General features: G+C 65.4%; 109 protein-coding genes (2 of these 109 cut by a window edge). 72 read left to right on the top strand and 37 right to left on the bottom strand.

What is annotated here, in order from left to right:
* The 4 genes in view from ASD67_RS12905 to ASD67_RS12890 are tightly spaced (at most 59 nt apart) and all read left to right on the top strand, a layout consistent with a single transcriptional unit that may run on beyond the window.
* Positions 1–173 carry the 3' end of an N-formylglutamate amidohydrolase gene (locus ASD67_RS12905; protein WP_056347818.1) on the top strand. 559 nt of this gene lie to the left of the window's left edge, so the window shows 173 of its 732 coding nt (coding positions 560–732); the start codon falls outside the window, past its left edge; its stop codon occupies positions 171–173.
* Positions 174–232: 59 nt separating this feature from the next.
* Positions 233–2,095 (top strand): dihydroxy-acid dehydratase, encoded by a 1,863-nt coding sequence (gene ilvD, locus ASD67_RS12900; RefSeq protein ID WP_056347815.1) that lies wholly within the window; start codon positions 233–235, stop codon positions 2,093–2,095.
* The gene (locus ASD67_RS12895) at positions 2,092–2,481 is read left to right on the top strand and encodes a hypothetical protein (RefSeq protein WP_187141544.1); all 390 of its coding nucleotides are present in this window, start codon (positions 2,092–2,094) and stop codon (positions 2,479–2,481) included. Before ilvD ends, ASD67_RS12895 begins: the two co-directional genes overlap by 4 nt.
* A gap of 12 nt (positions 2,482–2,493) precedes the next feature.
* Positions 2,494–2,790, top strand: coding sequence for a hypothetical protein (locus ASD67_RS12890; protein ID WP_056347813.1), 297 nt, complete (start codon positions 2,494–2,496; stop codon positions 2,788–2,790).
* On the opposite strand, the gene ASD67_RS12885 is transcribed toward ASD67_RS12890, so the two are convergent.
* Positions 2,775–2,987 carry a hypothetical protein gene (locus tag ASD67_RS12885; RefSeq protein ID WP_056347810.1) on the bottom strand — a complete coding sequence of 71 codons (213 nt, stop codon included), beginning with the start codon at positions 2,985–2,987 and terminating at the stop codon, positions 2,775–2,777. The genes ASD67_RS12890 and ASD67_RS12885 overlap by 16 nt on opposite strands.
* The gene (locus ASD67_RS12880; protein ID WP_056347808.1) at positions 2,984–3,220 is read right to left on the bottom strand and encodes a hypothetical protein; all 237 of its coding nucleotides are present in this window, start codon (positions 3,218–3,220) and stop codon (positions 2,984–2,986) included. Before ASD67_RS12880 ends, ASD67_RS12885 begins: the two co-directional genes overlap by 4 nt.
* Positions 3,221–3,295: 75 nt before the next feature.
* Here ASD67_RS12880 and ASD67_RS12875 point away from each other — a divergent pair, with 75 nt between their 5' ends.
* Both ASD67_RS12875 and ASD67_RS12870 read left to right on the top strand, forming a co-directional pair.
* The gene (locus tag ASD67_RS12875; RefSeq protein WP_327197020.1) at positions 3,296–4,744 is read left to right on the top strand and encodes an NAD(P)H-hydrate epimerase; all 1,449 of its coding nucleotides are present in this window, start codon (positions 3,296–3,298) and stop codon (positions 4,742–4,744) included.
* A 1-nt stretch (position 4,745) separates the two neighbouring features.
* Complete coding sequence (locus ASD67_RS12870; RefSeq protein ID WP_056347804.1) at positions 4,746–5,945, top strand: class I SAM-dependent RNA methyltransferase; 1,200 nt, start codon at positions 4,746–4,748, stop codon at positions 5,943–5,945.
* 36 nt (positions 5,946–5,981) lie between these two features.
* Here ASD67_RS12870 and ASD67_RS12865 read toward each other — a convergent pair whose 3' ends face one another.
* The 4 genes from ASD67_RS12865 to ASD67_RS12850 all read right to left on the bottom strand — a co-directional run bounded on the left by ASD67_RS12865 (position 5,982) and on the right by ASD67_RS12850 (position 8,814).
* On the bottom strand, positions 5,982–6,416 hold the full coding sequence (locus ASD67_RS12865; RefSeq protein WP_056347802.1) for an MAPEG family protein: 435 nt from the start codon (positions 6,414–6,416) through the stop codon (positions 5,982–5,984).
* Between the two features lie 15 nt (positions 6,417–6,431).
* A complete protein-coding gene (locus ASD67_RS12860; RefSeq protein WP_056347800.1) occupies positions 6,432–6,863 on the bottom strand; it encodes an MAPEG family protein in 432 nt (143 codons plus the stop codon).
* A gap of 151 nt (positions 6,864–7,014) precedes the next feature.
* The gene (locus ASD67_RS12855; RefSeq protein ID WP_056347798.1) at positions 7,015–8,178 is read right to left on the bottom strand and encodes a CaiB/BaiF CoA transferase family protein; all 1,164 of its coding nucleotides are present in this window, start codon (positions 8,176–8,178) and stop codon (positions 7,015–7,017) included.
* A gap of 108 nt (positions 8,179–8,286) precedes the next feature.
* The gene (locus tag ASD67_RS12850; RefSeq protein ID WP_056347796.1) at positions 8,287–8,814 is read right to left on the bottom strand and encodes a helix-turn-helix transcriptional regulator; all 528 of its coding nucleotides are present in this window, start codon (positions 8,812–8,814) and stop codon (positions 8,287–8,289) included.
* A gap of 191 nt (positions 8,815–9,005) precedes the next feature.
* On the opposite strand from ASD67_RS12850, the gene ASD67_RS12845 reads away from it, so the two are divergent.
* Together ASD67_RS12845 and ASD67_RS12840 are read left to right on the top strand one after the other, a co-directional pair.
* A complete protein-coding gene (locus tag ASD67_RS12845; protein ID WP_056347794.1) occupies positions 9,006–10,622 on the top strand; it encodes an NAD(P)/FAD-dependent oxidoreductase in 1,617 nt (538 codons plus the stop codon).
* Positions 10,619–11,164, top strand: a complete 546-nt coding sequence (locus ASD67_RS12840) for a pseudouridine synthase (protein WP_056347792.1) — start codon at positions 10,619–10,621, stop codon at positions 11,162–11,164. The genes ASD67_RS12845 and ASD67_RS12840 overlap by 4 nt, the downstream gene beginning before the upstream one ends.
* 57 nt (positions 11,165–11,221) lie before the next feature.
* Here ASD67_RS12840 and ASD67_RS12835 read toward each other — a convergent pair whose 3' ends face one another.
* Positions 11,222–12,415: a type III PLP-dependent enzyme gene (locus tag ASD67_RS12835; RefSeq protein ID WP_056347790.1), complete on the bottom strand. Its 1,194-nt coding sequence runs from the start codon at positions 12,413–12,415 to the stop codon at positions 11,222–11,224.
* A 242-nt stretch (positions 12,416–12,657) separates the two neighbouring features.
* Between ASD67_RS12835 and ASD67_RS12830 the strand changes: the two genes are divergently transcribed.
* Complete coding sequence (locus ASD67_RS12830; protein WP_056347789.1) at positions 12,658–14,307, top strand: FAD-dependent oxidoreductase; 1,650 nt, start codon at positions 12,658–12,660, stop codon at positions 14,305–14,307.
* A 99-nt stretch (positions 14,308–14,406) separates the two neighbouring features.
* Positions 14,407–16,215: a calcium-binding protein gene (locus ASD67_RS12825; RefSeq protein ID WP_056347787.1), complete on the top strand. Its 1,809-nt coding sequence runs from the start codon at positions 14,407–14,409 to the stop codon at positions 16,213–16,215.
* Between the two features lie 6 nt (positions 16,216–16,221).
* Here the strand turns inward: ASD67_RS12825 and ASD67_RS12820 are convergent, their stop codons facing one another.
* The 4 genes from ASD67_RS12820 to ASD67_RS12805 form a co-directional block, all read right to left on the bottom strand.
* On the bottom strand, positions 16,222–17,394 hold the full coding sequence (locus tag ASD67_RS12820) for a carboxynorspermidine decarboxylase (protein ID WP_056347784.1): 1,173 nt from the start codon (positions 17,392–17,394) through the stop codon (positions 16,222–16,224).
* Positions 17,395–17,410: 16 nt separating this feature from the next.
* Positions 17,411–17,761, bottom strand: coding sequence for a DMT family protein (locus ASD67_RS12815; RefSeq protein ID WP_056347783.1), 351 nt, complete (start codon positions 17,759–17,761; stop codon positions 17,411–17,413).
* Entirely contained in the window at positions 17,758–18,855 is a 1,098-nt protein-coding gene (locus ASD67_RS12810; RefSeq protein ID WP_056347781.1) for an alpha/beta fold hydrolase, read from the bottom strand. Before ASD67_RS12810 ends, ASD67_RS12815 begins: the two co-directional genes overlap by 4 nt.
* A 107-nt stretch (positions 18,856–18,962) precedes the next feature.
* Positions 18,963–20,171 carry a saccharopine dehydrogenase family protein gene (locus ASD67_RS12805; RefSeq protein ID WP_056347779.1) on the bottom strand — a complete coding sequence of 403 codons (1,209 nt, stop codon included), beginning with the start codon at positions 20,169–20,171 and terminating at the stop codon, positions 18,963–18,965.
* 62 nt (positions 20,172–20,233) lie between these two features.
* On the opposite strand from ASD67_RS12805, the gene ASD67_RS12800 reads away from it, so the two are divergent.
* Positions 20,234–21,226: a threonine ammonia-lyase gene (locus ASD67_RS12800; RefSeq protein ID WP_056347777.1), complete on the top strand. Its 993-nt coding sequence runs from the start codon at positions 20,234–20,236 to the stop codon at positions 21,224–21,226.
* A gap of 35 nt (positions 21,227–21,261) precedes the next feature.
* Positions 21,262–21,714, top strand: a complete 453-nt coding sequence (locus ASD67_RS12795; RefSeq protein WP_235535672.1) for a hypothetical protein — start codon at positions 21,262–21,264, stop codon at positions 21,712–21,714.
* A 128-nt stretch (positions 21,715–21,842) separates the two neighbouring features.
* Here ASD67_RS12795 and hmpA read toward each other — a convergent pair whose 3' ends face one another.
* Positions 21,843–23,054, bottom strand: coding sequence for an NO-inducible flavohemoprotein (gene hmpA / locus ASD67_RS12790; protein ID WP_056347775.1), 1,212 nt, complete (start codon positions 23,052–23,054; stop codon positions 21,843–21,845).
* Positions 23,055–23,187: 133 nt separating this feature from the next.
* Here hmpA and ASD67_RS12785 point away from each other — a divergent pair, with 133 nt between their 5' ends.
* The 16 genes from ASD67_RS12785 to ASD67_RS12710 all read left to right on the top strand — a co-directional run bounded on the left by ASD67_RS12785 (position 23,188) and on the right by ASD67_RS12710 (position 38,389).
* Positions 23,188–23,625 carry an RrF2 family transcriptional regulator gene (locus ASD67_RS12785; protein ID WP_056347773.1) on the top strand — a complete coding sequence of 146 codons (438 nt, stop codon included), beginning with the start codon at positions 23,188–23,190 and terminating at the stop codon, positions 23,623–23,625.
* A gap of 583 nt (positions 23,626–24,208) precedes the next feature.
* Positions 24,209–25,402, top strand: a complete 1,194-nt coding sequence (locus tag ASD67_RS12780; RefSeq protein ID WP_162248580.1) for an NnrS family protein — start codon at positions 24,209–24,211, stop codon at positions 25,400–25,402.
* A gap of 98 nt (positions 25,403–25,500) precedes the next feature.
* Positions 25,501–26,190 carry a Crp/Fnr family transcriptional regulator gene (locus tag ASD67_RS12775; protein ID WP_056347768.1) on the top strand — a complete coding sequence of 230 codons (690 nt, stop codon included), beginning with the start codon at positions 25,501–25,503 and terminating at the stop codon, positions 26,188–26,190.
* Positions 26,191–26,343: 153 nt separating this feature from the next.
* Positions 26,344–28,002 (top strand): cytochrome-c oxidase, cbb3-type subunit I, encoded by a 1,659-nt coding sequence (gene ccoN, locus ASD67_RS12770; protein WP_056348489.1) that lies wholly within the window; start codon positions 26,344–26,346, stop codon positions 28,000–28,002.
* A 13-nt stretch (positions 28,003–28,015) separates the two neighbouring features.
* Positions 28,016–28,792 (top strand): cytochrome-c oxidase, cbb3-type subunit II, encoded by a 777-nt coding sequence (gene ccoO, locus ASD67_RS12765; RefSeq protein ID WP_056347766.1) that lies wholly within the window; start codon positions 28,016–28,018, stop codon positions 28,790–28,792.
* Complete coding sequence (locus ASD67_RS12760; protein ID WP_056347764.1) at positions 28,789–28,953, top strand: cbb3-type cytochrome c oxidase subunit 3; 165 nt, start codon at positions 28,789–28,791, stop codon at positions 28,951–28,953. The genes ccoO and ASD67_RS12760 overlap by 4 nt, the downstream gene beginning before the upstream one ends.
* A complete protein-coding gene (ccoP, locus tag ASD67_RS12755; protein WP_056347762.1) occupies positions 28,940–29,878 on the top strand; it encodes a cytochrome-c oxidase, cbb3-type subunit III in 939 nt (312 codons plus the stop codon). Before ASD67_RS12760 ends, ccoP begins: the two co-directional genes overlap by 14 nt.
* Positions 29,865–31,322, top strand: a complete 1,458-nt coding sequence (gene ccoG / locus ASD67_RS12750; RefSeq protein ID WP_056347760.1) for a cytochrome c oxidase accessory protein CcoG — start codon at positions 29,865–29,867, stop codon at positions 31,320–31,322. Before ccoP ends, ccoG begins: the two co-directional genes overlap by 14 nt.
* On the top strand, positions 31,319–31,789 hold the full coding sequence (locus ASD67_RS12745; protein WP_056347758.1) for a FixH family protein: 471 nt from the start codon (positions 31,319–31,321) through the stop codon (positions 31,787–31,789). Before ccoG ends, ASD67_RS12745 begins: the two co-directional genes overlap by 4 nt.
* Positions 31,786–33,906, top strand: a complete 2,121-nt coding sequence (locus ASD67_RS12740; protein WP_056347756.1) for a heavy metal translocating P-type ATPase — start codon at positions 31,786–31,788, stop codon at positions 33,904–33,906. The genes ASD67_RS12745 and ASD67_RS12740 overlap by 4 nt, the downstream gene beginning before the upstream one ends.
* The gene (gene ccoS, locus ASD67_RS12735; protein ID WP_056347754.1) at positions 33,903–34,058 is read left to right on the top strand and encodes a cbb3-type cytochrome oxidase assembly protein CcoS; all 156 of its coding nucleotides are present in this window, start codon (positions 33,903–33,905) and stop codon (positions 34,056–34,058) included. The genes ASD67_RS12740 and ccoS overlap by 4 nt, the downstream gene beginning before the upstream one ends.
* The gene (locus tag ASD67_RS12730; RefSeq protein WP_156377705.1) at positions 34,055–34,282 is read left to right on the top strand and encodes a hypothetical protein; all 228 of its coding nucleotides are present in this window, start codon (positions 34,055–34,057) and stop codon (positions 34,280–34,282) included. Before ccoS ends, ASD67_RS12730 begins: the two co-directional genes overlap by 4 nt.
* Before the next feature lie 59 nt (positions 34,283–34,341).
* On the top strand, positions 34,342–35,646 hold the full coding sequence (gene hemN / locus ASD67_RS12725; RefSeq protein WP_056347749.1) for an oxygen-independent coproporphyrinogen III oxidase: 1,305 nt from the start codon (positions 34,342–34,344) through the stop codon (positions 35,644–35,646).
* Positions 35,647–35,867: 221 nt separating this feature from the next.
* A complete protein-coding gene (locus ASD67_RS12720) occupies positions 35,868–37,085 on the top strand; it encodes a DUF3419 family protein (protein ID WP_056347747.1) in 1,218 nt (405 codons plus the stop codon).
* A gap of 32 nt (positions 37,086–37,117) precedes the next feature.
* Positions 37,118–37,747: a class I SAM-dependent methyltransferase gene (locus ASD67_RS12715; RefSeq protein ID WP_056348487.1), complete on the top strand. Its 630-nt coding sequence runs from the start codon at positions 37,118–37,120 to the stop codon at positions 37,745–37,747.
* A 48-nt stretch (positions 37,748–37,795) separates the two neighbouring features.
* Positions 37,796–38,389, top strand: a complete 594-nt coding sequence (locus tag ASD67_RS12710; protein WP_056347745.1) for a GNAT family N-acetyltransferase — start codon at positions 37,796–37,798, stop codon at positions 38,387–38,389.
* A gap of 3 nt (positions 38,390–38,392) precedes the next feature.
* Here the strand turns inward: ASD67_RS12710 and ASD67_RS12705 are convergent, their stop codons facing one another.
* The 3 genes from ASD67_RS12705 to murI form a co-directional block, all read right to left on the bottom strand.
* Positions 38,393–39,082 (bottom strand): nitroreductase, encoded by a 690-nt coding sequence (locus ASD67_RS12705; RefSeq protein WP_056347743.1) that lies wholly within the window; start codon positions 39,080–39,082, stop codon positions 38,393–38,395.
* On the bottom strand, positions 39,079–40,293 hold the full coding sequence (hemA, locus tag ASD67_RS12700; protein WP_056347741.1) for a 5-aminolevulinate synthase: 1,215 nt from the start codon (positions 40,291–40,293) through the stop codon (positions 39,079–39,081). The genes ASD67_RS12705 and hemA overlap by 4 nt, the downstream gene beginning before the upstream one ends.
* 148 nt (positions 40,294–40,441) lie before the next feature.
* Positions 40,442–41,248, bottom strand: coding sequence for a glutamate racemase (gene murI, locus ASD67_RS12695; RefSeq protein ID WP_056347739.1), 807 nt, complete (start codon positions 41,246–41,248; stop codon positions 40,442–40,444).
* 254 nt (positions 41,249–41,502) lie between these two features.
* Between murI and plsY the strand changes: the two genes are divergently transcribed.
* From plsY to topA, 5 genes are all read left to right on the top strand, one after another.
* On the top strand, positions 41,503–42,105 hold the full coding sequence (gene plsY / locus ASD67_RS12690; RefSeq protein ID WP_056347738.1) for a glycerol-3-phosphate 1-O-acyltransferase PlsY: 603 nt from the start codon (positions 41,503–41,505) through the stop codon (positions 42,103–42,105).
* On the top strand, positions 42,102–43,187 hold the full coding sequence (gene dprA, locus ASD67_RS12685; protein ID WP_056347736.1) for a DNA-processing protein DprA: 1,086 nt from the start codon (positions 42,102–42,104) through the stop codon (positions 43,185–43,187). Before plsY ends, dprA begins: the two co-directional genes overlap by 4 nt.
* A gap of 115 nt (positions 43,188–43,302) precedes the next feature.
* The gene (locus ASD67_RS12680) at positions 43,303–44,943 is read left to right on the top strand and encodes a VWA domain-containing protein (protein ID WP_235535671.1); all 1,641 of its coding nucleotides are present in this window, start codon (positions 43,303–43,305) and stop codon (positions 44,941–44,943) included.
* 104 nt (positions 44,944–45,047) lie between these two features.
* Positions 45,048–46,040 carry a hypothetical protein gene (locus ASD67_RS12675; RefSeq protein WP_056347734.1) on the top strand — a complete coding sequence of 331 codons (993 nt, stop codon included), beginning with the start codon at positions 45,048–45,050 and terminating at the stop codon, positions 46,038–46,040.
* 113 nt (positions 46,041–46,153) lie between these two features.
* Complete coding sequence (topA, locus tag ASD67_RS12670; RefSeq protein WP_056347732.1) at positions 46,154–48,706, top strand: type I DNA topoisomerase; 2,553 nt, start codon at positions 46,154–46,156, stop codon at positions 48,704–48,706.
* A 103-nt stretch (positions 48,707–48,809) separates the two neighbouring features.
* Here the strand turns inward: topA and ASD67_RS12665 are convergent, their stop codons facing one another.
* Complete coding sequence (locus ASD67_RS12665) at positions 48,810–49,832, bottom strand: lipocalin-like domain-containing protein (RefSeq protein WP_056347730.1); 1,023 nt, start codon at positions 49,830–49,832, stop codon at positions 48,810–48,812.
* 230 nt (positions 49,833–50,062) lie between these two features.
* Between ASD67_RS12665 and ASD67_RS12660 the strand changes: the two genes are divergently transcribed.
* Positions 50,063–51,184 (top strand): lipase family protein, encoded by a 1,122-nt coding sequence (locus ASD67_RS12660; protein ID WP_056347728.1) that lies wholly within the window; start codon positions 50,063–50,065, stop codon positions 51,182–51,184.
* Positions 51,185–51,188: 4 nt separating this feature from the next.
* On the opposite strand, the gene ASD67_RS12655 is transcribed toward ASD67_RS12660, so the two are convergent.
* From ASD67_RS12655 to lepB, 5 genes are all read right to left on the bottom strand, one after another.
* Positions 51,189–51,674 (bottom strand): hypothetical protein, encoded by a 486-nt coding sequence (locus tag ASD67_RS12655; protein WP_156377703.1) that lies wholly within the window; start codon positions 51,672–51,674, stop codon positions 51,189–51,191.
* A gap of 50 nt (positions 51,675–51,724) precedes the next feature.
* Positions 51,725–52,006, bottom strand: a complete 282-nt coding sequence (locus tag ASD67_RS23100) for a hypothetical protein (protein ID WP_156377702.1) — start codon at positions 52,004–52,006, stop codon at positions 51,725–51,727.
* Positions 52,007–52,080: 74 nt separating this feature from the next.
* Positions 52,081–52,974 (bottom strand): GTPase Era, encoded by an 894-nt coding sequence (gene era / locus ASD67_RS12650; RefSeq protein WP_056347724.1) that lies wholly within the window; start codon positions 52,972–52,974, stop codon positions 52,081–52,083.
* Positions 52,971–53,648, bottom strand: a complete 678-nt coding sequence (gene rnc, locus ASD67_RS12645) for a ribonuclease III (RefSeq protein WP_056347720.1) — start codon at positions 53,646–53,648, stop codon at positions 52,971–52,973. The genes era and rnc overlap by 4 nt, the downstream gene beginning before the upstream one ends.
* On the bottom strand, positions 53,645–54,463 hold the full coding sequence (gene lepB / locus ASD67_RS12640) for a signal peptidase I (protein WP_056348481.1): 819 nt from the start codon (positions 54,461–54,463) through the stop codon (positions 53,645–53,647). The genes rnc and lepB overlap by 4 nt, the downstream gene beginning before the upstream one ends.
* Before the next feature lie 279 nt (positions 54,464–54,742).
* On the opposite strand from lepB, the gene pgi reads away from it, so the two are divergent.
* The 3 genes from pgi to ASD67_RS12625 all read left to right on the top strand — a co-directional run bounded on the left by pgi (position 54,743) and on the right by ASD67_RS12625 (position 58,924).
* Positions 54,743–56,248: a glucose-6-phosphate isomerase gene (pgi, locus tag ASD67_RS12635; RefSeq protein ID WP_056347718.1), complete on the top strand. Its 1,506-nt coding sequence runs from the start codon at positions 54,743–54,745 to the stop codon at positions 56,246–56,248.
* A 204-nt stretch (positions 56,249–56,452) separates the two neighbouring features.
* Positions 56,453–57,799, top strand: a complete 1,347-nt coding sequence (gene gor / locus ASD67_RS12630) for a glutathione-disulfide reductase (RefSeq protein ID WP_056347716.1) — start codon at positions 56,453–56,455, stop codon at positions 57,797–57,799.
* A 108-nt stretch (positions 57,800–57,907) separates the two neighbouring features.
* A complete protein-coding gene (locus ASD67_RS12625) occupies positions 57,908–58,924 on the top strand; it encodes an NAD-dependent epimerase/dehydratase family protein (protein ID WP_056347714.1) in 1,017 nt (338 codons plus the stop codon).
* 116 nt (positions 58,925–59,040) lie between these two features.
* Here ASD67_RS12625 and ASD67_RS12620 read toward each other — a convergent pair whose 3' ends face one another.
* On the bottom strand, positions 59,041–59,826 hold the full coding sequence (locus ASD67_RS12620) for an SDR family NAD(P)-dependent oxidoreductase (protein WP_056347712.1): 786 nt from the start codon (positions 59,824–59,826) through the stop codon (positions 59,041–59,043).
* A 113-nt stretch (positions 59,827–59,939) separates the two neighbouring features.
* Here ASD67_RS12620 and ASD67_RS12615 point away from each other — a divergent pair, with 113 nt between their 5' ends.
* Positions 59,940–60,833: a LysR family transcriptional regulator gene (locus tag ASD67_RS12615; RefSeq protein ID WP_056348478.1), complete on the top strand. Its 894-nt coding sequence runs from the start codon at positions 59,940–59,942 to the stop codon at positions 60,831–60,833.
* Here the strand turns inward: ASD67_RS12615 and ASD67_RS12610 are convergent.
* The gene (locus tag ASD67_RS12610; protein WP_056347710.1) at positions 60,830–62,239 is read right to left on the bottom strand and encodes a helix-turn-helix domain-containing protein; all 1,410 of its coding nucleotides are present in this window, start codon (positions 62,237–62,239) and stop codon (positions 60,830–60,832) included. The two genes, ASD67_RS12615 and ASD67_RS12610, sit on opposite strands and share 4 nt — an antisense overlap.
* A gap of 108 nt (positions 62,240–62,347) precedes the next feature.
* Between ASD67_RS12610 and ASD67_RS12605 the strand changes: the two genes are divergently transcribed.
* The 13 genes from ASD67_RS12605 (at position 62,348) to ASD67_RS12545 (ending at position 74,294) form a co-directional block, all read left to right on the top strand.
* Positions 62,348–63,880 (top strand): acyl-CoA carboxylase subunit beta, encoded by a 1,533-nt coding sequence (locus ASD67_RS12605; RefSeq protein WP_056347708.1) that lies wholly within the window; start codon positions 62,348–62,350, stop codon positions 63,878–63,880.
* A 318-nt stretch (positions 63,881–64,198) separates the two neighbouring features.
* On the top strand, positions 64,199–64,678 hold the full coding sequence (locus ASD67_RS12600) for a hypothetical protein (protein WP_056347707.1): 480 nt from the start codon (positions 64,199–64,201) through the stop codon (positions 64,676–64,678).
* On the top strand, positions 64,675–65,403 hold the full coding sequence (locus ASD67_RS12595) for a hypothetical protein (RefSeq protein WP_056347705.1): 729 nt from the start codon (positions 64,675–64,677) through the stop codon (positions 65,401–65,403). The genes ASD67_RS12600 and ASD67_RS12595 overlap by 4 nt, the downstream gene beginning before the upstream one ends.
* A gap of 9 nt (positions 65,404–65,412) precedes the next feature.
* Complete coding sequence (locus tag ASD67_RS12590; RefSeq protein WP_056347704.1) at positions 65,413–65,673, top strand: hypothetical protein; 261 nt, start codon at positions 65,413–65,415, stop codon at positions 65,671–65,673.
* On the top strand, positions 65,670–66,110 hold the full coding sequence (gene mce, locus ASD67_RS12585) for a methylmalonyl-CoA epimerase (protein ID WP_056347702.1): 441 nt from the start codon (positions 65,670–65,672) through the stop codon (positions 66,108–66,110). Before ASD67_RS12590 ends, mce begins: the two co-directional genes overlap by 4 nt.
* A gap of 110 nt (positions 66,111–66,220) precedes the next feature.
* Positions 66,221–68,368 (top strand): methylmalonyl-CoA mutase, encoded by a 2,148-nt coding sequence (scpA, locus tag ASD67_RS12580; protein ID WP_056347700.1) that lies wholly within the window; start codon positions 66,221–66,223, stop codon positions 68,366–68,368.
* Positions 68,365–69,645: an O-acetylhomoserine aminocarboxypropyltransferase gene (locus ASD67_RS12575; RefSeq protein WP_056347698.1), complete on the top strand. Its 1,281-nt coding sequence runs from the start codon at positions 68,365–68,367 to the stop codon at positions 69,643–69,645. The genes scpA and ASD67_RS12575 overlap by 4 nt, the downstream gene beginning before the upstream one ends.
* A complete protein-coding gene (bioB, locus tag ASD67_RS12570) occupies positions 69,642–70,640 on the top strand; it encodes a biotin synthase BioB (protein ID WP_200938023.1) in 999 nt (332 codons plus the stop codon). The genes ASD67_RS12575 and bioB overlap by 4 nt, the downstream gene beginning before the upstream one ends.
* Entirely contained in the window at positions 70,640–70,882 is a 243-nt protein-coding gene (locus tag ASD67_RS12565) for a hypothetical protein (protein ID WP_056347694.1), read from the top strand. Before bioB ends, ASD67_RS12565 begins: the two co-directional genes overlap by 1 nt.
* Positions 70,879–71,271 (top strand): lysozyme inhibitor LprI family protein, encoded by a 393-nt coding sequence (locus ASD67_RS12560; RefSeq protein ID WP_056347692.1) that lies wholly within the window; start codon positions 70,879–70,881, stop codon positions 71,269–71,271. Before ASD67_RS12565 ends, ASD67_RS12560 begins: the two co-directional genes overlap by 4 nt.
* Positions 71,271–73,277 (top strand): acetyl-CoA carboxylase biotin carboxylase subunit, encoded by a 2,007-nt coding sequence (locus ASD67_RS12555; protein ID WP_056347690.1) that lies wholly within the window; start codon positions 71,271–71,273, stop codon positions 73,275–73,277. Before ASD67_RS12560 ends, ASD67_RS12555 begins: the two co-directional genes overlap by 1 nt.
* A 106-nt stretch (positions 73,278–73,383) precedes the next feature.
* Positions 73,384–73,755: a tRNA-binding protein gene (locus ASD67_RS12550; RefSeq protein ID WP_056347688.1), complete on the top strand. Its 372-nt coding sequence runs from the start codon at positions 73,384–73,386 to the stop codon at positions 73,753–73,755.
* Between the two features lie 128 nt (positions 73,756–73,883).
* Positions 73,884–74,294: an MAPEG family protein gene (locus ASD67_RS12545; protein ID WP_082545042.1), complete on the top strand. Its 411-nt coding sequence runs from the start codon at positions 73,884–73,886 to the stop codon at positions 74,292–74,294.
* 415 nt (positions 74,295–74,709) lie between these two features.
* On the opposite strand, the gene ASD67_RS12540 is transcribed toward ASD67_RS12545, so the two are convergent.
* Positions 74,710–75,477, bottom strand: a complete 768-nt coding sequence (locus ASD67_RS12540) for a cyclase family protein (RefSeq protein WP_056347684.1) — start codon at positions 75,475–75,477, stop codon at positions 74,710–74,712.
* A 193-nt stretch (positions 75,478–75,670) separates the two neighbouring features.
* Here ASD67_RS12540 and ASD67_RS12535 point away from each other — a divergent pair, with 193 nt between their 5' ends.
* Complete coding sequence (locus ASD67_RS12535; protein WP_056347682.1) at positions 75,671–77,314, top strand: MFS transporter; 1,644 nt, start codon at positions 75,671–75,673, stop codon at positions 77,312–77,314.
* Between the two features lie 43 nt (positions 77,315–77,357).
* The gene (locus ASD67_RS12530; protein ID WP_056347680.1) at positions 77,358–78,404 is read left to right on the top strand and encodes an alanine racemase; all 1,047 of its coding nucleotides are present in this window, start codon (positions 77,358–77,360) and stop codon (positions 78,402–78,404) included.
* Between the two features lie 109 nt (positions 78,405–78,513).
* On the opposite strand, the gene ASD67_RS12525 is transcribed toward ASD67_RS12530, so the two are convergent.
* Positions 78,514–81,705 (bottom strand): TonB-dependent receptor domain-containing protein, encoded by a 3,192-nt coding sequence (locus ASD67_RS12525; RefSeq protein WP_162248579.1) that lies wholly within the window; start codon positions 81,703–81,705, stop codon positions 78,514–78,516.
* A gap of 554 nt (positions 81,706–82,259) precedes the next feature.
* Between ASD67_RS12525 and phaR the strand changes: the two genes are divergently transcribed.
* The 3 genes from phaR (at position 82,260) to ASD67_RS12510 (ending at position 86,847) form a co-directional block, all read left to right on the top strand.
* Complete coding sequence (gene phaR / locus ASD67_RS12520) at positions 82,260–82,799, top strand: polyhydroxyalkanoate synthesis repressor PhaR (RefSeq protein WP_056347676.1); 540 nt, start codon at positions 82,260–82,262, stop codon at positions 82,797–82,799.
* 45 nt (positions 82,800–82,844) lie between these two features.
* Positions 82,845–84,371: a proline--tRNA ligase gene (proS, locus tag ASD67_RS12515; protein WP_056347674.1), complete on the top strand. Its 1,527-nt coding sequence runs from the start codon at positions 82,845–82,847 to the stop codon at positions 84,369–84,371.
* 172 nt (positions 84,372–84,543) lie between these two features.
* Positions 84,544–86,847 carry a ribonuclease R family protein gene (locus tag ASD67_RS12510; protein WP_056347672.1) on the top strand — a complete coding sequence of 768 codons (2,304 nt, stop codon included), beginning with the start codon at positions 84,544–84,546 and terminating at the stop codon, positions 86,845–86,847.
* A 96-nt stretch (positions 86,848–86,943) separates the two neighbouring features.
* Here the strand turns inward: ASD67_RS12510 and ASD67_RS12505 are convergent, their stop codons facing one another.
* Positions 86,944–87,729 (bottom strand): helix-turn-helix domain-containing protein, encoded by a 786-nt coding sequence (locus tag ASD67_RS12505; RefSeq protein ID WP_056347670.1) that lies wholly within the window; start codon positions 87,727–87,729, stop codon positions 86,944–86,946.
* A gap of 119 nt (positions 87,730–87,848) precedes the next feature.
* Between ASD67_RS12505 and ASD67_RS12500 the strand changes: the two genes are divergently transcribed.
* On the top strand, positions 87,849–88,241 hold the full coding sequence (locus ASD67_RS12500; protein WP_056347668.1) for a hypothetical protein: 393 nt from the start codon (positions 87,849–87,851) through the stop codon (positions 88,239–88,241).
* Here the strand turns inward: ASD67_RS12500 and ASD67_RS12495 are convergent.
* Positions 88,238–88,693 (bottom strand): universal stress protein, encoded by a 456-nt coding sequence (locus ASD67_RS12495; RefSeq protein WP_056347666.1) that lies wholly within the window; start codon positions 88,691–88,693, stop codon positions 88,238–88,240. The genes ASD67_RS12500 and ASD67_RS12495 overlap by 4 nt on opposite strands.
* 161 nt (positions 88,694–88,854) lie before the next feature.
* On the opposite strand from ASD67_RS12495, the gene ASD67_RS12490 reads away from it, so the two are divergent.
* The 6 genes from ASD67_RS12490 to ASD67_RS12465 all read left to right on the top strand — a co-directional run bounded on the left by ASD67_RS12490 (position 88,855) and on the right by ASD67_RS12465 (position 93,634).
* Positions 88,855–90,171, top strand: coding sequence for a pyruvate dehydrogenase complex dihydrolipoamide acetyltransferase (locus ASD67_RS12490; RefSeq protein WP_056347665.1), 1,317 nt, complete (start codon positions 88,855–88,857; stop codon positions 90,169–90,171).
* Entirely contained in the window at positions 90,168–90,422 is a 255-nt protein-coding gene (locus tag ASD67_RS23095; protein WP_156377700.1) for a hypothetical protein, read from the top strand. Before ASD67_RS12490 ends, ASD67_RS23095 begins: the two co-directional genes overlap by 4 nt.
* Positions 90,423–90,436: 14 nt before the next feature.
* Positions 90,437–91,831 (top strand): dihydrolipoyl dehydrogenase, encoded by a 1,395-nt coding sequence (lpdA, locus tag ASD67_RS12480; RefSeq protein ID WP_056347660.1) that lies wholly within the window; start codon positions 90,437–90,439, stop codon positions 91,829–91,831.
* Positions 91,832–91,924: 93 nt separating this feature from the next.
* Positions 91,925–92,548, top strand: a complete 624-nt coding sequence (locus ASD67_RS12475) for a phosphatase PAP2 family protein (protein WP_056347658.1) — start codon at positions 91,925–91,927, stop codon at positions 92,546–92,548.
* Positions 92,549–92,602: 54 nt separating this feature from the next.
* Positions 92,603–93,001, top strand: a complete 399-nt coding sequence (locus tag ASD67_RS12470) for a hypothetical protein (protein ID WP_056347656.1) — start codon at positions 92,603–92,605, stop codon at positions 92,999–93,001.
* Between the two features lie 6 nt (positions 93,002–93,007).
* Positions 93,008–93,634, top strand: coding sequence for a hypothetical protein (locus tag ASD67_RS12465; protein WP_056347653.1), 627 nt, complete (start codon positions 93,008–93,010; stop codon positions 93,632–93,634).
* Between the two features lie 9 nt (positions 93,635–93,643).
* Here the strand turns inward: ASD67_RS12465 and ASD67_RS12460 are convergent, their stop codons facing one another.
* On the bottom strand, positions 93,644–94,324 hold the full coding sequence (locus tag ASD67_RS12460; RefSeq protein ID WP_156377699.1) for a hypothetical protein: 681 nt from the start codon (positions 94,322–94,324) through the stop codon (positions 93,644–93,646).
* 36 nt (positions 94,325–94,360) lie between these two features.
* Between ASD67_RS12460 and ASD67_RS12455 the strand changes: the two genes are divergently transcribed.
* The 3 genes from ASD67_RS12455 (at position 94,361) to ASD67_RS12445 (ending at position 97,585) form a co-directional block, all read left to right on the top strand.
* Positions 94,361–95,275, top strand: coding sequence for an aminotransferase class IV (locus ASD67_RS12455; protein ID WP_056347649.1), 915 nt, complete (start codon positions 94,361–94,363; stop codon positions 95,273–95,275).
* A gap of 2 nt (positions 95,276–95,277) precedes the next feature.
* A complete protein-coding gene (locus ASD67_RS12450) occupies positions 95,278–96,012 on the top strand; it encodes a hypothetical protein (RefSeq protein WP_056347647.1) in 735 nt (244 codons plus the stop codon).
* 238 nt (positions 96,013–96,250) lie between these two features.
* Positions 96,251–97,585: a Xaa-Pro dipeptidase gene (locus ASD67_RS12445; RefSeq protein ID WP_056347645.1), complete on the top strand. Its 1,335-nt coding sequence runs from the start codon at positions 96,251–96,253 to the stop codon at positions 97,583–97,585.
* 39 nt (positions 97,586–97,624) lie between these two features.
* On the opposite strand, the gene ASD67_RS12440 is transcribed toward ASD67_RS12445, so the two are convergent.
* From ASD67_RS12440 to ASD67_RS12430, 3 genes are read right to left on the bottom strand one after another with little or no spacing between them, the layout of a single operon-like run.
* Positions 97,625–98,407 carry a tyrosine-protein phosphatase gene (locus tag ASD67_RS12440; protein ID WP_056347643.1) on the bottom strand — a complete coding sequence of 261 codons (783 nt, stop codon included), beginning with the start codon at positions 98,405–98,407 and terminating at the stop codon, positions 97,625–97,627.
* A 2-nt stretch (positions 98,408–98,409) separates the two neighbouring features.
* Positions 98,410–99,213 (bottom strand): crotonase/enoyl-CoA hydratase family protein, encoded by an 804-nt coding sequence (locus ASD67_RS12435; protein WP_056347641.1) that lies wholly within the window; start codon positions 99,211–99,213, stop codon positions 98,410–98,412.
* A gap of 55 nt (positions 99,214–99,268) precedes the next feature.
* Complete coding sequence (locus ASD67_RS12430; RefSeq protein ID WP_156377698.1) at positions 99,269–100,399, bottom strand: CaiB/BaiF CoA transferase family protein; 1,131 nt, start codon at positions 100,397–100,399, stop codon at positions 99,269–99,271.
* A 230-nt stretch (positions 100,400–100,629) separates the two neighbouring features.
* On the opposite strand from ASD67_RS12430, the gene ASD67_RS12425 reads away from it, so the two are divergent.
* Complete coding sequence (locus ASD67_RS12425) at positions 100,630–102,000, top strand: alkaline phosphatase PhoX (protein WP_056347637.1); 1,371 nt, start codon at positions 100,630–100,632, stop codon at positions 101,998–102,000.
* Between the two features lie 40 nt (positions 102,001–102,040).
* Here the strand turns inward: ASD67_RS12425 and ASD67_RS12420 are convergent, their stop codons facing one another.
* The 5 genes from ASD67_RS12420 to ASD67_RS12400 all read right to left on the bottom strand — a co-directional run bounded on the left by ASD67_RS12420 (position 102,041) and on the right by ASD67_RS12400 (position 107,299).
* Positions 102,041–103,291 (bottom strand): acetyl-CoA C-acetyltransferase, encoded by a 1,251-nt coding sequence (locus ASD67_RS12420; RefSeq protein WP_056347635.1) that lies wholly within the window; start codon positions 103,289–103,291, stop codon positions 102,041–102,043.
* A 35-nt stretch (positions 103,292–103,326) separates the two neighbouring features.
* Positions 103,327–104,109 carry an SDR family oxidoreductase gene (locus ASD67_RS12415; protein ID WP_056347633.1) on the bottom strand — a complete coding sequence of 261 codons (783 nt, stop codon included), beginning with the start codon at positions 104,107–104,109 and terminating at the stop codon, positions 103,327–103,329.
* A gap of 13 nt (positions 104,110–104,122) precedes the next feature.
* Entirely contained in the window at positions 104,123–105,328 is a 1,206-nt protein-coding gene (locus ASD67_RS12410; RefSeq protein WP_056347632.1) for an acyl-CoA dehydrogenase family protein, read from the bottom strand.
* Positions 105,325–106,419: an acyl-CoA dehydrogenase family protein gene (locus ASD67_RS12405; RefSeq protein ID WP_056347630.1), complete on the bottom strand. Its 1,095-nt coding sequence runs from the start codon at positions 106,417–106,419 to the stop codon at positions 105,325–105,327. Before ASD67_RS12405 ends, ASD67_RS12410 begins: the two co-directional genes overlap by 4 nt.
* A gap of 79 nt (positions 106,420–106,498) precedes the next feature.
* The gene (locus ASD67_RS12400; protein ID WP_056347628.1) at positions 106,499–107,299 is read right to left on the bottom strand and encodes an enoyl-CoA hydratase/isomerase family protein; all 801 of its coding nucleotides are present in this window, start codon (positions 107,297–107,299) and stop codon (positions 106,499–106,501) included.
* A 103-nt stretch (positions 107,300–107,402) separates the two neighbouring features.
* Between ASD67_RS12400 and ASD67_RS12395 the strand changes: the two genes are divergently transcribed.
* Both ASD67_RS12395 and ASD67_RS12390 read left to right on the top strand, forming a co-directional pair.
* Complete coding sequence (locus tag ASD67_RS12395; RefSeq protein WP_056347626.1) at positions 107,403–108,494, top strand: acyl-CoA dehydrogenase family protein; 1,092 nt, start codon at positions 107,403–107,405, stop codon at positions 108,492–108,494.
* Position 108,495: 1 nt separating this feature from the next.
* Positions 108,496–109,719: an acyl-CoA dehydrogenase family protein gene (locus tag ASD67_RS12390; RefSeq protein ID WP_056347625.1), complete on the top strand. Its 1,224-nt coding sequence runs from the start codon at positions 108,496–108,498 to the stop codon at positions 109,717–109,719.
* A 102-nt stretch (positions 109,720–109,821) separates the two neighbouring features.
* Here ASD67_RS12390 and ASD67_RS12385 read toward each other — a convergent pair whose 3' ends face one another.
* A complete protein-coding gene (locus tag ASD67_RS12385) occupies positions 109,822–111,312 on the bottom strand; it encodes a class I adenylate-forming enzyme family protein (RefSeq protein WP_056347623.1) in 1,491 nt (496 codons plus the stop codon).
* A 74-nt stretch (positions 111,313–111,386) separates the two neighbouring features.
* On the opposite strand from ASD67_RS12385, the gene ASD67_RS12380 reads away from it, so the two are divergent.
* The 3 genes from ASD67_RS12380 to ASD67_RS12370 form a co-directional block, all read left to right on the top strand.
* The gene (locus tag ASD67_RS12380) at positions 111,387–112,673 is read left to right on the top strand and encodes an FAS1-like dehydratase domain-containing protein (RefSeq protein ID WP_056347621.1); all 1,287 of its coding nucleotides are present in this window, start codon (positions 111,387–111,389) and stop codon (positions 112,671–112,673) included.
* 136 nt (positions 112,674–112,809) lie between these two features.
* Positions 112,810–113,604 (top strand): enoyl-CoA hydratase-related protein, encoded by a 795-nt coding sequence (locus ASD67_RS12375; protein ID WP_056347619.1) that lies wholly within the window; start codon positions 112,810–112,812, stop codon positions 113,602–113,604.
* Positions 113,597–113,631, top strand: the start of a protein-coding gene (locus ASD67_RS12370; RefSeq protein ID WP_056347617.1) for an enoyl-CoA hydratase/isomerase family protein. 763 nt of this gene lie beyond the right edge of the window; the window shows 35 of its 798 coding nt (coding positions 1–35); its start codon is at positions 113,597–113,599; its stop codon lies beyond the right edge, outside the window. The genes ASD67_RS12375 and ASD67_RS12370 overlap by 8 nt, the downstream gene beginning before the upstream one ends.

Raw genomic sequence — 113,631 nt, 5'->3', positions numbered from 1 at the left:
ATTCGGGCAAGCTTCTGAACGCGACGATGAATCGGCATGCCGAGGCCAACGGGATTCCCTATGTCGGGATCGAGATGCGGCAGGATCTGGCGCGCGACGCGGCGGGGCAGGCGCTGTTCGCCGAACGGCTTGCTCGCATGTGCAACAAACTGGCATTGAACATCGCAGAATAGGTGTGTAGAGGCGCCTTTCTTCGCCGAATTTTGAAATATTATTATCAGGACTGCTCAAAATGCCTTCATATCGTTCGCGCACCACCACCCATGGCCGCAACATGGCGGGCGCTCGCGGCCTCTGGCGCGCGACCGGGATGAAGGACAGCGACTTCGGCAAGCCGATCATCGCGGTGGTCAACAGCTTCACGCAATTCGTGCCGGGCCATGTCCATCTGAAGGACCTCGGCCAGATGGTCGCGCGCGAGATCGAGGCGCATGGCGGGGTCGCCAAGGAATTCAACACGATCGCGGTCGATGACGGCATCGCGATGGGCCATGACGGCATGCTCTACAGCCTGCCTAGCCGCGACCTGATCGCCGACAGCGTCGAATATATGGTCAACGCGCATTGCGCCGACGCGATGGTGTGCATTTCGAACTGCGACAAGATCACGCCGGGCATGCTGATGGCGGCGCTGCGCATCAATATTCCCGTCGTCTTCGTGTCGGGCGGCCCGATGGAGGCGGGCAAGGTCGTGCTCAAGGGCAAGACCGTCGCGCTCGACCTCGTCGATGCGATGGTCGCCGCGGCGGATGAGAAATATAGCGATGAGGAAGTGCTGGCGATCGAACAGGCGGCGTGTCCGACCTGCGGCAGTTGTTCGGGCATGTTCACCGCCAATTCGATGAACTGCCTGACCGAAGCTTTGGGACTGTCGCTGCCGGGCAACGGCTCGACGCTGGCGACGCACGCCGACCGTAAAGCTTTGTTTTTGAACGCCGGTCGCCTCGTCGTCGACATGTGCCGCCGCCATTATGAGCAGGACGACGACAGCGTGTTGCCGCGCAATATCGCGACCTTCGAAGCGTTCGAAAATGCGATGAGCCTCGACATCGCGATGGGCGGGTCGACCAACACGGTGCTGCACCTGCTCGCCGCGGCGTTCGAGGCCGGGGTCGATTTCACCATGGCCGACATCGACCGGCTGTCGCGCCGCGTGCCGTGCCTGTCGAAGGTCGCGCCGGCGAAAAGCGACGTCCATATGGAGGATGTCCACCGCGCCGGCGGGATCATGGCGATCCTCGGCCAGCTTGAGCGCGCCGGGCTGCTTCACGCGCACCTGCCGACGGTGCACAGTGCGACCTTGGGCGATGCGCTCAACAAATGGGATATTTCGCGGACCAACGACCCCGAGGTCCAGAAATTCTTCATGGCGGCGCCCGGGGGCGTGCCGACGCAGGTCGCGTTCAGCCAGGACCGGCGCTGGGACGACCTCGACCTCGACCGCGAGGCAGGCGTGATCCGCTCGGCCGAGCATGCGTTCAGCCAGGATGGCGGGCTGGCGGTATTGTCGGGCAATGTCGCGCTCGACGGCTGCATCGTGAAGACCGCCGGGGTCGACGAGAGCATCCTGAAATTTTCGGGTCCTGCGAAGGTCTATGAAAGCCAGGATGCTGCGGTCGCCGGAATCCTGACCGGGCAGGTCGAGACGGGTGACGTCGTCGTCATCCGCTACGAAGGGCCGAAGGGCGGGCCGGGCATGCAGGAAATGCTCTATCCGACGAGCTATCTCAAATCGAAAGGGCTGGGCGCCGCCTGCGCTTTGATCACCGACGGGCGGTTTTCCGGCGGCACCTCGGGGCTGTCGATCGGCCATGTTTCGCCCGAAGCGGCCGAGGGCGGGACGATCGGGCTGGTCGAGAATGGCGATCTGATCAACATCGACATTCCGTCGCGGACGATCACGCTTGCGGTCGCCGACAGCGTGCTGGCCGAGCGTCGCGCCGTGATGGAGGCGAAGGGGGAGGCTGCCTGGCAGCCCGAGAAAGCGCGTCCGCGCAAGGTTTCGGTAGCACTTCAGGCTTATGCCGCGATGACGACCAGCGCCGCACGCGGCGCGGTGCGCGATCTTTCGCAGCTAAAGGGGGGCAAGGGTTGAGGACTATCGGACTGGCGGCGCTGCCGCTGTTGTTGCTCGCGGCGTGCGACCGCGCCCCCGACAATGCCAAGCTCGCCGAAACCGAAGCGAAGCAATCGCGTGATGCGGCGAATGACGGGCGCATCGAATGCGCGCTCGAAGGCGCGAAGCTGTTCGACCGCACCTGCACGGTGCAGGAAATGAACGGCGAAGCGGGCACCATATTGGTGGTCGGGCGCGGCGACGTCGGTTATCGGCGTTTGCAGATCACCACCGACGGGCGCGGGGTGATTTCGGCCGACGGGTCCGAACAAGCGACGGTGACGATCATCGGCGAAGGCATGATCGAGGTCGCGATCGGAGCGGACAAGTATCGTTTGCCGGCGGATACGGGCGGGGTCGACTAAGCCTTGCGGGGCATGGACATTCTGTCGCTGCTCGGCCTGTTTCTTTCCGTGGTTTTTGCCGCTCTGGCCTGGCGTCGGACGCGCGGACTTCCTGAAGCGAGCGTCATTCGATGGCTCGCACCGCTCTTCGTCGTCGCGGCCGTCCCCCTCGGCATTTTTGCCTGGTGGGGGCAATATACGCCCGCCGGGCGCCGCGCTTTCGACGAAATGGATGGCCTCTATCCGCTCGCGGCGGGCGTGTTGACCCTGTTGCTGACTGCGACCGCGGCGCTTGTCGGCATATGGGCGAGGCGTCAGGCCGGCCGGTAGCGGAGGCCGTTGCTCGCGAAACCTCCCTTTGCGTCGAACGCACTCCAGATTTCCCCCCACTTGAAGGTCATGGGGGATTTCCAGTTCGGACCGAGGCCGAGATTTTCGGCCAGCGCCTTGCGAACAAAGGCGATCTCGGCATCGATGGCGCCGCGCGTTGGCCAGCCGTCCTCTTCCGCCGCATCCGGCAGCGTCACGCCCCAGCCGGCTTGTTCCAGTCCTGGAAACATAGCGAGACGATCGCCGGGTGGCCGCCAAAACTCAGGCCGTGCAGGTATAGCCATGCATATCCATTGCCATGGTCTCGCGACCTTTCGACGAGATGGGTGATCTGCGGCTCGATCTCGGCACGGGTTTGATAGGGGGCGAAGCGTGCTTCGCCCACGCAAAGGTTGCCGGAACCCGGTTCGATCGAAAAGGCGGACGTCATGCGGCGATATTCCCCTGTCCCCGAAACCCTGGAATACAAACCTATCGCGGCTTTGCGGGACGTCAACAACCGGGCGTGCCGGTTCGGGGCATCGGCGACCAGGACGCGTATAATGTTCTGCATCGACGGCAAACGCGCTACGACAAGGAAATGGTCATTCCCCGCGACGCCCCGATCCTGACCACCGCCGCGATGCGTGCGGCAGAGGCGGCGTGCGTGGAGGCCGGGACCTCGCTGTCCGAATTGATGGACCGGGCCGGCGCGGCGGTGGCCGACACGGCATGGCGTATGGCGGCGGGCGGGCCGGTGCTGATCCTGTGCGGGCCGGGCAATAATGGCGGCGATGGCTATGTGGCGGCGCGTTTGCTTGCCGAGCGTGGCGCGGTGGTGCGGGTTGCCGCGCTGGCCGGACCGGCGACCGATCTGGCGCGCGCGGCGCGGGCGCTGTGGGGCGGGCCGGTCGAGGCGCTGACGGGCGATACGGGCCCGGCGCCACTGATCGTCGATGCCCTGTTCGGCGTCGGATTGACGCGGCCGATCGGCGGCGACCTCGCGGCGATCTTGCGGAGCTTCGCCGGGCGTCGCGTGCTGGCGGTCGATGTGCCGAGCGGGGTCGATGGCGATGGGGTTCACGACTGGACACCGCCGCTGTCCGCCGATGTGACGCTCGCCCTGGGGGCGCTCAAGCCCGCGCATGTGCTGCTGCCGGCTGCGCCGCATTGCGGGCGGGTTTTGTTGGCGGCGATCGGGATCGCGGCCGAGCGAGCGATGCGGAGCGCGGCGCTGCCCTTGATCGTCGCACCCGGCGCCACCGCGCACAAGTTCAACCGCGGGATGGTGTTGGTCCGGTCGGGGCCAATGTCCGGTGCCGCGCGGCTGACCGCCGCCGCGGCGCTGCGGAGCGGGGCGGGTTATGTCGTGCTGAGCGGCGCCGACGATGCGCCTTTCGATGCGATCATTGCCGAAGAGGCGGCGCGCTATGGCAAGCGGCTGGGCGATGCGCGGGTCGGCGCGGTGATCGTCGGGCCGGGTTATCCGGTGGGCGAAGGACTGGACCGCGATGTTGCGGCGGCGCTCGATGGGGGCAAGCCGCTTGTGCTCGATGCCGCTGCCATCGCTGCCGCTCTGCCGCGCCTGCGCGCGTCCCGTGGCGCGGTGCCCGCGATCCTGACCCCGCATGAGGGCGAGTTCGCCAAGGCCTTTCCGGGGCTGGCGGGCAGCAAGATCGATCGCGCCAAGGCCGCCGCCGCCGATGCGGGCGCGGTCGTCATCTACAAGGGCGCCGACACCGTGATCGCCGCGCCCGATGGCCGCGTCGTCGCGGCCTGGCCGGGCAGCCCCTGGCTCGCCACGGCGGGGACGGGCGACGTCCTCGCGGGGGCATGCGGGGCGATGCTGGCGCGCGGCGGCGATGCTTTTGATGCGGCGGTTTCGGCAGTGGGCTGGCATATTGCGCGCGCGCAGGCTATCGGCCCCGGCCTCGTGGCCGACGATCTGGCGGCCGACGACCTGGCGAAAGACTGACGTGACCGAAACAGCCCTGATTACCCGTATCGCCGCGCGCGGCGATGGCGTGACCGCCGATGGCCGCCATGTGATGGGCGCGGTGCCGGGCGACCATGTCCGCGACGACGGCATCATCGTCCCCGGCCCCAACCGTGCCGAACCTCCGTGCCGTCATTTTGGCAAATGCGGCGGGTGCCAGATGCAGCACGTCGCCGAACCCGCGCTCGCCGACTATGTGCGCGATCGGGTGATCGGCGGGCTGGCGGGGCAGGAGGTTTCGGCCAGCGAGGTGCTGCCCGCGCTGCTGTCGCCGCCGGCCAGCCGCCGCCGCGCGGCGCTGACCGCGCTGCGCACCGGCAAGCAGGTCGCGATCGGTTTCAACGCGGCGCAGAGCAACCAGATCGTTGACATGCGGATGTGCCCGCTGTTGCTGCCCGAACTGTTCGCGCTCGTCGCGCCGGTGCGCGAATTGCTGGTGCTGATCGCGCCGCCGCGGCGCCCGGTGAAGGTCAAGATGCAGATGCTCGACCAAGGCGTCGAACTGGTGCTCGAAGGCGTGAAGGCCGAAGGCCTCGACGCGGCGATGGCGCTGCAGGATTTCGCAGGGGCGAACCGGCTGGCGCGCTTCGTCATCGACCAGGGCGACGGGTATGAGACGCTGTGGCAGCCCGATCCGCCGACGGTGCGCTTCGGCGGCATCGCGGTCGAGGTTCCGCCCTTCGCGTTTCTGCAGCCGACGGCGGTCGGGCAGGAGGCGCTGATCGAGGCCGTGACGAGGGCGATCGGCGATGCACCGGCGGTCGCCGACCTGTTTGCGGGGGTCGGGACCTTCGCGCTGTCGGTGCAGGCGGGGCGGAAAGTCTATGCCGCCGAGGGGGGGCGCGATGCGGTCGCGGCGCTGACGGGGGCGGCGAACCGGGCGCGGGCGCTGGTCGCGAGCGAGCATCGCGACCTGTTCCGGCGGCCACTGGTGCCGGCCGAACTCAACCGCTTCGGCGCGGTGATCCTCGATCCGCCGCGCGCCGGCGCCGAGGAGCAGGCGAAGGAACTGGCAGCGTCAGCCGTGCCGGCGATCGCCTATGTCAGCTGCAACCCCGCGAGCTTTGCGCGCGATGCGAAGATATTGGTCGCGGGCGGCTATCGCCTCGACTGGGTGCAGCCGGTCGGGCAGTTCCGCTGGTCGACGCATGTCGAACTGGCGGGACGGTTTTCGAAATAGCCGTCGCCCCCGCCTTCGCGAGGGCGACGTCCCAGATCAATGCAGCACGAAGCCCATGAACGCATGCACGCACAGCGCGAGCAGCGCGAGGCTCGCCAGCGCGAAGATGCCGAAGCGCCACATCACGCGGTTGACCGTCGCCTGGATGATGCTGTGCAGGATGCGCAGACCGACATAGGCCCAGGCGATCTGGGTGTTGAGGCCGCCGCCCAGACCGCCGATCGCGAGCGCCAGCGCGACCGCGTAGAACACCGTCGGCTGTTCCATCAGATGGTTATAGTTGTGCGCCTTCCACTGGACTTCGGGCGGCAACACCTCGTCTAGGCTCTTGCCGGTGCCGCCGACCAGCTTCGCGGCGTCGATCTTGGCGCGACTCATCGCGGGGATGCGCGTCGCGTACATCCACACCCACATCACCATCGACCATAGCGCGAGCGTCGCGACCGGCCCCAATATCGCGTTGGTTTCCATATTCTTCTCTCCCCCTCAACCCAAAGTTGCGATCACCGCCAGCAAGGCGAGCGCCAGCAGGCACAACGTCGACGCGGCAAAAATGGCAAAGCGCACCGGGATGCGGTTCACCGTCGCCTGCCAGAAACTGTGGATGACGCGCAGCGCGACATAGGTCCAGGCGATCCACACAACATAGGCGGGATAACCGCCGACCGCGTGCAGGATCAGGATGACCGCATAGAAAAGCGTCGGCTGTTCGAGCAGGTGCGTATAATTATGCGATTTCCAGTTGGCGAGCGGCGGCAATATGCCTTCGAGGTCGCCGCCGCGGCCGCCGGGAGGGGCCGCCTTCAGGTCGATCCCCGACTTCGCCAGCGCGCGGAATCGTGATACCGCGACCCACACCAGCATGATTAGCGTCCACAGGATCAGCACCGCGCCCGGCGCGAGAATATTCGGCGTCATCTGCTTCCCCCTTTTGTTTGGCGACGATGCTAGGGCTGGTCCGCCACAATGCAAGACTTCCTCGTCATTGCGAGCGAAGCGAAGCAATCCAGAGCGGTTTACGCGGCCTCTGGATTGCCACGTCGCCTCCGGCTCCTCGCAATGACGATGCTTATTGGTTTTGCCGCGCCGCCACCTCGGCCCGGATCGCGGTGCCATCGCCGTCGATCCGGGGAGCGAAGCCGATATCGCGCGGCGGCGCGGCGCCATATTTCACCGGCGGCTGCATCTCGTAAAAGCTGCCGACATCGGGATGGGTCCGGTGGCGAAAAAAGCCCGTCTCGGCGAGGTGGGGGTCCTCGCGAATGTCCTGCAGGTCGCGCACCGCCATCGCGGGAATATCATTCTCGGCGAACAGCGCGAGCCATTCGTCGGTCGTTTTCGCCGGGGTCTGGTGCGCGATCTCGGTGTAGACGAGCTGCATATGCTCTCCCTTCGCCTTCGCCGCCTCGAACGCCGGGGTGCCGAGCAACGGCGCGCTGCCGAACAGCGCGAGCAGGCGCGCGGTCGAATCGGGGGTATAGGGGACGATCGCCACATAACCGTCCTTGGTCGGGAAGGGCTGGCGCGTCGGGTCGAGCTGGCGCGGGTACCCCGCCGGACCGATTGGCGGGTCGAGCGTGTCGTCACGCAGATGCTCGACCATCATGAAGCTGGTGAAACATTCGAACATCGCGACCTCGACCGCCTGCCCCTCGCCGGTGCGCAATTTGTGGATCAGCGCGGCGAGGATTGCCTGCGCGCCATATTGGCCCGCCACTTTATCCGCGATCAGCGAAGGCAGATAGCGCGGGCGCGGGTCGCCGTCGACGCGCGGCAACAGGCTGGTGGTGCCCGTCGCGGCCTGAATGACGTCGTCATAGGCCTGCAAATCCGCGTAAGGACCGTCTTGTCCGAAGCCGGTGCCATGGACATAGATGATGTCGGGCTTGATCGCCTTGCAGCCGTCATAATCGAAGCCGAGCCGCGCGATCGCCTTGCCGCGGACATTGTGGAAGAACACGTCGGCGGTCGCGATCAGGTCGCGCAGCACCGCGGCGTCCTCCGCCTTCTTGAGGTCGAGCGCGATCGACCTTTTGCCGCGATTGACGGTCAGGTGGACCGACCCCATCGTCGGGTCGGGAATGCCGTTGCCGAGGTAGCGCGAGATATCGCCCAGCCCCGGCGCCTCGACCTTGATCACCTCGGCGCCCAGGTCGGCGAGCATCTGGGTCGCATAGGGGCCGAAGATGACCGTCGTCAGGTCGATGATGCGGATGCCTTCGAGCATGGTCATGCAACAGTTCCGGTAATCACGCCGCGTCTCTCCTCCGCCCGTTTCTTTGGGCGACGATAGAATGATTGCGAAGTGAAACGGAAGAGGCGATTGGCGCGCGGACCAAGTTTATGAGGGGCGCGGTGCGTCGAGCAGATCCTCGATGAACAGCGACACCAGCATGGCCTGGCTGCTGACCCCGGCCTTGGCGTAAATCTGGCTGAGCTGCGAGCGCACCGTGCCGGTCGCCGCGCCGCGCAGCCGGGCGATCGCGGCGACGTCGCAGCCCTTGAGCGCGAACAGCGCGACTTCGCCTTCGCCCGGGGTCAGTCCCCATTCGTCGAAGCGCAGCGCGATATGGTCGGCGAGCGCGCCGCGGGCATCGGCGAGTGCCCGGTCCTGTCGATGCAGTTCGGCGGTGATCCGGCGGATGTAGCGCGACCCCATCACGACTCCGCCGAGCAGGGCGAAGGCGACGATGCATTCCATGACGATCTCGGCGGTGATGCCTTGGCGCAGCTCGGTGAACAGGTCGTCGATGCCGTCGACGACGAAGTAGATGGCGGCAACCGCTTGAAGCGCGAGGGTGGCGACCGGGAGCGCGACGCGCCGGTCGGTCAGCAGTTGGGCAGGCGGGTTCGGTTCGGGCTGCGGCATATGGCTCCCACTTATGTCGTGGAATTTGAGCGCCTGCTTATAGGCGCGATCGGCCGTCGGGCCTAGCCGCCGGGAAATGGCCGACCGTCGACGGCGGCGGCGCCGCGGGCTTTCATGCCTTTGTCGCGCTGGGGCTGGACTTTTGGGACAGGGCGATTGGCGCGCCCGCCGATGCGGGCTAGAGGGCGGCGATGCTTCGCCTGACCGAATTGACGCTGCCGCTGCACCATGCGCCCGAGGACCTGCCCGCCGCGATCTGCAAGCGGCTGCGGATCGGGCCGCGCGAACTGGTGAAATATGTCGTCGCGCGGCGGGCGAACGATGCGCGCGACAAGACCAGCATCAAGCTGATCTATTCGATCGACGTCAATGTGAAGGACGAGCGCACGGTGCTCGCGCGCTTCCGCAAGGACCGCAACGTCCAGCCGACGCCGAACACCGCCTATAAGTTCGTCACCAACGCGCCGCCTGCGGGCATCAAGCGTCCGGTGGTGGTCGGGGCGGGGCCGTGCGGGCTGTTCGTCGGGCTGATCCTTGCGCAGATGGGTTTCCGGCCGATCATCCTCGACCGCGGCAAGGTGGTGCGCGAGCGGACCAAGGACACCTGGGACCTGTGGCGGCGTTCGGTGCTCCACCCCGAATCGAACGTCCAGTTCGGCGAGGGCGGGGCGGGAACCTTTTCCGACGGCAAGCTCTACAGCCGGATCAAGGACCCGCGCCATCTCGACCGCAAGGTGCTGACCGAATTCGTCAAGGCGGGGGCGCCGCCCGAGATATTGACCGAGGCGCATCCGCATATCGGCACCTTCCGGCTGGTGACGATGGTCGAAAGCCTGCGCGAGACGATCGAGGGGCTGGGCGGCGAATATCGCTGGCAGCACAAGGTCGACGGGATCGACATTGCGACCGACGGTGTCGGCACACGCCGGGTGCAGGGCGTGCATCTGAACGGCGGCGATTATATCGAGGCCGACCGCGTCGTCATGGCGGTGGGGCACAGCGCGCGCGATACGTTCGCGATGCTGCTGGCGGCGGGCGTGCATGTCGAGGCCAAGCCCTTTTCTATCGGCGTCCGCATCGAGCATCCGCAATCGTGGATCGACAAGTCGCGCTTCGGCGCCGATGCGGGTAACCCGATATTGGGCGCCGCTGAATATCATATCTCGCACCACTGCAAGAACGGCCGCACCGTCTACAGCTTTTGCATGTGCCCCGGCGGCACCGTGGTCGCCGCGACGTCGGAGGAGGGGCGCGTCGCCACCAACGGCATGAGCCAATATTCGCGCAACGAACGCAACGCCAATTCGGGCTTCGTCGTCGCGATCGACCCGGCGCGCGACTATCCCGGCGATCCGCTCGCGGGCATCGCCTTCCAGCGGCATTGGGAATCGCTCGCCTTTGTTGCCGGCGGGTCGAACTATCGGGCGCCGGCGCAGCGCGTCGGCGATTTCCTGAAGGGGCGCGCGTCGACGGAACTAGGCAGCGTCATCCCCTCCTATCGTCCCGGCGTGACCCCGACCGATCTTGCGCAATGCCTGCCCGATTTCGCGGTCGAGGCGATGCGCGAGGCGATCCCGGTCTTCGGGCGGCAGATCGCGGGCTATGACCATCCCGATGTCGTGATGACCGGGGTCGAGACGCGCACCTCGTCGCCGGTGCGCTTCACCCGCGGCGACGATTTTCAGAGCCTGAACACCGCCGGGCTGTTTCCGGCGGGCGAGGGGGCGGGCTATGCAGGGGGCATCCTCTCGGCGGCGGTCGACGGCATCAAGGTCGCCGAGGCCGTGGCGCGGAGTTTGCTGCCGTGACCTTGATCCTGTTCAACAAGCCCTATGACGTGCTCAGCCAGTTTACCGATCGCAGCACGGCGGGATCGACGCGGCAAACGCTGTCGGACTTCATCGACGTCCCCGACGTCTATCCGGCGGGGCGGCTCGACCTCGACAGCGAGGGGCTGATGCTGCTCACCGACGACGGGCGGCTGCAGGCGCGGATCGCCGACCCGAAATACAAGATGCCCAAGACCTATTGGGCGCAGGTCGAGGGTGAAGTGAGCGAGGAGGCGCTGGTGGCGTTGCGGCGGGGCGTGATGCTCAAGGACGGGCTGACCCGTCCGGCCGAGGCCGAGGCGATCGCCGACCCCGGCCTATGGCCGCGCGATCCGCCGATCCGGGTGCGCAAGAGCATTCCCGACACTTGGATCAGCCTGACGATATCCGAGGGGCGCAACCGGCAGGTGCGGCGGATGACCGCCGCGGTCGGGCACCCGACCCTGCGGCTGGTGCGCTGGCGCATCGGCGACTGGACGCTGGGCGATCTGAAGCCCGGCGAATGGCGGCGCCACGACTGAAAAAAAAGGCCGGTCGCTTCGCAGCGCCGGCCCTTCCTTTTTCGTTCGCCGTCCGGTTCAGAACAGCTTGGTTACCGTCGCGGTCCGGCGCTCCGGCTCGGCTTCCCCGGTGTAGAGGCTGGCCATCGGCTCGTCGCTGACGACATGGGTCTCGTCGGCGCCGAAGCCATTGAACTTGGTGCGCATCGCGCAGCCATAGGCGCCGAGCATGCCGATCTCGATGAAATCGCCCGCCTTGATGTCCGCCGGCAGGAAAAACGGACCCGCCATATGGTCGAGGTCGTCGCAGGTCGGGCCGTAGAAGCTGAACGCCGTCATTTCGGCGTCGCTCTCGGGCTCGCGCAGCAGCGTGACCGGGAAGCGCCAGCCGACATGCGCGGCGTCGAACAGCGCGCCATAGGCGCCGTCGTTGATGTACAGCTCGTCGCCGCGGCGCTTTTCGACGCGCACGATCAGGCTGCTGTACTCGGCGGCGAGCGCGCGGCCGGGTTCGCACCACAGTTCGGCCGAATAGCTGATCGGCAGGCTTTCGAACGTCCGGTGGATCGTTTCGAAATAGGCGCCGAGCGGCGGAGGCTCCATGCCCGGGTAGGACGAGGGGAAGCCGCCGCCGACATCGATGATGTCGACCGTCACCGACGCCGAAACGATCGCGGCGCGAACGCGCTCCATCGCCTGCGCATAGGCATGCGGGGTCATCGCCTGGCTGCCGACGTGGAAGCAGATGCCGAGCGCGTCGCTGGCCTGGCGGGTCGCCATCAGCAGTTCGGCGACATCCTCGGGCTCGGCACCGAACTTGGCGGCGAGGCTGAGCTTCGAATGGTCGGACGAAACCCGGAGACGGACCAGCAGGTTGAGATCCTGAGCGCCCTCGGTCGCGCGGACGATCTTTTCGAGTTCGTCCATCGTGTCGAGCGAGAAGGTACGCACGCCATGCTTCCAATAGGCTTCGGAAATCGCTTCCTCGGCCTTCACCGGATGCATGAAGCAGAGCGTCGCCTTGGGCAGGTTGCGCGCGACGAGGCGGACCTCGGCGATCGAGGCGACGTCATAGTGCGTGACACCCGAATCCCACAGCACGCGCAGCAGGTCGGGCGACGGATTCGCCTTGACCGCATACATGGTCGTGCCGGGAAATCGCTCGATGAAGAAACGCGCTGCGCGCGCCGCAGCGTGCGGGCGGACAAGCGTGACAGGTTCGACCGGCGAAAGTGCCTGAATCAGCCCGTGGGCGCTATGATGCTGGTGCAACTCAAGGGACCCCCAAAAAATACGTTAAACATCCGAGGCTGCCTTGCGGTTATTGGAAGTCCCCCTGGGGCAGCGGAGGGCGATATATGCAGGGGGGTCCCCCCTGTAAAGACCCTATCGCGCAATTTTGTAACGCAGCGGTAACAGTCGCGCCAAAGCGGGCCTGACGCACGGTAACCGGGGGACAAAGGGGCGGTTTCCGGCTATTGCGGGCATCTTCTCCCGCCGAAGGACCGCGCCGCATGACCGCACCCGCCGACGTCAATCACACCTTTCCCGATGCCGAGATCGACGAACTGCTCGCGTTCGGCACGGTCGAATCGCACAAAGCGGGCGATCTGATCCTCGCCGAAGGGACGATGGCGCCCGACTGTATCCTCACCCTGTCGGGACACACCGACATCTTCGCGACGACTGACGAGGGGCCCAAGCGCGTCGGCTGGATGGAGCGCGGGCAGTTTGCGGGCGACCTGTCGGTGCTGACCGGACAACGCCATTCGTCGCGGATCGAAATGGGCGCCGACGGCGATATTCTGCGTATCGCGCACGCCGATTTCCAGCGGCTGATCGCGGGCAACAGCCATTTCTCCGACGTCTTTGTGCGCGTCTTTGCGGCGCGGCGCGAGTTCGGCAACAGCCGCGGCTTCGCCGCGATCATCGTGATCGGCGCGGCGATGGACCGCGGCGTCTATGCGCTGCGCGACCTGTTGATGAAACATGGCGTCGCGCATCGCTGGTTCGACCCTGCCGACGGGCCGGTCGCGGGCCATTTGATGGCCGAGCGCGGACTGACCGACGAACAATTGCCGCTGGTGATCCTGGGGGCGACCGAGCCGCTTGTGCAGCCGACCCCCGAGCAGCTTGCGGTGGCGCTCGGACTCGACCTGCTGCCCGACGGCGCGACCGCCGACGTGCTGGTGGTGGGCAGCGGCCCGGGCGGGCTGGCGGCGGCGGTCTATGCCGCGTCCGAAGGGCTGACGGTGATCGCGCTCGATTCGCTCGCGCCCGGCGGACAGGCCGGTACCTCGTCGAAGATCGAGAATTATCTGGGCTTTCCGACCGGCATTTCGGGCAACGAATTGGCGCGGCGGGCGACGGTGCAGGCGCAGAAATTCGGCGCGCGGCTGGTGTCGCCGGTGCGCGCGGCGTCGATCGGGCGCGACGGCGATGCCTATTGCCTGCACCTCGTCGACGGCCGCAAGCTGCGCAGCCGCGCGGTGGTGGTCGCGAGCGGGGCGCAATATCAGCGGCTGCCGATCGAGGGTGTCGAGGCCTATGAAGGCCGCGGCATCTATTATGGTGCGACCCCGATGGAGGCGCAGCTGTGCGGCAATGCCGAGGTCACCGTCGTCGGGTCGGGCAATTCGGCTGGGCAGGGGGCGATCTATCTCGCGAGCGTCGCGAAGAAGGTTTACGTCATTTTCCGCCGCAAGAGCCTGCGCGAGACGATGTCCGAATATCTGGTCAAACGGCTCGAGGAACATCCGAACATCGAAATCATCGGGTCGACCGATGTCGTGGCGTTGCACGGCGAGGATCGCCTCGGCGGCCTGACCTATCGCTGCCGCGAGACGGGCGCCGAGGATCATTGCGATTGCGGCTTCCTGTTCCTGTTCCTCGGCGCGACCCCGAACACCGCCTGGCTGCCCAAGGAAATGGTGTGCGACGATCGGGGCTTCGTGAAGACCGGCACCGACATCGCGCCGATCGAACTGGTCAGGGCCGGCTGGGCGCTCGACCGCATGCCGAGCCGTTACGAGACGAGCTGGCCGCGCATCTATGCGATCGGCGACGTTCGCAAGGGATCGGTCAAGCGCGTCGCTTCGTCGGTCGGCGAGGGATCGGTGGTGGTGAGCGACATCCACGCCGCGCTGGCGGAAAGTGGGTCCTGATTTTATGATGGAAATGGCCCTAATCGTCCGATAACCTTCTGTTATCCATAAGAGTCGGTTCGGCTGTCCGACCGGCGCGATGACGGTGAGGAGACAATCATGGCGGCGATTCCCGGCGGCCCTGGCGACGATATTCTTCCCGGCACTCCCGATGCCGACACGATCGACGGCTTCGACGGCAACGACCGGATCACCGCCGGCGAGGGTGACGACACCGTCACCGGCGGCCGCGGCAACGACGTGATCAACGGTGAGGGCGGCAACGATACGCTCCGAGGCAACGGTGGCAGCGACATCGTCCTGGGCGGCACCGGCAACGACATCCTCTATGGGGGCGGGGGCGCCGACGAATTGCACGGAGGCGACGACGACGACCAGCTTTACGATGAGGATGGTCCGGGCGTCGGCGGTGCCGGCGGCAACGACAAATTCTACGGCGGGCGCGGCGACGACCTGATCGTCATCAATCGCCCGGTGGCGTCGAGCCTGCGGGAAAACCTGCTGATTTGGGGCGACGAGAATGTCCAGAATCCCGGCAACGATATCGTCGATTATCGGAGCGCCCATGCCGATATCGCGACGGTCGATCTTTATGGCGGCGCCGATACCTTCATTCTGCGCGACACCGGCACCGGGCGCGTCGACCTGCGCCTCGGCACCGGTCCCGAACAGGACACGATCGTCTTCATGGACGCGACCCCGGGTTCGGCGGGGCAGGCGGGGCTGGTCGTTTCGCAGTTCGGTACGGTGGGCAGGCAGTCGTCGCTGACCGGGCTGGACGTCGTCGACCTGTCGCCGCTGCTGTCGGCGCTGACCAACTGGGACGGTGCCAACCCGTTTCTGACCGGGCACTTCCGGCTGGTGGAAGCGACGGGCGGCACCGTCCTGCTGCAGGCCGATTTCGATGGCGCGGGTCCCGGGGGCTATTCGACGCTGATCCAGTTCAAGCCGCCAAGCCTGTTCGCCTCCGACCATCTGCGTGTTTCGGACTTCGGCGAGGCCAATTTCATCAATATCCCGCTGGGCGGCGCGACCAAGGTCGGCGGCTCGGGCGACGACGAATTGAATGGCACCCCCTACGACGACACGCTGTCGGGCGCGGGGGGCGACGACAGTCTCTACGGTTTCGCCGACGATGACGTGCTGAACGGCAATGATGGCCACGATCTGCTCGACGGCGGCGCGGGCGCCGACACGATGACCGGCGGGACCGGTGATGACATCTATTATGTCGATAATGTGCTCGATATCGTCGTCGAAGGGACGAATGGTGGCGAGGACCGGGTTGTCTCTTCGATCAACTACACGCTCGGCGCCAATCTCGAGCTTCTCGACCTCCGGGCGGGCGCGGGGTTGGCGGTGACCGGCATCGGCAACAATCTCGACAATAATATCCAGGGCAATGCCCAGAATAATTCGCTGATCGGTGGAGCGGGCAACGACGTGCTCGCGGGCGGCTATGGCAATGATACGCTCAACGGCGGCGGAGGCAACGACTCGCTGCTCGGCAACGAGGGCAATGACGTGTTGAACCCGGGTCCGGGGCTCGACGTGATGGACGGCGGCGAGGGCGCCGACCGCTATGTCTTCATTCCGTCAGGGATGAGCACGACGCAGATCGACCGCATCTATTTTTCGACGCCCGACGGCGACGTCATCGACCTCAGCCTGATCGACGCGATCGCCGGGGGGGCCGACAATGCCTTCAGCTTCATCGGTACCAACGCGTTCAGCGGCACGGCGGGCGAACTGCGCTACGACTATCTCGGGGTCTGGGACGAGGGCCCGCGCGCGGGAACGACCTATCATGTCAGCGGCGACGTCGACGGTGATGGAATGGCCGATTTCATCATCGAGATTTCGCAGTTGGGCACAACGCCGCCGGGACTCGGCGACTTCATCCTCTAGGAGGCGTCAGCTCAGGCGCGTCTTGAAATCCTCATAACCGAACTCGCGGACCAGTTGGAGTTCGTCGCTCTCGCTGTCCCACAACCAGATCGACGGCAATGGTACGCCGTTGAATGTGTTGGTCTTTACCATCGAATAATGTGCCTGGTCGAGAAAGGCGAAACGCTGGCCGATCGCCGCGCCGCCGGGTAGACGATAGTCGCCGATCACGTCGCCGGCGAGGCAGGAAGGACCGCCGAGGCGGGTCGGCGCGCCGTCTGTTTCCTCGCCGAGCATCGCCGGGCGGTAGGGCGCCTCGATCACGTCGGGCATGTGGCAGGTCGCGCTGATGTCGGTGATGCCGATGTTCATGCCATTGTCGAACAGGTCGAGCATTTCGCCGATCAGGATCCCGGCGTCGAGCGCGACGGCCTCGCCGGGCTCGATCATCACGTCGCAGCCGGTTGCTTCGCGCACGCCCTTCAGGAAGGCGATCAGGTCGTCGACCTGATAGTCAGCACGGGTGACATGATGACCGCCGCCGAAGTTGATCCATTTGAGCTGGCCGAAAAAAGGCGCGAGCACAGGCTCGACCGCCGCCCAGGTGCGCGCGAGCGGGGGGAAATCCTGTTCGCACAACACGTGCATATGGATGCCGTCGATGCCGTCCATATGCTCGGGGCGGAGCTGGTCGATCGGGAAGCCGAGCCGGCTGCACGGCGCGGCGGGGTCGTATTTCGCAACCTCGCCCTCGCTGTGCAGCGGGTTGATGCGCAGGCCGATGTCGAAGCGCTCGCCCTTGGCGCGCAGATCGTCGAGCAGCGGGCGGAAGCGCGCGATCTGGCCGGGTGAGTTGAAGATCAGATGGTCCGACAGGCGGGCGATTTCGGGCAGGTCCTCGGCCTTGTAGGCGGCGCAATAGGTCGCGACTTCACCGCCATATTCCTCGCGCCCCAGCCGCGCCTCGTAGAGCCCCGAGGCGCAGACGCCGTCGAGCGCGCCCGCGACGGTCGATCCGAGCGACCACATCGAAAACGCCTTGAGCGCCGCGAGCACGCGGGCGCCCGACGCGTCGCCGATCCGACGCAGCACTGCGAGGTTTGCGCGGACCTTGGCCGCATCGACGACGAAGGCGGGCGAGGGAACGCGGGTAAGGTCGAACTGCGCAAAGGCTCCGGGATCGCCGGCTCTGGTTTCCATGGGTCGAATGTTCCTGTCAGGCCGCGATCGGCCCCTTAAAGATGAAGAAGGCGCCGCCGGCGATGAGCAGGAAGCCGACGAGATGGTTGATCGTCAGCTTCTCGCCGAGCCAGAACACGGCGAAGCCCGCGAAGACGATCAAGGTAATCACCTCCTGCATCGTCTTCAACTCGGCGGTCGAATAGACGCCGTGGCCGATGCGGTTGGCGGGGACGGCGAGGCAATATTCGAAAAAGGCGATGCCCCACGCGAGCAGGATCGCGAGCCATAGCGGGCGCGAGACGTCGCCGAGATGCCCGTACCAGGCGATCGTCATGAAGATGTTCGAGATAACGAGCAGACCGATCGGCGCAAGATAAGCGGTCATTTCTTGTCTTTCGGCACTTTGGTGAGGGGCAGCACGTCGCGGAGCAGCGCGGCGAAGAAATGCCCCGGTTCCTCGACCATCGGCATATGCGCCGAATGTTCGAGCCAGACGAGCGTCTTCGAGGGCGCCTTGACCTTGGCGAACCAGTCGGCGGCGACCGGCGAGGGGACGGTATAGTCGTGGCGGCCGAGCAGGAAGACGATCGGCACATCCATCTTCCTCACCGGCCGGAAGCTGACGTCGGCGAGGCGCGGCCAGAGTGTCGTCACCGAAAATTCGCTACCCTTGCCCCAGGCTTGGCGATCGGCCTCGCTATATTCGGGCGAGAGGCGCGGGGTCTGGAAATACCAGGTCAAGTCGGGCTTGTTATAGATCAGCGAGCCATAGGGAATCGCATATTTGCGCCAGCCGTCGGCTTTGGCGATGGTGAAGTCGCCCGCCGGATAGGGCGCGAGCGCGTCGATCGCGGCCACAGCCTCGGCGTTTCCGGCCGCGACCGCCTTGGCGCGGGTCCATGCCATGCCGACCTTTTCGCCCTCGCGGAAATCGATGCCCTGACCGACCCCGACATAGGCATAGAGCAGGTCGGGGCGCTTGACCGCGACCGACAGGCCAACGATCGAGCCCCAGCTGTGGCCGAGCAGGACGACCTTACGCTTGGCATAACGCTTCTGGAGCAGCTCGATCAGTTCGATGGCGTCGTCGCGGTAGCGCTCGACCGTCATCGTCGGCGCGAGCGTCGCGGGGTCGTTGAGCGGATAGGAGCGCCCGGCGCCGCGCTGGTCGTACTGGACGACGGTGAAGACATCCTCCCACGGACGCTGGAACGCCCAGGCAAAAGGCATTTCGACCGCGCCGGGGCCGCCGTGAACGAAGATCAGGATCGGGTTGTCGCGGTCGGCGCCGCGCACATTGACGACCTGCCGCGCGCCGCCGAGGGTGACCTCGAAGGTATCCTGCACGCCGTTCGGGGTGACGATCTTGCCGATATCGGCGACGATCGCGCGGGCGGGGGCGTAAGCGTCGTCGGGTTGCGCGGCGGCGGGGGTCGCGAGGGCGGCGAGCAGGGCAAACGCTGCAGTAAGAATTTTCATCGAAAACAGCCCTTCGTCATCCCCGCGAAAGCGGGGACCCAGTTCTGCCGTCGCTACTGGGTTCCCGCTTTCGCGGGAATGACAAAAGTGGGTTGGGATCGCGGCGATCAGAAATCCAGTGGTCCGTCCAATTCCTTCACCTGCCAGGGCAGGCCATGATTGTTCAGCATGTCCATGAAGGGATCGGGATCGAACTGCTCGATATTGAACACGCCGGTGCCTTCCCAGGCGCCCGTCACCATCATCGCGGCGCCGATCATCGCGGGCACGCCGGTGGTGTAGCTCACCGCCTGGTTGCCGGTCTCGGCATAGGCGTCCTCATGGTCGCAGATGTTGTAGAGATAGAGCGTCTTGGCCTGGCCATCCTTGCCGATGCCGGTCGCGATGACGCCGATGTTGGTCTTGCCCTTGGTGGTCTCGCCGAGGCTCGACGGTTCGGGCAGCACGGCTTTGAGGAACTGCAGCGGGACGATCTCGCGACCTTCGTAGATCACCGGATCGATCCGCGTCATGCCAACATTCTGCAGGACGGTCAGGTGGGTGATATAGGCTTCGCCGAAGGTCATCCAGAAACGGATGCGCTGGATTTCGGGCAGGTGCGTTTTCAGGCTTTCGATCTCCTCATGATACATGAGGTACATCGTCTTCTCGCCCACCGCCTCGAAGTCGAACGTCTGCTTCACCGACATCGGCGGGGTTTCGACCCAGTCGCCATTCTCCCAGTGGCGCGCGACCGCGGTGACTTCGCGGATGTTGATCTCGGGATTGAAATTGGTCGCGAAATGCTGGCCATGGTCGCCGCCATTGCAGTCGAGGATGTCGAGCGTGTCGATGCGGTCGAAATGATGCTTCTTGAGCCAGGTCGTGAAGACGCTCGTCACCCCGGGGTCGAAGCCCGAGCCGAGCAGCGCCATCAGCCCCGCGTCCTTGAAGCGGTCCTGATACGCCCATTGCCAGTGATATTCGAACTTGGCCTCGTCGCGCGGTTCGTAGTTGGCGGTGTCCATATAATGGGCGCCGGTCGACAGGCACGCCTCCATGATGGTGAGGTCCTGGTAGGGAAGCGCGAGATTGACGACATGCGTTGCGCCTATCGAGCGGATCAGCGCCGCGGTGGCGTCGATATGGTCGGCGTCGACCTCGGCGGTGTCGATCATGACGCCGGTGCGTGCCTTCACCGATTCGGCGATCGCGTCGCATTTGAACTTGCGGCGGCTCGCCAGCGTGATGTGCGGAAAGATGTCGGGGTTCATCGCCATCTTGTGCACCGCGACCGAACCGACGCCGCCTGCGCCGATCACCAAAACCTTGCTCATGAAAATCTCCTGCGCCTGTCTATGCGGCTTGTCTTGTATGACCGGCCCTATAGGACGAAGCGATGACACAGCAAAGCCCCGAACCCCTGCTCGATCCGGCGCGCGCGCCAAGCCTCGCTGGGGTCGAACGCGCCGCGGCGAAAGTCGCTGCATTGCTGCCGCGAACGCCGTTGCTGCCGCTCGACATCGACGGCGTCACGATCTGGTGCAAGGCCGAATGCCTGCAACCCGTCGGCGCCTTCAAGATTCGCGGCGCCTGGCACCGGCTGTCCGACCTGACCCCTGAGCAGGCCGGCGCGGGCGTCGTCGGCGTGTCGAGCGGCAATCATGCGCAGGGCGTCGCCTGGGCGGCGAAACGGCTGGGGATCAAGGCGACGATCGTGATGCCGAGCAACGCGCCGGCGATGAAACTGGCGGCAACGCGCGCGCTGGGGGCAGAGGTGGTGCTCTATGACCGCGTCACGGAATCGCGCGACGCGGTGGCGACGAAGCTACTTGAGGAACGCGGCGGGACGCTGGTGCATGCCTATGGCGATCCTTGGATCATCGAAGGGCAGGGGACCGCGGGGATCGAGGCGCGCGCGCAGATGGCAGAGCGCGGGATCGATGGCCCCGACAAAGTGATCGCCTGTTGCGGTGGCGGTGGCCTGTCGGCGGGGCTGGCGCTCGCCTGTCCGGATGCCGAGATCGTCGCGGTCGAGCCCGAGGGTTGGGACGATGTGACGCGCAGCCTGGCGGCGGGCGAGATAGTGTCAGTCGAGGACCTAGCCTATCCCACCGAATGCGACGCGCTGCAGACGCCCGAGACCTGGCCGATCAATTTCACGGTGTTGCAGGCGCGCGGGGTCCGCGGCGTCGTGGTGACGCGCGAGGAAGTGCGTCATGCGATGCGCGTGGCGTTCGAGAAATTGCACCTCGTCGTCGAGCCCGGCGGCGCGGCGGCGCTCGCGGCGGTACTCGCGGGCAAGGTGACCCCGGGCAAGGCGACGCTGGTCACCCTGTCGGGGGGCAATGTCGACCCGCAGAAATATGCGGAAATTTTGGCCGGATATTAATCGGCCCCGGTGCGTTGTAAGGGCAAAGGAGATATATGATGCAGAAGAGCATGATCCTGTTCGGAGCCACCGCGATGGTGTTGCTTGCCGGCTGCGAAAAGGCCGAGGCCCCCGCGCCCGCGCCGACCGAAACCACGGTGGTACCGGACGAAAGCGTTCCCGCCGAAGACGCGACCGATCCCGAAGCCGACCCCGCGACCGCGCCGCACCGCTTCGCGAGCTGGGCCGGAAAATGGACGGGGGTCGAGGGCATGTTCGTGACGATCACGCCCGGCGAACCCGGCAAATACAAGCTGGAGATGCAGTCGGACCTCGACACCAAGGGGACCTATGACGGCAACGACAGCGAGCATGGCATCAAGTTCAAGCGCGGCAACGAGGAATTGAGCCTGCGCCGCGGCAATGGTGACGAAACCGGACTGAAATGGCTGGCGGGCAAGAAGGAATGCCTGATCGTCAAGGACGGCGAAGGCTATTGCCGGGATTGACCTAGCCGTCATCCCGGCCTTCGCGGGCGCCCCCACGCTACTGCTCCACGGGAATAGCGATTTGAGTCCGCGTGCCATTCGAAGGAATGGCGACTCTGCCGGCCCTCCGATCTTTCGGCAGCTCCTCTTCAGGCGGCGAGCAGCTCGTCGGCCGGACCGAAAAATTCGTAGTGAATATGGTCGGACGGCACACCGGCGAGCGACAGCGCCGCCACTGCGGCACGCAGGAAGGGGCGCGGACCGCAGATATAAAAGTCCGCCTCGCCCACCGGGGTGTTTGCGACCAGCCATTCTTCGGTGATCAGGCCTGCATGGTCATAGTCGCGGCCCGCCACCTCGTCGGCCAGCGGCGTCTGGTGGAAGTCGATGACGCGAACCGTACGCCCCTTCGCCGCCAGCGCGCGGACATGATCGCGCATCGCATGGGTGTCGCGATCGTGCGTGCCGTGAATATACTGGACGGGGACATCGCCGCCGCCCTCGACGAGAGCCTCCAGCATGGACACCATTGGCGTCAGGCCGACGCCGCCCGACAGCAGGACGACGGGGCGCTGCGGCGACTGGCTCAGGAAAAACTCGCCGGCGGGCGCCGCGACTTTCAGGATCGTGCCGACATCGACGCTGTCGTGAAGCCAGCCCGATGCAAGGCCCTGCGGCTCGCGCTTCACCGAGATGCGATAGGTTTCGCCATTGGGCGCGGCCGAGATCGAATAGTTGCGCTTGACCGGCGGATGTCCGGGAATCTCGAACCAGAAGGTCAGATACTGACCCGGCCTGAAGGCCATGGCCGCGCCGCCATCGGCGGGGCGCAAAGTGAAGGATTTGATCACGCTGCTCTCTCGCGTCACCGTCTCGACACGGAAATCGCGCCAGCCGTTCCAGCCTCCGGTCGTCGCCTTCTGCTCGCCATAGACCCGGGCTTCGCGCGCGATCAGGATGTTGGCGAGGAACCAATAGGCTTCCCCCCAGGCGACCAGGATTTCGTCGGTTGCCGCGTCGCCGAGCACGGCCTTGATCGCGCCGAGCAGCGCGTCGCCGACATGCGGATAATGTTCGGGCAGGATCTGAAGCCCGACATGCTTCTGGGCGATGCGCTCGACGGCGGGCGCGAGCGCCGCCAGATTGTCGATGTTGCTGGCATAGGCGAGGATGGCCCCGGTCAGGGCGCGCGGCTGCGATCCCGTATCCCCATGATGCGACTGGTTGAACAGGTCGCGGATCTCGGGGTTTTCGAACATGCGCGCGTACATTTCGTGGACGATGTCGAGACCATGCGCTTCGAGCGCCGGGACGGTGGCTTTGACAAGCGCGATGGTGCGATCGCTGAGCGGCTGTGACATGGGATCTCCTGTGGATATGGGAAAAGCGGCCCGACTCGATTAAACATGTATTAATCGCGCATGTATGGCGATCGATTGAAACATGCAATAGAAATGCATATTATTGGCGACGAGCCGGTGAAAGGAATGTGCGATGCGCCTGACGCGCTACTCCGACTATGCGATCCGGGTGCTGCTCTATCTGGGTAGTCAGCCCGACGACCGGCTGTCTTCGATCGGCGATATCGCGCGAAGCTATGGCATTTCGCAAAATCATCTGATGAAGGTCGTCAACGATCTGGTGAACGCCGGTTATCTGGAAAGCGTGCGTGGGCGTTTCGGGGGCATCCGTCTCGCCCGCGCACCCGAGGCGATCAACATCGGGGACGTCGTACGCCATACCGAGGATGGCTTTGACCTGGTCGATTGCGCGAACTGTATCATTGCTCCGGCGTGCGGGCTGACGGGGGTGCTGCACGAAGCGCTGGCGGCGTTCATGCAAGTCCTCGACCGCTACACACTCGCCGATCTCCGAGCCAACCGGGCTGGCCTATGGACGATTCTGGAGACAAAGAGCGCAATCCCGGATTGAGCCGGCCCAATCCTGTGGGGTCAGGCCGATGGCTGGCCAAGGGTCGGGGCACATTAGACAGCGCCAGAAGATGACGGTTGCGGCGAGAGCGATGGCGGAGAAATAGGTTCTATTCAGGCTCCTCGCAGCGAGCCTGAATCACCGCCATCAACGTAAATCAATGGGTCCTGACCCTGGGCGTCACCGAACCGGATGCGGAGAAGTTTGATCCAGCGCAAATTCATTGGCGGCTACTCTGCTATCTCGGAGAGCGGGGAGGCGAGGCAAACCCATGGAGGATAGAAAATGTTCTGCCCGGAATGCGGCGAAGTGATCGGATCGGGGCCGCTCGACGTGCGGCGCGCGCGCCACTGTGGCCGCGACGGCGTCGGCGTCGCGAAAGCCGTCGGCCAATGGTTTCGTATTCTCCTTCGCTCTCTCCGTCGAGACGACTGAGCATGGCGCCGCACCATTGCCGGCCCGGCGCGGGTGGCGATCCGGCCATGGCCACCGCGGCGCTTGCCTGCCCCTCGGCTTTCGAAACGACCCAAATGGTGGCGCGCGCCGGTCAGTCGATCGCGCCGGAATGACCATAGGCGCGAACGTGACGGAGGCGGCCGGCGGCTCGGGGGCCGGGGCGCCGCTCTGGCTTCAGGGCGGCTATCGCCTGCTCTTCGCCTGCGGCGCGTTGTGGGCGGCGCTCGTCGTGATTCTGTGGGTTGGCGCGTTCGGCGGCCGCTGGACGCTCCCGACCGCGATGGCGCCGCTCGCCTGGCATCAGCACGAGATGCTGTTCGGCTATCTGGGCGCGATCATCGGCGGCTTTGTCAGCGCCGCCATACCCAACTGGACGGGGCGCCCGACGGTGACCGGGTGGCGCATCGCCGCAGTGGTCGGCCTGTGGCTGGCGGCGCGGCTGGCAATCCTCTTTTCGGCGACGGTGCCGCCGCTGATCGGCGCAGCGCTCGACAGCCTCTATCTCCTCATCCTCCTCGCCTATGCGGCGCGCGAGATTTTCGCCTCGGGCAATCGCAACAAGCCGATCCTGATCATCCTCTTTCTGTTCGCCGCCGCCTCGGCGCTCGATCACGCCGCGATGATGGGCGCGCTCGCCGATCCGATGCTCGGGATGCACATTGGCTTTGCGCTGGTCCTGCTGTTGATCGCGCTCATCGGCGGGCGCATCATCCCCGCCTTCACGCGCAACTGGCTGGTACGGCAGGGCGCCAATGAAGGCCTGCCGACCATGCCGAACCGTTTCGACATGATCGCGATGGGAACGACTGCGCTCGCGCTCGCGGCGTGGGTCGCCGGCCCGGCAAGCCCCGTCGCGGCGGGATTGCTGATCGTCGCGGGGGGGCTTCAGGCAGTCCGCCTCACGCGCTGGGCCGGGTTGAAGGCGTTGCGCGACCCGATCGTCTTTGTCCTTCATCTTTCCTATGCTTGGCTGCCGGTCGGACTGATCTTGCTGGGGAGCGCGATGCTATATCCGCTCCTGCCCGTGTCGAGCGCCGTCCACGCGCTCGGCGCTGGGGCGATGGGGACGATGACGCTGGCGGTGATGACGCGCGCGACGCGGGGGCACACCGGTCGCCCGCTCGTGGCCGACCGCGCGACCGTCCTCATCTATAGTTTGGTTCATTCGGGCACGTTCCTGCGCGTGATCGCGCCGTTGCTGCCGTTCGAATATTTGCGGGTCATCGCGCTCGCGGGCGCGCTGTGGGCGACGGCGTTCCTGTTGTTCCTGATCGCCTATGTCCCGATGGCGGTGCGGCCGGTTTCCGGCCATCTGGCATGATCGACGCACCCGTCACGGGTGCGCGCCGGGCGCGCATGGCGATGGCGGCAAACCCATCGTCCCTTCCCACGACCGCCGTAGTCGACTACGGGGGAGGGGTGATCGACTGTACCACCTGCGTCGTCCGCAACCGGGCAATTTGCGCAAGCCTCGACGCCGACGAACTGGTGCTGCTCAGCAAGCTGGGTCGGCGCCAGCGCGTGAAGGCGGGCCATACCTTGTTGTGGGAGGGCGATGATGCACCCGTCGTGGCCAATGTCCTCGACGGCGTGCTGAAACTGGTCGTCGCGTCCGCTGACGGCCGTGAACAGATCGTCGGCGTCGTTTTTCCGTCGGATTTCATCGGCCGCCCGTTCGGCAAGGAAAGCCCGTACAGCGCCACCGCGATGACCGATGCCGAGGTTTGCATCTTCAATCGCAAGAGTTTCGACGATTTCGCCTGTGCGCACCCCGATTTGCAACACAAGCTGCTGCGCCGCACGCTCGACGAACTGGACCGCGCGCGGCATTGGATGATGCTGCTCGGCCGCAAATCAGCCGAAGAGAAGGTCGCGTCCTTCCTGCTCGAAATGTCCGAGCGCTTGTCGGGGCAAGGGTGCGGCGGTGGCGCGCGGAGCAGTTTTGAGCTTCCGTTCGGCCGCCAGCAGATCGCCGACATATTGGGGCTGACGATCGAGACGACGAGCCGTCAGCTCACCCGGATGCGCGCCGCGGGCCTGCTCGACCTGCCGTCGCGCCGCGAGATCGTCATTATCGACCGTGCGGCGATGGAGACCCTCGCGGGCTGACCGCCCGCGCATGGTCTTTTTCTGGGGCAAATCGCCCCGTTGATGCGCCGCAACATTTTTCGTTGATCCAGGTCAATGTTCGGTGGCGCTCGCACCGCCATGGACGATCGTGAACGCGCGCGATGGAGCCGCGCCGAACAGGGATTCGCGATGATGGACGATCTGGTTTTCAAGGCTGGCGGCTGGCTGGCGCTCGCGCTGCTGGCGCTGGTCTTCGCGACGCTGGCTGTCGACGCGCCCTTTGCGGTTCATATGATCATCATCGCGATCACCTGCATGATCGCGCTGTGGTTCCGCGTCTCACGCGCCGATTATGCGGGGATGGCGCGCGGGCTGCTGAAGATGCCCGCGGACGAAGGCGTCTATGACGACGATCCGGTGCGCTGGGGCGTCATCGCTACCATCTTCTGGGGCGTCGCGGGGCTGGCGGTCGGCCTCTATATCGCGTTGCAGCTCGCCTTTCCCGCGCTCAATCTTGGGATCGAATATACCAGCTTCGGGCGGCTGCGCCCGCTCCACACGTCGGCGGTCGTCTTCGCCTTTGGCGGCAATGCCCTGATCGCGACGAGCTTTTATGTGGTGCAGCGCACCTGTCGCGCGCGGCTCGCCTTTCCCGGCGCCGCGCGCTTCGTCTTCTGGGGTTACCAGCTCTTTCTGGTTCTTGCCGCCACCGGCTATGTCATGGGCGTCACCGAGGCGCGCGAATATGCCGAGCCCGAATGGTATGTCGACCTGTGGCTGACGATCGTCTGGATCGTCTATTTCATCGTCTTCGTCGGCACGATCGTCAAACGCCGCGAGCCGCATATCTATGTCGCCAACTGGTTCTATTTGAGCTTCATCGTCACCATCGCGATGTTGCACATCGTCAACAATCTTTCGATTCCGGTGACGATTTTCGGGTCAAAAAGCTATTCGGCTTTTGCGGGGGTGCAGGATGCGCTGACGCAGTGGTGGTACGGGCATAATGCGGTCGCCTTTTTCCTGACCGTGCCTTTCCTCGCGATGATGTACTATTTCGTTCCCAAGCAGGCGGAACGGCCGATCTACAGCTATCGCTTGTCGATTCTGCATTTCTGGTCGCTGATCTTCCTCTATATCTGGGCCGGGCCGCACCACCTCCATTACACGGCGCTGCCCGACTGGGCGCAGACGTTGGGCATGGTGTTTTCGGTCGTCCTGTGGATGCCGAGTTGGGGCGGCATGATCAACGGGCTGATGACGCTGAATGGCGCGTGGGACAAGATCCGTACCGACCCGATCATCCGCATGATGGTCGTCGCGCTTGCCTTCTATGGCATGGCGACGTTCGAGGGGCCGATGCTGTCGGTGAAGGCGTTCAACAGTTTGAGCCACTATACCGAATGGACGATCGCGCACGTTCACGCCGGGGCGCTCGGCTGGAACGGCATGATCACCTTTGCCGCGGTCTATTATCTGGTGCCGCGCCTGTGGGGACGCCCGCGCCTCTATTCGCTGCGCATGGTCAACTGGCACTTCTGGCTCGCGACGCTGGGGATCGTCTTTTACGCCGCCTCGATGTGGGTGGCGGGGATCATGCAGGGGCTGATGTGGCGCGAATATGGGGCCGACGGCTACCTCGTCTACAGCTTTGCCGAGACCGTTGCGGCGATGCACCCGATGTATCTGATCCGGGCCGCGGGCGGAGCGATGTATCTCGCCGGCTTCCTGCTGATGGTCTTCAACGTCTGGGCGACGCTTGCGGGCAGGGTCCGCGAGGAAAAACCGATGACCGAAACGCCGTACAACGCCGCCGCGGACCGTCCGCTGGCGCCCGTTCCCGCCGAATAAGGAGCCAAGGCAAATGGCGATCCAACCCGCCGAAAAACGCTTCAGTCACAAGAAGCTCGAACGCAACGTCAGCCTGCTCGGCTTCTTTTCGCTGATCGCCGTTGCGATCGGCGGCATCGTCGAGATCGCGCCCCTGTTCTGGATCGACAACACGATCGAGAAGGTCGACGGGATGCGTCCTTACACCCCGCTCGAGCTTGCCGGGCGCAACATCTATATGCGTGAAGGCTGTTACACCTGTCACAGCCAGATGATCCGCCCGTTCCGCGACGAGGTCGAACGCTATGGCCATTACAGTCTGGCGGCCGAGAGCATGTACGACCATCCGTTCCAGTGGGGGTCGAAGCGGACCGGGCCGGACCTTGCCCGCGTCGGCGGTCGTTATTCGGACGAATGGCACAAGGCGCATCTGATCGACCCGCGCAGCGTCGTCCCCGAATCGATCATGCCCGGTTATGCCTTCCTCGCCGAGCGCGATCTTGCCCCGGGCGACATGAAGCGCGACCTGACCGCGCTCACCCGCGTCGGCGTTCCGTATACGAAGCAGGACATTGCCAAGGCGAACGACGACATCCGCGCGCAGGCCGATCCCGACGCGGGGGCCGGTGACCTCGTCAAACGCTATCCGAAGGCGCAGGTGCGCGATTTCGACGGCGACCCCGCCCAGGTGACCGAAATGGATGCGCTGATCGCCTATCTCCAGATGCTCGGCACGTTGGTCGATGTCGAAAAGGCGGCGCCGCAGGAACAGGCGCACGCGCCTGCCGCGGCTTCGGGAGCGGCGCGATGAGTTATGACGAGGTGCGGCATTTCGCCGACAGCTGGGGGCTGATCGTCATGGTGGCGATGTTCCTCCTCTTCATCGCCTGGCCGTTTCGCAAGGGCGCCCGCCGTCACCATGACGAAGCGGCAAATATGATCTTCAAGGACGACGAGCATGGCCGATCATAAGCGTATCGACGAAGTGACCGGCACGCACACGTCGGGTCACGAATGGGACGGCATCGAGGAACTCGACACGCCGATGCCGCGCTGGTGGCTGTGGTCGCTCTATGCGACGATCGTCTGGGGCATCGTCTATGTCATCCTCTATCCCGCCTGGCCGATGATCCATGGCGCGACCGAGGGTGTGCTCGGCTGGAGCAGTCGCGGCCAGCTCGAACAGGAGATGCAGGCCGACGCGGCGCGCCGCGCCCCGGTGATGAACGCGATCGCCGCGACCTCGATCGCCGACCTGCCCGCAAAACCCGAACTGATGCAGGCGGCGGTGCAGGGCGGGGCGGCCGCCTTTCGTGTCCATTGCGTCCAATGCCACGGCGCGGGCGGCGCGGGGGTGAAGAAGCTCTATCCCAGCCTGACCGACGACGACTGGCTGTGGGGCGGCGATCTTGCGACGATCGAATATACGATCACCCATGGCATCAGGAATCCCGATCACAAGGCGACGCGGACCAGCCAGATGCCCGCCTTCGGACGCGACGGCATCCTCGAGCCAACGCAGATCGCCGACGTGGTGAGCTTTGTCCGCACGATCAGCCATCAGGAAAAGCGGAGCGCATCGTCAGCGCGCGGCGCGGTGCTGTTCGAGGCGAATTGCGCGGTATGCCATGGCTCGACCGGCAACGGCGGGCGCGAGGTCGGCGCGCCGAAGCTGAACGATGCGATTTGGCTCTATGGCGGCGACCGCGCCAGCATCACTGCGACGGTGACTCAGCCGCGCAACGGCGTGATGCCGCGCTGGAACAGCCGGCTCGACCCGGGGACGATCAAGATGCTCGCCGCTTATGTCTATTCGCTCGGCGGCGGCGAAAAGGCGCCGGCGCCGGCCTTGGCCGCCGCCGCGGCGGAAGGACCGGGAGCCGATGGCCAGCCCTGACGACCTGACCGGCGAGCATGGATCGCTCTATGCGGCGCGCAAGGGCGTCTACCCCAAGAAGGTGGACGGCCCTTTCCGGCGTTTCAAATGGGCGATCATGGCGGTCACGCTGGCGATCTATTACGGAACGCCGTGGATCCGCTGGGATCGCGGCCCCCATGCGCCCGACCAGGCTGTGCTCGTCGATCTGGCGAACCGGCGCTTCTACATGTTCCAGATCGAGATCTGGCCGCATGAATTCTATTATGTCGCGGGCCTGCTCATCATGGCGGGGATCGGGCTGTTCCTCGTCACCAGCGCGGTCGGGCGCGCGTGGTGCGGCTATGCCTGTCCACAGACGGTGTGGACCGACCTGTTCCAGCATGTCGACCGGCTGATCGACGGCGACCGCAACGCGCAGATCCGCCTCGCAAACGCTCCATGGACGGCCGAGAAGATCGTCAAGCGGACGCTGAAATATGCGGTCTACCTGACCGTCGCATTCTGGACCGGCGGTGCGTGGATCATGTATTTCGCCGACGCGCCGACGCTGACGCATGATTTCTGGACCGGGCAAGCCGCGCCGGTCGCCTATGTCACGGTGGCGGTGCTGACCGCGACGACCTTTGTCCTCGGCGGCTTCCTGCGCGAACAGGTGTGCATTTATATGTGCCCCTGGCCGCGCATCCAGACCGCGATGATGGACGAAAAATCGCTGCTGGTGACCTATAAGGACTGGCGCGGCGAGCCGCGCGCCAGCGTCAAGAAGGCCGAGAAGGACCCCGGCGCCTTTGGCGACTGTGTCGATTGCAACCAGTGCGTCGCGGTCTGCCCGACCGGCATCGACATTCGCGAGGGGCCGCAGATCGGCTGCATCACCTGCGCGCTGTGCATCGACGCCTGCGACAGCGTGATGGCGCAGGTCGGCCGACCGCGCGGCCTGATCGACTATTGCACGCTCGACGACGCCGCGACCGAAAAGGCGGGCGGGGTCGCGCCGCCGATCCGCAAGACGCTCTTCCGCCCGCGCACGCTACTGTATTTCGGCCTGTGGGGCGCGATTGGCCTCGCGATGCTCTTCACCCTCGGCCAGCGCACCCGTCTCGATCTTGCCGTCCAGCACGAGCGCAGCCCGCTCTATGTCCAGCTTTCCGACGGCGCGATCCGCAACAATTACACGCTGAAGCTGCGCAACATGGAACTCCGCCCGCGCACGATCGAGGTCACGCTGAGCGGCCTGCCCGGCGCGCGGTTGTGGATCGAAGGCGGCGCGCGCGAGACGGCGCAGCAGAGCCTGCGCATGTCGCTCGCGCCTGACCGGGTGACGAGCGCGCGGCTGTTTATCGTCGCTCCTGGCGCGGGCCCGGCGCGGCAGGAATTCATGATCGCGGTGCGCGCGCTCGACGACGATCCGCGCGGCGACAGCGAGACCATCCAGTTCGACCGGCCGGGGACCGAACCATGACCGACAAGCGCGAACGAAAGCCCTTCACCGGGCGCCATGCGGCGATCATCCTGATCGCCTTCTTCGGCGTCGTCATCAGCGTCAATATCGTGATGGCGAGCTTTGCGCTGTCGACCTTTGGCGGCACCGTGGTCGACAACAGCTATGTTGCGAGCCAACATTACAATGAATGGCTCGCGCGGGCCGCGGCGCAAGAGCGGCTCGGCTGGGACAAGAGCGTCACTGTCGACTCTGACCGGCATGTCCGGCTGATCGTCCGCAAGGACGGCGCGCCGCTGGACGGGCTGCGCATCGTTGCGACGCTCCGTCATCCGCTCGGTCAAGCGCCTGCGCGCGCGATGCGCTTCGTACCAGCTGCAGGCGGCGCTTTGCGTTCGGCCGAGGCCTTGCCAGCCGGGCGCTGGCAGATCGACCTGTCGGTGCATCACGGTGCCGACGAGGCGCGCTATCGGATCGATCTCCAATGACCGCGGTCGCGAACTCGTTGATCGAACGCGATTTCGCGGTGCCCGACATCCGCTGCGCGGGCTGCATCGCCAAGCTGGAGCAGGGGTTGGTGCGCGACCGGCGGATCGCCGCCGCGCGGGTCAATTTCACCGAAAAGCGCGTGCATCTGTCCTGCACCCCCGACGCCGAAACGCCCGAGTTGATCGGCGCCTTCTCGCGGCTCGGGTTCGAGGCGCATCCGATCGGCGACGGTCCGCCGGAGGCCGATCGCGGCGCCTCCGACAGCCGCGCGCTGCTGCGCGCGGTCGCGGTGTCGGGCTTCGCGATGATGAACATCATGCTGCTGTCGGTGTCGGTCTGGTCAGGCGCAAGCGGCGCGACTCGTGACCTGTTCCACTGGCTGTCGGCGGCGATCGCGCTGCCGACGGTCGCTTATGCCGGGCGGTCTTTCTTCCGTTCGGCGTGGCGCGCGGTTCGCCACGGCCGGACCAATATGGACGTGCCGATCAGCATCGGGGTGCTGATCGCGACCGCGCTCAGCCTGTACGAAACTGCGACGCACGGCCCGCACGCCTATTTCGACGGCGTCGTGATGCTGCTGTTCTTCTTGCTCTGCGGCCGCTGGCTCGACAGCGTGATGCGCGACCGCGCGCGGGGCGGGGTGACGGCGCTGCTCCGCAACATGGGCACCGGCGCGATGGTCGTCGACCCGGACGAAGCAAGCCGCTGGGTCGACGCCACCGCGATCGAACCCGGCATGGTCATGCTGGTCGCCGCGGGCGAGCGGCTGGCGGCCGACGGCGTGATCGTGGGCGGTGCCAGCCAGATCGACCTGTCGCTGCTGACCGGCGAAAGCGCGCCGCGGGAGGTGCTGAGCGGCGATCCTGTTCACGCGGGAACGCTGAATATCGAGGCGCCGGTCCGTGTCCTGGTCACCGCGGCAGGCGCCGACACCGCGATCGCCGACATCGCGCGTCTGATGGGCGAGGCGGCGCAGGGCAAGTCGCGTTATGTCCGCATCGCCGATCGCGCGGCGCGCTATTATGCGCCTGCGGTCCACACCCTGGCTTTGCTCGCTTTCGCCGGCTGGATGATCGCCGGGGCCGGCTGGCACCACAGCTTGCTGATCGCGGTCGCGGTGCTGATCATCACATGTCCCTGTGCGCTCGGCCTCGCGGTGCCAGCGGCGCAGATCGTTGCGGCGGGCGCGCTGATGCGGGTCGGGGTGCTGGTGAAGGACGGATCGGCGCTTGAACGGCTGGCCGAGGTCGATCGGGCGATGATCGACAAGACGGGAACGCTGACTCTCGGGCGACCGGTCGCGGCCAATCTCGATGCCGCCGACGCCACCGCCCGCGCGCTGCTGCTCGCGCTGGCGCGCGCCAGCCGTCATCCGCTGAGCGAGGCGCTGACCCGCGACCTGACGGCGGCGGGCGTGACGCCGCTTGCGGTCGAGGCGATCCGCGAAACCCCCGGCGCCGGGATCGAGGCGCGGTGGGGGACGCGGCGGGTGACGCTGGGTCGACCCGCGCAGACCCTCGCCGACAGCGCGCTCGCGACCGAACTGGCGATCGACGGCGTGCCGGCGATCATCGTCCGCTTCTCCGACACGCTTCGTCCCGACGCCCCCGACACGATCGCGGCCCTGCGGCGCGCCGACGTCATGCCAACGATCTTGTCGGGCGATCGTGCCGCCGCTGTCGCGCCGGTGGCGCGCGCGCTCGGCCTGACCGCCCAGACCAGCATGAGCCCGCAGGACAAGCTCGCCGCCATCGCGCGGCAGGCCGCAATGGGACATAAGGTGTTGATGATCGGCGACGGGCTGAACGATGGCCCGGCGCTGGCCGCCGGTCATGCCTCGATCGCGCCGGCCTCGGCGAGCGATGCGGGCAAGAATGCCGCCGATTGCATCTTCCTTGGCGACCGGCTGATGCCGGTAATGCAGGCGATCCGGGTGGCGCGGCGGACGCAGGCGATTGTGCGACAGAATTTCGCGCTCGCGATCGGCTATAATGTCATCGCGGTTCCGCTCGCTTTTCTCGGCTATGTAACACCGTTGGTTGCCGCCATCGCCATGTCGGGATCGTCGCTGATCGTCGTCGGCAATGCGTTGCGGTTGAAGCGCTCGGCGCGATGAACGGGCTGCTCGTCCTGATCCCGGTCGCACTCGGCCTCGGGCTCATAGGCCTCGCCGCTTTTTTCTGGTCGCTGCGCGGCGGGCAGTTCGACGATCTTGACGGCGCGGCGCTGCGCATCTTCGTCGAGGATGAGGAGAAGGACGTCCCATGATGGCGCGGTATTTCGTTCTGGCGTTGGCCGCGGCGGTGCTGATGCAGCCGCCCGGTGCAGCCGAAGCGCGCGTCCTGACCATTCCCTCGTGCGGCGGCGCGGCGCACCGGATGATCGTACCGGGCGATCCCGCCGACCCGAAACCGCGGCGCGACTGCGCCAAGGCCTGCCACGTGATCGGCGAACGTCGCGGCAAGCGGGCGGGGTCGTTGGGCTGCTGCTGATTCCGTCGCCGTTGATCCCGATCAATGTCGTGGTGCCGGTTCGGGCATAGGGTGCGTGCATGTGGTCCTATCATCCCGATCTGCTCGCAAAGCCGGTTCCGCGCTACACCAGCTATCCGACGGCGATGGAATTCGCCGAAGATGTTGGTGCGAATGATTATGCGCGCGCCCTTGATGCAGTCGAACCGGCGACGCCGGTCTCGCTCTATGTCCATATCCCCTTTTGCGAGAGCATCTGTTGGTATTGCGGCTGCAACACCGGCGCGGCGGGTCGCAAGCAGCGGCTCGACGATTATCTGACGGCGCTCAGGTCGGAGATCGCGCTCGTCGCGAAGCGGCTGGGCGGACGCGGGCGCGTGAGCCGCATCGCTTTCGGCGGCGGCAGTCCCAATGCGATCGCGCCGGTCGAACTGGTGCGCTTGCTCGACCTGCTGCTCACTGTTTTCGATGCGCATCGGCCCGACGTTTCTATCGAGCTGGATCCGCGCGGCTTTTCACCCGAATGGGCGCTGGTGCTCGCGGCGGCGCATGTCACGCGGGTCAGCCTTGGCATCCAGACCTTCGCGCCGCACGTCCAGCAGGCGATCGGGCGCATCCAGCCGCTTTCGCACATCGAGCGCGTCGTCGCCGCGCTGCGCCTGCGCGATATCAACGCGATCAATTTCGATCTGATGTACGGCCTGCCCGGACAGGAACTGGCCGATGTCGAATCGACGATCGACGAGGCGCTCGCGCTGGCGCCGAGCCGCATCGCCTTTTTCGGTTACGCCCATCTTCCGCAGATGATCGCGCGCCAGCGGCGGATCGACGCGAGCCGGCTGCCCGACCAGCGCCTTCGCTTCGAGCAGGCCGAGCTTGGCTATCGACGGCTGACCGCGGCTGGCTATGTCCCGGTCGGTTTCGATCATTTCGCCCGGCCCGACGATTCGCTCGCCCTCGCAGCTCGCGAAGGCCGGGTGAATCGCAATTTTCAGGGCTTTACCGAGGACGCCGCCCCCATTTTGCTTGGTTTCGGCGCCAGCGCGATCAGCAAGTTTCCCGATCTGATCGTCCAGAACGAGAAGCGGTCCGGCTCCTATCGCGATCTTGTCGGCGGGGGGCGACTCACCGCGGTGAGAGGCGTCCGGGTCGAGGCGGGAGAGCAGCGGCGGGCGCGGCATATTCGCGACCTGTTGTGCAACGGGCGCGCGCATTTGAGTTTCGATGAGCTCGCGCCGGCTCGAAGCGCCCTGACGGATTTCGAACGACGAGGGATTGTCGAGTGGGATGGCGATGCGCTCGTGATTCGCGACCACGGCCTGCCCTACGCGCGGCACGTCGCCGCGCGGTTCGATCGCATCCGGGGCGACATTCGGCCGATCTAGCAGCGGGGCGCGGCTTCCGGCGACAATTGGCAATTCACGCCCAAAAGCTTGCTGACCGCAAACGTGAAGGGTTTACGGTCAGCAGCGCGACGCCATGGATTCGCCGGGATGACGGTGCGAGTTTTTTCCGCCGTCCCCGATTTGTCATCGAACCGACGCGGGAATCGCAAGAATCGCTGCCATGGGCGGGGCCGGATCCACCTTTCTCCGGGAGACCTGCCATGGCCAGCCAGCCCAATCGCAAGATCGCCGCCGCCGTCGTTCGCGAGGATGCCGAGCAGAAGCAACGCCTGCTCGACCGCGCCTTCGCGTTCGCCTTTCGCGGGCTCGTCTACGCCCAGATCTGGGAAGACCCGGTCGTCGACATGGAGGCGCTGGCGATCGAACCCGGCAACCGCATCGCGACGATCGCGAGCGGCGGGTGCAACGTCTTCTCCTACCTCGTCGCCGATCCCGCCGAGATCGTCGCGGTGGACCTCAACACCGCGCATGTCGCGCTGGGTCATCTCAAGCGCATCGCGGCGGCCCGGCTGCCCGATTATGCGCGCTTCCGCCGTTTTTTCGCCGAGGCCGACAGCCGCGACAATGTCGAGGCGTATAAGGCGTATGTGCGCCCGCATCTCGACGACGTCAGCCGCCGTTACTGGGAGGGCCGCGACCTTGTGGGCCGCCGCCGCATCAACGGCTTCGCGACCGGGCTCTACAAGCGTGGACTGCTCGGCAATTTTATCGGCGTCGCGCATCTGCTGGCGCGGCTGATGAAGGCCGATCCGCGCGCGCTGCTCGAGGCGCGCGACATCGACGAGCAGCGCCACATCTTCGAAACGAAATTCGCGCCCTTCTTCGACAGGAAGTTCGTGCGCTGGGTCACCGACCAGCGCTCGTCCTTGTTCGGACTCGGCATTCCGCCCGCGCAATATGACGCGCTGGCGGGCGGCAAGCCGATGGCCGATGTGCTGCGCGCGCGGCTCGAGAAACTGAGCTGCGATTTCGACCTCAAGGACAATTATTTCGCCTGGCAGGCGTTCGGGCGCGGTTATGGCCGTGACGCGCAGGCGCCGCTGCCGCCCTATCTGCAGGCGGACAATTATGCCGCGGTCAAGGCGCGCGCCGAACGGGTGACGATGCTTCACGCCAACATGACCGACATGCTGGCGGCGGCGGATGACGCCAGCTTCGATCGCTATATCTTCCTCGACGCGCAGGACTGGATGAGCGACCCGCAACTGCTTGCGTTGTGGAGCGAGGTCCTGCGCACCGCGCGACCGGGCGCGCGGGTGCTGTTCCGCACCGCCGCCGAGCCAAGCCTGCTGCCCGGACGCCTGCCCGACGCGCTGCTCGACCGCTGGGACTATCGCGCCGAGGAATCGCGCGATTATACGCGGCGCGACCGCTCGGCGATCTATGGCGGCGTCCATCTCTATGTCCTGAAAGCCTGATCGTGGCGGCGGCACAGGGGCATGCCGCGCTGATGGACAATGTCTATCGCGGCCAGCGCCATATCTATGACCTGACCCGCAAATATTATCTGCTCGGTCGTGATCGGCTGATCGATGAATTGCAGCCGCCGGTCGGCGGTCATGTGCTCGAGGTCGGCTGCGGCACCGGGCGCAACCTGATCGCGGCGGCGCGCTGCTGGCCCGGCGCGCATATTCACGGCATCGACATTTCGGCCGAGATGTTGAAAAGCGCGCGCGCCGCGATCGCCCGGGCGGGGCTGGAGCGGCGGGTGACCGTCGCCCAGGCCGATGCCACCGGGTTCGACCCCAAGGCGCTGTTCGGCGTCCCGCACTTCGACCGGGTCTTTCAGAGCTATACGCTGTCGATGATCCCCGACTGGCAGGGCGCGATCGGCGAGGCGGTGCGCCATCTGTCGCCGAACGGGGTGCTGCATATCGTCGATTTCGGCCAGCAGGAGCAACTGCCCGGCTGGTTCCGCGCTGCGCTGTTCGGCTGGCTGGCGCGTTTCCATGTCGCGCCGCGTGCTTTGATGATCGACGCGATGCGTGAATTGTCGGCCGACACGGGCGGCCGGCTGGTCGTGACGCGCCTCTATCGCGGCTATGCCTGGTCGCTGCGGTTCGACAGGGGCCGACGCTGATATTGCCAAAGCGCGCGCGACCTGCTCCCTTCGGCGACGGAGGGAATGATGAGCGAGACAATAGGGCCGGCGGGTCCGGCCGACCAGCTGGCCGTGATCGAGACATTGGCACAGGCATTCCAGACCGACCCGGCGCTGTCGTGGATATTGCCCGACCCCGATCATCGTGCGCGGGCGCTGCGCGGCCTGTTTCGCGTGCTGGTACCCGCCGACATGCGCGCGGGAGTAGCGCTGCGATCCGAAGGCGACGCGGCGGCGGCGCTCTGGCGCGCGCCGGGGCAGGCGCATAGCGGGACACTGGAGTTCCTGCGCACCGTCATCCCGCTCGTCGCGACGTTCGGTACCGCCCTGCCGCGCGGACTGAAGGTGCAGGCCGGCATCGACGCGCACCGCCCAAAGGCGCGCTTCTGGTATCTTCATTATGTCGGCGTGCGGACCGCGCATCAGGGCAAGGGCCATGGCGGCCGGATCATCCGCGCGCAGACCGCGGTCGCCGACACCGAGGGACTGCCGTGCTGGCTGGAAACCGCGACGCCGGAAAATGTGCCGCTCTACGAACGGCTGGGGTTCGTCACGCAGGTCGAATGGGATGTACCGGGCGGCGGCCCGCATTTCTGGGGCATGATGCGCCCGGCGTGCTGAGCGTCAGTCGTCGAACCCGACGAAACGCACCGCTTCTTCGACGCTCTTGCGGTTCGACACCACGGCGTTGGCGGGGAAATCCGCTTCGGGCCAGCCCATCGCGACGCAGATCATGATCACCTGGTCGTCGGGGATCGCGGCATGTTCGCGCACCACCGGGCTTTGCATGATGCCCTGGCTGTTGATGACGCAGCCGAGCCCGCGCGACCAGGCGGCGTTGACCAGCGCGTTGCTCACCGCACCACAATCGAACGGCGCGATGTCGCTGCCGAGCAATATGCGGTCATAGGTGACGACGACGCTGACCGGGGCGTCGAACTGGCGGAAGCCGCGGAGCACCCAGTCCTGGCGCGCGTCCTTGTCGTCGCGCGCGATGCCCATCGCACCGAAGAGCTGCTTGGCGATCTCGATCTGGCGTGCGCGATGGTCGTCGGCGATGCCGTCGAAGCGGCGGAATTCGCGGCTGTCGGGCTTGCCGGCGAGAATGCCGTCGGTGTTACCCCGGCGGATCGCGTCAAGCGGATCGCCGGTGACGACCGAGAAATTCCAGCACTGGTTGTTGAACGACGAGGGCGCGCGCATCGCGACTTCGATCACCTCGGCGACCAGCGCCTTGGGAACGGGCTTGTCGAGGAAGCCGCGAATGCTGCGGCGTCCCCGGACAACCTCGTCAAAACCCGGTGCGGCGCTCACGCGGCCTTACGCAGTTCCAGACGATCCCAGATTTCGGTGAGCGCCTGGGTCAGGTCGCGCATCATCGCCTCGTCATGCGCCGGGCCGGGGGTAAAGCGCAGCCGTTCGGTGCCGCGCGGCACGGTCGGGAAATTGATCGGCTGCACATAGACGCCATATTCGGCGAGCAATATGTCGCTGATCTTCTTGGCGCGCACCGGATCGCCGACCATCAGCGGGACGATGTGCGTGGTCGAATCCATCACCGGCAGGCCGGCGTCGCGGAAGCTCTGCTTGAGGTAAGCGGCGGCTTCCTGCTGCGCGTCGCGCTCGACGCTCGACGCCTTGAGGTGGCGCACGCTCGCGAGCACACCGGCGACGAGCACCGGCGACAGGCTGGTCGTGAAGATGAAGCCCGGCGCATAGCTGCGGATCACGTCGATGATATTCTTGTCGGCGGCGATATAGCCGCCCATCACGCCGAACGCCTTGCCGAGGGTTCCCTCGATGATCGTGATGCGATCGGCGGCTTCGTCGCGATCGCTGATGCCGCCGCCGCGCGGGCCGTACATGCCGACGGCATGGACTTCGTCGCAATAGGTCAGGGCATTATATTTGTCGGCAAGGTCGCAGATCGCGTGGATCGGGGCGACGTCGCCGTCCATCGAATAGACGCTTTCGAAGGCGATCAGCTTGGCGGCTTCGGGATCGTCGGCGGCCATCAACTCTTCGAGATGTGCGAGGTCGTTGTGACGCCAAACGCGCTTTTCGCAGCCCGAGTTGCGGATGCCCGCGATCATCGAGGCGTGGTTGAGCTCGTCCGAATAGATGATGCAGTTGGGCAGCAGCTTGCCGAGCGTACCGAGCGTCGCTTCGTTCGAGATATAGCCCGACGTGAAGAGCAGCGCGCCGTCCTTGCCGTGCAGGTCGGCGAGTTCGGCTTCGAGGTCGATATGATAATGGGTGTTGCCGCCGATGTTGCGGGTGCCGCCCGAACCGGCGCCGACGTCATGCAGCGCTTCTTCCATCGCGGCGACGACCTTGGGATGCTGGCCCATGGCGAGATAGTCGTTCGAACACCATACGGTGATCGGCTTCGGGCCGTTGTGACCGGCGAAGCAGCGTGCGTTGGGAAAGGACCCGCGATTCCGGAGGATGTCGATGAAGACGCGATAGCGCCCTTCTTCATGCAGCCGGTCGATGGCGCGTGCGAAAATATCGTTATAGTTCACGTATCAGCCCCGCAGTCAGGTGCCAGTCCAAGCCATTGGGCCGCTCCCTCCGGGCGGCTATTAACACGGCGGCCAATAACGCCGAAACAACCCGAAATCCAGTGCGAACGATTCGCAACTTCTGCGCCAAATCAGTGTGATCGAGCTGCTAGATCAGTTCGATGCGATCGAGGCCGTAGGGCGCCAGCGCGGCCAGCGGCGGCGGCGGACGCTCGTCGCTACGCGTGAAGACCGCGAGGCCGGGGGCGACCGCGGCGGGCCAGGGCTGGCCGTCGGTCAGGTGGGCGATGCGGCGGGCAATGCCCTGCGCCCCGTCGATCAAGCGGACGTGCGATCCCGCCTCGGCCTGCAATTCGTCGGCGAGCAGCGGGAAGTGGGTGCAGGCGAGGACGATGACGTCGAGCTTGTCGCCGCCGGGCTGGCTTGTCAGGCCGGCGATGGCGCGCGCAATGACGTCCTTATCCACGGGGTCGCCGCGCAGCTTCGCTTCGGCGGCGGTGACGAGGCCGGGGCTGCCGTGGCGCAGCACCGTCTTGCCCGCGGCAAAGCGCGCGCTGAGATCGTCGACATAGGGCTGGCGCACCGTCGCTTCGGTGCCGAGCACCCCGATGACGCCGGTCTTCGTTATCTCGGCGGCGGGCTTGATCGCGGGCACGGTCCCGACGATCGGCAGGTCGAGGGCGGCGCGGACATGCGTCAGCGCGATCGTCGAGGCGGTGTTGCACGCGATTACCGCGAGGCGTGGCTGGTAGCGTTCGACGAGGCGGCCGAGCAGCGCGGGAACGCGCGCCGCGAGTTCGGCCTCGCTCTTCTGGCCATAGGGCAGGCCGGCATAATCGGCGGCATAGACGATCGGCGCGGTCGGCAGCAGCGCGCGCGTCGGGCCGAGCACGGTGAGGCCGCCGAGGCCGGAGTCGAAGAAGAGGATAGGGGCGGCGGGGGCAGGGGATTGCATGGGTGTCGCCTAGCAGGCGGCGGTGGCAGGTCAATGGTACCCCCCTCCACTCCCGCAGGTTCGTCATTGCGAGCGAAGCGAAGCAATCCAGGGCGGTTTGCGCCTGCGCTGGATTGCTTCGCTTCGCTCGCAATGACGGACTTTGTTGATGACCGGTGCTCGGTTGTGCATCCGTTTCGGTAACGACATTCTCCGAATCCGTTGATTGCTTTCCCCAACCCCGTCAAAAGGAACGAAAGGGAGCAGGGAGCATCATGACCATCACTTTGCTGATCGCGGCGGGGTATCTGCTCGGATCGATCCCCTTCGGGGTCATCCTGACGCGAGCCTTCGGTGCGGGTGATTTGCGCCAGATCGGGTCAGGCAATATCGGTGCGACCAATGTGCTGCGCACCGGGCGCAAGGGGCTGGCGGCGGCGACCTTGATCCTCGACGGTGCGAAGGGCGCGGTCGCGGTGCTGCTCGCTCGGCATTTTTTCCCCGAAACCGGCGACCATGGCGCGATGGTCGCGGGCGCGGCGGCGATGATCGGCCATTGCTACCCCGTCTGGCTGAAATTCAAGGGCGGGAAGGGGGTTGCGACGCTGCTCGGCCTCTCGCTGGCGCTCGCCTGGCCGATCGGGCTGGTGTTTGCGGGCGTCTGGCTCGGCGCCGTCCTGCTGCTGCGCATCTCGTCGCTCGGCGGGATGCTGGGGGCCGTCGCTGCGCCGCTTGCCGCGCTGGCGCTCGGCTATCCCATCTATGCGATCGGTCTGGCGGGACTCGCGGCCATCGTGCTCTGGCGCCACCGCGAGAATATCGCGCGGCTGCGCGCGGGAACCGAACCGCGCGTCGGCGCAATGAAAAGCGCCGAATGACCGACGCCGAAAGGCTGGCGCGGCTGCGGTTGATCCGCACGCCGCATGTCGGCCCGGTCAGCTGGCACCAGCTGATGGCGCGCTTCGGGTCGGGCGAGGCGGCGCTCGCCGCGCTGCCCGATCTTGTGCTGCGCGGCGGCGCGGGCCGCGCGCGTATCGCGCCTTCCGAAATCGCCGAGCGTGAGATCGAGCGCGTGGCCTCGCTTGGCGCGCGTCATGTCTTCAGTGACGAGGCGGATTATTCGCCGCTGATGCGCGAGGTCGAGGGCGCCCCGCCGGTGATGATTGTCCGCGGCGATACCGCGATGCTCCTGCATCCCTGCGTCGCGATCGTCGGCGCGCGCAACGCCTCGGCGATCGCGTGCCGCTTCGCGCGGCAGATGGCGGCGGAACTAGCGGCGCAGGGCATCACGGTGGTCAGCGGGCTGGCGCGCGGGGTCGACACCGCGGCGCATGTCGGCGCGCTTGGCGGGCGCACGGCGGCGGTGATCGCGAGCGGCATCGACATCGCCTTTCCGCCCGAAAATGCGGCGCTGCAGGAAAAGCTCGGCGCCGACCAGTTGCTGATCGCCGAACAGCCCCCGGGCACCGAACCGCTGGCGCGCCATTTTCCGTCGCGCAACCGGATCATCGCCGGACTGTCGCACGGGACCCTGGTGATCGAGGCGGCGCCCAAGTCGGGGTCGCTGATCACCGCGCGCCGCGCCGGCGACTATGGGCGCGAGGTGATGGCGGTGCCCGGATCGCCGCTCGACCCGCGCGCGCAGGGCTGCAACCTGCTGATCCGCGAAGGCGCGACGCTGATTCAGACGGTCGACGATGTGCTCGAGGCGCTGGGGCCGATCGATGCGCGCATGGTGCGCGAACCGGTGCGCAGCTATGCCGCGACGCCCGTCGTACGCGACGCCGGGGAAGGGGACCGGCGGACCGTCGTCGAACTGCTCGGGCCGACCCCCGTCGCGGTCGACGAGCTCGTCCGCCAATCGGGCTGCGCAGCCGCGACGGTGCAACTGATCCTGCTCGAACTCGAACTCGCGGGGCGTATCGAGCGCCACGCGGGCGCCAGGATTTCACGGCTGTGATGACCCGCACAGCGGCCTAACCTGCGGCAATCTAACCATTCATCGCGGTTCAGCCACGGTTCAGCGGCCGGACCACAGGTTCATGATATTGTATCACATGGCGGGGAGTTCGATGATGCGAAGCCGATTTCTGACGGGCGTGACGATGATCGCCGTTCTCGCGGGCGGCCTCGCCCCCGCGCCCCTGACCATCGCTTATGCCAAGCCGGGTGCGCCGCAGCAGGGCTTCTGCCGCAACGCCGACCCGCTGCCGCGCCTCGATGCCGAGGTGCAGCCGCCCCGGCCGCAACAGACGGGCGTGCCCATGACCAAGGGCGGCAAGCGCGAGCGCGATGACAAGTCGAGCGCCGACTATGCGCCGATGGCGCCGCCGCCACCTCCGCCGCCTCCGCCACCCCCTCCGCCGCCGATGGCGCCGCCACCACCCAGCTATGACAGCGCTGCCGCCGACGTCGTCGTCACCGGCTCGGCGCGATCCGGATCGTCGGCTGCGGTCAGCGCGGTCGGCAGCGGCGAGTCGGTACGGGTGGCCCCGACCGCCCCGCCGCCGGCGTCGACGTCGCCCGTTCCCGGCTCGTCGTCGGACTATACGGGGCGACCCGTGCCGGTGCCGCCGCGCTATATTCCGCCCCAGCCACAATCGGGCATCCTGACCGCGGGCGAGCATGACGACCTGCTCAATCCGGAACTCTATGCGGCCTATGTCAACCGCACCGACTTGGGCCAGGACATCCGAGCCCTGCCGCGCGTCGACACGATGCGCGTCGTCACGGTGAAGGTGAACGACCGCAACGGCCAGCCGATCCCCTTCGCCGACGTCGTCGTCACCTGCAGCGACGGCAACAGCATCACCATGGCGACGCAGGCCGACGGCAGCGCGGTCTTCTTCCCCGGGCTCGACCGGCTGAGCGAGCGGATCACCGTGTCGGCGCGAAAGGCCGGGCGCAGCATCGCCGACGCGCGGCCGGTGCTCGTGTCCGATGCGCCGGGTGGGCAGGTCGTCGGTCTGACCGCCAGCCAGGCCGCGACCAAGGCAACCAAACTCGACCTGATGCTCGTCATCGACACGACGGGCAGCATGGGCGACGAGATCCGATACCTGCAGTCGGAAATGCGCGCGATCATCGCGTCGATCACCGCCAAGCACCGCGATCTGGATATTCGCGTCGGTTTTGTCTTCTATCGCGATATCGGCGACGAATATGTCACCCGCACCGTGATCTTCGACCGCGACATCGGCCGCGCGCAGGGCACGTTGGCGGCGCAATATGCGACCGGCGGCGGCGATTATCCCGAGGCGATGGACCAGGCGCTGATCCGCGCGGTCGGTCAGGAATGGCGACCCGACGCGGTGAAATCGCTGCTGCTCGTCGCCGACGCGCCGCCGCACAACGAACAGTTCGGCCGCACCTGGGCCGCTGCCGAGGCGGCGCGCGCCAGGCGTATCCATATCACCCCGGTCGCCGCCTCGGGCGTCGCCGACGAGGCCGAATATGCGATGCGCGCGATGGCCGCAGCGACCCAGTCGCGCTATCTGTTCCTGACCGACGACAGCGGCGTCGGCAATGCCCATGCGGCGCCGGCGATCGACTGTTATCTGGTGACGCGGCTCGACGCGCTCGTCCGCCGGGTGATCGACAGCCAGATCAGCGGGCGACGGATCGAGCCCGAGGACAGCGAGGTCATCCGCAGCGTTGGCCAATATGATGCGGGCAAATGCATCCTGCCCGCCGACTTCAAATGGCAGGACCAGTAAGCCGTTGACTTGCCCCCGCATCTGACCGATGCGGGGGCATGGGTCGCTTCGGGGAACCTCGCCGGCCGGATGCATCCGGTCCGTGAGGGTCGGAGGACCAATCCATGAAAAAACTGCTGTCGGCCGTCGCCATCACGGCGATGCTGCTCCAGCCTGTCGCCGTGATCGCCAAGGACAAGGAACCGGTGAAAATCGCTGGCCCGGCCAATGCGAAGGGTGTCACCACCGTCACCGTCGGCGCCTTCAATATCGGCTTCATCTTTGAATCGACCGACCAGACCGCGGCGTCGGGCGGGTTGATGGGGGCGTTCGGCGGTACCACCAAGGCGAAGAGCGAACTCGTCGGGGTTACCCCCGAAATGATGCAGGCGGTCACCGACGCGGCTTATGCCGATTTCGTGTCGCAGTTGACCGCCAGCGGCTATGCGGTGCAGTCGCCCGCCGACCTGTTCGGCCATGCGGCGCTCGCTAAGACCAAGCCGCAGGAGGCGCCGCTCGACATCAACATCGCGCTCGAAAAGGGCAGCAAGGGCAAGGCGACCTATTACAAGCCCACCGCGCTGCCCGGGCTGCACATGATCCCCGGCGACTTCGTCGGGTCGGGGATGAGCAGCATCGGGATGAACATGGCGGCTGGGCAGGCGGTCGGGGCGCTCACCACCTATGCCAAGCAGGCGGGTGTCGGGGTGATCGATGTCGTCTATCTGATCGACTTTTCGCAGCAAAAGCGCCCCGGCGCGTTCAGCTTCGGCGGGTTGGAGGTCAACAGCGCGCTGTCGGTCAGCGCCGACTATTCGCGCATCACGCTGATCGCGCCGAGCGGCAAGCAGTCGGTGATCACCGTCAAGGCGCCGGTCGCGGTCGAGGGCGAGTTCGTCGAAAAGAGCGACGCGTCGAGCGGCACCGACAAGGCGATGCAATCGGCCGGCAATGTCGTGGGCGGCCTCGCCGCGGTCGCGGGGTTCGGGGGCTTGCGCTTCGGCAAGACGCGCAAGTTCGCCTTCACCGCCAAGCCGGGGAATTACGAAGAAGGCGCCGCCAAGGCGGCGAGTCTGGCGAGCGCGATGCTGATCGGACGGCTCGCGCCGCTGCGCTGATTTTCACAACCACTTTGCTGGGGCGGGCGCGCCGAAATCCTCTTGACGACAGGACCGGACGCCCGCCACCCTCGCGCGTACATACGTGAGGCACAGCAGGACAACGCTTTTACATGCAATTGGTTATTGTGGAATCGCCCGCCAAGGCGAAGACGATCGAGAAATATCTCGGGCGCGATTTCAAGGTGCTGGCCAGCTATGGCCATGTTCGCGACCTGCCGCCCAAGGACGGGTCGGTAAATCCCGACGACGGTTTCGCGATGCAGTGGCAGCTGTATCCCGACAAGACGAAGCGGATGAAGGAAATCCAGGACGCGGCGAAGGGTGCCGAGCGCCTGATCCTCGCGACCGACCCTGACCGCGAGGGCGAGGCGATCAGCTGGCATGTGCAGGAGCTGCTGCGCAGCAAGAAGGCGCTGCCGGCCAAGGTCGACCGTGTCACATTCAACGCGATCACCAAGGATGCGGTGCTCACCGCGATGGCGGCGCCGCGCGCGCTCGACGACGATCTGATCGACGCCTACCGCGCCCGCCGCGCGCTCGATTATCTGGTCGGTTTCACCCTGTCGCCGGTACTGTGGCGCAAGCTGCCCGGCGCCAAGTCGGCGGGGCGTGTCCAGTCGGTGTCGCTGCGGCTGATCGTCGAGCGCGAGCGCGAGATTGAAGCATTTGTTGCACTGCAATACTGGTCGATCACCGGCCTGTTCGAAATGTCGGGCACGCCGTTCAAGGCGCGCCTGGCACGCTGGCGCGGCGACAAGATCGAGCGGCTGACGATCACCAGCGAAGCCGACGCCCGCGCCGCCGAGGCCGATGTGAAGGCGGGGCATTTCACCGTCGAGAATGTCGAGACCAAGCCGCTGACGCGCAACCCGCCGCCGCCCTTCACGACGTCGACGCTGCAGCAGGAAGCCGCGCGCAAGCTCGGCTTCTCGGCGAGCCACACGATGCGCATCGCACAGGGCCTCTACGAGGACGGCGCGATCACCTATATGCGTACCGACGGCGTCCAGATGGACGGCAGCGCGATCAGCGCCGCGCGCAAGGCGATCGCGACGCGCTACGACGGCGGCTATGTCCCCGACCAGCCACGCCAGTATCAGACCAAGGCGAAGAATGCGCAGGAAGCGCATGAAGCAATCCGTCCGACCGATTTTTCGAAGGACAAGGCTGGCAGCGGCGACCATGGCCGACTCTATGAGTTGATCTGGAAACGCGCGATGGCGAGCCAGATGGCGTCGGCACGCCTCGAACGCACGAGCATCGACCTGAGCGACGGCACCGGCAAGACGATGCTGCGCGCGACCGGGCAGGTCGTGAAATTCCCCGGTTTCCTCGCACTCTATGACGAAAGCCGCGACGACGCGGGCGACGACGACGATGCGCGCCTGCTGCCCGCGATGGCGAAGGGCGATGCGCCGGCCAAGACGGGGGTCGAGGTCGAAAGCCACGAAACCCAGCCGCCGCCGCGCTATTCGGAAGCGAGCCTGGTCAAGAAGATGGAGGAACTCGGCATCGGGCGCCCGTCGACCTATGCGTCGATCCTGCAGGTGCTCAAGGACCGCGCCTATGTGACGGTCGAGAAGAACCGCTTCATGCCCGAAGAGAGCGGGCGACTGCTCACCGCCTTTCTCGAACGCTATTTCACCCGTTATGTCGAATATGACTATACCGCCGGGCTCGAGGAAGAGCTCGACGATGTGTCGGGCGGCCGCGCGCAGTGGCAGGCGGTTCTCGATGCCTTCTGGCGCGACTTCAAGCCGCGCACCGGCGAGGTGATGGAACTCAAGCCGTCGGAGATCACCGCGGCGCTCGACGAATTCCTCGGCCCCTATCTTTTCCCCGACAAGGGCGACGGCAGCGATCCGCGGCTGTGCCCCAATTGCGGCACCGGCAAGCTGGCGCTGCGCGGCGGCAAGTTCGGGCCGTTCATCGCGTGCAGCAACTATCCCGACTGCAAGTTCACGCGCAAATTCGCGCAGCCGGGCGGCAGCGACGGCGCCGACACGGGTCCCGAGACAATGGGCAACGATCCCGAATCAGGGCTGGAAGTGACCAAGCGCAGCGGACGCTTCGGCCCCTATATCCAGCTCGGCGACGGCAAGGAGGCGAAGCGTTCGTCGATCCCCAAGGACATCCCGGGCGAGGATTTCGACCTCGACTATGCGCTGCGGCTCTTGAGCCTGCCGCGCGAGGTCGGCGTCCATCCCGAAAGCGGCAAGGTCATCATGGCGGGGTTGGGGCGTTACGGTCCCTATCTGCTCCACGACGGCAAATATGCGAAGCTGACCGGGACGACCGAAATCTTCGACATCGGCATGAACGCCGCGGTCGTCCGCATCGCCGAAGCGGCGGCGGGCGGCGGGCGCGGGCGCACCAAGGCCGAACCGCTCAATACCTTTGGCCCGCACCCGACGAGCGGCGGCGAGATGAAGCTGATGGAAGGACGCTTCGGTCCTTATGTCACCGACGGCACGACCAACGCGACCTTGCCGAAGTCGATGGAACCCGCCGCGCTGACGCTCGAGGAAGCGATCGCGCTGATCGACGCGCGCGCCGCGAAGGGGCCTGCAAAGGGCAAGAAAAAGGCGGCGCCCAAGAAGGCGGCGGCGAAGAAGCCGGCGGCCAAGAAAAAGGCGCCCGCAAAGAAGGCCGTGGCGGAATAGTAAACCTCGTCATTGCGAGCGAAGCGAAGCAATCCAGAGCGGCCTTGCACCGCTCTGGATTGCCGCGTCGCTACGCTCCTCGCAATGACGGGTTGGTGGACCCCTAAGGCCGCTGCTCGTTCCACGCCGTGCCGGTCACCGGTGCGCCCGCGAACGTCCCCGCAGCGGTCGCCACGCCTTCATAGACATTGGCGTTGAAGGCGTCGAAGACCTGATCGGGGATCGACGATGTGATCGTGATCGTCGCGTCGAAATCGGGAATCTGCACGAGGAATTCGAGAAAGAAGACTTGTCCGTTCGGCGCGGTCCACGTCGCCTCGCCGGGAGTCGTGATGCAATCCTCGAGGAAATAGGTCGTGCCGTCGGGAAACTGGATCGTCGCGTTCGACTGGTGCGGCTGGCCGCCCTGCGGCGGGGTCTCGGCGCTGACCGTCATATAGCTCGAGATATGGACGCCATTGTCGAGCTGCATGTCTTGCAGATACCACAGGATGGGGTTCGCTGAAGAACCGAACAGGCCATATTCATGGTCCATCCACGTCTGGCCGGTGACCGCGAACACCGTATCGCCGATCGCCAGCGACCCGCTGACCTGGAGCCGCGTGAACGAATAATAATAATTGTTGGTCTTCACCCCGCCGGGGTTCGCCGGGGTCGGATTGCACCCGGTGCCCCACACGATGAGCGGCGGACCCTGCTGCGCCATCACCAGGTCGAAGAGGATCGTCGATCCCGTCGCCTCGTCCTGAAACTGCGCCTTGACCGTCATGTTCGACGGGTCGGCCTGCGGCGCGGTCATCCACGCCCAGTCATGATCGATCCCCGGATTGCCGAGCTTGACGTACCAATCCTTGCTCGGGTCGGTTTCGGCCCATTCGCCGGGGGTGTGGGTCGCGGTGCTCTGATAATGGATCTGGTTCGCGACGTCGGACAGCATGATTTCGGTAAAGGCGAGCGGCGCGAAGCTCGCGGCGTTGATTTCGAAGCCGAAGACGCGCTCGCCGGCGACGAGCGTGCCGGTGTGCCACCACCATTCGGTCGGCGCTTCGGCGTGGCAATATTGGTCCTGCGGCAGCTTGATCGCGACTTCGGACGGTGGAACGGGAACGGGACTATTGGGCGACATGATCGATACTCCCCCTGTTGTGCCGCAAGATGCGGATGGTGATGATTATCATGCAGCATGTCTGGCGCGGACTTTTATTTGGTGACATCGCGAAAATATCGTCACCAATATTGTTATATTACCGCTGCATGACGTTTTTGCGCGAGAAAAGCGCAGATATTATTCGCTGCTCCGCGCAGTTCCCGCCTGCCGGAAGTCGTGATAGGATGCGCCCAACCGGGAGGTGTCCGATGCGCCGTTTGTGGGTTTTACTGTTGCTCCTCGCGGCCTCGTTCGCCGTCCCCGCAGCCGCGCAGCAGGCGGGCAGCCTGATCGCTGCCGAGCCGGTCGTCGACACGCCACCGGGGGTGCAGGCGTGGCGCGTGCAATATTGGACCTCCAACCAGAAGGGCGAACGGCTGCGCGTCACCGGCATCGTCGCCGCGCCGCGCGAGGCGGTGCCGCCGCGGCCGCGCCGCGTTATCGCCTGGACCCACGGCGCGTGGGGTGTCGCCGAAAAATGCGCACCGTCGCTCAGCCCCAATTTCTTTGCCGTGACGGCTGGAATCGATGCGGTGCGGCAGGGCTATGTCGTTGTCGCGCCCGATTATATCGGCCTCGCGAGCCCGACGATGCATCCGTTCCTCGTCGGCCCCGATACCGCGAATTCGGTGCTCGACGCGGTGCGCGCGGCGCGGGCGATCCCCGGCGCGGCAGCGGGCAACAGCTTTGCCGTGTGGGGCGAATCGCAGGGTGCGCACGCCGCGCTGTGGACCGCGATCACGGCGCGCTCCTACGCCCCCGACCTGAACCTCGTCGCGACCGCCGCGGCCGCGCCGCCGACCGACCTTGCCGCCAATCTGCGCGACGGCAGCGACAAGAATGCGCGCGCGCTGCTGCTGTCGTTCACGCTGCACAGCTGGTCGACGCTTTACGGCTATTCGATGGACGGTGTCGCCAACCGCACGAACCAGGGCATCATCCACCGGCTGGCGGAAAACAACTGCATCAGCTTGGAAAAGAAGCCGAAGCTCGGTACGATCCTGGGCGTGCTGACCATCGTGCGCGCGACGAAGAACAAGGATATCGCCAAAATCGAGCCGTGGGGAAGCTTCGCCCGCGCCAACAGCGTCGACGCCGCGCGCGTTCCCGGCCCGCTGCTCATCGCGCAAAGCAGCAAGGACACGATCATCGCGCCCGCGGTGACGCGCAAATTCGCCAAGTCCGTCTGCCGGCGCGGCACGGCGCTGCGCTGGATCGACATGACCGGAGGCCATGTCGACGCGGCGCGCGACAGCGCCCAGGAAACGATCGGCTGGATCGGTGAACGGTTCGATGGGCAACCGCCGCCGAATGATTGTCGGCGGATTTAGCGCGTCAGCTGAAAATCCCGGGGTCGACGGGCGGCTTGCCGGACAGCCATGCGACGGCGTCGGCGCGGAACAGCACGGCTGCCGACGCGACCGAAAGTGCGGTCGAAAGCAGCGAGCCTGCGAGCGACAATGTCCCCAACCCGTCGGGATTGAACAGCCCGGCAATTGTCTGCAGTGCACCAATCGCGGTCAGCACGACGTAAATCCATTTCGCGACGTTGCTGCCGCGCCGCGCAATGGCGTACCAGAGCGCGAAAACGATCGCCAAGCTGATCACGAGGATGACAAAGACCACGCCGAACGACCCGCTTGATCGGCCGACGCCGGCCTCGCGGTCGAACGCCGTCGCCATCTCGTTCCAGGTGATGAAGGTGGTTACGATGCTGACCAAGGTCGACGACCAGAAGAGGCGTTCAAACAGGATGATCGACGGCGGTCGTTGCAAGATTTTTCCCCTTGATCGAAGCGGCTGCAGATCGATTAGCGACAAATATTGATCCGCGCCATTCAATCTCGGGTGATGCTCGGATCAGCATTTTATCAGTTGGCGCAGGCCACCAGTGCGGCGTGAAAAGTCCGGCCGAGGGAGTTGTCGCGCTGAATGATCCTGATTGCCGATCCAGTGCTGCAATTTGTTCGGCTAGGCAGCAGCACGACGGCTTCTGACCCATTAGCCAGCCGCACGACGGTACGGGTCTGCAATTGCCTCGTCCCGATTTGCTCGATACGAACGACCGGACCGCGAACAACCGTTTCTACGCCAGTTGCCGAAATATAGCCCCAGGCCAGGATCAGTGTCAGCGTGATCGATATGACGCCCAAGGCTATCCCATTGAGGAATATTGAACGAGGACGGGTGCCGGGTTGTTCAACGGGTCGCTGGGCATGGCCCCGCCTCAATCCACCCAGTCAAGCCCCATGTCGCGGTACACGCCGCGGTCCTCGTCCCAGTTTGCCTTCACCTTCACATGCAGGAACAGATGCACCTTGCGCCCGAGCAATTCGGCGAGCTCGGCGCGCGATTTGCTGCCGATTTCCTTGATCCGCTCACCCTTGTGGCCGAGGATGATCGCGCGCTGGTTGTCGCGTGCGACCAGAATCTGCTGGTGGATTTCGGCGCTGCCGTCCTTGCGCGTCGTGAATTTCTCGGTCTCGACGGTCGACTGGTACGGCAGTTCCTCATGGAGTTGGCGATACAGTTGCTCGCGGGTGATTTCGGCGGCGAGCATCCGTTCGGGGGCGTCGCTGACCTCATCCTCCGGGAAATGCCAGGGTCCCTCGGGCATCAGCGCCGCCAGCGTCGCCTTGAGTTCGGGAACCCCGTCGCCGGTGCTCGCCGAGATGAAGAAGGTTTCGTCGAACGCAACCCGCTCGTTGAGCTGGGTCGCGATCGTCAGCAGCTTGTCCTTCTTGGTCAGGTCGACCTTGTTGAGGACCAGGAATTTCTTCTCGGGTCGTCCCTCGATCCCTTGCAGAACGCGTTCGGCGCGCTCGCCGAGCTTTGCCGCGGCATCGATCATCACCAGGATCGCCTCGGCCTGGTCGAGGCTGTTCCACGCCGCGGCGACCATCGCGCGGTCGAGCCGGCGGGTCGGGGCAAAAATGCCGGGGGTGTCGATCAGCACGATCTGCGTCTCGCCGTCCATGGCGACGCCCATCAGTCGGGTGCGTGTCGTCTGCGCCTTGGGGCTGACGATCGCGACCTTCTGCCCGACGAGCGCGTTGACGATGGTCGATTTGCCCGCATTCGGCGCCCCGACGACGGCGACGAAACCGCAACGATGGGTCATTCTTTCAATCCTTCCAGGATCGCGAGCATCGCGATCGCCGCGGCCTTTTCAGCCGCCTGTTTCGATGCGCCTTCGCCTTCGGCCTCGGCGAGCTTGCCGACGATCACTCCGACGCGAAAGCGCGGGGCATGGTCGGGGCCTTCGCGGCGGATCAGGCGATATTCGGGGGGCTTGCGGCCCTTGGCGGCGGCCCATTCCTGCAGCGCCGCCTTGGGGTGTTTGGGCGCCGACACCTGGCCGTCGATCATCTCGCCCCAATATTTGACGATGAAGGCGCGCGCGGGCTCGTCGCCATGGTCGAGCCACAGCGCGCCGATCAGCGCCTCGAGCACGTCGGCGGCGATATTGTCGCTGTACCGCCCGCCGTCGCCGATCGCCTGGGTGCCGAAGCGGACATGCGCGTTGAGGTCGAGCCCCTGCGCGATCCGCGCGCAGGTTTCGCCCGAGGCGAGCACATGGAGGCGCGACGACAGCTCGCCCTCGGTCGCCCTGGGAAAGCGGCGGAAGAGTTCGGACGCGATGACGAGGCCGAGCACGCGGTCGCCGAGATATTCGAGCCGCTGGTAGTCTGCGGCGCCGCTGCTGCCGTGGGTCAGCGCCTCATGATAGAGGCCGAGGTCGCGTGGTTCGGCCCCGGTGATGGCTGCGATGATGTCGGCGGAGGCGCCGCTCAAAAGCCTTCCCCGATGCGCTCCCAGCGCGCCGCGGTGAACCAACTGATCGGGTTGATCCAGCTTGCCGAGCCGTCGGTCGAGAACATGCCGACCAGCGCGTGGCCGACCAGATTTTCCTCGGGGACCAGGCCGATGCCGCCGCCTTCCTGGGCGGGGAAGCGGCTGTCGGCGCTGCGATCGCGGTTGTCGCCCATCAGGAACAAATGCCCTTCGGGCACGGTGACCAGCGTCGTATTGTCCTGCGCGATGCTCATGATGTCGAGCACGGCATAGCTTTTGCCGTTGGGCAGCGTTTCCTTGAACTGCGGATAGCGGCACTGGCGCTGGCCGTCGGCGGCGATTTCCTCGAACTGCATCGCGAAGCAGGGCAGGGTGCCTTCGTTGCGCGCGGCGTCGATCATGTTCGCGGTCACCGGGATCACGAAATCGGCCATCTTTTCGCGCGGCAGCGGCTTGCCGTTGAGCCAGACGATGCCGTCGCGGACCTGCACCGTGTCGCCGGGCAGGCCGATCACGCGCTTGATATAATCATTGTCGTTGACCGGCGGCGCCTTGAACACGACGACGTCGCCGCGCTCGGGGGTCTTGGCGAAGATGCGCCCGGGGATCAGCGGCACGCTGAACGGCAGGCTGTATTTCGAATAGCCATAGGCCATCTTGTTGACGAGCAGATAGTCCCCGATCAGCAGCCGTGGCTGCATCGATTCCGACGGAATATTGAACGGCGACAGGAAAAAGCTTCGGAAAATCAGCACCGCGATCGCCAACCAGGCGAGGAAGCGCACCGTGTCGATCGCCTCTTCCTTCGCACTCATCGGGGCGGGGGCGGGCGTGGGGTTCGCGGGGCCGGCGGGGGGCGGCGTATTGGCGGTCAGGCTGGCTTCGGTCATGGCGCGGCATTTGGCGATGAATAGGTCTTCGCGCAAGCAAATATCGGCGGATGGCACTGGCGTGCGCGGCACCGCGGACCTATGGATTGAGCCGTTATTCATCCCGTTCGCATCGAACGAAGTAGAGATGCCCGTCGGCCTGGCGCCGTGCTTCGGGGTGTCTCGACGTCGCTCGACACGAACGGAGAGAGGGAAGTTCGATATATGACCCGATCCGATCAAGCCTGGCAGGCGCTCGCCGACTGGCAGCCGCAGCGGCTGACCGACCTCGTCGCCGCCGACCCCGCGGCGCGACTGGGCAAGCTGGTCCGCAATGTCGCCGACATCCGCTTCGACTTCGCCAAGACCCATCTCGACGACGCCGCGATCGCCATATTGTCGGACCTCGCGGCGGCGCAGGATTTCGGCGGACGCCGCAAGACGCTGTTCGCGGGTGGCATCGCCAACCCGACCGAGGACCGCGCCGCCGAACATAGCGCCGAACGCGGCGACGGCGCGCCCGAATCCGTCCACCGCGCACAGGCGCTGCACCAGCGGATGCGGATGCTGATCGACGCGATCGAGGCCGGTGCGTTCGGCGAAATCCGCCATTTGCTGCACATCGGCATCGGCGGGTCGGCGCTCGGCCCCGACCTGCTCGTCGATGCCCTGGGGCGCGGCGGGGCGCGCTATGACGTCGCGGTCGTCTCGAACGTCGACGGCGCCGCGCTCGACGAGGCCTTCGCCAAATTCGATCCGGCCTGCACATTGATCGCGGTCGCGTCGAAGACTTTCACCACGACCGAAACCCTGCTCAACGCCGCCTCGGCGCTGCAATGGCTGGAGGAGGCCGGGGTGCCCGATCCGTTCGGGCGCGTCATCGCGCTCACCGCTATGCCCGAACGCGCGATGGAGTGGGGTGTCGACGAGACGCGCATCCTGCCCTTCGCGGAATCGGTCGGCGGACGCTATTCGCTCTGGTCGTCGATCGGTTTTCCCGCCGCGCTCGCGCTCGGCTGGGACGCCTTCGCCGACATGCTCGAGGGCGCAGCCGAGATGGACCGCCATTTTCGCCTGTGCGACGGCGCCGACAATGTCGGCCTGCTCGCCGCTTTTGCGGATCAGATCTACGCCAACCGCCTCGCCTGCCAGACGCGCGCGGTCTTCGCCTATGACGAACGGCTGCGCCTGCTGCCCTCCTATCTCCAGCAGCTCGAAATGGAATCGAACGGCAAGGGCGTGATGCTGGACGGCAAGCCGCTCGACCGCGCGAGCGCGCTGATCACCTGGGGCGGGGTCGGCACCGATGCGCAGCATGCGGTGTTCCAGCTTCTGCATCAGGGCACCCACCTGATCCCGGTCGAATTCGTCGTCGCGCGCGAGCCCGATCATCTGCTCGACGAGGCGCATCACGAAACGCTCGTCGCCAACTGCATCGCGCAGGGCGCGGCGCTGATGACCGGGCGCGCGAGCAGCGACGGCGCGCGCAACTACCCCGGCGACCGGCCGTCGACGACGATCCTCCTCGACCAGGTCACCCCGCGCAGCCTCGGCGCGCTGATCGCCTTTTACGAGCATCGCGTCTTTGCCAATGCGGTGCTGCTCGGCATCAATCCCTTCGACCAGTTCGGGGTCGAACTGGGCAAGGAAATGGCCAAGGGCCTGTCCGAAGGCACCGTCGAGTTCGACGCCGCGACACAGGCGCTGATGGCGGCGGCGCTGGGGGAATAGCCTTCGTCATTGCGAGAAGCCGAAGGCGACGAAGCAATCTCCAGCCATCGGCCTTGCGCGTGGTCGATAGCTGGAGATTGCTTCGCTTCGCTCGCAATGACGAGTTTGGACAGTCTGAGCGTAAAATTCGATTGGCAAGCTGCCGCCGCGTAACCACATAGGCGCTCGCTGCGAAGTGCAGCCACCATCCTTCAGGGGCCGTCCATGAGCAATTTCGACTATGATCTCTTCGTCATCGGCGCCGGGTCGGGCGGGGTACGCGCCTCGCGCATCGCCGCGTCGCACGGTGCGCGCGTCGCGGTGGCCGAGGATTATCGCGTCGGCGGCACCTGCGTCATCCGCGGCTGTGTGCCCAAGAAACTGCTCGTCTATGGCGCCCATTTCGCCGAGGACCTGAAGGATGCGCGCCATTTCGGCTGGGACGTCCCCGACTGCAAATTCGACTGGGACCGGCTGCGCGACAATGTCCAGGCGGAGGTCACGCGGCTCGAAGGCCTCTATGGCCAGACGCTCGAAAACCATAAGGTCACCGTCTTCAAGACGCGCGCGACGATCGCGGGGCCGCAGAAGGTGCGGCTCGCCGACGGCACCGAACTGACCGCCGAACGCATCCTCGTCGCGACCGGCGGCTGGCCGCATGTTCCCGAGTTTCCGGGCAGCGAGCATGCGATCACCTCGAACGAGGTGTTCCACTTGGATAAATTGCCCAAGCGCGTGGTGATCGCAGGCGGCGGCTATATCGCCAATGAATTCGCCGGCATCTTCAACGAGTTCGGAAGCAAGGTGACGATCGTCAATCGCGGCGACACGATCCTGCGCGGTTACGACGAGCAGATCCGCGACCGGCTGCTGCAGATTTCGATGACCAAGGGCATCGACTTCAAATTCAACGCGCCCTTCGAGAAGATCGTCCAGAATGACGACGGTACGTTGACCGTGCATCTGGGCGGCTGCGAGCCGATCGTCGCCGATGCGGTGCTCGTCGCGGCGGGGCGTGTGCCGAACACCAAGGGGGTCGGGCTGGAGGAGGTCGGCGTCGACCTCGACGACCATGGCGCGATCAAGGTCGACGAAAGCAATCAGTCCTCGGTGCCGAGCATCTATGCCGTCGGCGACGTTACCAATCGCATCCAGCTGACGCCCGTCGCGATCCGTGAGGGGCAGGCCTTTGCCGACAGCGTGTTCGGCGGCAAGCCGACCGTGGTCGATTATCAGAATGTCCCGAGCGCGGTGTTCAGCCACCCGCCGATCGGCGCGGTCGGCATGACCGAAGCCGAGGCGCGCAACAAGCTGGGCAGCATCCGCGTTTATACCAGCGATTTCCGCGCGATGAAAAATGTCCTCGCCGGCCGTAACGAGCGCGCGCTGTACAAGATGGTGGTCAATGCCGCGACCGACCAGGTCGTCGGGCTCCACATGATCGGCCCCGACGCGCCCGAGATTTTGCAGGCGGCGGCGATCGCGGTGAAGGCGGGACTCACCAAGGCCGATTTCGACAACACCGTCGCGCTGCACCCGAGCATGGCCGAGGAACTGGTGCTGCTGAAATAAAGCTGTGATCCCCGGCGAAAGCCGGGGCCCGGAAGTCGCAATGGACCCCGGCTTTCGCCGGGGAACGGCTGGTGCTATCCTCTTTGCGACAAGCGAGGGGAGGGGCGCATGGCGGGCACGGTATTGGTCACCGGGGGCAGCGGGTATATCGCGGGCTTCCTGATCCGACAGCTGATCGAAAACGGCTGGCACGTCCACACGACAGTGCGCAGCTTGAAACGCGAGGCCGAGGTCCGCGGCTGGCTCAATGTCGACAACAGCAAGCTGAGCTTCTTCGCCGCCGACCTCGAACATGATGCGGGCTGGGCCGAGGCGGTGGCGGGCTGCACACATGTCGCACATGTCGCGTCGCCCTTTCCGCTCGATGTTCCTAAACAGGCCGACGATCTGGTGATCCCGGCGCGCGAGGGGGCGCTCAGGGCGCTGCGTTTCGCGCGCGCTGCCGGGGTGACACGCTTCGTCCTGACCTCGTCGATGGCGGCGGTCGCCTATGGGCATGGCAAGGGCCGCGACCTCTATAACGAGGCCGACTGGAGCAATCTCGATAACCCCGAGGTCATGCCCTACCCACGCTCGAAGACCGTCGCCGAGCGCGCGGCGCGCGACTGGGTCGCGGCCGAGGGCGGCGATATGGAATTCGCCTCGGTCAACCCGGCGGCGGTGTTCGGGCCGCTGCTTAGCGACGACCTGTCGACCTCGATCGAGGTCGTGAAGCAGTTGCTCGAAGGCAAGGTGCCGATGTGCCCCGACGTCGGCTTCGGTATCATCGACGTGCGCGACGTCGCCGACATGCATTATCGCGCGCTGACGGTCGAGGGGATCCGGGACGAACGCTTCGTCTGCTCGGGTCCGTTCCTGAAATTCGTCGATGTCGCGAACATCCTGACCGCCAATCTCGGCGAACAGGCGCGCAAGGTGCCGACGCGCAAGATGCCCGACTGGCTGCTCAAGGCGCTCGCGATCGTCCGGCCCGAACTCAAGCAGGTCGTCGCCGAACTCGGCAATGTCCGCGGCGGCGACAGCCGCCATGCGATGCAGCGCCTCGGCTGGACGATGCGCCCGCCCGAGGAAGCGATCCTCGCGACGGCGCATGATTTGATCGGGCGCGGGATTGTGAAGGTCTGAAAATCCCCCTCCCATTTATTGGGAGGGGTTAGGGGAAGGCCTGTTTCCTTCCAAAGGTAGGCGTCTTTGGACACGCCCTCCCCCAACCCCTCCCGCAAGCGGGAGGGGCGTTTCCATCACGCAATCGTCGGAACGATCCCGCCTTCGGCGCGGATCGCCGCGCCGTTGGTCGCTGCCGCGAGCGGGCTCGCCAGGAACGCCACCGTCGCCCCGATCTCATCGGCGTCGATCAGGCGGCGGATCAGCGACAGCGGGCGCAGTTCCTCGAAGAAGGCCGTTTCGCGCTCGGCTTCGGGCGCTTCGGGGTTCGACACCACCGACTGGATGAAATCGACGATGCCTTCGGAGCGCGTTGGCCCCGGCAGCACCGAATTGATCGTCACGCCGCTACCCCTGGTCTGCTCGGCGAGGCCGCGCGCGATGGTGAGCTGCGCGGTCTTGGTCATGCCGTAATGGATCATCTCGGCGGGCGGCAGCAGCCCGCTTTCGCTCGCGATGAAGATCACCCGGCCCCAGTTCTTCTCGAGCATCTTGGGGAAATAATGCCGCGACAGCCGCGCGCCGCTGACGACGTTGACCTCGAAAATATGGTGCCAGTCGGCATCGCTGATCTCGGCGAAGGGCTTGGCTTCATAGATGCCGAGGTTGTTGACGAGGATATCGACCGCGGGAACCGCGGCGATCAAGTCTGCGGCGCCCTCGGCGGTCGCGGGGTCGGCGAGTACGGGGCGGATTGTCCCCGTCTGCGCCAGCTCGGCTGCGGCCTCGTCCAGCTTCGCCTGGTTGCGGCCGGTGATGACGACCTCGACGCCCGCTTCGGCGAGGCGCTTGGCGATGGCGAAGCCGATGCCGGCGGTCGATCCGGTGACGAGGGCGGTCTTGCCTTTGAGTTTCAGGTCCATGACGTGTCTCCTTGGATAAAGGCCTGCTGATGGAGACGAAGATAGCGTCGCCGCTCATTGTTGATTAGAATGTCACTTATCATTTCAGAAGTGATTCATAATCAGGAATGGCGATGGATAATCGGTTCGGCGATATCGAGACCTTCCTGGCGGTGGCGAGTGGCGGCAGCTTTGCCGCGGCCGCAAAGGCGCTGCGGCTCACCCCCTCGGCGGTCAGCCGCAGCATCGCGCGATTGGAGCAGAGGTTGGGCGCGATCCTGTTCCGCCGCACGACGCGCTCGCTGGCGCTGACCGCCGAAGGCAGTGCCTATCGCGACCGGATGAGCGTGCTGCTCGCCGAGATCGAAACGGTTGAGAGTGACCTCGGCCGCGAGAAACAGGGGCCGCGCGGATTGCTGCGCGTCAACGCATCGCCGTCGATCGGGGTGCCGTTGCTGCCGATCCTGCCGCGCTTCACCGCGCGCTATCCCGAGATTATCCTCGACCTCGCGCTCTCGGACACGATCGTCGATCTGGTCGAGGAACGCGCCGACATCGCGATCCGCATCGGCCCGCTGCGCGACACCAGCCTGCGCGCCAAGAAGCTCGGCCACAGTCGCATGGTGCTGGTCGCCAGCCCCGCCTATCTCGCGCGCCGCGGCACGCCGCGCACGCCCGAAGATCTCGACGGACATGATTGCCTGCGTTTCAGCTTCCGCCGCTCGATCGACAGCTGGCCCTTCCTTGTTGGTGGCCGCGTCGTCCACCGACCGGTTCCCGGCAGCTTCTTCGGCAATTCGGGCGACCTCGTGCGCCAGATGGCGGTCGCGGGCGGCGGCATTGCGCGCCACGGCCATTTTCATGTCGCCGCCGATCTCGCGGCGGGGCGGCTGGTCGAATTGCTGCCCGATTATCACCCCGGCGACGGCGAGGATATCCACGCGCTCTACGCGCCCGAGGACCGAGCCGCGACGCGCATCCGCGCCTTTCTCGATTTCCTCGACGAAGAGCTGGTGATCGACGGCTAGCCGATCCGGTACGGCACCACGTCGCGCCGGTCGGGATCGACCAAAATGGGTCGGTCGCTCGGCGGAAAGGCGCGCTGGTCGCAATCGTCGCGCGGGCAGATGCGGCACGACGATCCGATGCGCGTTGCCGCCTGCGGCGCGGCGACATCGACCCCGTCGGCATAAACGAACTCGCCCGCATATTGCGCCTCGCATCCCAGCGCGACGGCGTAGCGGCGTGGGGATCGTGCATAGCTGCCCGAGGGTTTGACCAGCCCCTTCGCCATGGACACATAGCGCAGCCCGTCGGGGGTCTCGGCGAGCTGGAACAATATGCGGTCGGGGATCGCCGCTGCCTCATGCACGACCCACAGCGGACAGGCGCCGCCGAAGCGCGCGAATTGCAGGCGCGTCGCGCTGTGCCGCTTGGTGATATTGCCCGCCATGTCGACGCGGCAGAAGAACATCGGGATGCCGCGCGCGCCGGGGCGCTGGAGCGTCGAGAGCCGGTGGCACGCCTGCTCGAAGCTGACGCCATAGTCCATGCGCAGCCGGTCGATGTCGTGCCGCACGCTGCGCGCGCTGGCGCGGAACGGCGCATAGGGCATCAGCACCGCGCCCGCGGCGTAATTGGCCAGCCCGACGTGGAGCAATTGCCGCGCCGCCGCAGTGCGCAGCGGGGAGGCTTCGACCACCGCCGCGATCTCGTTCGCCAGCGCCAGCGCGGCGAGCTGGTGCGCGAGCTGGAAACGCCGGCTTTCGGCGGGCTGCGACGGGTCGATCACCAGATGGCGCATCGTCGCGTCATAATCGCGCAGCGCCTGCGTCTGGTTATAAACGATCGAAATGCCGAGCGCATCGCGCAGCCGCCGCTCGATCGTCTCGACCGCAGGCGAGGGCGATTTGCCGCGCAATTGTGCCGCCAGCACCTCGGCGGCGCGGTCGATGCTGTCGACATAATTGCCCGCATCGTGGAACCAGTCGCGCACCTCCTCCCACGGCAGGCGGCTGCCCTCGGCGGTGCCGCCTGTCAGCGCCTCGTCGATGATCTGCAACCGCTGCCCCGCGCGGCGATAGGCGGCGTGGAGCGCGACGAACTGGTCAGCGAGCTGCGGCTGCTGCAGCGCCGCCCGCTCGATCTGTTCGGGGGGCAGCGGCGACGCGGCGAACAGCGGATCGGCGGCGGCTTCGCGCAGCGCGCCCTGACGGCGGTCGCCGGTGTCGGTTGCGACCTCTTCCCATTCGAGCGGAAACAGGCGTTGCAGCCGGTCGAGCAGCGCGGGGGTCAGCGGGCGGTCGTCGTGCTCGATCTGGCTGAGGTAGGAGGCCGAGATGCCGAGCTGCGCCGCGAAGTCGGCCTGGCGGATCGCGCGGGTTTCCCGAAGTTGGCGAAGTTGTCGCCCAGCGTAAAGGCGGGTTGGGGTCATAAGGCGCAGGTTACTTTGCAAACTACCACTTTGCAACTTTGCAAATTCGCATTTGCATCGCGGCCCCGGTCGGCGCAGACGGCATGTTCGATTTATCCGGAGAGACGCATGTCCGCCAATATCGCCGAAATGGAACGCCGCCGCGCCGCTGCCGCTTTGGGCGGTGGGCAGAAGCGCATCGATGCGCAGCACAGCAAGGGCAAGCTGACCGCGCGCGAGCGGCTCGACGTGCTGCTCGACCATGGCTCGTTCGAAGAGCTCGACACCTATGTCGAACATAATTGCACCGATTTCGGCATGGAAAATCAGAAGATTCCGGGCGACGGCGTCGTCACCGGCAGCGGCACGATCAACGGTCGCCTCGTCTATGTGTTCAGCCAGGACTTCACGGTTTTCGGCGGCGCGCTGTCCGAGCGTCACGCCGAGAAGATCATGAAAGTCATGGACAATGCGATGAAGGTCGGCGCGCCGGTGATCGGCCTGAACGACAGCGGCGGCGCGCGCATCCAGGAGGGCGTCGCGTCGCTCGGCGGCTATGCCGAGGTGTTCCAGCGCAACGTGCTGGCGTCGGGTGTGGTGCCGCAGATCAGCCTGATCATGGGCCCGTGCGCGGGCGGTGCGGTTTACAGCCCGGCGATGACCGACTTCATCTTCATGGTGAAGGACAGCAGTTATATGTTCGTCACCGGCCCTGACGTGGTCAAGACGGTGACCAACGAGGTGGTGACGCAGGAGGAACTGGGCGGCGCGATCACCCACACGACCAAAAGCTCGGTCGCTGATATCGCGTTCGAGAATGACATCGAGGCGCTGCTCGCGACGCGCGACTTCTTCGACTACCTGCCCGAAAACAACCGCAGCGGGGTGCCCGAGCGCCCGACCGACGACCCGTGGGACCGCGCCGAGCCGAGCCTCGACACGCTGATCCCGCCCAATGCGAACCAGCCCTACGACATGCACGAACTGATCCGCAAAACCGTCGACGAGGGCGATTTCTTCGAGGTGCAGCCGGCGCATGCGGGCAACATCCTCTGCGGCTTCGGGCGCATCGAGGGACGCACGATCGGCATCGTCGCGAACCAGCCGATGGTGCTCGCGGGGGTGCTCGACATCAATTCGTCGAAGAAGGCGGCGCGTTTCGTGCGCTTCTGCGACGCGTTCGAAATCCCGATCATCACCTTCGTCGACGTGCCCGGCTTCCTGCCCGGCACCGCGCAGGAATATAATGGCATCATCAAGCATGGCGCGAAGCTGCTGTTCGCCTACGCCGAGGCGACTGTGCCCAAGATCACGGTCATCACGCGCAAGGCCTATGGCGGCGCCTATGACGTGATGGCGTCGAAGCATCTGCGCGGCGATCTGAATTATGCCTGGCCGACCGCCGAGATCGCGGTGATGGGCGCGAAGGGCGCGGTCGAGATCATCTTCCGCAGCGACATCGGCGACCCCGAGAAGATCGCACAGCGCACGAAAGAATATGAGGACCGCTTCGCCAACCCCTTCGTCGCGGCGTCGCGGGGGTATATCGACGAGGTGATCCATCCGCATAATACGCGCAAAAGGATCGCGCTGGGGCTGCGCAAGCTGCGGAACAAGCAGTTGGAGAATCCGTGGAAGAAGCATGACAATATTCCGCTGTGACTATGGATTGGCTCGCTGCGATTGCGCTTCTGGTCTTTGCAATCTTCTGGTTCTGGCAGGGCGCCAGAGCTTTTAGGACGCGCCAAGCATGGAACCGACGGGACATGCGATGGGAGAATGTCCCGCATGGATCGCGCAGCTATTGGGTCGATGTTGTATTTTGCGCCTTGATGGGTTCGCTCGTTTCCGTCGGCGCCGTTGTGGCAGTAATGAGGATTTGATTTGAAACTTGGCCGCCCCAACCAATTCCTCCCCGGAACGGGGAGGGGGACCGTTCGCGAAGCGAATGGTGGAGGGGGCTGGCGTCCTGACGCGGCGTTGCGCAAGGACGCGAACCCACTCCGTCAGCGCTTCGCGCTGCCACCTCCCCGCAAGCGGGGAGGAATTGACTTTCTTGTCGCCGCTATCGCATGCCTCGTCGCGCCCAACGCAATCGCCCAGGATACCGCGGACCAATGGGAGCGCGGCAGCGACCCGGTCACCGTCACCAGCGGGCTGCATCACGTCGCCAGCGACACCTATATCACCTGCTCGCCGCAGGGCGGTTTTGTCCGGGTATCGGTCGCGGCGACGCGCGACCACCCTGTGACGCTGTCCTCGGGCGCGATCGAGGCGCGTGTTTTCGAAGGCACGCTGACCGATGGTCGCATCCATGGCTTCACCAACGCCGACGATCCGCTTTACGCGGCGGTGATCGCCAATCGCGAGTTGACCATCGACGGCAAGAGCTTGGGTTTTTCCGACAAGGATTTCCGCTATTTCTCGTTGCTGATGCGGTCTTGCAAGGTGCCTTCATGACGTTGAAATTCGCTCTCCCCATGCTGGCGCTCGCGCTGGTCGCTCCGACCACCGGACAGGCGGCGGACAAGGCTTTCCCGATCCAGCTCGCCGACGAGGCGACCCCCGATCTTGCCGAAGCCTTTGTCGAGGCGTTCGAGACTCCGATGGCCTCGTCGAGCGACCTCGACGCGGTGCGGGTGATCGACGAGCGGAGCTATCATTTCCGCCCCGTGGCGATGCACAAGATCGGCGACCATTTGTGGGCGCTGCTCAGCACCGGCAGTCTGGAGGATGCGGGGCATAGCGACGGCGGCATCAACGCGGTCCATTATCTGCGCGATGCCGAGGGCGGCTGGCAGCGGGTCGGCGAATGGCTCGATTTGGGCGCGGTCGGTACCGTCGGCAATGCCGCGACGGCCTGGGCCTTCAGCGATGCTATCGGCAAGAACCCCTATCTCGTCACCTCAGGCGGCGGAGTGTGGCAGGGCTGCGCGATCAGCACCGCGACGCTGACCGAACTGGCGCCGGGTGGCCCGGTCGACCGGGCGGGCTTCACCGACGCGATGAGTTCGGGCGCGGGGACCGGGCAGGTGGACGGCCAATATGACGGCAGGATCGTCGCCGCCGAACCCGACAACAGCTTTACCGTCGGTTACACCGGCACGCGGTCGTTCACGCAGCGCTATGTGCTGAAGGACGGAAAATATGCGCTGGTCGGCACCGACCAGGTTCCGGGTTGCTGAGTCGGCGTGATGGAATGGCTCTGGGCCGCCATCTCGGTCTGCTGGACCATCGGCGCATGGGTCGTCGCGCGCGCGGTCTGGGCGATGGCGCAGAGTTGGAGCGCGAGCGGCATGGTCGATAGCGGGTTGGCCGGCGGCCTGTCGCGCGACGCCAACCCCGTCGGCTTTGCGGTGGCACGCGGCGCCGCGTTGCTGGTCGCGGGACTGGCGTTGCTTTTCGTCGCGATCGGGATCGCGATCACCTTGGGATGGATATCGAGGGCTTTATGAAACTGGGACGTTTGAACCATATTGGCGTTGCGACGCCGTCGATCGCCGATAGCATCGTCTTTTACCGCGACGTGATGGGCGCGACGAAGATCCATGCGCCTTTCGACCTGCCCGAGCAGGGGGTGAAGGTGTGCTTCGTCGACACACCCGGCGCCGACGGGGCGCTCAACGGCACCCAGATCGAGCTGGTCGAGCCGCTGCCCGGCAATACCTCGATCGCGGGCTTCCTCGAGAAGAACCCGGCGGGCGGGCAGCATCATATGTGCTACGAAGTCCTCGATATTCATGCGGCCAAGGCGGAATTCGAGGCGCTGGGCAAGCGCGTGCTCGGCGAGCCGCGTATCGGTGCGCATGGGACGCTGATTTTCTTCCTGCACCCCAAGGATATGGGCGGGGTGCTGACCGAGATCATGGAGACGCCGAAGGGCGATCATTGAGATTCATCACATCGTCACCCCGGACTTGATCCGGGGTCCCGCTGATCGACGTCGCAAAGCGGGATGCCGGATCAAGTCCGGCATGACGAAAAGAGAGTAGAGATACGCATATGACCGACAAACCAACGCTCGACCAATGGGCCGCCGCGGCGACCAAGGAAGTCAAAGGCAAGGACCTCACCTGGCACACCCCCGAGGGGATTGACGTCAAGCCGCTTTACACGGCGGAAGACGTGACGGTCGATCCGGGCATCCCCGGCTTCGCGCCCTTCACGCGCGGCGTGCGCGCGTCGATGTATGCGGGGCGGCCGTGGACGATCCGGCAATATGCGGGCTTTTCGACCGCCGAGGAATCGAACGCCTTCTATCGCCGCAACCTCGCGGCGGGGCAGAAAGGCCTGTCGGTCGCTTTCGACCTTGCGACCCACCGCGGCTATGACAGCGACCATCCGCGCGTTACCGGCGACGTCGGCAAGGCGGGGGTCGCGATCGACAGCGTCGAGGATATGAAAATCCTGTTCGACGGCATTCCGCTCGACCAGATGTCGGTTTCGATGACGATGAACGGCGCGGTGATCCCGATCCTCGCCTTCTTCATCGTCGCGGGCGAAGAGCAGGGGGTCGACCGCAAATTGCTCGACGGCACGATCCAGAACGACATCCTCAAGGAGTTCATGGTCCGCAACACCTATATCTACCCGCCCGAACCGAGCATGCGGATCATCAGCGACATCTTCGGTTACACGTCGCGCGAGATGCCCAAGTTCAACAGCATCTCGATCTCGGGCTATCATATGCAGGAAGCCGGCGCGACGCAGGTGCAGGAGCTGGCCTTCACCATCGCCGACGGCATGGAATATGTGAAATATGGCGTCGCCTCTGGGCTCGACATCGACAAGTTCGCCGGGCGGCTGAGCTTCTTTTTCGCGATCGGCATGAATTTCTTCATGGAAATCGCCAAGCTGCGCGCGGCGCGGGTGTTGTGGCACCGCGCGATGACCACACTTGGCGCGCAGGACGAGCGGTCGAAGATGCTGCGCACGCATTGCCAGACCTCGGGCGTGTCGCTCACCGAACAGGATCCCTATAACAATGTGATGCGCACGACGATCGAGGCGATGGCGGCGATGCTCGGCGGCACCCAGTCGCTGCACACGAACGCGCTCGACGAGGCGATCGCGCTGCCGACCGATTTCTCGGCGCGTATCGCGCGCAACACCCAGATCGTCATCCAGGAAGAGACCGGGATGACCAAGGTCGTCGACCCGCTCGGCGGCAGTTATTATGTCGAAGCGCTGACCCAGCAACTCGTCGATGCGGCGCAGGAAATCATCGACCGCGTCCAGTCCGAAGGCGGCATGGCGAAGGCGGTCGCGGCGGGCTGGCCCAAGGCGATGATCGAGACCGCGGCGGCATCGCGGCAGGCGCGGGTCGATCGCGGCGACGATGTGATCGTGGGCGTGAACAAATATCGCCTCAAGGACGAAGACCTGCTCGAAACGCTCGAGGTCGATAACGCCAAGGTGCGCGAGGGCCAGATCGCGCGGATCAACAAGACCAAGGCGAACCGCGACGAAGCGGTGTGCCAGGCGGCGCTGAAAGCCTTGCGCGACGGCGCGGCGGGGCAGTCGAGCATCGAGAACAACCTCCTCGCGCTCGCGGTCGAGGCGGCGCGCGCCCGCGCGACGCTCGGCGAAATCTCGTCGGCGATGGAGGAAAGCTTCGAGCGTTACGGCACCCAGCCGACCCCGGTGAAGGGCGTCTATGCCGCGCCCTATGAGGGCGACGCGCGTTGGCAGCAGGTGCTCGACGGCGTCGCGGCGGTCGAACGCCGCATGGGACGCAAACCGAAACTGCTCGTCGCGAAGATGGGGCAGGACGGGCACGACCGCGGCGCGAACATCATCGCCTCGGCCTTCGGCGACATGGGCTTCGACGTCGTGTCGGGGCCGCTGTTCCAGACCCCTGAGGAAACCGTCGTGCTGGCGCTCGACAGCGGCGTCGACGTCGTCGGCGCGTCGAGCCTCGCCGCCGGGCACAAGACGCTCATCCCCGAACTGATCGGCAAGCTGCGCGAAGCGGGCCGCACCGACATCAAGGTGATCGCGGGCGGCGTCATCCCGCCGCAGGATTACGACTATCTGCGCGACGCCGGGGTGCAGGGGATTTACGGTCCCGGATCGAACGTCGTCGAATGCGCGGCCGATGTGCTGCGCCTGCTCGGCCACAATATGCCGCCGCTGGAGGATGCCGCATGACCGGACAGAAGCCCGAAACGCTGTCGGTCCATGCGGGGACCGCTCCCGATCCGACGACCAAGGCGCGGATTACCCCGATCTATCAGACCGCATCCTATGTCTTCGACGACGTCGATCATGCGGCGCGCCTGTTCAACCTGCAGGAATTCGGGAATATCTACACCCGGATCATGAACCCGACGAACGGCGCGCTGGAAGGCAAGATCGCCGCGCTCGAAGGCGGGCAGGCGGCGTTGGCGGTGGCGTCGGGGCATGCCGCGCAATTCCTGGCGTTTCACACGCTGATGGAGCCGGGCTGCGAGATCGTCGCGGCCAAGAAACTCTATGGCGGGTCGCTCAACCAGCTCGGCCAGAGCTTTCGCAAGATGGCCTGGCACACACAGTTCGTCGATGCCGACGATGCGGGCAATGTCGCCGCGGCGATCAGCGACAAGACACGCGCGGTGTTCATCGAAAGCCTCGCCAATCCGGGCGGCGTCGTGCAGGACATCGAGGCGATCGCCAAGGTCGCGCATGATGCCGGGGTGCCGCTGATCGTCGACAACACGATGGCGACGCCGATCCTGTGCCGCCCGATCGAGCATGGCGCCGACATCGTCGTCCATTCGACCACCAAATTCCTCAACGGCCATGGCAATGCCATCGGCGGGGTGATCGTCGACGCGGGGTCTTTCGACTGGGCGAAGGGCGGCAAATATCCGACGCTGAGCGAACCCAATGCGTCGTATCACGGGCTCAAGTTCACCGAGGCGTTCGGCAATCTCGCCTTCATCCTCGCCGCGCGCACGCTGGGCCTGCGCGACCTGGGGCCCGCGCTCGCGCCGATGAACGCCTTCCTCGCGCTGACCGGCATGGAGACGCTGGCGCTGCGGATGGACCGGCATTGCAGCAATGCGATCGCGCTCGCCAAATGGCTGCAGGCGCATCCGGCGGTGAGCTGGGTGTCCTATGCGGGGCTTCGCGAAAGCCCGTATCACGAACTGGCGCACAAATATCTCGGCGGCCGCGCCGGATCGGTTTTCACCTTCGGGCTCAAGGGCGGATATGATGCCGGGATCCGGCTGGTGTCGTCGGTCAAGCTGTTCAGCCACCTCGCCAATCTTGGCGATACGCGCTCGCTGATCATCCACCCCGCATCGACCACGCACAGCCAATTGGACGCCGACGAACTGGCACAGGCGGGGGCCGGCCCCGACGTCGTGCGCGTGTCGGTGGGCATCGAGCATATCGACGACATCATCGCCGACCTGGCGCAGGCATTGGAGACTATCGCGTGACTGAGAGCCGTACCGACTGGACCCGCGAGGAAATCGCCGAGCTGTTCGACCTGCCGTTCGACGAGCTGATGTGGGAGGCGCAGGGCGTCCACCGCCGCCATCATGCGCGTGGGCAGGTGCAGCTGTGCACCTTGCTCAGCATCAAGACCGGCGGCTGCGTCGAGGATTGCGGCTATTGCTCGCAGTCGAAGCATGCCGACAGCGGGCTGAAGGCGACCAAGCTGATGGACGTGCGCGCGGTGCTGCAGGCGGCGGCGCAGGCGAAGGATGCCGGGTCGCAGCGCTTCTGCATGGGCGCCGCCTGGCGCAACCCCAAGGACCGCGACATGCCCGCGATCGTCGAGATGATCGAGGGAGTGCGCCAGATGGGCATGGAAACCTGCATGACGCTCGGCATGCTCAACAAGGAGCAGGCGCAGACGCTCGCGGTCGCGGGGCTCGACTATTATAACCATAATGTCGACACGAGCCCGGAGAATTACGAGAATATCATCTCGACGCGCACCTTTCAGGACCGGCTCGACACGCTCGAAGAGGTCCGCAATGCGGGCATCAACGTCTGTTCGGGCGGGATCGTCGGCATGGGCGAAACGCGCGCCGACCGCGTCGGCTTCATCCACGCGCTCGCGACGCTGCCGCGCCATCCCGAAAGCGTGCCGGTCAACGCGCTGGTGCCGGTGAAGGGCACCGTGCTGGGCGACATGCTGGCCGACACCCCGCTGGCGCAGATCGACGAGATCGAGTTCGTCCGCACCGTCGCGGTCGCGCGCATCACCATGCCGCTGAGCATGGTCCGCCTGTCGGCGGGGCGCGAGAGCATGACGGAAGCGACGCAGGCTTTGTGCTTCATGGCGGGCGCGAACAGCATCTTCACCGGCGACAAATTGCTCACCACCGCGAACGCGGGAGACAGCAAGGACGCGGCGCTGTTCGCGAAGCTGGGCATCGTGCCGATGGTGAGCGAAGAGCCGATGCGGATGGAAGCGGCGGAATAGTGACCAGCAAGCCGCTCCTTGCTGTTTTGACCTCGGTGCTGTTGCTGCCTGCGTCCTGCGCGTGCGGCTATAGCGCGAACCGGATGCAGGGGGTGCGGATGGGGTCCGAGGGCGGCGCGGCGTCGCCCTTGTGGGCCGAGAATTTGCTGTGGATCGGCGCGCTGGCGCTGATCCTGGTGTGGGCACGGCAGGTCTCGAAAATCTATCGGACCGAGCCGGTCGCGAAGGAGACGGGCGAATGATGCTGATGTCGTTGATGCTGCTCGTCGCCGCGGCGCAGGGCCCCGAGGTCGACTGCGAGAACCCGCAATATCAGGTCGAGATGAATTTCTGCGCGGGCAAGGATTATGACGCCGCCGACGCCGCGCTCAACGCGCAATATAAGCTGACCGTCGCGGCGCTGAAGCTGCGCGACAACGATATCGACCGCAGTTACGACAGTCAGCCGTCGCATTACGACACGCTGCTCGCGGCGCAGCGGGCGTGGATCACTTATCGCGACCAGCATTGCCTCTCCGAAAGCTTCGCCGCACGCGGCGGGAGCATGGCGCCGATGCTGCACAGCGGCTGCATGGCGCGGCTGACCAAAGAACGTACCGAACAACTCAAGGCACTTGTCGAGGAATATTGATGTTCAAGAAAATCCTGATCGCCAACCGCGGCGAAATCGCCTGCCGCGTCATCAAGACCGCGCGCCGCATGGGCATCGCCACCGTCGCCGTCTATTCGGACGCCGATGCGCGCGCGCCGTTTGTGCAGATGGCCGACGAGGCCGTGCATATCGGCGCGTCGCCGGCGTCCGAATCCTATCTGATCGCCGACAAGATCATCGCCGCGTGCAAGGAAACCGGCGCCGAGGCGGTGCACCCCGGTTACGGCTTCCTGTCCGAGCGCACCAGCTTCGCCGAGGCGCTGGCGAAGGAAGACATCGCTTTCGTCGGCCCGCCGGTGAACGCGATCGCCGCGATGGGCGACAAGATCGAGTCGAAAAAGCTTGCGCTCGCGGCGGGGGTCAATGTCGTCCCCGGCTTCGTCGGCGAGATCGACGACACCGAACATGCGGTGCGCATCGCGAACGAAATCGGCTATCCGGTGATGATGAAGGCCTCGGCGGGCGGCGGCGGCAAGGGCATGCGCCTCGCCTATGACGAAAAGGACGTCCGCGAAGGCTTTGAGGCGACCAAGCGCGAGGGGCTCAACAGCTTCGGCGACGACCGCGTCTTCATCGAGAAGTTCATTCTCAACCCGCGCCATATCGAGATCCAGATCCTGGGCGACCAGCATGGCAACACGCTCTACCTCAACGAGCGCGAGTGCAGCATCCAGCGCCGTCACCAGAAGGTCGTCGAGGAAGCGCCTTCGCCCTTCGTCACGCCGAAGATGCGGAAAGCGATGGGCGAGCAGTGCGTCGCGCTCGCCAAGGCGGTCGGCTATTATAGCGCGGGCACGGTCGAACTGATCGTTAGCGGCGCCGACCCGACGGGCGAGAGCTTCTATTTCCTCGAAATGAACACGCGGCTTCAGGTCGAGCATCCGGTGACCGAGGCGATCACCGGTATCGACCTGGTCGAGCAGATGATCCGCGTCGCTTACGGAGAAAAGCTCGACCTGAAACAGGAAGACGTCAAGCTTGACGGCTGGGCGATCGAGAACCGCGTCTACGCCGAGGATCCCTATCGCGGCTTCCTGCCCTCGACCGGGCGGCTCGTGCGCTATCGCACCCCGGTTCCGGCGTGGGAAGGCGACGAGCGCGGCGAGGACGGCGTGCGCGTCGATGCGGGGGTCGAGGAGGGCGGCGAGGTGTCGATCTTCTACGACCCGATGATCGCCAAGCTGATCACCTGGGGCAAGACGCGCGACGAGGCCGCGGACCTGCAGGTCGCGGCGCTCGACCGGTTCGAACTCGAAGGGCTCGGCCACAATATCGACTTCCTGTCGGCGATCATGCAGCATCCGCGCTTCCGCTCGGGCGAACTGACCACCGGCTTCATCGCCGAGGAATATCCCGAGGGCTTCCACGGCGCCGACACCGACGCCGATGTGACGCGCGCGCTGGCGGCGATCGCGGGCTTCATGGCCAGCGCCGAAGCCGACCGCGCGCGGCGCACCGACGGCCAACTCGGCGACCGGCTGAACCCGCCGGCCAAATGGCAGGTGACGATCGACGGCACCCCGCACAAGGTCAAGGTCGGCGAAAAACACATCAAGGTCGACGGCGACAAGGTCGATATCGCGCTCGAATATACGCCGGGCGACAAGCTCGTCGTCGCCGATATCGACGACAGCGAACTGGCGGTGAAGGTCGCGAAGACGCGCACCGGCTGGCGCATGACGACGCGCGGGCGCATCCACAATGTCCGCGTCCTGCCCTGGCACATCGCGCCGCTGACCGCGCATATGATCGAAAAGGTGCCGCCCGACCTGTCGAAGTTCCTGATCTGCCCGATGCCCGGCCTGCTTGTCGCGCTGCATGTGGGTGAGGGCGACAAGGTCGAAGCCGGCCAGCCGCTCGCGACGGTCGAAGCGATGAAGATGGAGAACATCCTGCGCGCCGAAAAGACCGGCACGGTGAAAACCGTCAACGCGGCGCAGGGCGACAGCCTGGCCGTCGACGCGGTGATTTTGGAGATGGAATAGCGCTCCCGCATTTCGTCATTGCGAGGAGCGAAGCGACCAAGCAATCCACAGTGGGCGCAAACCGCTCTGGATTGCTTCGCTTCGCTCGCAATGACGGAATTGGACAATGCACCTGAATCACGACAACCACACGCCCGCCGCCCCCTCGATCACCTTCGACGATTTCCTGAAGGTCGATATCCGCATCGGCACGATCGTCGAGGCCGAACTCTTTCCCGAAGCGCGCAAACCCGCCTTCAAGCTGAAGATCGATTTCGGCCCCGCGATCGGCGTGAAGAAAAGCAGCGCGCAGATCGTCGACCGTTATTCGCTGGACGAATTGGTCGGGCGGCAGGTCGCAGCCGTGGTCAACTTCCCGCCGCGCCAGATCGGCAAGTTCATGTCCGAAGTGCTGACGCTCGGCTTCGCCGACGAGGAAGGCGCGGTGATCCTGTTCGCGCCGGATCGGGTGGTGCCCAACGGATCGCGGCTGTTCTGATCGCGCTACCCGAAATACCGTCATTGCCAGCGTAGCGAAGCAATCCAGAGTAGCGTAAACCGCTCTGGATTGCTTCGCTGCGCTCGCAATGACGAGCTTTGGGACGCGGGGCAGGGGGAGAAACGATCATGACTTTACCGGTAACCGCCTTTGTGGCCGCCGTCTGCGCGCTGCTTTTGCTCGCGACCGCGATCGACACGGTGCGCCAGCGGCTGCGCGTACAGGCCGCCTTTGGCGATCATGGCGACGCGAAGCTGATCAGCGCGAGCCGCAGCCACGGTAATCTCGCGGAATATGCGCCGATCACAATCATCCTGCTCGGCCTGCTCGAAAGTGCGCGGGCCAATCATATGGCGCTGATGGTCATCGGCGCGATCTTCCTGATCGGCCGCGTCGCGCATATCGCGGGGCTTTATGCGAAGATTGAGCCGGGCAAGGCACCGATCCCGCGCCAGATCGGCGTCGTCGCGACCTTCGGGACGTTGCTGGCGTTGGGCGGTTGGACGCTGTGGATGCTGGCGACGGTGAATTTGGTATGAAGAGGTGGACAGTACTCGCTGTGCTTGCGCTAGCTGCCTGTGGCAAGGAGGTGCCTCAGAACGCAATGCAGCACGACGTATTGGCGTTCGACGAACGTAAGCCGGTAATTGCCGGCCCACTGAGCTGCAAATTCAAAACCGCAAGGTTTTGCAACGCAGAGGGATGCGCGGATGGTCCCAATGCCGTCTGGGCAACTTGGTACCCCGATAGCGGTATCTATCGGCGTTGTGATGCCAAAGGGTGCGATAGCTACCAGCCGGTCAAAGCCGTGTCTGGCGAGTACCTCGTGCTGAGCTATCCTCCCGGAGGCTTAGTTGCCAAAATATCTTCGCGTGGAGAAATTCTGGAAGTCACCACGTCCATGACTACCGCGTTTGTCAAGCATGGAGAGTGTGTCGCCGCCCATAGCTAGCGTTATTCCACCAACGCCACCGCCCTTATCCACCCTGCGCTGGCGCGTTCGATCTTCACCGGGAAGCAGCTTAGCGTCCAGCCGGTCGGCGGCAGCGCCGCGAGGTTGGTGAGTTTCTCGATCTGGTAATAGGGCTGGATGCGCCCCGCCTTGTGACCCTCCCAGATGATCTTCGGGTCGCGCGTTTCGGCCCAGCGCCTTGCGGTGTGGCTGAACGGCGCGTCCCAGCTCCACGCGTCGGTGCCGACGACCTGTACGCCGCGTTCGGTCAGGTAGAGCGTCGCTTCCTCGCCCATGCCGCAGCCCTGATCGGTGAAATTGTCGGTGCCATAGATGGCGCCCGACTGGACGAGCACGATGTCGAAGGGCTGAAGGCTATGCCCGATGCGCGTCAGTTCGGCTTCGACCTCGGCGGCGTTCACGACATGGCCCGCGGGGCGGTCCGAAAAATCGAGCTTCACCCCGGGGCGGAAGAAGAGGTCGAGCGGCGCCTCGTCGATGCTCGGCGCCGGCGTGGCGCCGCGGTCGGTGGTCGAATGGAAATGCCAGGGCGCGTCCATATGGGTGCCGTTGTGCGTGCTCAATGTCAGGCTCTCGACCGCCCAGCCTTCGCCATCGGGCAGGTCTTCCTGCGTCAGGCCCGGGAAGAACATCGCGATCTGCTGCCACGTGTTTTCGTGGGTCATGTAGGTGATGTGCGGGCGCATCACCGGGGGGTCGGAGACGACGTCGTTGGTGATCGGGATCGAAAGGTCGATGAACTGGGTCATGCGGCGCAGTCTGCCACCGGTTTGACGCTACGCCAAGAAGGCTTGCGCAGCGCTCGCGCCCGACTAGACGTAGCAAACCGTTCGTGTCGAGCGAAGTCGAGACACGTTGGCGTCGCGCATGCCCTCCAGGCATCTCGACTTCGCTCGATGCGAACGGGAAGGGGAAAGGCCCGAGAGGCCAAAGGGAGAGCATATGACCGACGCAGCCGCTGTCGCCAGCCATGGCACAGCCTATACGCCGACCAAGAAGGATATCCGCATGGTCATCGCCGCCTCGTCGGCGGGGACGATCTTCGAATGGTATGATTTCTTCATATACGGCACGCTCGCGGCGATCATCGGCAAGGCCTTTTTCCCCAGCGACAATGCGACGCTCGAAATCCTGCTGGTCTGGGCGGGCTTCGCGGTCGGTTTCGGGTTTCGCCCGCTGGGCGCGGTGCTGTTCGGCTTTCTCGGCGACCGGCTGGGGCGCAAATATACCTTCCTCGTCACCGTCACGCTGATGGGCATCGCGACGGCGGGGGTCGGCATGATCCCGTCGGCGGCGACGATCGGCATCGCGGCGCCGATCATCGTCATCCTGCTCCGCGTACTCCAGGGGCTGGCGCTCGGCGGCGAATATGGCGGTGCCGCCGTGTATGTGGCCGAACATTCGCCGCCCGAACGGCGCGGTTTCTATACCAGCTTCATCCAGGCGAGCGTCGTCGGCGGCTTCGTGCTCAGCCTGATCGTCGTGCTCGGGTGCAAGGCGCTGATGTCCGACGCGGTGTGGGAAAGCTGGGGGTGGCGCGTGCCGTTCCTGCTGTCGCTGATCCTGCTCGCCATCTCGTTGTGGATGCGGCTCAAGCTGTCCGAAAGCCCGGTGTTCCAGGCGATGAAGGCCGAGGGCGAACTGGCGAAGAACCCGCTCAAGGAGAGCTTCACCTTTCCGGGCAACCCGCGCCGTATCTTCATCGCGCTGTTCGGCATCGCCGCTGGTCTGACGGTGATCTGGTACACCGCGATGTTCTCGGGCCTCGCCTTCCTGAAAGGCCCGATGAAGGTCGAGGACACCGCCGCCGAGATCATCGTCGGGTTTGCTGCGGCGCTCGGCATGGGCTTTTTCCTGTGGGCGGGGCATCTCTCCGACCGCATCGGGCGCAAGAAGCCGATCGTCTGGGGCTATGCCGCGACGCTGGTGCTGCTCTTCCCCTTGTTCTGGCTGATGGGCAGCGTCGGCAATCCCGCGCTGACCGCCGCGGCCGAAAAGGCGCCGGTGGTGGTCACCGGCTCGCAGTGCAGCTTCGACCCCTTCGCATCGAAACAGACGACCGCGTGCGGCAAGACGCTCGGCGAACTCACCAAGCTCGGCGTGCCGTACAAAGTGGTCAGCAGCGACAACGCCTTCGACACCGTCAAGGTTCACATCGGCGGGCGCGAGGTCGCGGGCGAGGACCCGGCGGTGCTGAAACCTGCGCTCGAGGCGATGGGTTACAATTTCGAGAAGCAGATCCCGGGGCCGCTCGGCATCGCGGTGATCCTGTTCGCGCTGCTTGGTCTCAGCGCCTTGTCGGGCTTCACCTATGGCCCGGTCGCGGCGCTGCTCTCGGAAATGTTCCCGCCGCACGTCCGCTATTCGTCGCTGTCGATCCCCTATCATCTGGGGACCGGCTATTTCGGCGGTTTCCTGCCGCTGATCGCCAGCTTCATCATCGCCAAGACCGGCGATGCCTATGCCGGGCTGTGGTACACCTGGGGCGTGGTGCTGGTGGCGTTCCTCGTCGCCGCCTTCATGCTCAAGGACCCGGTCGAGGGGCAGTGGGACAAGGTCGCACCGTCACCGGGGCAGCCCGCCTGAACAGCCATTGGCGCTGCCGCCAATCGCGGCTAGGGGCGAGAGGATGATCGACATCGCCCCGCCGCTCCGCCTCCGCCTCAATGCCGGCGCGCTCGTCGCCAACTGGCGCTGGCTGGCCGCGCAGGGCGGCGGCGCGGCGTGCGGCGCTGCGATCAAGGCGAACGGTTATGGTCTCGGGTCACGCGCCGTGATGCACCATCTCGCCGCCGCGGGCTGCCGCGACTTCTTCGTCGCGACCTGGGCCGAGGCGGCGGCGCTGATGCCGTTGCCCGCCGGGGTGGCGCTGTCGGTGCTTCACGGCGTCGGGGCGAGCGACATAGTCGCGGCGCGGGCCTTGCCGGTGCGTCCGGTGCTGAACAGTGTCGAACAGGTCGCACGCTGGCGCGCCGGCGGCGACGGGCGGCCGTGCGACGTCATGGTCGACACCGGCATGAGCCGCCTTGGGCTGCGCGTCGAAGAGGCGGTCGGCGGCGCGCTCGATGGCGTCGTCATCGAAACGCTGCTCAGCCATCTCGCCTCGGCCGATGAGGACAGCGGCCAGAATGCGCGCCAGCTCGCGGCGTTTCGCGCGCTTCGCGATGCGATACCCGCGCGGCGCTACAGCCTGGCGAACAGCGCGGGCATCTGCCTCGGTGTCGACTATGGCTTCGATCTGACGCGCCCCGGCCTCGCGCTCTATGGCGGCATCGCGCGCGCCGAAGCGGCGGGGCATATTCGCCAGGTGGTCTTTCCCGAAACGCGGGTGCTGCAGGTGCGCGATGTGCGCGCCGGCGAGACGGTCGGTTATGGCGCAGCTTGGACCGCGCCGCGCGAAGCCCGCATCGCGGTCGCCAATCTCGGCTATGCCGACGGCTATCTGCGCTGCCACGCGGGCAGCGGCGGAGCGACGTGGAACGGCCATGCCCTGCCGCTCGTCGGGCGGGTGTCGATGGACCTGACCGCCTTCGACGCGGATGGTGCCGGCGCGATCGGTGAGGGCGACTGGCTGGCGCTCGATTACGACCTGCCGGTCACCGCGGCGGCGACCGGGCTGTCGCAATATGAATTGCTGACCGGACTCGGCGCCCGGTTCGAGCGCATCTGGGGCTGAGACCCGCGCGGAGGCGTCGTCGCCCGGCCGCTTCCTTCGATCGCAGGCAAAGAAAAAGGCCGCCTTCCCGAAGGAAGGCGGCCCGTTTCCGTGGCCGAAGCCGACTGGCTTACCAGCTGGCGCGGACGCCGGCGTAGAAGTAGCGGCCGAACGTGTCGTACGGATCGCCACCGGCGGTGCCGAGCAGGCTGAACGGCGGCTTCTTGTCGAAAGCATTATCGATGCCGACGTAGAAATTGAACTTCTTGTCGATTTCCAGGTTGGCCCGGAAATTGTGATAGAAGGCGTCGGGGTGATAGACTTTCGGGTTGGCGTCGGCGTTGAGCGGCGGCAGTTTGACAACCGTACCTGCGGTGCAGGTTCCGCCGCCCGGGATCTGTCCGTTGGCCGGGCAGGCGCCGAGATAGCTGTTCTGCGTTTCGTAAGTCGCGATCGTCTGTTTGCCGAGATAACGAACAGTCCAAGCGATATCGAGTTCGCCGAAATCGTAGTTGACGCTGGCGTTCGCGGCCCAACGCGGGTCGCCCAGTTCGCTCATCTGACGGTTCGGGACAATCGGGTTCAGAATGTTCGTGTAGTTGTCGAGGCGCAGCAGATGGGTCGCGATGGCGCGGAACGACACGCGATGACCATTATCGAACGTCCGGCGATACTGGACGTCGAAGTCGATGCCCTCGGTCTTCTGCGCCGCGAAGTTCACACCACCGACCTGGGCCGCGAAATCGGCGAACAGACCGGTCGCCGGATCACGCGGATATAGACCCGTCGGATCGGCCCCGGTGACCGAACAGAACGGGTTCGAGGCATAGGGCGACGCATCGTCGAAGCAAAGCGACAGCAGGTTCGCGAGGCTCGGCGCCGCGATCAGGCTGTCGACCTTGATCTTGTAATAATCGACCGTGAAGTTGAAACCGGGCAGGAAGCTCGGTTCGAACACCGCACCCAGCGTCAGGCTCTTGCCCTTTTCGACGTTAAGCGCCGAGTTGCCACCCGAGGTGAAGCTCGTGCTGAACGACCGCGCGAGGCAGTTCACCCAGGGACCGTCCAACACCGGTGCCGAAGCCGTGCCGGTGCAAGCCGCGACGACAGCGGCATTGGCCTTCGTCGGGACACCTGCTGCGGCGCAGTTGGCTGCCCGGTTCGGGTTGTTGTTGATGTTGATGCTGTCGCAGGGATCGCCGACCTGGGCAAAATTCTGCGACTGCGGTGAGAAGAGATCGCTCTGCGTCGGTGCACGCACCGACCGTGCATAAGCTGCGCGGAAGCGAACGTCGGGGATCGGGGCCCACAGCGCCTGGAAGTTATACGCCCAGACGGTGCCCGCCGAGGAGTTATAGTCCGAAACGCGTGCTGCAGCACCGAGCGTGAGTTCTTCGGCAAAGGGCATGTTGGCGAGCAGCGGGATGCTGATTTCACCAAAGGCTTCCTTGACCGTCAGCTTCGGCGGCGCGAACGGCTGGATGGCATTCAGGAAGGTGCCGCCGAAGGCCGTCAGTTCGTCATAGGCCGATTCCGCGGTTTCTTCGCGATACTCGGCGCCGAGAGCGAAGCCGATCGGACCGCCGGGCAGTTCGAACAGCTGCGAAAGGTCACCGTTGACGCTGGCCAGCGCAACGAACTGCTCGGCCTTTTCCTTGCGCAGCGACGTCGTGTTGACGAAGTCAAGCGCAGCCTGGGTCGGAGCGCCGGTGCCGAAGACGTTGATCGGAACGCAGTCCGGACGGGTGACGGTCACCTGGTTGACGCGGCAGACGACCTGGCCGCTGGCGTTGCGCACCGCGTCGATGGCGAGCAAGAAGCCGTCCGGATTGCCGTTCAGGTCGAACAGCTTCAGGTTGTTGAGCGACTTCATGCTGGTTTCGAGACGGCCGTAGTTGAACGACAGTTCGTAGTTCCAGTCGTCGTTGAACGTGCCTTCGACACCGCCGACGATACGATAGGTCTCACGACGATGCTGTTCGCCGCGACCGCCAAAGTCGGTGTTGAAACGCGACATGGTGAAGGTGCGGGTGGGGTCGAAGCGACGAGTGCCGGTGACAGGATCGACGAAGATCACGGTCGATCCCGCAGGCGCGGCGGGGTCCGGATTGGCCACGCGAAAGGCGCAAGAGGATGCGACGTTGGTCAGCATCGAACGGCTATGCGCATTCAGGAAAGCGTTATCGCAGCTGAAGTTGCTGCCGCCGCCGAAGAAGCCCGGGATGCTGCCCTGGAAGAAGCTCGGCTGACCTTCCTGCAAGGCGTCGACGCGAACATATTTCGCTTCGACGAAGGGGCGGAACGCATCGCTGACGTCATAATGCGCGAGCAGGTTGACCGCATAGCGCTTCAGCCCGGCCGCAAGCTGACCGGTGTTGTTCAGCGTCGAACCTTGACCGCCCAACCAGTTGCCCGAGCCGACACCGATGAACGAGTTGGTCGGATCGACACTGTCGATGAACAGGTTGCCGTCGGCGCCGAAACGCAGCGCGCTGTTGTTGCTGAGCAGGCCGATGGTGCCGCCGTCGCTGATCGAGGCACTTTTGACCCCGCACAGTGCGGTGGTGTCGGAAATCCCGTCACCCGCCGCCGGTTCACCGGTGGTGTTGTCGGTCAACTGATACTGGCACCGGCCCGAGTAGGCGCCGGTCAGATAGTCGCGGTCGCGGAAATAGAGCGGGCTGGCTTCGGCATATTCGGCCGACACGGCCACGTTGCCGCGGCCGTCGGCGAAATTCTTGCCCCAGGTGCCGCTGATGAACAGGTTGCCGCGGTCGCCGCGCGACGAGATGCCGCCCTGCGCGCGCAGGTTGATACCGTCGAAGTTGCGCTTGGTGATGAAGTTGACGACGCCGGCGACGGCGTCCGAACCGTAAATGGCGGAATTGCCGCCGGTCACGACATCGACGCGTTCGAGCAGGTCGACCGGAATGGTGTTGACGTCGACCAGATAGTCGCCCGGAATCGCAGTGATGTGACGCTTGCCGTTGACCAGCACCAGCGTGCGGGCGGTGCCGAGGCCGCGAAGGTCGAGGACGTTCAGGCCGGCGGTGCCGATGAAGCGGGTCGAGTTGCCCTGGCTGAAGGTCGAGCGCAGCGACGGAAGGTCGTTCAGCGCGTCGCCGAGCGAGACGTCGCCGGTGTCGGTCAGTTCGCTGACGTCGACCGAGGTCAGCGGAACCGACGATTCGAGCGTCGGGCGGGCAATGCGCGAGCCGGTGACGACGATGGCGCGTTCTTTATTCTCATCCGAATCGCAAACGCCATTCTCGTTGGCGTCGACGCAATCCGCGGTGCTCTGTGCGAGGACAGGCTGGCTCACGGACATTGCTACTGCAAAGGCAGCAGCACCCATAAGCAGGTGCGACTTGTTCATTTGGTAACTCCCCGGTTGCCCGTTCAAAAATAGAGATGAACGGATTGACAGCTAGAAAGCCGGAAAACGGAAAGCACACAAGCCCTTGGGGAAAAATTTATGACCGCTTCGCCGCATCGGTATGACATTGTGTCATTTTCGCAACAGTGGCCAAGACCTGTGCCGAAAAACCGTCGAATAATAAGCTTGTTGCAGCGCGACATGAAGCGGCCGACCTTGGTGCCTTGGAGCGATAATTATGTCGCGATGACAGTTTCCGTTGAAACTATGTTGCTTTAATGGCAGTGCGGCCGCGGCCCCTGCCTGTCAGGCCTTCTCGTTCGGGGGAAGGCGATCCGGTGGATTGAGACAGTGTCGCGACGGCGCCGAAGCGAATCGCCGCCGCCGCGCCGCCTCATGTTGCGATGCATCATAGATTGGTGCTAATGCCCGTAACTCACTATTCAAAAGCCCGGAGCGGCGGGGTCGCCTTTGCCACCGGATCAGGGAGCAGCATCACCATGGCGAAGTCCAAGGCGTCCGCCGATGGCGACACGGTCATCATCAAGAAATATGCGAACCGGCGCCTCTATGACACCGAACGCAGCTGCTATATCACGCTCGAAGATCTCGGCACGATGGTGCGCGACGGCCGCGAATTCCGCGTCCTCGATGCCAAGAGCGGCGACGACATCACGCACAATGTGCTCACGCAAATCATCATGGACGAGGAAACGCGCGGCGAGACGCTGTTGCCGGTCAATTTCCTGCGACACCTGATCGGTATGTACGGCGACAAAATGCAGTCGATGGTGCCACAATATCTCGAAGCCTCGATGACCGCGTTCCGGAAGAACCAGCAGGACGTACGCTCGGCGCTCGAAGGGGCGCTCGGCGCCAACCCGCTCGCCGAGCTGACGCGCCGCAACATGGAGATGTTCCAGCAGGCGGCGGGCGCCTTCATTCCGGGCGCGGGGGGCAGCAAGGCTAAGGACGCCGAAATCGCGGCGCTCAAGGCCGAAATCGCCGAACTCAAGGCGGAACTCGCCAACAAAAAATGACAAGAAGGGCTTCTCCCGCCCTCAACGACGGAAAAAACGAATATCATGGTCAAACATGCGCTCAGCGTAACCCGGCAGGCCGACTTTGCGGCCTGGTATCAGGATGTCATTGCCGAAGCCGATCTTGCCGAGGAATCGGGCGTCCGCGGCTGTATGGTCATCAAGCCGTGGGGCTATGGCATGTGGGAACGCATCCAGACTGTGATGGACGCCCGCATCAAGGATGCCGGGGTCCAGAATTGCTATTTCCCCTTGTTCATTCCTTTGGGCTTCTTTGAAAAGGAAGCCGACCATGTCGATGGTTTTGCGAAAGAAATGGCGGTTGTCACCCACCATCGCCTGATCGCCAACGACAAGGGCAAGCTGGTCCCCGATCCCGAAGCGAAGCTCGAAGAGCCGCTGATCGTCCGCCCGACCTCGGAGACGGTGATCGGCGCCGCGATGAGCCGCTGGGTGCAGAGCTGGCGCGACCTGCCGCTCAAGGTCAACCAATGGGCCAATGTCGTGCGCTGGGAAATGCGCACGCGCATGTTCCTGCGCACCAGCGAATTCCTGTGGCAGGAAGGCCATACCGCGCACGCCGACAAGGCCGACGCGATGGCCGAGACGCTGCGCGCGCTCGAAATGTACCGCGCCTTCGCCGAGGATGTGCTGGCGATGCCCGTCGTCGCGGGCGAAAAGCCGGAGAATGAGCGCTTTCCGGGCGCCGTCGCGACCTATTCGATCGAGGCGATGATGCAGGACGGCAAGGCGTTGCAGGCTGGCACCTCGCATTATCTGGGCACCGGTTTCGCCGAAGCCGCGGGCATCCGTTATCAGGACAAGGATGGCGGCCACAGCCTGTGCCACACGACGAGCTGGGGCACGTCGACGCGGATGATCGGCGGCGTCATCATGACGCATGGCGACGATGACGGCCTGCGCTGCCCGCCGCGCATCGCGCCGCATCAGATCGTCATTGTGCCGATGCTGCGCGACAATGAGGAAGACGCCGCGATCCTCGATTATTGCCGTGGTATCGAGGCGAGCCTCAAGGCGCTCGACGCCTTTCGCGAACCCGTGCGCGTCCATCTCGACGCCGGCGCCAACAAGGCGCAGACCAAGCGCTGGGGCTGGGTCAAGAAGGGCGCGCCGATCATCCTCGAAATCGGCCCGCGCGACGTCGCCGGCGGCAATGTCGCGGTGATCCGCCGCGACCGATTGTACAAGGACGACGGCAAGCTGAACACCGCGTTCGTCGGCAAGGACGAATTCGCCGCCGGCGCGGTCGCGATGCTTGAGGAAATCCAGGCGAACCTCTACGCCGAGGCCAAGGCTCGACTCGACGGCAATATTCGCCGCGATGTCACCGATTTGAAAGCGCATTTTGCCGGCGAAGACAAATTTGTCGGCTGGGCCGAAGTCCAATGGTCGCGCCCGACCGGCGTCGCGCTCGACAAGATCGTCGAGCAGTTGAAGGCGCTCAAGCTGACGATGCGCAACACCCCGCTCGACGCCGCACCCGCCGACGGCGCCTGCTTCTTCACCGGCGAACCCGCGGTCGAACGCGTGCTGATAGGACGGACCTATTGAATTTTTTCACGCGAAGACGCGAAGACGCGAAGAGGCCGTGTCTACCGCGAAGCGGCATTTTCTTTCCGCCGCTGCGCCATGTCGCACCGCTTGACAAGGGAAGGGGCCTATCGGCCCTAACGGTCTTCTTCGCGCCTTCGCGTCTTCGCGTGAATCAATGGAACGGCCTGTGATGAAAAAGCCCAAGCCTCAGCCCGGACTCCCCACGCCCGACCAGATCCTCCGTTTCATCGAAACGAGCAGCGGTCCGGTCGGCAAGCGCGAGATCGCCAAGCATTTCGCGCTCCACGGCAATGACAAGATCGCGCTGAAGGCGCTGCTCAAGGACATGACCGACGAGGGGCTCGTCGATCTGGCGGCGGGGCGTTCGTTCCACAAGCACGGCGGATTGCCGCGCGTCACCGTGCTGCGCGTCACCTCGATCGACGGCAGCACCGTCTGGGCCGTCCCCGAGCATTGGGAAGCCGCCGGCCCGGCGCCGCGCCTCCGCGTGATGGAGCAGGGGCGCAAAGGGGCGCTCGGCGTCGGCGACCGCATCCTCGCGCGCACCGAGGAACGTGGCAGCGGCCATGTCGCGCACCCGATGAAGAAATTGCAGGCGGGCGGCGAGACGGTGATCGGCGTCCTCGTCGAGGATATGGGCCCCGGCGGTAAGCCGATTCTGTGGCTGCGCCCCGCCGACAAGCGCGCGCGCTACGACTTCGCGATCGCCGACAAGGGCGATGCCAATGTCGGCGATCTGGTGCGCGCCGAACTGAGCGGGCGCGGACCGGCGATCAAGGCGAAAGTCGTCGAGCGCCTCGGCGATCCGTTCGCGCCGCGCGCGCTGAGCATGATCGCGATCGCGCGCCACGAAATCCCGCATGTCTTCGGCACGGAAACCCTCGCCGAGGCCGAAATCGCGGCCAAGCTGCCGCTAACCCCCGACGGGCGCGAGGATCTGCGCGACCTGCCGATCGTCGCGATCGACCCGATCGACGCGCGCGACCATGACGACGCCGTCTGGGCCGCGCCCGACGAGGATGCGGCCAACAAGGGCGGGTTTCGCGCGATCGTCGCGATTGCCGATGTCAGCTTCTATGTCCGCCCCGACGGCGCGCTCGACCGCGAGGCGCGGCGGCGCGGCAACAGCGTCTATTTCCCCGACCAGGTCGTGCCGATGCTGCCCGAAACGCTGTCGGCGGGCGTGTGCTCGCTGAAAGCCGGGCAGGATCGTGCGGCGATGGCGTGCCATCTCGTCATCGACAAACATGGCAAGGTGACGTCATGGCGCTTCACCCGCGCGCTGGTGCGGCTGCGCGCGAACATCGCCTATGAACATGCGCAGACGGCCTATGATGCCGATACGGCGCGTGACGATTGGGACGCCGACGTGCTGCCGGGGCTGCGCAACCTCTGGGCCTGCTGGAAATTGCTGGCGACCGCGCGCGCCGCCCGCGCGCCGCTCGACCTCGACCTGCCCGAACGCCAGGTCATCCTCGACGAAAAGGGCGGCATCGCCGAAATTCGCGTCCGCGACCGGCTCGATTCGATGCGGCTGATCGAGGATTATATGATCGCGGCGAACGTAGCGGCGGCGAAGGCGCTCGAGGCGAAAAAATCGCCGGTGATGTACCGCATCCACGAACCGCCGAGCCGCGAAAAGCTCGTCAGCCTCAAGGATTATCTCGAAACCTTCGAACAGAGTTTCGCGCTAGGGCAGGTGATCACCCCCGCGGTGTTCAACCGCCTGATCGACGGTTTCTCCGAGGACGACCGGCTGCCCGAGATCATGCAGGCGATCCTGCGCAGCCAGACGCAGGCCTATTATGGCCCCGCCAACGCCGGCCACTTCGGCCTCGCGCTCGGCAGCTACGCGCATTTCACCTCGCCGATCCGGCGTTACGCCGATCTGATCGTCCACCGCGCGCTGGTCGACAGCTACAAGCTCGAAGTGCCGGGCAAACCCAAGGGCCTGCCCGAGCGCACCGGACTCGGCGAGGCCGACGCTAAGGGATTGTCGCGCATCGGCGAGGCGATCAGCGCGCTCGAACGCCGCGCGATGGAGGCCGAACGCGAGACGATCGACCGCTATGTCGCGGCCTATCTGTCGAGCCGGAAGGGTGAGATCGTCCAGGCGCGGATCACCGGGGTGCAGCCCTTCGGCTTCTTCGCGACGGTCGACGGACTCGGCGGCGACGGGCTGGTGCCGGTGTCGACATTGGGCAGCGAGCGCTTCTTCTACGACGAGGCGGCGCGCAGCCTGGACAGCGAGCATGGGCGGGTGAGCTTCACCACCGGCCAGCGGCTCGATCTGCGGCTGGTCGATGCCAATCCGGTCAGCGGCGCGCTGCGCTTCGAACTGCCCGACGCGCCCGAAGGCGGTTTCCGGGGCCGCCCACCGCGCCGCGACGGGTTGAAGGATAAGGCGGGCAAGCATGTCGTCGGCAAGCGCGGACGCCCGGCGAATATCAAGCATAAGGGGCGGCGGCGCTAAATCTCCCTCGTCATTGCGAGGAGCCGAAGGCGACGCGGCAATCCAGAGTGGCGTAACCCGCCATGGATTGCTTCGCTTTGCTCGCAATAACGAGGTTCAAGATTTCCCCGCCAACCGCTGCAACAACCCCGCACTCTCCGCATCCGCTGGAAAGAACGCCTCGATCGCCAGTTCCGACAGCGTGATATCGACCGGCGTCCCGAAGATCGTCACCGTCGACACGAAGGAAATCCGTCCCGCGATCGTGTCGAGGATCAGCGGCACCGCGATGCCGCTCACCGGGCCGCCGTCATTGTCGTTCGCCTGGCGGTCATAACCCGCCAGTTCCTCGCGCAGCGCGATCAGCCCGGCATCGGCGCTGGCCTCGATCTGCAGGTCGATCCGGTGCAGGATATGCGCGCGCCACGCGCCGAAATTGACGATCTGCGGCGCCAGCCCGTCGGGATGCAGCGCTATCCGCAGCACGTTGACCGGCGGGACGAGCAGGGCAGGGGACACCTGCTCGATCAGGATCGCGATCGCATCATTCGCCGCGACCATGTTCCAGTGGCGGTCGACCGCGAGCGCCGGATAGGGTTCATGCCCCTTCAACACATGGTCGACGATCGCACGCATTCCCGCCATTTCGGCGCTGTCGAGCGCGCGCTCCTGATAATCGGGCGCGTAACCCGCCGCGAGCAGCATGGCGTTGCGCGCGCGGTGCGGCAGCTCCAGGCAATCGGCGATCCGGCCGAGCATCGCGGCGCTCGGTTTCGACCGCCCGGTCTCGATAAAGCTCAGGTGGCGGGTCGAAATCTCGCTGTCGAGCGCGAGGTCCATCTGGCTCATCCGGCGCCGCGTGCGCCATTCGCGCAGCTGTTCGCCCAGCGGTGCAACCTGCATTGATCTTCTCCTTCGCTGCGGGAGCTATACCTCCATCTTCCGCAATTCCATTACCTCGGGCGTAATCGACCGGCGCTGTTTCGCGGCATAATTGGGCTGGGTTCGAAAGGAGAAACCCAATGTCCTATTTCAATCTCAAAAATGTCCTGATCATCGACGCCATCACCTGCACGGGGCTGTTCGTGCTGGGCGTCTTTGCGACCGCGACGGTTGCGGCACTTCTCGGCCTCCCCTCCGAAGTCGTGACCGTCGCGGGATGGATCGGGCTGCCGAGCGCCTTGCTGATGCTGTTCGTCGCCACGCAGAAGGCGCCGAGCAAGGGGCTCGCGAACCTGATCGCGGTCGGCAATATCGGCTGGGTCGCCGCGAGCTTCGGCGTCCTCGCGGTGTTCGCCGGCCAGATGACATGGATCGGCATCGCGGTCGTCGTGGTGCAGGCGCTGGTCGTGCTCGATCTGGCTTTCTTCGAAGCGAAGGGCGCCGCCGCCCTGCCGCGCCTCGCGACCGTCTAGCTCAACGCATCGAGCCGGCTGATATCGATCCCGCCGGGCACCAGCATCACCGGGCAGGGGAGGGTTCCCGCATCCTGTCCGGTGAAATGCGCGACCAGCGGCCCCGGCGCGCCGCTCGCCGCCGTCGCCAGCACCAGCGCCGCAACCTCGTCATTCTCGGCGATCACCTGGCACACGACCTCGGCGGGTTTGCCCGACTTGACCATGATCTGCGGCGTGACATTGGCTTCCTGCGCGACCGTGTCGGCCGCCGCCGCCACCAGCGCCTCGGCATGTTCGCGCGCCTCGGCCTCGATCGTCGCCTGCACCCCGCCGAACGCGACGAAGTCCTGTGGCGGGATGATCGCCAGCACCATCACGCCGCCCCCCGTTCGTGCCGCGCGCCGCGCCGCGAAGCGCAGCGCGAGGCTGGCCTCGGGACTGTCGTCGATCACCACCAGATAAGTCCGCATCGCCCCGACCCCCGCTATGCTTTTTATGAGGGGAGAGTGCGTCACATTCGTATGAAAGGCAAGTTTGACCCGATGGACCTTGACCCCGGCTCCGCTTATGGAGAGGTACAGGCCGTAACGGCAGGGGCAACCTGCCAGACTGACAGGGAACATGCCTCACCATGCCGATCGAACTCAAAATGCCCGCGCTCTCGCCGACGATGGAGGAGGGCACGCTCGCCAAATGGCTGGTCAAGGAGGGCGATACGGTTAAGTCGGGCGACCTGCTCGCCGAGATCGAGACCGACAAGGCGACGATGGAATATGAGGCGATCGACGATGGCGTAATCGCGCAGATATTGGTCGCCGAGGGCACCGACAATGTGAAGGTCGGCACCGTGATCGCGACGATTACGGCTGAGGGCGAGGATGCGGCGAGCGCCAAGGCGGCGCCCGCCGCTGCGACACCTGCTCCCGAGGCGAAGGCTGAGCCTGCTCCGGCACCCGCCGCTACCCCCGCAGCGGCACCCGCACCCGCGGCTGCACCCGCACCGACCCCTGCCGCGGCGTCCGCCGCATCGGGCGACCGCATCAAGGCGAGCCCGCTCGCCAAGCGCCTCGCCGCCGAGCGCGGCATCGACCTGTCGACTATCACCGGCACCGGCCCCGGCGGCCGCATCGTCAAGGACGACCTTGATGGTGCCCCCGCCGGCGCAGCGGCTGCTGCCGCCGCGGCTCCGACCGCTGCGGCCCCGTCGGCCGCGCCCGCTGCCGCCGCTGCCGCACACAGCGAAATCGCCGATTTCGGTATCCCGCACGAGGACAGCAAGCTGTCGGGCATGCGCAAGACGATCGCGCGCCGCCTGACGGAATCGATGCAGCAATCGCCGCACATCTACCTGACAGTCGACATCCGCCTCGACGCATTGTTGAAACTCCGCACCGAGCTTAACGCCAGCCTCGAAGGGCGCGGGGTGAAGCTCAGCGTCAACGACATGCTGATCAAGGCGCTCGCGGTCGCGCTCGAACGCGTGCCCGCCTGCAACGTTTCGTTCGGCGGCGACGTGATGCGCCAGTACAGCCGCGCCGACATTTCGGTCGCGGTCAGCATCCCCGGCGGGCTGATCACCCCGATCATCACCGATGCCGGCGGCAAGTCGATGTCGAAAATCTCGACCGAGATGAGCGAACTCGCGGCGAAGGCGAAGGAAGGCAAGCTCCAGCCCAGCGAATATCAGGGCGGCACCGCCAGCATCTCGAACATGGGCATGATGGGGATCAAGCAGTTCACCGCGGTGATCAACCCGCCGCAGGGCATGATCATGGCGATCGGCGCGGGCGAGAAGCGCCCCTATGTCGTCGACGACGCCCTCGCGATCGCGACGGTCATGTCGGCGACCGGCAGCTTCGACCACCGCGCGATCGACGGGGCGGATGGCGCGCTGCTGATGAAGACCTTCAAGGAATTGGTGGAGAACCCGCTGGGGCTGGTGGCGTGAAAGGGATCAAGGTGTCAGCTCAAGATCATATAAATCGTTCCGCCGCACTACGTGGAAAAGGCGACTATTTCCTCGCCGCGCTTGAGATCGAAAATAATCGGGACAAGTTTGACGATGTGAGCATAGTGCCCGCTCTTCTGCAGGCATTCTACGCTGCTAAAGAGGCTGGTGATCGCTCTGAAGCGGAAAATTATGCACGCGAGATTGCTGCGCTCGATCCCGAAGTCCCCTCGATTCAAGATTTTTTGTAGGTTTGTTATAAGAGATGGCTGAAAACTACGACCTCATCGTCCTCGGCTCGGGTCCCGGCGGCTACGTCGCGGCGATCCGTGCGGCGCAGCTCGGGCTCAAGACCGCGATCGTCGAGCGCGAAAATCTCGGCGGCATCTGCCTCAACTGGGGCTGCATCCCGACCAAGGCGCTGCTGCGTTCGGCCGAAATCTATCATTATATGCAGCATGCCGGCGATTACGGGCTGATCGCGCAGCAGATCAGCGCCGATATCGACGCGGTGGTGAAGCGCAGCCGCGGCGTCGCGAAGCAGCTGAGCCAGGGCGTCGCCTTCCTGATGAAGAAGCACAAGATTACCGTCCATATGGGCGAGGGCAAGCTGACGGCGCCGGGCAAGCTCGAGGTGAAGGGCGAGAAGGGCAGCGAAACCCTCACGGCCAAGAACATCATCGTCGCGACCGGCGCGCGCGCCCGCGACCTGCCCTTCGCGCCCGCCGACGGCAAGCGCATCTGGACCTATCGCCACGCGCTCGTCCCGCCCGAAATGCCCAAGAAGCTGCTCGTCATCGGATCGGGGGCGATCGGGATCGAGTTCGCGAGCTTCTACAGCGACATGGGCGCCGAAGTTACGGTGGTCGAAATGCTCGACCGCGTCGTCCCGGTCGAGGATGCCGATGTCTCGGCCTTCCTCGAAAAATCGCTCAAGAAACAGGGCATGACGATCTTCACCGGCGCCGGCGTCGAGGAATTGAAGGCGACCGCCACCGGCGTTACGGCGAAGATCAAGACCAAGGACGGCAAGACCGAAAGCGCCGAATTCACCCACGCGATCGTCGCGATCGGCATCGTCCCGAACACCGAGAATATCGGGCTGGAAGCGCTCGGCGTGAAGACCACGAAAGGCCATATCGACACCGACGCGATGTGCCGCACCAACGTCCCCGGCCTGTGGGCGATCGGCGACGTCACCGCGCCGCCGTGGCTCGCGCACAAGGCGATGCACGAATCGGTGATTGCGGTCGAGGCGATCGCCGGCAACCATCCGCACGCGATGGACCCGCGCAACATCCCCGGCTGCACCTATTGCCGCCCGCAGATCGCCAGCGTCGGGCTGACCGAGGCCAAGGCGAAGGAACTGGGGTACGAGGTGAAGGCCGGCACCTTCCCCTTCATCGGCAATGGCAAGGCGATTGCCTTGGGCGAGTCCGAAGGCTTCACCAAGACGATTTTCGACGCCAAGACCGGCGAACTGCTCGGCGCGCACATGATCGGCGCCGAGGTTACCGAGCTGATCCAGGGCTATACGATCGGCAAGACCGCCGAGCTGGTCGAGGATGATTTCATCGGCACCGTCTTCCCGCATCCGACGCTGAGCGAGACGATGCACGAAGGCGTGCTCGCGGCGTTCGGGCGGCCGCTTCACATCTAACCACGGCCTCGTCATCCCCGCGAAGGCGGGGATCCAGCTGTTCGCAACAAGAAGCTGGGTCCCCGCCTTCGCGGGGATGACGAAGGAGGATTGATGCCCAGCAAGATCAACCGCTTCCTCATCGCCGCCGCCGTGTTGCTCGTCGGCGTCATCCTGCTCGGCTTCGCGGTCGTCGCGGGATGGACCCAGGCGATGGACCTGCGCATCTCGACCGACCTTGTCCTCCATGTCGGCAAGAGCGACCCCGCTTTCATCGCCTTCATGCAGGGCGCGAGCTGGATCGGCGGCGGCGCGCCGCGCTGGGTCATCGTCATCGGCCTGACCGCGCTCGTCTGGCGGCTCTGCGGGCCGCGCTGTGCGGTCGCGCTGGCGGGGGCGTCGCTATTGTCGAACCTCGTGTCGAGCCTGCTCAAAATGGCTTTCGGCGTCGCACGCCCCGACCTGATCCCGCATCTCGACCATCAGACGAGCTTTTCCTATCCCAGCGGCCATGCGACGAGCGCCGCGGTCGTCTATCTGATGCTCGCCTGGCTGGTGCCGCCGCGCTGGCGCCGCGCGGCGTGGAGCCTTGCGGGGGTGATGATCGTGCTCAACGGCACCTCGCGTATGATGCTTGGCGTCCATTGGGCGAGCGACATCGTCGGCGGTACGATGCTCGGCACCGCCTTCGCGCTGCTCGGTGCCGCCTGGGTGCGGCGCGGCCGGCCCGCGACATAAGAAAATCCTAACCGCTTGGCGCTATGACCCTCTTTGAAAGAGGAGGGTTTTCCTATGGGTGGTTCGATCGGCGGGGTGTTCCGCTGGCTGCTGGCGCTGATTCCGGTCGCCTATATCGGTTTCTTCCTGTGGCATTTCATGGGCGTCGGCGGCAATTCGATGGAGGGCATCGTCGGCATCGGACTCGGTCCGACCGTGCTCGGCCTGTCGATCATCGCGCTGCTGTTCCTGATCGGCCCGCTGGTCAAGCTGCTCCGCGTCGCGTCGGGCGCGAACCGCGTGCCCGGTGCGGCGGTCAAGGTCGGTGACGACCTGCCGGCGACCGAGGGGTTCGACGCCGACGCAGCTTTCGCGCGCTATATGAGCAAGCGCGGCGAAGCGCCCGCTGTACCTGAGGAAGCGTCGCCGCCCGCCGACACGCCGCGCCCGCAATTCGGCCGCAAGATCGGCTGATCGCCGATGGTGATCGTCCAGTATAGTGGCGGCAAGCTCGTCACCCGCGCGCTGCTGTTTTTCTTCGGCGGCTTTGCGCTGATGGGCACGCTGATCGGCGCGCCGCTCGGGCTCTATCTGATCGCTTATGGATGCCGCGCGCTGTGGAAGGCGATGGCGCCGGACAAAGCGGCGATCACCCAGCATGCGCGCGGCCTCGAAATCCGCACGCTCTGGACCAAGCGTTTCGTCTCCTTCGATCATTATACCCATGTCGGTGCCGAAACGCTCTTTCTCAGCGCGGCGGGTATGCCGATCCCGGGACCGGTGATACTGGTGATCCACAGCGACAAGGGCGGCATCGCGGGCAAACGAAAGATCCGCATCCCGCTCGGTTATTTGAAGCTCGTCGAACGCGCGGTGCCGCTGGTCGGCGAAGCGATCGAAATCTTCGCGATGCCGCACCGCGAGGCGGGCGCGACCTGGCATAAGGTGCTCGACGAAAAGCGCGCGGTCGAGGGCGGCCCGCCGCCGCCCCGCCAGCTCGCGACCGCCGAGGAACGCGCGGCGGCGCGCCGCGACCCGCTCGAAGGCGCGGCGCTGGGGCGTCTCGACCGCCCGCCGCCGGGCAGCTTTGGTCGCAAAGTCGCCTGACCGGCGACCTCAGTCGAAATTCTGGCTGCGCTTGCCGCTGATCTGACGCCCAATATCCTTGGCCAACAAGGCGTCGACCGGATCGCCCGTCGCTTCCAGCCGCTCCCGCTCAGCCTGCATCAACGTCTTGGCTTCCTTCTTGGGCAGCCGGGCGACGCTGTTGTAATAGCGCACGGCGCGGACCCATGGCGCATCGGCGTCGGGGACATCCTCCAGCGTGCGGGCAAACGCTGAACTGACGATGCGGAACGATCCGTCGGGCATCTTGCGCAGGAACAGCAGCAGCAACATGCCGCGCTTGAAGACGTAGCGATTGCACCCGCCCATGAAGGCGTCGGGATTGGCCTTGTGCAACTCATTGGGGTCGCTCGGCGTCGCCTGAAAGCGGTCGGTTCCCAAATGCCCGAAGATTTGCAGCCGCGCCGGCATTTCCGTGCCGTCGACCAGCTGCTCGGGGATCAGTTCGACGCTCGTTTGATCGGGGCCCGATCCGTCGCCGATCGCTGCGCCGACGCGAGCGAGGACAATGGAGTCGGACCCGGCCACCAGCTCCAGCGTTGTCGGTGTTTTATAGCCGGCCGCCATGGAACAGGCCTGCGCGGGCAGCGAGCCGATTGTGGCGGCTGCCAGCGCAATGGCCATCAATGCTTTGCTTGTCATGCCGCCGTGATTGGCGGCGATCATCGTCAATTGCAATGGGCGCCCGCCAGCGGCTAGGCTGGCGCCATGGCTCAAGGCACCCACGACTTCGTCCCCGATCCGCGCAACGACGCGATCCTGATCAACGTCAACGGCACGCTGGTGCCCCGCGCCGAGGCGAGCGTGTCGGTGTTCGACAGCGGCTTCATGCTCGGCGACGGGGTGTGGGAGGGGATCCGCGTCCACAAGGGGCGGATGGCCTTTCTCGACCAGCATATGGACCGCTTGTTCGAGGGTGCGAAGGCGATCGCGATGGACATCGGGATCAGCCGCGAGGCGCTGATCCAGCGGCTTTACGACACGATCGCGGGCAACCAGATGGATGCCTGTCACATCCGCCTGATGGTCACCCGTGGCATCCGCTCGACCCCGTATCAGGACCCGCGCGTCGTGGTCTCGCCCGCGACGATCGTCATCATCGCCGAGCATAAGGACCCGCTGCCCGCGACGGTCGAAAAGGGACTGTCGCTGTTTACCGTCCATGTCCGCCGCGGCGACCCCGCGGTGCAGGACCCCAAGCTCAATTCGCACAGCAAATTGAACTGCATCACCGCGTGCATCCAGGCGGCGCAGGCGGGCGCCGACGAGGCGCTGATGCTCGACCCGCACGGCTTCGTCGCGACCTGCAATTCGACCCACTTCTTCATCGTCCGCAAGGGCGAGGTGTGGACGTCGAGCGGCGATTATTGCCTCGCCGGAATCACCCGCAGCAACGTCATCCGCACCTGCCGCGAGGCGGGCATCCCGGTGTATGAGAAGAATTTCTCGCTCAACGACGTCTATGGCGCCGATGAGGCGTTCGTGACCGGCACCTTCGCGGGGGTGGTGCCCGCGCATACTATCGACGGGCGTGTGCTGACCGAGGGGCGGGGGCCGATGGTTGAGCGGTTGCAAGGGCTCTACAAGATATTGATCGAGCGGGACATTTCGGGCGAGGTCTGAGCATGGCCGATTGCATCCGCATCGCCATGTGGTCGGGACCGCGCAACCTGTCGACCGCGATGATGCGCAGCTTCGGCACCCGCGCCGACACCCATGTCAGCGACGAACCCTTTTATGGCTCTTATCTGAAAGAGACCGGCGACCCGCAGCCGATGATGGACGCGGTTATGGCGTCGATGGACTGCGACTGGCACGGCGTTGCGGCGACGATGACCGGGCCGAACCCGGCGGGCACGCCGATCTGGTACCAGAAACATATGGCGCACCATATGGTCGGACCGATCGCGCATGACGACCTGCCGGGGCTGCGCCACGCCTTCCTGATCCGTGACCCGGCGCGCGTCGTCGCGAGCTATGCCGCGAAGCGCGTGTCGGTGCGCCCCGACCATCTCGGCACCGACAAGCAGGTCGAATTTTTCGATCGCGAGGCCGACCGGCTGGGCCATGCGCCGCCGGTGATCGACAGCGCCGACATCTTGCGCGACCCGCCCGCGATGCTGGCGAAACTGTGCGCCGCGATCGGTATCGAATGGGACCCGGCGATGCTGCATTGGCAGGCAGGGCTGCGCGACACCGACGGCATTTGGGCGTCGCATTGGTACGACGCGGTGATGTCGAGCACGGGTTTCGGCGTGCCCGACAAGCCGATCCCCGAACTGACGGCGGAAGCGCAAGCGGTCGCCGAGGCGTGCCGGCCGGATTATGATTATCTGGCGCGATTCAAGATCGACCTCTGAGCACCAACAAACGTCATCCCCGCGAAAGCGGGGACCCGCCTTTTCTTTGCGCCTTTGCGCCTTTGCGTGAGTCCGAGAAAAAGAAAATCTCACGCAAAGGCGCAAAGGCACGAAGAAGGAAGAAGAAGGCGGGTCCCCGCTTTCGCGGCGATGACGAAGCGGTATCGCATTTTCCGCTGTCCTAATTTCCCCGCCTTTGCCATCACCGTTGCGGGCAACAAAAACAGGCGGATCAGACATGCAATCCAGTGTGAAGTTCGGGATTTTTCTGCGGCGAATCGCTTTTGGCGGCACCGCGCTTCTCGCCGTCGCGACGGTCCCGGCGCAGGCTCAGGACTCGACCGGCCAAACCGTCATCACAGCCGCGCGCTATGTCGATGTGCTGACCGGCAAGACGATCGACTATCCCGCGATCTTCGTTGGCCCCGATGGCCGCATCACCGGGGTTGCCGATGCGCGCACCGTGAAATGGGGCGCGAACGTCAAGCATATCGACCTCGGCGACAAGACTTTGCTGCCGGGCCTGATCGATATGCACGTCCACCTCGACGGCCCCGCCGATATCGGCGGTTACAACGGGCTGGAATTCACCGACAGCTTCTGGGGCATGACCGCAGTCAAGAACGCCCACGACATGCTCGACGCCGGTTTCACCACCGTGCGCAACGTCGGTTCGTCCGACCGCAACGACATCGGGCTCAAGCAGGCGATCGAGGCCGGCTATGCCGTCGGGCCGCGCATCGTTCCCGCGGGCTATGCGCTCGGCGCCACCGGCGGGCATTGCGATTCGACCTTCTTCCCGCCGAGCTTCGAGAAGGAAGACGCGAAGAAGGAGGGGATCGGCGATACCCCCGACGAACTGCGCTATCAGGTTCGCCGCCAGCGCAAATATGGCGCCGAGGTGATCAAGGTCTGCGCGACCGGCGGCGTCTTTTCCCGCAACACCGAACCCGGGCAGTTGCAGGTGTCCGAGGTCGAGCTGCGCGCGATTGCGGACGAGGCACATCAATGGGGACTGCGCGTCGCCGCGCATGCGCATGGCGCGGCGGGCATCCGCGCCGCGATCAACGCCGGGATCGACACGATCGAGCATGCCAGCCTGGTCGACGACGAGGGCATCCGCCTCGCCGTCGCGCGCAAGCAGCCGGTGTGGTTCTCGATGGATATCTATAACACCGAATATACCCAGGCCGAGGGCGCGAAGAACGGCGTGCTCGAGGATAATCTGCGCAAGGATCGCGAGATCGCGCAGGCCCAGCGCGACAATTTCCGCAAAGCGCACAAGGCCGGTGTCCGCATGGTGTTCGGCAGCGATGCGGGGGTGATGCCGCATGGCCAGATCGGCAAGCAGTTTCGGGTCATGGTCGAATATGGGATGACCCCGATCGAGGCCATTCAGGCCGCGACGCGCAACGCCGCGCAGGCGCTGAACCGCGAAAAGGATGTCGGCGCGATTGCGGTCGGCCGCTACGCCGACATCATCGCGGTCGACGGCGATCCGCTGACCGACGTGCGCCAGCTCGAGGATGTCGATGCGGTGGTCAAGGGCGGGGTGCTGGTGAAGGGCGGCTGATCACCGTGGCCCCCGCCTTCGCGGGGGCGACGAGGGCGCTCAGTAAACCACCAGCTTGTCGACGATCGCGTCGCGCATCTCGGGGGTGAAGTTCAGCACCGTCTCGGCATAGGTCGCGATGTCGCCATGGTCGCGGCGCACCGTCGCCAATGCGGCCTCAAGGAAGATCGGATTGACCGACATCAAAGTGCGGATCGCGTCATCGGGTATGTCCGCATTGTAGCGCGCCCGGATGACATCGCCGCCCTGCGCGATGCGCTCCTCGATCTTGCCCGCGCTGTTGGTGAGCAGATAATCGTGCATCAGATCGTCCTCATGCACCCCGAGCAGGCGGTGGACGATCGCCACGGCAAAGCCGGTGCGGTCCTTGCCTGCGACGCAGTGCACCAGGCTCGGCGCGTCATATTCGGCGAGCGCGGCGAGATACAGGCGCAGCGTCGCGACCAGCACTGGGCGGTACGGCATGCCGGCATAGGTATCGATCATCCGCGCCCGTGCGGTTTCGTTGTCGATCGTGCCCTTGGCGGCCTGCAGATGCGGCGCGAGGCCCGCGGTGTTGCCGTCGGCGAACAGCACCCGCGCCGAAAAGCCGTCGGACCTTTTGCACGGATGCGCCGCGCGTTCGTCGTCGCCGCGCAGGTCGACGATCGTTTCGATCCCCAGCGCATCGACCGCGCCAAGGTCGGTCGGGGTCGCATCCTGATGGTGCGCCGAGCGCCACAGCATCCCGCTGCGCAACTTGCCGCCGCCCTCGACGTCATAGCCGCCATAGTCGCGGAAATTGTGGATGCCGGACAGCGGCAGGACGCGCTCGGCGAGCATGGTCAGTCTCCTGTAAAAACGGGGGGGCGTTTTTCGACGAAAGCGTTGATCGCCTCGCGGTTGTCGGCGGTTTCGTGGACGATCGCCTGATAGGCGGCGCTGAGTTCGAGGATGTCGCTCATCCGGCTGTGCTGCGCCTCGCGGAGCAGTCGCTTGGTGAGTCGCAACGCGCGCGGCGGGTTGCACACGATGCGCTCGGCGATGGCGATGGCGCGGTCGAGCAGTTCCTCGTCGGGCACCACCTCGGTGACGAGGCCGTACTCCTTGGCCTGCGCCGCGTCGAAGCGGTCGCCGGTCAGGAACAGTTCGGCGGCGCGCGGATAGCCGAGGATCTTCTGCAGCAGCCACGCCCCGCCATCGCCGGGGACGATGCCGACCTTGATGAAGCTGCACGCGAATTTCGCGCTCTCGGCGGCGATGCGGATGTCGCAGGTGCAGGCGAGGTCGGCGCCGAGGCCGATCGCATGGCCATTGACCGCGGCGATCATCGGCACTTCGCAGTCCATCAGCGCGCGGATCACCGCCTGCACGCCCTTGCGGTAATTGGCGCGCGTCGAATCGGGCTGGTCGAGTACCCCGATGCCGGTGCGGTCCTGCATGCCCTTCAGGTTCCCACCGGCGCTGAACGCTTTGCCGCTGCCGGTGAGGATGATCGCGCTGACGCCGCGGTCGTCGCCCAGCGTGCGCAGCGTGTCGATGATGTCCTGGCAATCCTCGTGCGTCCCGATCGCATTCATGCTCTCGGGCTTGATCATCGTCAGGATTGCGATCTTGCCGCGCCGCTCGACGCTCAGAAATTCGCCCATTATTCTCTCCTTATCGGCAACCGCAGGCTACGCCTCGCGGCCGCCGCGTGCAAGTTCAGCGCACCGCGCCGTCGTTGCGCAGCGCCGCGATTTTGTCGGCATCGTAACCAAGCGCGGCGAGCACCGCATCGCCGTCGCCACCGACCGCCGGGGCGGGACGCGGGGTGTCGTTGACCGTCGCCGAATAGCGCGGGGCAGGGGCGGGATGCGGGACACCGGCGACGGTGACGAAGGTCTCGCGCTCGACATTGTGCGGATGGTGCGGTGCCTCGCTCAGCGACAGCACGGGGGCGAAGCAGACGTCGGTCATCTCCATCAGCTCGCACCACTCGTCGCGGGTCTTGGTGGCGAAGAGCGCGGCGACCTTTTCCTTCTTGGCGGGCCAATTTTCCTGGTCGTCCTGCACGTCGAAAGCGGGGTCGGCGTCGAGCCCGGTCTTGGCGCGCAGCAGCGCGTAAAATTGCGGCTCGATCGACCCGATCGAGATGAACTTGCCGTCGCTGCAGGTGTAGGTGTCGTAATATGGGGCGCCGCCGTCGAGACGGTTGACGCCGGCCTCGTCCTTGAGAGCGCCCGCGGCGTGGAACCACCAACTCATGCCCGCGAGCAGCGCCGAACCGTCGGTCATCGCGCAGTCGATCACCTGGCCCTCGCCGGTCTTCGCCGCATGGAGCAGCGCGCTCGACATGCCGAAGGCGAGCATCATGCCCCCGCCGCCGAAATCGCCGACATAGTTGACCGGCGGCACCGGCTTGCCGCCGCGTACGCCGACGGTGTGGAGCACGCCCGACAGCGAGATATAATTGATGTCATGGCCGGCAGCTTGCGCATAAGGACCGAACTGGCCCCAGCCGGTCATGCGGCCATAGACGAGCTTCGGATTATCCGCGAGCAGCACATCGGGGCCGAGCCCGAGCCGCTCCATCACGCCGGGGCGATAGCCCTCGATGATGCCGTCGGCGCTTTTGCACAGGTCACGCGCGGTCTGGACGGCTTCGGGGTTCTTCATGTCGAGCGAGATCGAGGTGCGGTTGCGCGACAGCGGATCGCGCGGGTCCATGAAGCCGCCCGGGCGGTCGATGCGGATGACCTCGGCGCCATGGTCGGCGAGCATCATGCCGCAGAAGGGGCCGGGACCGATGCCGGCGAATTCGATGATACGGATACCCTGAAGCGGACCTGCCATGTCTTTTTCTCCCAATATGTCTCCTTGGCCATGCCGACGCAAAAGGGGCAGTGCAAGGGCGAAGGAACCCTTAGGAGGGAAAGGATTTCTTTGCTTCCAGGGCGTCGTGCGGGATGCGAACAGGGCGGCTGCGCCAAATGTTGCACTAATGTGCCAGCCAACTTCAAAATGTCGCCAAACTGTCAGGCTTCCGCAGCCCGCCTGTCACCTCACGCCCCTATCGCGCGGCCATGGAACGGGCATCCATCGCACTCGATCGCCGCGGCTTCGCCAAGGGGCTGATGGCCACTGCCTTCGCCGGGCTCGCGCTGCACAGCCGCCATGTTTCCGCTGCGATGCTGGCCGAAGGGCAGGGCTTCGGGGCGCCGATCCCCGACCCGGCGCGGCTCCTCGATCTGCCACGCGGCTTTTCGTACAAGATCCTTTCGCAATATGGCCAGACGATGAGCGACGGGCGGCAGGTGCCGAACAGCGCCGACGGCATGGGCTGCACGACGCTGCCCGACGGTCGGCTGTGCCTGATGCGCAATCACGAACTTGGCGCCGACGAGTTGAGGCATGGGGCGTGCCCGGTGGGGACCAGCGGCGATGCGGCGGCGTTCGACTGTTACCGTGCGGGAAGCGGCGAGGCGCTGCCCGGCGGCGTCTCCACGATCATCCTCGATCCCGCGACCCTCGACGTCGAGGAACAATATCTCTCGCTCGTCGGCACGATCTACAATTGCTCGGGCGGCATCACGCCCTGGGGCACCTGGCTGAGCTGCGAGGAAGATGTTTCGCGCGGCGGCGGGCTGCACAAGGAAGACCATGGCTGGGTCTTCGAAATGCCCGTTGCGCCGGGCGGGCTGGTCACCGCCGAGCCGATCAAGGCGATGGGGCGTTTCAACCATGAGGCTGCAGTCGTCGATCCCCGGAGCGGCGCGGTCTATATGACCGAGGACCGGCAAGACAGCCTCTTCTACCGCTTCCTGCCCGCTGTGCCGGGCGAGCTTCAAAAGGGCGGGCGATTGCAGGCGCTGGCGCTGATCAACCCGGCGCTGTCCGATACGCGCAACTGGACGCGGCCGGTGCTGGCGAGCGGCGGCTGGCACGACGCGCGCTGGATCGATCTCGACGAGGTCGAAAGCCCGAAGGATGATTTGCGCAAACGCGGTGCGCGTGCCGGTGCGACCGTGTTCGCACGCGGCGAGGGTATCCATGGCGGCGACGGCGAGATCTATTTCACCTGCACCTCGGGTGGTCCGGCACGGCGCGGGCAGATCATGCGTTATCTCCCGTCGCCGGCCGAAGGGACGGCGGCCGAGACGGCGCAGCCGGGGCAATTGCAATTGTTCGTCGAAACGACCGATCCCGCGCATTTCAGCTTCGGCGACAATCTGAGCGTTGCGCCGAATGGCGACCTGATGGTGTGCGAGGACCGGCGCGGCAGCCGCCCCGACAATTGGCTGCGTGGGGTGACGCCGGAGGGGAAGGTCTATCCCTTTGCGCGGGTGAGCGCGGCGACCAAGGTGTCGGGTGTGTGCTTCGCGCCCGACGGTAAGACGATGTTCCTGAACCTCTACAACCCCGCGCGGACGATCGCGGTGCGCGGGCCGTTCTGATCGAAGCCCCTCCCGCAAGGAGAGGGGCTTCGCTTCAGGATCAGATGCGTTCGATGATGATCGCCGGCGCCATGCCGCCTGCGGCGCACATGGTGACGAGGCCATAGCGGCCGCCCGAGCGTTCGAGTTCGTCGAGTGCGGTGCCGATCAGGATCGAGCCAGTGGCGCCGATCGGATGGCCGAGCGCCATCGCGCCGCCGTTGATGTTCACCTTTTCGCGGTCGAGTTTCAGGTCGCGGATGAACTTTTCGGCGACCACGGCGAAGGCTTCGTTGATTTCCCAGACGTCGATGTCGGCGACGGTCAGCCCGGCCTTTTCGAGCACCTTCTTCGCCGCCGGAACCGGGGCGTTGAGCATCAGCGTCGGATCGTCGCCCTGGTTGGCATAAGCGACGATGCGGGCGCGCGGCTTCAGGCCGTGCTTGTCGGCATAGTCCTTCGAGGTCAGGAGCAACGCTGCGGCGCCGTCGACGACACCCGACGAGTTGCCGGCATGGTGGACACCTTCCCATTCGAGGTCGGGATAGACGCGCTGGATCTGCTTGCCGAAGGTCACCCCGCCGCCGAGGTCGAAGTCCTTGAGCGCGCCGAAGCTCGCCTTCAGGCCGGCGAGGCCTTCGGCGGTAGTTTCGGGGCGGGGGAATTCCTCGCGGTCGAGCGCGACGCTGCCGTCCTCGTTATAGACGGGCACGACCGACTTGGCGAAGCGGTTTTCCTTGATCGCGCGGTCGGCGCGCTGCTGGCTGACGAGCGCGAGCGCGTCGACGGCTTCGCGGCTGATGCCTTCCTTCGCGGCGATCGCGTCGCCGCACACGCCCTGGTGCGACTGGGGGTGGATGGCGTCGAGTGCGGCGTTGCCCGACCCCATGCCGAGCGGCTTGAGGCCCGCATTGGCTTCCTCGGCACCGATCTGCGCGGTGTAGCTCATCATTTCGGTGCCGCCGGCGATGACGCAATCTTCCATGCCCGACATCACGGTCGCGGCGGCGAAATTCACGCTGCTGATGCCGCCGCCGCAGAAGCGGTCGAGCGTCGTGCCCGAGGCCTTGGTGTCATAACCCGCGGCGAGCGCGGCCATGCGGCCGAGGTCGCCGCCCTGCTTGCCCTTTTGGGTCGAGGTCGACCAGATGATGTCATCGACGGTTGCCGTGTCGAGGTTGTTGCGTTCCTTGATCGCCTTCAGCACCGTCGCGGCGAGATGCTGCGGGTGGAGATGCGACAGCGCGCCCTTGCCGGGCTTGCCGATCCCGCGCGGGGTGCGGACGGCGTCGATGATATAGGCTTCGGACATTTCACAGGGTTCCTTCTTCGAGGGGAGTTTTCGGATTAACGCGGGGCCATGCGGATCGCGCCGTCGAGACGGACGGCCTGGCCGTTGAAATAGCTGTTGCGGAGCATCTCCATCGCCAGGCTGGCATATTCCTCGGCGTGGCCGAGGCGCTTGGGGAAGGGGACCGACGCGCCGAGGCTGGCGAGTACCGGTTCGGGCAGCCCCGCGACGAGCGGGGTCTTGAACACGCCGGGCATGATCGAATTGACCCGGATGCCAAGGTCCATCAGGTCGCGCGCCATCGGCAGCACAAGCCCGTTCACGCCCGCCTTCGCCGAGCCATAGATGACCTGGCCGATCTGCGCGTCCTGCGCCGCGACCGACGCGGTGAGGACGATCGCGCCGCGTTCGCCGTCTTCGAGTTCAGGCAAGGTCGCCATGCCCTCGGCCGAGATCGAGGCGATGCGGTAGCTGGCGGTCAATATCCCGGCGACGCCAAAGGCATAATCCTCGGTCGGGGTGCGGCGGAAGCTGCCGCTCGCCTTGTCGAACGCCAGCGTCTTGCCGCGGCGCGAGGTCATCGCGCAATGAACGCAGATACGCTCCTGCCCATGCGCGGCGCGCGCGGTGGCATAGCCGTCGAGCACCGATTGCTCGTCGGTGATGTCGACATGGACGAACAATCCGCCGATCGCTGCCGCGACCTCTTCGCCGAGCGCGTCGTTGATGTCGAAGATGGCGACCTTGACGCCCTGCGCCGCGAGCGCCTCTGCGGTCGCGCGGCCGAGGCCCGATGCGCCGCCGGTCACGACGGCTGCGGTGGTGGAATCGATCTTCATGCGCTGGCCCTCCTCAGGCCGGAATCTGGTTGAAGGCGACGCCCTTGTCGGGGCGATGGTCCTGCGGCAGGCCGAGGATCTTTTCGGCGATGGTGTTCAGCAAGGTCTCGTCCGATCCGCCGGCAATGCGGCCGGTGGGGGCGTTGATCCAGCTCGACGTCCAATTCTCCTTCTGCGAGGCATGGTCGTCGTAAGCGAAACCACCCGACCCCTGCAGGTCGATCGCGAGTTCGGAAAGCTTCTGGCGCGAGCGCACTGCAACAAGCTTGTTGAGCGAGCCTTCGGGCCCCGGGACCATGCCCGCCTGCATCATCGCCATCGCGCGCGCGGTGATCGATTGCAGGCCATTGCGCATCGCATAGTTGCGCGCGATCTGCTGACGGATGCGGCCATCCTCGATCGCGGGCTTGCCGTTGAGTTCGGTATTTTTGGCAAGGTCGACGAACAGGTCGAGGTGCGGGCCGAAGCCGCCGCTGTCGGTCGCGACATAACGTTCGATCATCAGCGTCGCGATCGCGACGGCAAAGCCGCCGCCGACCGGCGACATGCGATGATCGTCGGTGATCTTCACATCGTCGAAGAACACCTCGTTGACATGGCTGTCGCCGCCTACCAGCTTGATCGGGCGCACGGTGACGCCCGGAGCCTTCATGTCGACCCAGAAATAGGTGAGGCCCTTGTGCTTGGGCACATTGGGATCGGTGCGCACGACGATGACGCCATAGTCGCTATATTGCGCCCAGCTGGTCCATACCTTCTGGCCGTTGATCTTCCAGCCGTTGCCGTCGGCCTCGGCCTTGGTGCGCAGGCCCGCGAGATCGGAACCGCCCGAGGGTTCGGAGAACAGCTGACACCAGATTTCCTCGCCCTTCAGCGCCTTCAGTACCCGCTCCTTGACGAAATCCTTGTCGCTGCCGAACTGCATCAGCACCGGGATCGGCATGCCGAGCGAGATGCCGAAATAGAAGCTCGGGAAGCCGTGCTTCATTTCCTCGCTGTCGAAGGTGACCTTTTCGAGGTGCCCGAGGCCCTGGCCGCCATAGTCGACCGGCCAGTTGATGCCCGCGTAACCCGCGTCGAACTTGGCGCGCTGATATTGGCGTGCGACGGCGAGGTCTTCCTCGACGCTCAGCCCCTTGCGGGCTTCCTTGCCGAAGGTCGGGACCATAGATTCCAGCCAGGCCGCGGCCTTGGCGCGATACGCTTCGAGATCGCTCATGCACCTTCTCCGGTCAGGCGGTCGACGAGGATGTCTTCCCAGAACAGCAGATTGCCCTGTTCGATCGCGAGGCTGCGCGCGCGGCGGGTGTGGAGGTGGAGCCCGAGTTCCCAAGTCACCCCGATGCCGCCGTGAATCTGCACGCAGTCGCGCGAAGCGGTGTCATAGGCCTCGGTCGCCGAGATGCGCGCCGCGGCGGCGGCGGTGACGAAATCGGCCTGTCCCTCGCGCGATGCCGCATGGATGCAGTTGGCGCGCGCCAGTTCGACGAAGCCGTAGAGTTCGGCGATGCGGTGCTTGATCGACTGGAAGGCGCCGATGACCTGTCCGAAGGCGCGGCGGGTGACGGCATAGTCGCGCGCGATTTCCATCATCGCTTCGGCGCCGCCGGTCTGTTCGTGCGCGGTGATCACCGCCTGCAGGGCGAGGATGTGCAGCGCCGCCTCGCGCGCCGTGCCCCCGATGACCAGCGTGTCGGCGGGCGTGCCGGCGAAGGTCAGGTCGGCGTAGAGGCGGCTGTTGTCGAAGCTGTCGATCGCGCTGCGCGTGACGTTCGCCAAGTCGGCCACCACGAGCACCGGCATGCCGGGGCCATTGGCATAGACGACCGCGATATCGGCAGCGAGTCCGCCCGCGACGCCGGTCGATGTCCCGTCGAGGCGGTTGTCGGTGAGCGTCACGCTCGGCAGCACCGGCAGCGCGTTCGATCCCGCGGCGAAAGCAATCGCACCGATCGTCTCGCCGCTGGCGAGGCCGGGCAGATATTTCGCTTTCTGCTCGTCGCTACCGTAAAGCTCGATCGCCTTGGCGGCGCCGAAGCTGCCGGTGAGGAAGGGCGCGCCGCTGAGGCTGCGGCCCGCCTGGTGCGCGATCAGCCCGAGTTCGACGAGGCCGAGATCGAGCCCGCCATAGACTTCGGGAAGGGCGAGGGCAGTCCAGCCTTGTTCCTTCGCGGTGGTCCAGAAGCCGTCGTGGAATTTTCCGGTGGTTTCGAGCAGCGGCAGCAGCTCGTCCTTGTTCATCCGGGCTTCGAGCACGCGCCGCGACTCGGTCGCGATCGCCTGTTGCCCTTCGTCGTATAAAATCGACATGCGCGTTCGAGTCCTCACCCTATGTGTTGAGACCATGACCGGACGTTGACGTAAACGTCAAGTAGAATTGCCGCTACGGCTATCGGACGGTGAATTTCTTGGCCTTGTCGGCCATCAGCGCGGCGCGATCGACCTGCGGCACCCCGACCGGATTGCCGATCTGGCAATATTTCAGGCCCTGTTGCATCGCGACGCTACGCGGCAGGTCGAGCGATTCCCAGATCGCCTTCACCGAACCCGCGGTCGCCGCGGGCGGCTTGGCAGCGATCGCGGTCGCCAGTTCCTGCGCGCGCGGCCACAGATCCTCGAGCGTCGTAATCTCGCTGACCAGCCCGATGCGCAGCGCGGTCCCCGCGCCGATTCGTTCATCATTGCCGAGCAGCACCATGCGCAGCACGTCGTGCAGCGGCATATGATAGGTCATGCCGATCGGCTCGAGCGCGCTCGTCATGCCATAGGTGACATGCGGGTCGAAGAAGGTCGCTTCTTCGGAACAGATGATGATGTCGCTCTCGTTGAGCCAGTAGAAGGCGCCGCCAGCCGCCATGCCATGGACTGCGGCGATCACCGGCTTCCAGCATTTCATCGACTTGGGGCCGAGGTAATTGCCGGGATCCTCGCAATGCCAGATATTGGCAAGGTCGACGACGGTTCCGCCTTCCTTCTGCGATTCCTTGACGTCGACCCCGGTGCACCAGGCCTTGCCCGGCGCGGCGCGCAGCACGACGCAATGGACGTCATCCTCGCGGCCAATCCACTTCCACAGATGCTCGAATTCGTCCATCATCCGCTTGGTGAAGCTGTTCATCGCGTCGGGGCGGTTGATCGTGATCGTCGCGATATGGTCGGCGACGTCGACCAGGATGGTTTCATATTGCATGACGGTGCTTCCTCTCCCGGCCCGGTTATCGCTGAGCGCTCATGGTTGACCTAGTTATACAACTCGCTATGACACAGACCGATATGAAGGGGCAAGGCCTGCGATGAATTTCGACCTTAGCGATGAACAGAAAATGCTCGGCGAGCAAGCCCGCGCGCTGCTTTCCGACCTGTCGCCGTTCGACCGGCTGCGCAGCCTGATCGATTCGGGCGCCGAATGGGACGAACCCTTGTGGCGAGCGCTCGCCGAAATGGGCTTCCTCGGCGCCGCTATTCCCGAGGACCATGGCGGACTGGGGCTCGGCGCGCTCGATCTCGGCGTCATCATGGAGGCGCTGGGCGGTGCCAATGCGGCGGTGCCCTTCATGAGCTCGATCATCCTCGGTGCCGAGGCGATTCGCCTTGCGGGTAGCGACGCGCAGAAGGCGGCGTGGCTGCCCAAGCTCGCGAGCGGCGAGGCGGTGGCGACCTTCGCTTATGCCGAAGGACCGGGGCCGGTATTCGCGAGCGGGGCGACGCTTGAAGGCGGCAAGCTCAACGGCAACAAGTCGCCGGTTGCCGACGCGGGCATCGCCGACATCGCGGTCGTGCTCGTCGCGGGCGGCACCTTCGCACTCGTCGAACTGAATCAGCCCGGCGTCACCCGCACGCGGCTCGACAGCTTCGACCAGCTCCGCCCGCACTACCGCCTCGACTTCGCCGATGCGGTTGCCGAAGCGCTGCCCGGCGCGGGCAAGCTCGACCAGCTGATCGACCAAGCCGCGGTGCAGGCCGCGTTCGAAGCCTCCGGCGCTGCCGAAGCCTGCCTCACCATGGCGCGCGACTATGCGATGGAGCGGCAGATGTTCGGCCGTCCGCTCGCGGGCTATCAGGCGATCAAGCACAAGCTCGCCGATGTCGCGGTCGCGACCGAACTGGCGCGATCGAACGCTTATTATGGCGGCTGGGCGGCCGAATCGTCGCCCGATGACCTGCCTGCGGCAGCGGCGGCCGCGCGCCTCTCGGGCATCAAATGCCTCGAGCTTGCGGCGCGCGAGAATCTGCAGGTCCATGGCGGCATCGGCTACACCTTCGAGGCGAACTGCCATTTCTATTACCGGCGCGAGCGTTTGCTCGCGGTGCACCTCGGCAATCGCGGCTTTTGGGCCGACCGGCTGCTGAACGCACAACCGGGCAGCCAAGGGAAAGCGGCGTAAGATGGATTTCAACGACAACGCGCAAGAAGCCGCCTTCCGCGCCGAAGCCCGCGCCTGGCTCGCCGCTCACGCCCCCGCGCATGTCCTGACGTCTGGCGAGAAGATGCCCGACACCGAAGAAGCCGATCGCGGCCGCGCGTGGATGCGCGCGCTTTACGCCGGCGGCTGGTCGGGTCTGACCTTCCCCAAGGCGCTCGGCGGGCGCGGCCTGTCGGGACCCGAAGCGGTGATCTTTGCCGAAGAGGAAGGCAAATATCATTTGCCCAAGGGGCCCTTCACCTCGATCGGCACCGGCATGGCGCTGCCCGTCATCGCCAAGCATGGCAGTGACGAACAGAAAGCGCGCTTCATCGAGGCGACGCTGAAGGGTGACATCACCTGGTGCCAGCTCTTCTCCGAACCCGCCGCGGGATCGGACCTTGCGGCGCTGCGCACAAAAGCCGTTCGCGCCGACGATGGCAGCGGCGATTGGATCATCAACGGCCAGAAGGTGTGGTCGAGTTGGGCGCATCTCACCGATTGGGGCATCCTCGTCGTCCGCACCGATACAACGCTGCCCAAGCACAAGGGGCTGACCTTCTTCGTCGTCGACATGAAGACGCCGGGGATCGAGACCCGCCCGATCCGCCAGATCTCGGGCGCGAGCGAGTTCAACGAAACCTTCCTCACCGACGTCCGCATCCCAGATGCGAACCGGCTTGGTGCCGAGGGCGAGGGCTGGGCGTGTTGCATGACGGTGCTGATGGGTGAACGCCTCGGCTCGGGCGCGCATCGCAGCGGGGTCGAGCCGCTGATCGATTATGCCGCCGCGACCCCCGACGGCCATGGCGGCACGATGCTCGACGACCGCGCGATCCGCCAGCAGCTCGCCGAGGCCTTGGCGGAAGAGCAGGGCGAACGCTTCTTCCAGGCACGGCTGCGCACGATGGTGTCGAAGGGCGAGAACCCCGGTGCGCTCGCGGGCATGGTCAAGCTCGCTTATGCGGGCCGCTACCAGAAGACCAACGGCCTCGCGCTCGAACTGCGCGGTCTCGCCGGCATCGCGCCCGAGGCGGGCGATACGGCGACCGGCGACGTCCAGTACGACTATATCTATTCGACCGTGATGCGCATCGCTGGCGGCGCCGACGAGGTGCTGCGCAACCAGATCGCCGAACGCGTGCTCGGCATGCCGGGCGAAGTGCGCATGGACAAGAATGTGCCGTTCGAGACGTTGAAGGGATAATTCCAAAGCCGCGTCATCGGCGAGCGAAGCGAAACAATCCAGAGCGGTTTACGCATGCTTAGATTGTTTCGCTTCGCTCGCAATGACGATGGTATTCAGGCGTTACGCCGCCCGCCGCCGCGCTTCCGCCGCCTTTGCCAGCGGCCCGGCCAGATCCTTCTTCAGAATCTTCCCATTCGGGTTCAGCGGCATGTGATCCATCACCACCAAGGTCCGCGGCACCTTGTTGTCGCCGAGATGCGCCTTGCAGAAGGCGATGATGTCGTCGGCGGTCGCTTCGCCGCAGCCGGGGCGCAAAGTCACCGCCGCCGCGATATCCTCGCCCAGCACCTCATGCGGGACGCCGACCACCGCCGCCTGCTGGACCGCGGGATGCAAATGCAGCACCGTCTCGATCTCGAGCGGGGTGATGTTGTAGCCGCCGCGGATGATCAGCTCCTTCGACCGGCCGGCCATGATCAGGTCGCCGTCTTCGTCGACGAAGCCGAGGTCGCCGGTCTTGGTCCAGCCGCCCTTGAAGCTCGCTGCGGTCGCTTCTTCATCGTTCCAGTAACGCCGTGCATGCTTCTGCCAGCCGTAGATCTCGCCGACGACGCCCGCTTCGGTGATGACATTGCCGCCCTCGTCGCGGATCTGCATATGCGCGGGTAGCTTGCCGACGCAGCCGGGTTTGAGCACCTGTTCCTGGCTGGTCGTGCCCAAGCCCACGCCGCCCTCGGACATGCCATAGCTGTTACGTATGCGCAGGTGCGGCCACAGTTCGGCCGCGCGCTTCACCGAATCATGCGGCAGCGGCGCGGTGCCGGTCATCAGATATTTGACTCCCTCCATGTCGTAATTGGCGACATCGGGATGATCGAGCACGAGCCGCAGCATCGACGGCACCAGGTAGACAAGATTCGGCCGCTTTTCCTTCGCCAGCTCCAGAAAGCCCTTCGGATCGAATTTCTGCTGGGTGATCGCGGTCGCGCCGCCGCGCGCGGGCAGCATCACGATGCCGATGTTGCCGCCGGACCCGGTGAGCGGCAGCGCGTTCAGCGTCGAGCGCGAGCGGTCCATGTTGAGGCCGGTGACGCCGGTCATCAGATCGGGGTGCGATATCACGACGCCCTTGATCTTGCCGGTCGTGCCCGAGGTGCCGAGGATTTCGGCGTCGGCCGCCGGGTCGAGGCTCGTCTGGTCGGGCAGCGCCGCGATATCGCGCGGCATGGCATCGACGCGCCAGCAACCGGCAAGCGGCACGTCCTTCATCAAATCGGGCGCATCGGTCAGGCAGAAGCGCGGTTCGCACAAGGCCGCATAATCGGCGATTTCCCGCGGGTTGAGGCGCGTGCTGATCGGGCAGGCGATGCCGCCTGCGCGGAACACCGCGAACACCGCGATCGCCATCTCGATCGCATGCGCATTGCTGATCGGCAGAAATACCCGGTCGCCGGGAACCAGCCCCGCCGCCGCCAGCCCGCCGCCCACTTCATCGGCTTCGCGGTCCCATTCGGCGAAGGTGATTTGCCGCCGCGTGTCGTCGTGCGCGATGTCATTCGACTGGTGCGTCGCGCGCACCTTCAAGGCATCGCTGATGCGGCGAACTTCCATTGCGGCTTTATCCCCTTGCGTCATTGTTGGGCATGTATTACCTAGTTATATAACTCGTGACAAGGGAGATAGTGATGGCCGAGGCGAAAAGTGACATCAAGCAGAGCGATGAGTGGCAGAAAGCCGTCGCCTATGAGATTACCGACGAGGATATCGAGCGGCAGCGCAAATTGCTGGGATTCGACCAGGCTGCGAAGACCCGCGAATATATCACCACCGCGACCGAGGATAATATCCGCAACTTCGCGCACGGCATGGGCGACGACAAGCCGCTCTACACCGATCCCAATTATGCCAAGAAGACCCGCTGGGGCAGCGTGATCGCGCCGGGTATGATGGCGGGCATCATCAACAAGCCGATGAAGGGCGACCCGATTCCCGACGAGATCAAGGCTCTCAAGAAGAGCCTGTTTCGTGGCATTCACGTCTTTGTCTCGGGGTCGCAATGGGATTTCTATCGCCCCATCTATCCGGGCGACACCATCTACAGCTTCAATGGCGACGAGACGTGCGAGGTCAAGCAGTCCGAATTTGCCGGGCGCTCGGTGATCACCAATCGCCGTGACGTCAAGATCAACCAGCGCGGCGAGGTCGTCGCGGTCTATCGCATCCTGCGCGTGCTGACCGAACGCAAGACTGCCGCCAAGAAGGGCAAATATTCGGCGATCGAACCCGCATCCTATTCCGACGAGGAAATGCAGGCGATCGAGGACGTCTACGCCGCCGAACGCGTCCAGGGTGCCGAGAAGCGCTGGTTCGAAAGCGTCGAGAAGGGCGATTCGGTCGGGCTGCAGGCGAAGGGCCCGCTGACCGTCACCGACGTCATCTGTTTCCACGCCGGCGGCTATGGCTTCGTGCCCTATGCGCCCACCGCCAACCGCCTCGCGCACAAGAATCGCCAGCGCATCCCGGCCTTTTACGTCAAGAACGAGCATGGCATTCCCGACGTCGCACAGCGGCTGCACTGGGATCCGGTGTGGGCGCAGGCGATCGGCAATCCGATGGCCTACGACTATGGAGTCATGCGCGAAAATTATCTGTGGCAATATCTGAGCGACTGGGCCGGCGACGATGCCGTCATCACCCACATCCACGACGAGATCCGCAAGTTCAACTATATGGGCGACGTCCAGCGCGTCACCGGCGAAGTGCTGGCGAAGCGCCAGGAGGGCGGCCAGAACCTCGTCGATGTCGCGGTGAAATTCACCAACCAGCGCGACGAGGAAACCGTGCGCGCGACCGCGACGATCGCGTTGCCGAGTAAGGATCGCCCGCAGCCGCTCTATCCGCAGGTTCCCGAAGAACTCGCGCAAAAAGCGGTCCAGATGCTGGCGCGCCACCGCGAACTTGGCGGGGATTGACCGGACGGCCGATCGCCGATCGCCTTCACGTCGTCATTGCGAGGAGCGAAGCGACGCGGCAATCCAGAGCAGGCGCAAACCGCCCTGGATTGCTTCGCTTCGCTCGCAATGACGAAGGGAGGGAACGGAGAGATTTATGAGCGAAATACTGATCGACGATGATGCGGGGGTCCGCACCATCACCCTCAACCGGCCCGACCGGCTCAACGCGCTGACCGGTTCGATCATGGCGCCGCTCGCCGACGCCTGCGCCGATGCGGCGCGCGATGCGTCGGTCGGCTGTGTCGTCGTGACCGGGGCGGGCAGGGGCTTTTGCGCCGGCGGAGATTTAAAGGAAGGCGGCGCCGACAAGGCGGTCGTGCCCGCCAATGCCGACAGCGGCAGCCGCACCGAACAGGGTCATGTTCGCCTCCGCAGCTTCATGGAAACTTCGCGCCTGCTCCACGAGATGCCCAAGCCAACGATCGCGATGGTGAACGGTCCCGTTGCAGGGGCGGGCATCGGCATCGCTGGGGCGTGCGACCTGCGCTTCGCTGCGAAAAGCGCGAGCTTCCTGACCGCGTTCGACCGCATCGGCGCGGGCGGCGATTTCGGATCGACCTGGTTCTGGACCAAGATCGTTGGCACCGGCGTCGCGCGCGAGCTTTTCCTGCTCGGCGAAAAACTGACCGCCGACGAGGCCTTCGCCAAGGGTCTCTACACCCGCCTGTTCGATGACGAGGCGCTGCGCGACGAGACAATCAAGGCCGCGCGCCGGCTCGCCGACGGCCCGCGCATGGGCTATCGCTATATGAAGGCGAACCTCAACAACGCCGAGGATTGGGCGTTCGAGGCCGCGCTCGATGCCGAGGCGCTCAACATGGGTCTGTCGACCAGCGCGACCGCGATGATCTGGCGCGAGAAGAAGAAGGCCGAAAACCCCGATGGCTGATTTTGCGCATATCCGCATCGATCGCCA

The organism is Sphingopyxis sp. Root1497 (genome assembly GCF_001427085.1).
In the GTDB taxonomy this organism is placed as follows: Bacteria; Pseudomonadota; Alphaproteobacteria; order Sphingomonadales; family Sphingomonadaceae; genus Sphingopyxis.
The sequence above is the reverse complement of the archived record's forward strand: the minus strand, read 5'-3'. Positions and strand labels throughout refer to the sequence as shown.

Excerpts from the sequence above, each read along its gene's own strand:
- lpdA (WP_056347660.1), top strand. The coding sequence starts at position 90,437 with ATGGCTGAAAACTACGACCTCATCGTCCTCGGCTCGGGTCCCGGCGGC.
- ASD67_RS12535 (WP_056347682.1), top strand. The coding sequence starts at position 75,671 with ATGACCGACGCAGCCGCTGTCGCCAGCCATGGCACAGCCTATACGCCG.
- topA (WP_056347732.1), top strand. The coding sequence starts at position 46,154 with ATGCAATTGGTTATTGTGGAATCGCCCGCCAAGGCGAAGACGATCGAG.
- ASD67_RS12675 (WP_056347734.1), top strand. The coding sequence starts at position 45,048 with ATGAAAAAACTGCTGTCGGCCGTCGCCATCACGGCGATGCTGCTCCAG.
- ccoG (WP_056347760.1), top strand. The coding sequence starts at position 29,865 with ATGGCCAGCCCTGACGACCTGACCGGCGAGCATGGATCGCTCTATGCG.
- ASD67_RS12555 (WP_056347690.1), top strand. The coding sequence starts at position 71,271 with ATGTTCAAGAAAATCCTGATCGCCAACCGCGGCGAAATCGCCTGCCGC.
- ASD67_RS12575 (WP_056347698.1), top strand. The coding sequence starts at position 68,365 with ATGACCGGACAGAAGCCCGAAACGCTGTCGGTCCATGCGGGGACCGCT.
- ASD67_RS12680 (WP_235535671.1), top strand. The coding sequence starts at position 43,303 with ATGCGAAGCCGATTTCTGACGGGCGTGACGATGATCGCCGTTCTCGCG.
- ASD67_RS12550 (WP_056347688.1), top strand. The coding sequence starts at position 73,384 with ATGCACCTGAATCACGACAACCACACGCCCGCCGCCCCCTCGATCACC.
- ASD67_RS12890 (WP_056347813.1), top strand. The coding sequence starts at position 2,494 with ATGGACATTCTGTCGCTGCTCGGCCTGTTTCTTTCCGTGGTTTTTGCC.
- era (WP_056347724.1), bottom strand. The coding sequence starts at position 52,974 with ATGACCCATCGTTGCGGTTTCGTCGCCGTCGTCGGGGCGCCGAATGCG.
- ASD67_RS12490 (WP_056347665.1), top strand. The coding sequence starts at position 88,855 with ATGCCGATCGAACTCAAAATGCCCGCGCTCTCGCCGACGATGGAGGAG.
- ASD67_RS12615 (WP_056348478.1), top strand. The coding sequence starts at position 59,940 with ATGGATAATCGGTTCGGCGATATCGAGACCTTCCTGGCGGTGGCGAGT.
- ilvD (WP_056347815.1), top strand. The coding sequence starts at position 233 with ATGCCTTCATATCGTTCGCGCACCACCACCCATGGCCGCAACATGGCG.
- pgi (WP_056347718.1), top strand. The coding sequence starts at position 54,743 with ATGACCCGATCCGATCAAGCCTGGCAGGCGCTCGCCGACTGGCAGCCG.
- ASD67_RS12560 (WP_056347692.1), top strand. The coding sequence starts at position 70,879 with ATGATGCTGATGTCGTTGATGCTGCTCGTCGCCGCGGCGCAGGGCCCC.
- ASD67_RS12385 (WP_056347623.1), bottom strand. The coding sequence starts at position 111,312 with ATGGAAGTTCGCCGCATCAGCGATGCCTTGAAGGTGCGCGCGACGCAC.
- ccoS (WP_056347754.1), top strand. The coding sequence starts at position 33,903 with ATGAACGGGCTGCTCGTCCTGATCCCGGTCGCACTCGGCCTCGGGCTC.
- ASD67_RS12595 (WP_056347705.1), top strand. The coding sequence starts at position 64,675 with ATGACGTTGAAATTCGCTCTCCCCATGCTGGCGCTCGCGCTGGTCGCT.
- ASD67_RS12475 (WP_056347658.1), top strand. The coding sequence starts at position 91,925 with ATGCCCAGCAAGATCAACCGCTTCCTCATCGCCGCCGCCGTGTTGCTC.
- phaR (WP_056347676.1), top strand. The coding sequence starts at position 82,260 with ATGGCGAAGTCCAAGGCGTCCGCCGATGGCGACACGGTCATCATCAAG.
- ASD67_RS12455 (WP_056347649.1), top strand. The coding sequence starts at position 94,361 with ATGGCTCAAGGCACCCACGACTTCGTCCCCGATCCGCGCAACGACGCG.
- ASD67_RS12410 (WP_056347632.1), bottom strand. The coding sequence starts at position 105,328 with ATGAGCGATCTCGAAGCGTATCGCGCCAAGGCCGCGGCCTGGCTGGAA.
- gor (WP_056347716.1), top strand. The coding sequence starts at position 56,453 with ATGAGCAATTTCGACTATGATCTCTTCGTCATCGGCGCCGGGTCGGGC.
- ASD67_RS12605 (WP_056347708.1), top strand. The coding sequence starts at position 62,348 with ATGTCCGCCAATATCGCCGAAATGGAACGCCGCCGCGCCGCTGCCGCT.
- ASD67_RS12665 (WP_056347730.1), bottom strand. The coding sequence starts at position 49,832 with ATGTCGCCCAATAGTCCCGTTCCCGTTCCACCGTCCGAAGTCGCGATC.
- ASD67_RS12850 (WP_056347796.1), bottom strand. The coding sequence starts at position 8,814 with ATGCCGCAGCCCGAACCGAACCCGCCTGCCCAACTGCTGACCGACCGG.
- ASD67_RS12405 (WP_056347630.1), bottom strand. The coding sequence starts at position 106,419 with ATGTCGATTTTATACGACGAAGGGCAACAGGCGATCGCGACCGAGTCG.
- ASD67_RS12510 (WP_056347672.1), top strand. The coding sequence starts at position 84,544 with ATGAAAAAGCCCAAGCCTCAGCCCGGACTCCCCACGCCCGACCAGATC.
- ASD67_RS12820 (WP_056347784.1), bottom strand. The coding sequence starts at position 17,394 with ATGGAAACCAGAGCCGGCGATCCCGGAGCCTTTGCGCAGTTCGACCTT.
- ASD67_RS12420 (WP_056347635.1), bottom strand. The coding sequence starts at position 103,291 with ATGTCCGAAGCCTATATCATCGACGCCGTCCGCACCCCGCGCGGGATC.
- ASD67_RS12430 (WP_156377698.1), bottom strand. The coding sequence starts at position 100,399 with ATGGCAGGTCCGCTTCAGGGTATCCGTATCATCGAATTCGCCGGCATC.
- ASD67_RS12495 (WP_056347666.1), bottom strand. The coding sequence starts at position 88,693 with ATGCGGACTTATCTGGTGGTGATCGACGACAGTCCCGAGGCCAGCCTC.
- murI (WP_056347739.1), bottom strand. The coding sequence starts at position 41,248 with ATGCAATCCCCTGCCCCCGCCGCCCCTATCCTCTTCTTCGACTCCGGC.
- ccoO (WP_056347766.1), top strand. The coding sequence starts at position 28,016 with ATGGCGATCCAACCCGCCGAAAAACGCTTCAGTCACAAGAAGCTCGAA.
- ASD67_RS12500 (WP_056347668.1), top strand. The coding sequence starts at position 87,849 with ATGTCCTATTTCAATCTCAAAAATGTCCTGATCATCGACGCCATCACC.
- ASD67_RS12860 (WP_056347800.1), bottom strand. The coding sequence starts at position 6,863 with ATGACGCCGAATATTCTCGCGCCGGGCGCGGTGCTGATCCTGTGGACG.
- ccoP (WP_056347762.1), top strand. The coding sequence starts at position 28,940 with ATGGCCGATCATAAGCGTATCGACGAAGTGACCGGCACGCACACGTCG.
- ASD67_RS12800 (WP_056347777.1), top strand. The coding sequence starts at position 20,234 with ATGACACAGCAAAGCCCCGAACCCCTGCTCGATCCGGCGCGCGCGCCA.
- ASD67_RS12745 (WP_056347758.1), top strand. The coding sequence starts at position 31,319 with ATGACCGACAAGCGCGAACGAAAGCCCTTCACCGGGCGCCATGCGGCG.
- plsY (WP_056347738.1), top strand. The coding sequence starts at position 41,503 with ATGACCATCACTTTGCTGATCGCGGCGGGGTATCTGCTCGGATCGATC.
- ASD67_RS12620 (WP_056347712.1), bottom strand. The coding sequence starts at position 59,826 with ATGGACCTGAAACTCAAAGGCAAGACCGCCCTCGTCACCGGATCGACC.
- ASD67_RS12825 (WP_056347787.1), top strand. The coding sequence starts at position 14,407 with ATGGCGGCGATTCCCGGCGGCCCTGGCGACGATATTCTTCCCGGCACT.
- ASD67_RS12395 (WP_056347626.1), top strand. The coding sequence starts at position 107,403 with ATGAATTTCGACCTTAGCGATGAACAGAAAATGCTCGGCGAGCAAGCC.
- scpA (WP_056347700.1), top strand. The coding sequence starts at position 66,221 with ATGACCGACAAACCAACGCTCGACCAATGGGCCGCCGCGGCGACCAAG.
- ASD67_RS12610 (WP_056347710.1), bottom strand. The coding sequence starts at position 62,239 with ATGACCCCAACCCGCCTTTACGCTGGGCGACAACTTCGCCAACTTCGG.
- ASD67_RS12415 (WP_056347633.1), bottom strand. The coding sequence starts at position 104,109 with ATGAAGATCGATTCCACCACCGCAGCCGTCGTGACCGGCGGCGCATCG.
- ASD67_RS12530 (WP_056347680.1), top strand. The coding sequence starts at position 77,358 with ATGATCGACATCGCCCCGCCGCTCCGCCTCCGCCTCAATGCCGGCGCG.
- dprA (WP_056347736.1), top strand. The coding sequence starts at position 42,102 with ATGACCGACGCCGAAAGGCTGGCGCGGCTGCGGTTGATCCGCACGCCG.
- ASD67_RS12440 (WP_056347643.1), bottom strand. The coding sequence starts at position 98,407 with ATGCTCGCCGAGCGCGTCCTGCCGCTGTCCGGCATCCACAATTTCCGC.
- ASD67_RS12795 (WP_235535672.1), top strand. The coding sequence starts at position 21,262 with ATGATGCAGAAGAGCATGATCCTGTTCGGAGCCACCGCGATGGTGTTG.
- ASD67_RS12390 (WP_056347625.1), top strand. The coding sequence starts at position 108,496 with ATGGATTTCAACGACAACGCGCAAGAAGCCGCCTTCCGCGCCGAAGCC.
- ASD67_RS12470 (WP_056347656.1), top strand. The coding sequence starts at position 92,603 with ATGGGTGGTTCGATCGGCGGGGTGTTCCGCTGGCTGCTGGCGCTGATT.
- ASD67_RS12830 (WP_056347789.1), top strand. The coding sequence starts at position 12,658 with ATGACCGCACCCGCCGACGTCAATCACACCTTTCCCGATGCCGAGATC.
- ASD67_RS12710 (WP_056347745.1), top strand. The coding sequence starts at position 37,796 with ATGAGCGAGACAATAGGGCCGGCGGGTCCGGCCGACCAGCTGGCCGTG.
- ASD67_RS12730 (WP_156377705.1), top strand. The coding sequence starts at position 34,055 with ATGATGGCGCGGTATTTCGTTCTGGCGTTGGCCGCGGCGGTGCTGATG.
- ASD67_RS12805 (WP_056347779.1), bottom strand. The coding sequence starts at position 20,171 with ATGAGCAAGGTTTTGGTGATCGGCGCAGGCGGCGTCGGTTCGGTCGCG.
- ASD67_RS12715 (WP_056348487.1), top strand. The coding sequence starts at position 37,118 with ATGGACAATGTCTATCGCGGCCAGCGCCATATCTATGACCTGACCCGC.
- proS (WP_056347674.1), top strand. The coding sequence starts at position 82,845 with ATGGTCAAACATGCGCTCAGCGTAACCCGGCAGGCCGACTTTGCGGCC.
- ASD67_RS12505 (WP_056347670.1), bottom strand. The coding sequence starts at position 87,729 with ATGCAGGTTGCACCGCTGGGCGAACAGCTGCGCGAATGGCGCACGCGG.
- ASD67_RS12625 (WP_056347714.1), top strand. The coding sequence starts at position 57,908 with ATGGCGGGCACGGTATTGGTCACCGGGGGCAGCGGGTATATCGCGGGC.
- ASD67_RS12785 (WP_056347773.1), top strand. The coding sequence starts at position 23,188 with ATGCGCCTGACGCGCTACTCCGACTATGCGATCCGGGTGCTGCTCTAT.
- ASD67_RS12590 (WP_056347704.1), top strand. The coding sequence starts at position 65,413 with ATGGAATGGCTCTGGGCCGCCATCTCGGTCTGCTGGACCATCGGCGCA.
- ASD67_RS12465 (WP_056347653.1), top strand. The coding sequence starts at position 93,008 with ATGGTGATCGTCCAGTATAGTGGCGGCAAGCTCGTCACCCGCGCGCTG.
- ASD67_RS12815 (WP_056347783.1), bottom strand. The coding sequence starts at position 17,761 with ATGACCGCTTATCTTGCGCCGATCGGTCTGCTCGTTATCTCGAACATC.
- lepB (WP_056348481.1), bottom strand. The coding sequence starts at position 54,463 with ATGAGTGCGAAGGAAGAGGCGATCGACACGGTGCGCTTCCTCGCCTGG.
- mce (WP_056347702.1), top strand. The coding sequence starts at position 65,670 with ATGAAACTGGGACGTTTGAACCATATTGGCGTTGCGACGCCGTCGATC.
- ASD67_RS12855 (WP_056347798.1), bottom strand. The coding sequence starts at position 8,178 with ATGACCATGCTCGAAGGCATCCGCATCATCGACCTGACGACGGTCATC.
- hemN (WP_056347749.1), top strand. The coding sequence starts at position 34,342 with ATGTGGTCCTATCATCCCGATCTGCTCGCAAAGCCGGTTCCGCGCTAC.
- ASD67_RS12810 (WP_056347781.1), bottom strand. The coding sequence starts at position 18,855 with ATGAAAATTCTTACTGCAGCGTTTGCCCTGCTCGCCGCCCTCGCGACC.
- hmpA (WP_056347775.1), bottom strand. The coding sequence starts at position 23,054 with ATGTCACAGCCGCTCAGCGATCGCACCATCGCGCTTGTCAAAGCCACC.
- ASD67_RS12845 (WP_056347794.1), top strand. The coding sequence starts at position 9,006 with ATGCTTCGCCTGACCGAATTGACGCTGCCGCTGCACCATGCGCCCGAG.
- ASD67_RS12435 (WP_056347641.1), bottom strand. The coding sequence starts at position 99,213 with ATGGGCGAATTTCTGAGCGTCGAGCGGCGCGGCAAGATCGCAATCCTG.
- ASD67_RS12400 (WP_056347628.1), bottom strand. The coding sequence starts at position 107,299 with ATGCAATATGAAACCATCCTGGTCGACGTCGCCGACCATATCGCGACG.
- ccoN (WP_056348489.1), top strand. The coding sequence starts at position 26,344 with ATGGACGATCTGGTTTTCAAGGCTGGCGGCTGGCTGGCGCTCGCGCTG.
- ASD67_RS12880 (WP_056347808.1), bottom strand. The coding sequence starts at position 3,220 with ATGACGTCCGCCTTTTCGATCGAACCGGGTTCCGGCAACCTTTGCGTG.
- ASD67_RS12740 (WP_056347756.1), top strand. The coding sequence starts at position 31,786 with ATGACCGCGGTCGCGAACTCGTTGATCGAACGCGATTTCGCGGTGCCC.
- ASD67_RS12375 (WP_056347619.1), top strand. The coding sequence starts at position 112,810 with ATGAGCGAAATACTGATCGACGATGATGCGGGGGTCCGCACCATCACC.
- ASD67_RS12450 (WP_056347647.1), top strand. The coding sequence starts at position 95,278 with ATGGCCGATTGCATCCGCATCGCCATGTGGTCGGGACCGCGCAACCTG.
- ASD67_RS12660 (WP_056347728.1), top strand. The coding sequence starts at position 50,063 with ATGCGCCGTTTGTGGGTTTTACTGTTGCTCCTCGCGGCCTCGTTCGCC.
- ASD67_RS12380 (WP_056347621.1), top strand. The coding sequence starts at position 111,387 with ATGGCCGAGGCGAAAAGTGACATCAAGCAGAGCGATGAGTGGCAGAAA.
- ASD67_RS12865 (WP_056347802.1), bottom strand. The coding sequence starts at position 6,416 with ATGGAAACCAACGCGATATTGGGGCCGGTCGCGACGCTCGCGCTATGG.
- ASD67_RS12445 (WP_056347645.1), top strand. The coding sequence starts at position 96,251 with ATGCAATCCAGTGTGAAGTTCGGGATTTTTCTGCGGCGAATCGCTTTT.
- ASD67_RS12425 (WP_056347637.1), top strand. The coding sequence starts at position 100,630 with ATGGAACGGGCATCCATCGCACTCGATCGCCGCGGCTTCGCCAAGGGG.
- ASD67_RS12545 (WP_082545042.1), top strand. The coding sequence starts at position 73,884 with ATGACTTTACCGGTAACCGCCTTTGTGGCCGCCGTCTGCGCGCTGCTT.
- ASD67_RS12720 (WP_056347747.1), top strand. The coding sequence starts at position 35,868 with ATGGCCAGCCAGCCCAATCGCAAGATCGCCGCCGCCGTCGTTCGCGAG.
- ASD67_RS12760 (WP_056347764.1), top strand. The coding sequence starts at position 28,789 with ATGAGTTATGACGAGGTGCGGCATTTCGCCGACAGCTGGGGGCTGATC.
- ASD67_RS12540 (WP_056347684.1), bottom strand. The coding sequence starts at position 75,477 with ATGACCCAGTTCATCGACCTTTCGATCCCGATCACCAACGACGTCGTC.